The sequence below is a fragment of the Streptomyces sp. NPDC088810 genome (assembly GCF_044750305.1).
Taxonomy (GTDB): Bacteria; Actinomycetota; Actinomycetes; order Streptomycetales; family Streptomycetaceae; genus Streptomyces.
Genome location: NZ_JBIVJQ010000005.1, coordinates 1 through 113659, shown reverse-complemented (window position 1 = coordinate 113659; position 113659 = coordinate 1). Strand labels below are relative to the sequence as shown.

Annotated in this window: 98 protein-coding genes, 1 tRNA gene and 1 riboswitch (1 of these 100 cut by a window edge); of the genes, 60 read left to right on the top strand and 39 right to left on the bottom strand. The window is 72.5% G+C overall.

What is annotated here, in order from left to right:
* From mfd to ACIP4Y_RS18270, 3 genes are all read left to right on the top strand, one after another.
* A protein-coding gene (gene mfd, locus ACIP4Y_RS18280; protein WP_401394196.1) for a transcription-repair coupling factor crosses the window boundary here: on the top strand, positions 1-3209 show its 3' portion. 322 nt of this gene lie to the left of the window's left edge; 3209 of the gene's 3531 nt are visible here — the last part of the coding sequence; the start codon falls outside the window, past its left edge; it ends in the stop codon at positions 3207-3209.
* 336 nt (positions 3210-3545) lie between these two features.
* Positions 3546-4262, top strand: coding sequence for an HNH endonuclease family protein (locus tag ACIP4Y_RS18275; RefSeq protein ID WP_401394193.1), 717 nt, complete (start codon positions 3546-3548; stop codon positions 4260-4262).
* 62 nt (positions 4263-4324) lie between these two features.
* The gene (locus ACIP4Y_RS18270; RefSeq protein ID WP_401394190.1) at positions 4325-5068 is read left to right on the top strand and encodes an N-acetyltransferase; all 744 of its coding nucleotides are present in this window, start codon (positions 4325-4327) and stop codon (positions 5066-5068) included.
* Positions 5069-5099: 31 nt separating this feature from the next.
* On the opposite strand, the gene ACIP4Y_RS18265 is transcribed toward ACIP4Y_RS18270, so the two are convergent.
* Both ACIP4Y_RS18265 and ACIP4Y_RS18260 read right to left on the bottom strand, forming a co-directional pair.
* Positions 5100-5852 (bottom strand): hypothetical protein, encoded by a 753-nt coding sequence (locus tag ACIP4Y_RS18265; RefSeq protein ID WP_358640622.1) that lies wholly within the window; start codon positions 5850-5852, stop codon positions 5100-5102.
* Between the two features lie 149 nt (positions 5853-6001).
* The gene (locus tag ACIP4Y_RS18260; RefSeq protein WP_401394186.1) at positions 6002-6691 is read right to left on the bottom strand and encodes a hypothetical protein; all 690 of its coding nucleotides are present in this window, start codon (positions 6689-6691) and stop codon (positions 6002-6004) included.
* Between the two features lie 188 nt (positions 6692-6879).
* Here ACIP4Y_RS18260 and ACIP4Y_RS18255 point away from each other — a divergent pair, with 188 nt between their 5' ends.
* From ACIP4Y_RS18255 to ACIP4Y_RS18225, 7 genes are all read left to right on the top strand, one after another.
* Entirely contained in the window at positions 6880-9279 is a 2400-nt protein-coding gene (locus ACIP4Y_RS18255) for an N-6 DNA methylase (RefSeq protein ID WP_401394183.1), read from the top strand.
* Positions 9280-9466: 187 nt separating this feature from the next.
* Complete coding sequence (locus ACIP4Y_RS18250; RefSeq protein WP_401394180.1) at positions 9467-10093, top strand: hypothetical protein; 627 nt, start codon at positions 9467-9469, stop codon at positions 10091-10093.
* Positions 10094-10131: 38 nt separating this feature from the next.
* Positions 10132-11622 (top strand): protein kinase, encoded by a 1491-nt coding sequence (locus ACIP4Y_RS18245; protein WP_401395188.1) that lies wholly within the window; start codon positions 10132-10134, stop codon positions 11620-11622.
* A 222-nt stretch (positions 11623-11844) separates the two neighbouring features.
* Positions 11845-12495: a SurA N-terminal domain-containing protein gene (locus ACIP4Y_RS18240; RefSeq protein WP_401394177.1), complete on the top strand. Its 651-nt coding sequence runs from the start codon at positions 11845-11847 to the stop codon at positions 12493-12495.
* Positions 12496-12625: 130 nt separating this feature from the next.
* Entirely contained in the window at positions 12626-13666 is a 1041-nt protein-coding gene (locus tag ACIP4Y_RS18235) for a nucleoside triphosphate pyrophosphohydrolase (protein WP_401394175.1), read from the top strand.
* Positions 13667-13753: 87 nt separating this feature from the next.
* Entirely contained in the window at positions 13754-16141 is a 2388-nt protein-coding gene (locus ACIP4Y_RS18230; RefSeq protein ID WP_401394172.1) for a hypothetical protein, read from the top strand.
* The gene (locus ACIP4Y_RS18225) at positions 16138-17424 is read left to right on the top strand and encodes a cytochrome P450 (protein WP_401394169.1); all 1287 of its coding nucleotides are present in this window, start codon (positions 16138-16140) and stop codon (positions 17422-17424) included. Before ACIP4Y_RS18230 ends, ACIP4Y_RS18225 begins: the two co-directional genes overlap by 4 nt.
* On the opposite strand, the gene ACIP4Y_RS18220 is transcribed toward ACIP4Y_RS18225, so the two are convergent.
* A complete protein-coding gene (locus tag ACIP4Y_RS18220) occupies positions 17418-18101 on the bottom strand; it encodes a DUF899 family protein (protein ID WP_401394166.1) in 684 nt (227 codons plus the stop codon). The two genes, ACIP4Y_RS18225 and ACIP4Y_RS18220, sit on opposite strands and share 7 nt — an antisense overlap.
* A 291-nt stretch (positions 18102-18392) precedes the next feature.
* Here ACIP4Y_RS18220 and ACIP4Y_RS18215 point away from each other — a divergent pair, with 291 nt between their 5' ends.
* From ACIP4Y_RS18215 to ACIP4Y_RS18185, 7 genes are all read left to right on the top strand, one after another.
* On the top strand, positions 18393-19466 hold the full coding sequence (locus ACIP4Y_RS18215; RefSeq protein ID WP_401394163.1) for a transglycosylase family protein: 1074 nt from the start codon (positions 18393-18395) through the stop codon (positions 19464-19466).
* A 183-nt stretch (positions 19467-19649) separates the two neighbouring features.
* Positions 19650-19826, top strand: a riboswitch (cyclic di-AMP (ydaO/yuaA leader).
* Between the two features lie 4 nt (positions 19827-19830).
* Positions 19831-20532 (top strand): transglycosylase family protein, encoded by a 702-nt coding sequence (locus ACIP4Y_RS18210; protein ID WP_401394161.1) that lies wholly within the window; start codon positions 19831-19833, stop codon positions 20530-20532.
* A gap of 301 nt (positions 20533-20833) precedes the next feature.
* Positions 20834-22123: a phosphopyruvate hydratase gene (eno, locus tag ACIP4Y_RS18205; RefSeq protein ID WP_358640602.1), complete on the top strand. Its 1290-nt coding sequence runs from the start codon at positions 20834-20836 to the stop codon at positions 22121-22123.
* Between the two features lie 121 nt (positions 22124-22244).
* A complete protein-coding gene (locus tag ACIP4Y_RS18200) occupies positions 22245-22721 on the top strand; it encodes a septum formation initiator family protein (protein ID WP_358640599.1) in 477 nt (158 codons plus the stop codon).
* Positions 22722-22767: 46 nt separating this feature from the next.
* On the top strand, positions 22768-23304 hold the full coding sequence (locus ACIP4Y_RS18195; RefSeq protein ID WP_358640597.1) for a DUF501 domain-containing protein: 537 nt from the start codon (positions 22768-22770) through the stop codon (positions 23302-23304).
* Positions 23301-24242, top strand: coding sequence for a Ppx/GppA phosphatase family protein (locus ACIP4Y_RS18190; protein WP_358640595.1), 942 nt, complete (start codon positions 23301-23303; stop codon positions 24240-24242). The genes ACIP4Y_RS18195 and ACIP4Y_RS18190 overlap by 4 nt, the downstream gene beginning before the upstream one ends.
* A gap of 445 nt (positions 24243-24687) precedes the next feature.
* Positions 24688-26070 carry an NAD(P)/FAD-dependent oxidoreductase gene (locus ACIP4Y_RS18185; RefSeq protein WP_401394155.1) on the top strand — a complete coding sequence of 461 codons (1383 nt, stop codon included), beginning with the start codon at positions 24688-24690 and terminating at the stop codon, positions 26068-26070.
* Between the two features lie 82 nt (positions 26071-26152).
* Here ACIP4Y_RS18185 and ACIP4Y_RS18180 read toward each other — a convergent pair whose 3' ends face one another.
* Positions 26153-26833 carry a hypothetical protein gene (locus ACIP4Y_RS18180; protein ID WP_401394152.1) on the bottom strand — a complete coding sequence of 227 codons (681 nt, stop codon included), beginning with the start codon at positions 26831-26833 and terminating at the stop codon, positions 26153-26155.
* 313 nt (positions 26834-27146) lie between these two features.
* Here ACIP4Y_RS18180 and ACIP4Y_RS18175 point away from each other — a divergent pair, with 313 nt between their 5' ends.
* Positions 27147-28439 (top strand): class I SAM-dependent methyltransferase, encoded by a 1293-nt coding sequence (locus ACIP4Y_RS18175; protein ID WP_401394149.1) that lies wholly within the window; start codon positions 27147-27149, stop codon positions 28437-28439.
* 64 nt (positions 28440-28503) lie between these two features.
* Here ACIP4Y_RS18175 and ACIP4Y_RS18170 read toward each other — a convergent pair whose 3' ends face one another.
* Both ACIP4Y_RS18170 and ACIP4Y_RS18165 read right to left on the bottom strand, forming a co-directional pair.
* Positions 28504-31032, bottom strand: coding sequence for an ABC transporter permease (locus tag ACIP4Y_RS18170; RefSeq protein WP_401394146.1), 2529 nt, complete (start codon positions 31030-31032; stop codon positions 28504-28506).
* Positions 31032-31802 (bottom strand): ABC transporter ATP-binding protein, encoded by a 771-nt coding sequence (locus ACIP4Y_RS18165; RefSeq protein WP_358640586.1) that lies wholly within the window; start codon positions 31800-31802, stop codon positions 31032-31034. Before ACIP4Y_RS18165 ends, ACIP4Y_RS18170 begins: the two co-directional genes overlap by 1 nt.
* A 403-nt stretch (positions 31803-32205) precedes the next feature.
* On the opposite strand from ACIP4Y_RS18165, the gene ACIP4Y_RS18160 reads away from it, so the two are divergent.
* A tRNA-Leu gene (locus ACIP4Y_RS18160) sits at positions 32206-32289 on the top strand.
* 371 nt (positions 32290-32660) lie between these two features.
* The gene (locus ACIP4Y_RS18155) at positions 32661-33521 is read left to right on the top strand and encodes a Bax inhibitor-1/YccA family protein (RefSeq protein WP_401394141.1); all 861 of its coding nucleotides are present in this window, start codon (positions 32661-32663) and stop codon (positions 33519-33521) included.
* A 56-nt stretch (positions 33522-33577) separates the two neighbouring features.
* Here the strand turns inward: ACIP4Y_RS18155 and ACIP4Y_RS18150 are convergent, their stop codons facing one another.
* Positions 33578-33808 (bottom strand): DUF4287 domain-containing protein, encoded by a 231-nt coding sequence (locus ACIP4Y_RS18150; protein ID WP_358640582.1) that lies wholly within the window; start codon positions 33806-33808, stop codon positions 33578-33580.
* A gap of 99 nt (positions 33809-33907) precedes the next feature.
* Here ACIP4Y_RS18150 and ACIP4Y_RS18145 point away from each other — a divergent pair, with 99 nt between their 5' ends.
* On the top strand, positions 33908-34219 hold the full coding sequence (locus ACIP4Y_RS18145; protein ID WP_358640580.1) for a hypothetical protein: 312 nt from the start codon (positions 33908-33910) through the stop codon (positions 34217-34219).
* A gap of 8 nt (positions 34220-34227) precedes the next feature.
* On the opposite strand, the gene ACIP4Y_RS18140 is transcribed toward ACIP4Y_RS18145, so the two are convergent.
* From ACIP4Y_RS18140 to ACIP4Y_RS18130, 3 genes are all read right to left on the bottom strand, one after another.
* Entirely contained in the window at positions 34228-35019 is a 792-nt protein-coding gene (locus tag ACIP4Y_RS18140; protein ID WP_358640578.1) for a LapA family protein, read from the bottom strand.
* Positions 35020-35302: 283 nt separating this feature from the next.
* Positions 35303-36520, bottom strand: a complete 1218-nt coding sequence (locus tag ACIP4Y_RS18135; protein ID WP_358640576.1) for an acetyl-CoA C-acetyltransferase — start codon at positions 36518-36520, stop codon at positions 35303-35305.
* 132 nt (positions 36521-36652) lie between these two features.
* Positions 36653-37672, bottom strand: a complete 1020-nt coding sequence (locus ACIP4Y_RS18130) for an SGNH/GDSL hydrolase family protein (protein WP_401394135.1) — start codon at positions 37670-37672, stop codon at positions 36653-36655.
* A 159-nt stretch (positions 37673-37831) separates the two neighbouring features.
* Between ACIP4Y_RS18130 and ACIP4Y_RS18125 the strand changes: the two genes are divergently transcribed.
* The gene (locus tag ACIP4Y_RS18125; RefSeq protein WP_401394132.1) at positions 37832-39223 is read left to right on the top strand and encodes a cystathionine beta-synthase; all 1392 of its coding nucleotides are present in this window, start codon (positions 37832-37834) and stop codon (positions 39221-39223) included.
* Between the two features lie 329 nt (positions 39224-39552).
* Here the strand turns inward: ACIP4Y_RS18125 and ACIP4Y_RS18120 are convergent, their stop codons facing one another.
* Positions 39553-40389: a helix-turn-helix transcriptional regulator gene (locus ACIP4Y_RS18120; protein WP_401394130.1), complete on the bottom strand. Its 837-nt coding sequence runs from the start codon at positions 40387-40389 to the stop codon at positions 39553-39555.
* A 148-nt stretch (positions 40390-40537) separates the two neighbouring features.
* Here ACIP4Y_RS18120 and ACIP4Y_RS18115 point away from each other — a divergent pair, with 148 nt between their 5' ends.
* Complete coding sequence (locus tag ACIP4Y_RS18115; protein ID WP_401394127.1) at positions 40538-41299, top strand: SDR family oxidoreductase; 762 nt, start codon at positions 40538-40540, stop codon at positions 41297-41299.
* 16 nt (positions 41300-41315) lie between these two features.
* On the opposite strand, the gene ACIP4Y_RS18110 is transcribed toward ACIP4Y_RS18115, so the two are convergent.
* Positions 41316-41765 carry a hypothetical protein gene (locus tag ACIP4Y_RS18110; protein ID WP_358640567.1) on the bottom strand — a complete coding sequence of 150 codons (450 nt, stop codon included), beginning with the start codon at positions 41763-41765 and terminating at the stop codon, positions 41316-41318.
* Positions 41766-42016: 251 nt separating this feature from the next.
* On the opposite strand from ACIP4Y_RS18110, the gene ACIP4Y_RS18105 reads away from it, so the two are divergent.
* Both ACIP4Y_RS18105 and ACIP4Y_RS18100 read left to right on the top strand, forming a co-directional pair.
* Entirely contained in the window at positions 42017-42859 is an 843-nt protein-coding gene (locus tag ACIP4Y_RS18105; protein WP_401394124.1) for a MurR/RpiR family transcriptional regulator, read from the top strand.
* Between the two features lie 95 nt (positions 42860-42954).
* Positions 42955-43539 (top strand): hypothetical protein, encoded by a 585-nt coding sequence (locus tag ACIP4Y_RS18100; RefSeq protein WP_401394121.1) that lies wholly within the window; start codon positions 42955-42957, stop codon positions 43537-43539.
* Between the two features lie 7 nt (positions 43540-43546).
* Here ACIP4Y_RS18100 and ACIP4Y_RS18095 read toward each other — a convergent pair whose 3' ends face one another.
* The 5 genes from ACIP4Y_RS18095 to ACIP4Y_RS18075 form a co-directional block, all read right to left on the bottom strand.
* A complete protein-coding gene (locus ACIP4Y_RS18095) occupies positions 43547-43921 on the bottom strand; it encodes a hypothetical protein (RefSeq protein ID WP_358640561.1) in 375 nt (124 codons plus the stop codon).
* Positions 43922-43932: 11 nt separating this feature from the next.
* Positions 43933-44412 (bottom strand): roadblock/LC7 domain-containing protein, encoded by a 480-nt coding sequence (locus ACIP4Y_RS18090; protein WP_401394117.1) that lies wholly within the window; start codon positions 44410-44412, stop codon positions 43933-43935.
* A 31-nt stretch (positions 44413-44443) separates the two neighbouring features.
* Positions 44444-45256 (bottom strand): transcriptional regulator, encoded by an 813-nt coding sequence (locus tag ACIP4Y_RS18085; protein WP_401394114.1) that lies wholly within the window; start codon positions 45254-45256, stop codon positions 44444-44446.
* Positions 45253-45636: a hypothetical protein gene (locus ACIP4Y_RS18080; RefSeq protein ID WP_358640556.1), complete on the bottom strand. Its 384-nt coding sequence runs from the start codon at positions 45634-45636 to the stop codon at positions 45253-45255. The genes ACIP4Y_RS18085 and ACIP4Y_RS18080 overlap by 4 nt, the downstream gene beginning before the upstream one ends.
* A gap of 178 nt (positions 45637-45814) precedes the next feature.
* Positions 45815-47185, bottom strand: coding sequence for a diaminopimelate decarboxylase (locus ACIP4Y_RS18075; protein ID WP_401394110.1), 1371 nt, complete (start codon positions 47183-47185; stop codon positions 45815-45817).
* A gap of 139 nt (positions 47186-47324) precedes the next feature.
* Here ACIP4Y_RS18075 and hutU point away from each other — a divergent pair, with 139 nt between their 5' ends.
* The 4 genes from hutU to hutI are packed head-to-tail and all read left to right on the top strand — an operon-like array spanning position 47325 to position 52757.
* Positions 47325-48989 (top strand): urocanate hydratase, encoded by a 1665-nt coding sequence (gene hutU / locus ACIP4Y_RS18070; protein WP_358640552.1) that lies wholly within the window; start codon positions 47325-47327, stop codon positions 48987-48989.
* 35 nt (positions 48990-49024) lie between these two features.
* Positions 49025-50227, top strand: a complete 1203-nt coding sequence (locus ACIP4Y_RS18065; protein WP_401395185.1) for an allantoate amidohydrolase — start codon at positions 49025-49027, stop codon at positions 50225-50227.
* On the top strand, positions 50224-51561 hold the full coding sequence (locus ACIP4Y_RS18060) for a formimidoylglutamate deiminase (RefSeq protein WP_401394106.1): 1338 nt from the start codon (positions 50224-50226) through the stop codon (positions 51559-51561). Before ACIP4Y_RS18065 ends, ACIP4Y_RS18060 begins: the two co-directional genes overlap by 4 nt.
* A gap of 20 nt (positions 51562-51581) precedes the next feature.
* Positions 51582-52757: an imidazolonepropionase gene (hutI, locus tag ACIP4Y_RS18055; protein ID WP_401394103.1), complete on the top strand. Its 1176-nt coding sequence runs from the start codon at positions 51582-51584 to the stop codon at positions 52755-52757.
* 24 nt (positions 52758-52781) lie between these two features.
* On the opposite strand, the gene ACIP4Y_RS18050 is transcribed toward hutI, so the two are convergent.
* Positions 52782-54341 carry a ricin-type beta-trefoil lectin domain protein gene (locus ACIP4Y_RS18050; RefSeq protein ID WP_401394100.1) on the bottom strand — a complete coding sequence of 520 codons (1560 nt, stop codon included), beginning with the start codon at positions 54339-54341 and terminating at the stop codon, positions 52782-52784.
* A 215-nt stretch (positions 54342-54556) separates the two neighbouring features.
* A complete protein-coding gene (locus ACIP4Y_RS18045) occupies positions 54557-55453 on the bottom strand; it encodes an RNA polymerase sigma factor SigF (RefSeq protein WP_358640544.1) in 897 nt (298 codons plus the stop codon).
* Positions 55454-55701: 248 nt separating this feature from the next.
* Between ACIP4Y_RS18045 and ACIP4Y_RS18040 the strand changes: the two genes are divergently transcribed.
* From ACIP4Y_RS18040 to ACIP4Y_RS18015, 6 genes are all read left to right on the top strand, one after another.
* Positions 55702-56079 (top strand): STAS domain-containing protein, encoded by a 378-nt coding sequence (locus tag ACIP4Y_RS18040; protein ID WP_030341416.1) that lies wholly within the window; start codon positions 55702-55704, stop codon positions 56077-56079.
* Positions 56080-56467: 388 nt separating this feature from the next.
* Entirely contained in the window at positions 56468-57046 is a 579-nt protein-coding gene (locus ACIP4Y_RS18035) for an ATP-binding protein (protein ID WP_401394095.1), read from the top strand.
* Between the two features lie 205 nt (positions 57047-57251).
* A complete protein-coding gene (locus tag ACIP4Y_RS18030) occupies positions 57252-57944 on the top strand; it encodes an LPXTG cell wall anchor domain-containing protein (RefSeq protein WP_401394092.1) in 693 nt (230 codons plus the stop codon).
* 85 nt (positions 57945-58029) lie between these two features.
* Positions 58030-58818, top strand: coding sequence for a hypothetical protein (locus ACIP4Y_RS18025; RefSeq protein ID WP_401394089.1), 789 nt, complete (start codon positions 58030-58032; stop codon positions 58816-58818).
* Positions 58815-59897 (top strand): hypothetical protein, encoded by a 1083-nt coding sequence (locus ACIP4Y_RS18020; RefSeq protein WP_401394087.1) that lies wholly within the window; start codon positions 58815-58817, stop codon positions 59895-59897. The genes ACIP4Y_RS18025 and ACIP4Y_RS18020 overlap by 4 nt, the downstream gene beginning before the upstream one ends.
* Positions 59898-59899: 2 nt before the next feature.
* A complete protein-coding gene (locus ACIP4Y_RS18015; protein ID WP_401394084.1) occupies positions 59900-61165 on the top strand; it encodes a hypothetical protein in 1266 nt (421 codons plus the stop codon).
* Between the two features lie 186 nt (positions 61166-61351).
* Here the strand turns inward: ACIP4Y_RS18015 and ACIP4Y_RS18010 are convergent, their stop codons facing one another.
* On the bottom strand, positions 61352-62857 hold the full coding sequence (locus ACIP4Y_RS18010; RefSeq protein ID WP_401394081.1) for a peptide MFS transporter: 1506 nt from the start codon (positions 62855-62857) through the stop codon (positions 61352-61354).
* Between the two features lie 493 nt (positions 62858-63350).
* On the opposite strand from ACIP4Y_RS18010, the gene ACIP4Y_RS18005 reads away from it, so the two are divergent.
* Together ACIP4Y_RS18005 and ACIP4Y_RS18000 are read left to right on the top strand one after the other, a co-directional pair.
* A complete protein-coding gene (locus tag ACIP4Y_RS18005; protein ID WP_358640533.1) occupies positions 63351-64028 on the top strand; it encodes a response regulator transcription factor in 678 nt (225 codons plus the stop codon).
* 35 nt (positions 64029-64063) lie between these two features.
* On the top strand, positions 64064-65335 hold the full coding sequence (locus ACIP4Y_RS18000; RefSeq protein ID WP_358640531.1) for an ATP-binding protein: 1272 nt from the start codon (positions 64064-64066) through the stop codon (positions 65333-65335).
* A 41-nt stretch (positions 65336-65376) separates the two neighbouring features.
* Here ACIP4Y_RS18000 and ACIP4Y_RS17995 read toward each other — a convergent pair whose 3' ends face one another.
* Positions 65377-65880: a GtrA family protein gene (locus ACIP4Y_RS17995; protein WP_358640529.1), complete on the bottom strand. Its 504-nt coding sequence runs from the start codon at positions 65878-65880 to the stop codon at positions 65377-65379.
* A 183-nt stretch (positions 65881-66063) separates the two neighbouring features.
* Between ACIP4Y_RS17995 and ACIP4Y_RS17990 the strand changes: the two genes are divergently transcribed.
* The 4 genes from ACIP4Y_RS17990 (at position 66064) to ACIP4Y_RS17975 (ending at position 70192) form a co-directional block, all read left to right on the top strand.
* On the top strand, positions 66064-67203 hold the full coding sequence (locus ACIP4Y_RS17990) for a 5-(carboxyamino)imidazole ribonucleotide synthase (RefSeq protein ID WP_358640527.1): 1140 nt from the start codon (positions 66064-66066) through the stop codon (positions 67201-67203).
* A complete protein-coding gene (purE, locus tag ACIP4Y_RS17985) occupies positions 67200-67724 on the top strand; it encodes a 5-(carboxyamino)imidazole ribonucleotide mutase (protein WP_401394077.1) in 525 nt (174 codons plus the stop codon). Before ACIP4Y_RS17990 ends, purE begins: the two co-directional genes overlap by 4 nt.
* Before the next feature lie 8 nt (positions 67725-67732).
* The gene (locus tag ACIP4Y_RS17980; protein WP_401395182.1) at positions 67733-68926 is read left to right on the top strand and encodes a dipeptidase; all 1194 of its coding nucleotides are present in this window, start codon (positions 67733-67735) and stop codon (positions 68924-68926) included.
* A gap of 129 nt (positions 68927-69055) precedes the next feature.
* Positions 69056-70192, top strand: coding sequence for a dipeptidase (locus tag ACIP4Y_RS17975; protein WP_401394074.1), 1137 nt, complete (start codon positions 69056-69058; stop codon positions 70190-70192).
* Between the two features lie 4 nt (positions 70193-70196).
* On the opposite strand, the gene ACIP4Y_RS17970 is transcribed toward ACIP4Y_RS17975, so the two are convergent.
* A complete protein-coding gene (locus tag ACIP4Y_RS17970) occupies positions 70197-70589 on the bottom strand; it encodes a VOC family protein (RefSeq protein WP_401394071.1) in 393 nt (130 codons plus the stop codon).
* A 39-nt stretch (positions 70590-70628) separates the two neighbouring features.
* Positions 70629-70997, bottom strand: a complete 369-nt coding sequence (locus ACIP4Y_RS17965; protein ID WP_358640519.1) for a VOC family protein — start codon at positions 70995-70997, stop codon at positions 70629-70631.
* Positions 70998-71083: 86 nt separating this feature from the next.
* Between ACIP4Y_RS17965 and ACIP4Y_RS17960 the strand changes: the two genes are divergently transcribed.
* Positions 71084-71590: a CGNR zinc finger domain-containing protein gene (locus ACIP4Y_RS17960; RefSeq protein ID WP_401394067.1), complete on the top strand. Its 507-nt coding sequence runs from the start codon at positions 71084-71086 to the stop codon at positions 71588-71590.
* Between the two features lie 89 nt (positions 71591-71679).
* Here ACIP4Y_RS17960 and ACIP4Y_RS17955 read toward each other — a convergent pair whose 3' ends face one another.
* Positions 71680-73023, bottom strand: a complete 1344-nt coding sequence (locus ACIP4Y_RS17955) for a UDP-glucose dehydrogenase family protein (RefSeq protein ID WP_401394064.1) — start codon at positions 73021-73023, stop codon at positions 71680-71682.
* 190 nt (positions 73024-73213) lie between these two features.
* Between ACIP4Y_RS17955 and ACIP4Y_RS17950 the strand changes: the two genes are divergently transcribed.
* Together ACIP4Y_RS17950 and ACIP4Y_RS17945 are read left to right on the top strand one after the other, a co-directional pair.
* Positions 73214-74371 (top strand): acyl-CoA dehydrogenase family protein, encoded by a 1158-nt coding sequence (locus ACIP4Y_RS17950; protein WP_358640513.1) that lies wholly within the window; start codon positions 73214-73216, stop codon positions 74369-74371.
* Between the two features lie 86 nt (positions 74372-74457).
* Positions 74458-74832 carry a four-helix bundle copper-binding protein gene (locus tag ACIP4Y_RS17945; protein WP_358640491.1) on the top strand — a complete coding sequence of 125 codons (375 nt, stop codon included), beginning with the start codon at positions 74458-74460 and terminating at the stop codon, positions 74830-74832.
* A gap of 61 nt (positions 74833-74893) precedes the next feature.
* Here the strand turns inward: ACIP4Y_RS17945 and ACIP4Y_RS17940 are convergent, their stop codons facing one another.
* Positions 74894-76219, bottom strand: a complete 1326-nt coding sequence (locus ACIP4Y_RS17940) for an LCP family protein (protein WP_401394060.1) — start codon at positions 76217-76219, stop codon at positions 74894-74896.
* Between the two features lie 118 nt (positions 76220-76337).
* Between ACIP4Y_RS17940 and ACIP4Y_RS17935 the strand changes: the two genes are divergently transcribed.
* Positions 76338-76898, top strand: coding sequence for an acyl-CoA thioesterase (locus tag ACIP4Y_RS17935; protein WP_358640488.1), 561 nt, complete (start codon positions 76338-76340; stop codon positions 76896-76898).
* Between the two features lie 29 nt (positions 76899-76927).
* Here the strand turns inward: ACIP4Y_RS17935 and ACIP4Y_RS17930 are convergent, their stop codons facing one another.
* The gene (locus ACIP4Y_RS17930) at positions 76928-78304 is read right to left on the bottom strand and encodes an LCP family protein (RefSeq protein ID WP_401394057.1); all 1377 of its coding nucleotides are present in this window, start codon (positions 78302-78304) and stop codon (positions 76928-76930) included.
* Positions 78305-78552: 248 nt separating this feature from the next.
* On the opposite strand from ACIP4Y_RS17930, the gene ACIP4Y_RS17925 reads away from it, so the two are divergent.
* Positions 78553-79581 carry a glycosyltransferase family 2 protein gene (locus tag ACIP4Y_RS17925; protein ID WP_401394054.1) on the top strand — a complete coding sequence of 343 codons (1029 nt, stop codon included), beginning with the start codon at positions 78553-78555 and terminating at the stop codon, positions 79579-79581.
* A gap of 57 nt (positions 79582-79638) precedes the next feature.
* Here ACIP4Y_RS17925 and ACIP4Y_RS17920 read toward each other — a convergent pair whose 3' ends face one another.
* The 4 genes from ACIP4Y_RS17920 to ACIP4Y_RS17905 all read right to left on the bottom strand — a co-directional run bounded on the left by ACIP4Y_RS17920 (position 79639) and on the right by ACIP4Y_RS17905 (position 85490).
* Positions 79639-81240, bottom strand: a complete 1602-nt coding sequence (locus ACIP4Y_RS17920; protein ID WP_401395179.1) for an LCP family protein — start codon at positions 81238-81240, stop codon at positions 79639-79641.
* A gap of 139 nt (positions 81241-81379) precedes the next feature.
* On the bottom strand, positions 81380-83143 hold the full coding sequence (locus ACIP4Y_RS17915) for an LCP family protein (RefSeq protein ID WP_401394051.1): 1764 nt from the start codon (positions 83141-83143) through the stop codon (positions 81380-81382).
* A gap of 232 nt (positions 83144-83375) precedes the next feature.
* Positions 83376-84563, bottom strand: coding sequence for an LCP family protein (locus ACIP4Y_RS17910; RefSeq protein WP_401394048.1), 1188 nt, complete (start codon positions 84561-84563; stop codon positions 83376-83378).
* A gap of 171 nt (positions 84564-84734) precedes the next feature.
* Complete coding sequence (locus ACIP4Y_RS17905; RefSeq protein WP_401394045.1) at positions 84735-85490, bottom strand: TIGR03089 family protein; 756 nt, start codon at positions 85488-85490, stop codon at positions 84735-84737.
* 111 nt (positions 85491-85601) lie between these two features.
* Between ACIP4Y_RS17905 and ACIP4Y_RS17900 the strand changes: the two genes are divergently transcribed.
* Together ACIP4Y_RS17900 and ACIP4Y_RS17895 are read left to right on the top strand one after the other, a co-directional pair.
* On the top strand, positions 85602-87179 hold the full coding sequence (locus ACIP4Y_RS17900; RefSeq protein ID WP_401394042.1) for a peptidoglycan recognition protein: 1578 nt from the start codon (positions 85602-85604) through the stop codon (positions 87177-87179).
* Between the two features lie 186 nt (positions 87180-87365).
* Entirely contained in the window at positions 87366-88448 is a 1083-nt protein-coding gene (locus ACIP4Y_RS17895; RefSeq protein WP_401394039.1) for a sugar phosphate nucleotidyltransferase, read from the top strand.
* Positions 88449-88786: 338 nt separating this feature from the next.
* Here ACIP4Y_RS17895 and ACIP4Y_RS17890 read toward each other — a convergent pair whose 3' ends face one another.
* The 4 genes from ACIP4Y_RS17890 to ACIP4Y_RS17875 all read right to left on the bottom strand — a co-directional run bounded on the left by ACIP4Y_RS17890 (position 88787) and on the right by ACIP4Y_RS17875 (position 92735).
* Entirely contained in the window at positions 88787-89809 is a 1023-nt protein-coding gene (locus ACIP4Y_RS17890) for a DNA-3-methyladenine glycosylase family protein (RefSeq protein WP_401394036.1), read from the bottom strand.
* A gap of 64 nt (positions 89810-89873) precedes the next feature.
* Positions 89874-91238, bottom strand: coding sequence for a coenzyme F420-0:L-glutamate ligase (locus tag ACIP4Y_RS17885; RefSeq protein WP_401394033.1), 1365 nt, complete (start codon positions 91236-91238; stop codon positions 89874-89876).
* Positions 91235-92194, bottom strand: a complete 960-nt coding sequence (cofD, locus tag ACIP4Y_RS17880; protein WP_358640468.1) for a 2-phospho-L-lactate transferase — start codon at positions 92192-92194, stop codon at positions 91235-91237. Before cofD ends, ACIP4Y_RS17885 begins: the two co-directional genes overlap by 4 nt.
* Before the next feature lie 34 nt (positions 92195-92228).
* Positions 92229-92735: a cysteine dioxygenase gene (locus ACIP4Y_RS17875; RefSeq protein ID WP_401394030.1), complete on the bottom strand. Its 507-nt coding sequence runs from the start codon at positions 92733-92735 to the stop codon at positions 92229-92231.
* Positions 92736-93411: 676 nt separating this feature from the next.
* Between ACIP4Y_RS17875 and ACIP4Y_RS17870 the strand changes: the two genes are divergently transcribed.
* The 3 genes from ACIP4Y_RS17870 (at position 93412) to ACIP4Y_RS17860 (ending at position 99078) form a co-directional block, all read left to right on the top strand.
* Positions 93412-93675 carry a WhiB family transcriptional regulator gene (locus ACIP4Y_RS17870; protein ID WP_003975777.1) on the top strand — a complete coding sequence of 88 codons (264 nt, stop codon included), beginning with the start codon at positions 93412-93414 and terminating at the stop codon, positions 93673-93675.
* 181 nt (positions 93676-93856) lie between these two features.
* Entirely contained in the window at positions 93857-97564 is a 3708-nt protein-coding gene (locus tag ACIP4Y_RS17865; protein ID WP_401394027.1) for a glycosyltransferase, read from the top strand.
* Entirely contained in the window at positions 97561-99078 is a 1518-nt protein-coding gene (locus ACIP4Y_RS17860; protein ID WP_401394024.1) for a DUF5719 family protein, read from the top strand. The genes ACIP4Y_RS17865 and ACIP4Y_RS17860 overlap by 4 nt, the downstream gene beginning before the upstream one ends.
* 41 nt (positions 99079-99119) lie before the next feature.
* Here the strand turns inward: ACIP4Y_RS17860 and ACIP4Y_RS17855 are convergent, their stop codons facing one another.
* The gene (locus ACIP4Y_RS17855) at positions 99120-99506 is read right to left on the bottom strand and encodes a metallopeptidase family protein (protein ID WP_358640461.1); all 387 of its coding nucleotides are present in this window, start codon (positions 99504-99506) and stop codon (positions 99120-99122) included.
* 349 nt (positions 99507-99855) lie between these two features.
* Here ACIP4Y_RS17855 and ACIP4Y_RS17850 point away from each other — a divergent pair, with 349 nt between their 5' ends.
* The 6 genes from ACIP4Y_RS17850 to ACIP4Y_RS17825 all read left to right on the top strand — a co-directional run bounded on the left by ACIP4Y_RS17850 (position 99856) and on the right by ACIP4Y_RS17825 (position 105666).
* Positions 99856-100281: a DUF3499 domain-containing protein gene (locus tag ACIP4Y_RS17850; RefSeq protein ID WP_401394020.1), complete on the top strand. Its 426-nt coding sequence runs from the start codon at positions 99856-99858 to the stop codon at positions 100279-100281.
* 172 nt (positions 100282-100453) lie between these two features.
* Positions 100454-101818, top strand: a complete 1365-nt coding sequence (locus ACIP4Y_RS17845; RefSeq protein ID WP_401394017.1) for a phosphomannomutase/phosphoglucomutase — start codon at positions 100454-100456, stop codon at positions 101816-101818.
* A gap of 78 nt (positions 101819-101896) precedes the next feature.
* Positions 101897-102067: a Trm112 family protein gene (locus ACIP4Y_RS17840; RefSeq protein WP_189983189.1), complete on the top strand. Its 171-nt coding sequence runs from the start codon at positions 101897-101899 to the stop codon at positions 102065-102067.
* A 56-nt stretch (positions 102068-102123) separates the two neighbouring features.
* Entirely contained in the window at positions 102124-103251 is a 1128-nt protein-coding gene (locus ACIP4Y_RS17835) for an SIS domain-containing protein (RefSeq protein ID WP_401394013.1), read from the top strand.
* 115 nt (positions 103252-103366) lie between these two features.
* Positions 103367-104518, top strand: coding sequence for a mannose-6-phosphate isomerase, class I (gene manA / locus ACIP4Y_RS17830; protein ID WP_401394010.1), 1152 nt, complete (start codon positions 103367-103369; stop codon positions 104516-104518).
* Between the two features lie 167 nt (positions 104519-104685).
* A complete protein-coding gene (locus ACIP4Y_RS17825) occupies positions 104686-105666 on the top strand; it encodes a cation diffusion facilitator family transporter (RefSeq protein ID WP_401394007.1) in 981 nt (326 codons plus the stop codon).
* A 27-nt stretch (positions 105667-105693) separates the two neighbouring features.
* On the opposite strand, the gene ACIP4Y_RS17820 is transcribed toward ACIP4Y_RS17825, so the two are convergent.
* Both ACIP4Y_RS17820 and ACIP4Y_RS17815 read right to left on the bottom strand, forming a co-directional pair.
* Positions 105694-106029: a S26 family signal peptidase gene (locus ACIP4Y_RS17820; protein ID WP_401394004.1), complete on the bottom strand. Its 336-nt coding sequence runs from the start codon at positions 106027-106029 to the stop codon at positions 105694-105696.
* A gap of 131 nt (positions 106030-106160) precedes the next feature.
* Positions 106161-108251, bottom strand: coding sequence for a fructose-specific PTS transporter subunit EIIC (locus ACIP4Y_RS17815; protein WP_401395176.1), 2091 nt, complete (start codon positions 108249-108251; stop codon positions 106161-106163).
* Positions 108252-108705: 454 nt separating this feature from the next.
* On the opposite strand from ACIP4Y_RS17815, the gene ahcY reads away from it, so the two are divergent.
* Positions 108706-110163, top strand: coding sequence for an adenosylhomocysteinase (gene ahcY, locus ACIP4Y_RS17810; protein WP_401394001.1), 1458 nt, complete (start codon positions 108706-108708; stop codon positions 110161-110163).
* Between the two features lie 171 nt (positions 110164-110334).
* A complete protein-coding gene (locus tag ACIP4Y_RS17805) occupies positions 110335-110949 on the top strand; it encodes a hypothetical protein (RefSeq protein ID WP_401393998.1) in 615 nt (204 codons plus the stop codon).
* 44 nt (positions 110950-110993) lie between these two features.
* Here the strand turns inward: ACIP4Y_RS17805 and ACIP4Y_RS17800 are convergent, their stop codons facing one another.
* The gene (locus tag ACIP4Y_RS17800) at positions 110994-112034 is read right to left on the bottom strand and encodes an RDD family protein (protein ID WP_401393995.1); all 1041 of its coding nucleotides are present in this window, start codon (positions 112032-112034) and stop codon (positions 110994-110996) included.
* A gap of 144 nt (positions 112035-112178) precedes the next feature.
* Between ACIP4Y_RS17800 and ACIP4Y_RS17795 the strand changes: the two genes are divergently transcribed.
* Positions 112179-113186 (top strand): stage II sporulation protein M, encoded by a 1008-nt coding sequence (locus tag ACIP4Y_RS17795; protein ID WP_401393993.1) that lies wholly within the window; start codon positions 112179-112181, stop codon positions 113184-113186.
* A 152-nt stretch (positions 113187-113338) separates the two neighbouring features.
* Here the strand turns inward: ACIP4Y_RS17795 and ACIP4Y_RS17790 are convergent.
* Positions 113339-113659 (bottom strand): hypothetical protein (locus tag ACIP4Y_RS17790; RefSeq protein ID WP_401393990.1); only part of this gene is annotated, 321 nt, incomplete at its 5' end.

The following is a 113659-nucleotide window of genomic DNA, read 5'->3' as shown; positions in this document are numbered from 1 at the left end:
TCCTGCGCCGCCTGGCCCACCCCCGCCCCGACGACCCCGAGACCGGCCCGGTCTCCGTCGTCGTGGCACCCGTGCGCTCCGTGCTCCAGCCGCAGGTCAAGGGCCTGGGCGACCTGGAGCCGGTGTCCCTGAGGACCGGCCAGACCGCGGACCTGAACGACGTGGTCGAAGCCCTCGCCGCGGCGGCGTACGCGCGCGTGGAGCTGGTCGAGAAGCGCGGCGAGTTCGCCGTACGCGGCGGCATCCTGGACGTCTTCCCGCCCACCGAGGAACACCCCCTGCGCATCGAGTTCTGGGGTGACGACGTCGAGGAGATCCGCTACTTCAAGGTCGCCGACCAGCGCTCCCTCGAAGTCGCCGAGCACGGCCTGTGGGCGCCGCCGTGCCGCGAGCTGCTGCTCACCGACGACGTCCGCGCCCGCGCCCGTGCCCTCGCCGAAGAGCACCCGGAGCTGGGCGAACTGCTGAACAAGATCGCCGAGGGCATCGCGGTCGAGGGCATGGAGTCCCTCGCCCCGGTCCTGGTGGACGACATGGAGCTGCTGCTCGACGTGCTGCCCGTGGGCGCGATGGCCGTCGTCTGCGACCCGGAGCGGGTCCGCACCCGTGCCGCCGACCTCGTCGCCACCAGCCAGGAGTTCCTGCAGGCCTCCTGGGCGGCCACCGCCGGCGGCGGCGAGGCCCCGATCGACGTCGGTGCGGCCTCCCTGTGGTCCATCGCCGACGTCCGCGACCGCGCGCGCGAGCTGGACATGATGTGGTGGTCGGTGTCCCCGTTCGCGGCCGACGAAGAGCTCGACACGGACACCCTCAAGCTCGGCATGCACGCCCCCGAGACCTACCGCGGCGACACCGCGCGGGCCCTCGCCGACACCAAGGGCTGGCTCGCCGACGGCTGGCGCGCGGTGTTCGTCACCGAGGGCCACGGCCCGGCCGCGCGCACCGTGGAGGTGCTCGGCGGCGAGGGCATCGCGGCCCGCCTCGACGCCGACCTCGGCGAGCTGAGCCCGTCGGTGGTGCACGTCTCCTGCGGCTCGATCGAGTACGGCTTCGTGGACCCGGCGCTCAGACTCGCCGTGCTCACCGAGACCGACCTGTCCGGGCAGCGCACCGCCACCCGCGACGGCGCCCGGATGCCGGCCCGCCGCCGCAAGACCATCGACCCGCTCACCCTGGAGCCGGGCGACTACATCGTCCACGAACAGCACGGCGTCGGCCGCTACATCGAGATGGTGCAGCGCACCGTCCAGGGCGCCACGCGCGAGTACCTGGTCGTGGAGTACGCGCCCGCCAAGCGCGGCCAGCCCGGCGACCGGCTGTACATCCCGACCGACCAGCTGGAGCAGATCACCAAGTACGTCGGCGGCGAGGCACCCACCCTGCACCGCCTGGGCGGCGCCGACTGGACGAAGACCAAGGCCCGCGCGAAGAAGGCCGTCAAGGAGATCGCCGCCGACCTGATCAAGCTGTACAGCGCGCGCATGGCCGCCCCCGGCCACGCCTTCGGCGCCGACACCCCCTGGCAGCGCGAGCTGGAGGACGCCTTCCCCTACGCGGAGACCCCCGACCAGCTCACCACCATCGCCGAGGTCAAGGAGGACATGGAGAAGTCGGTCCCCATGGACCGCCTGGTCTGCGGCGACGTCGGCTACGGCAAGACCGAGATCGCCGTACGGGCCGCCTTCAAGGCCGTACAGGACGGCAAGCAGGTCGCCGTCCTCGTCCCCACGACCCTGCTGGTGCAGCAGCACTTCGGCACGTTCTCCGAGCGGTACGGGCAGTTCCCGGTCAACGTGCGGGCGCTGTCCCGCTTCCAGACCGACACCGAGGCCAAGGCCGTCCTGGAAGGCCTGAAGGAAGGCTCGGTGGACGTCGTCATCGGCACCCACCGCCTGTTCTCCTCCGAGACCAAGTTCAAGGACCTCGGCCTGGTCATCGTCGACGAGGAGCAGCGCTTCGGCGTCGAGCACAAGGAGCAGCTGAAGAAGCTCCGCGCCAACGTCGACGTGCTGACCATGTCCGCGACCCCGATCCCGCGCACCCTGGAGATGGCGGTCACCGGCATCCGCGAGATGTCCACGATCACCACGCCCCCGGAGGAGCGCCACCCGGTGCTCACCTTCGTCGGGCCGTACGAGGAGCGGCAGATCGGCGCGGCCATCCGCCGTGAACTGCTGCGCGAGGGCCAGGTCTTCTACATCCACAACCGGGTCGAGTCCATCGACCGCGCGGCGGCCCGCCTGCGTGAGATCGTCCCCGAGGCGCGCATCGCCACCGCCCACGGCCAGATGTCCGAGACCGCCCTGGAACAGGTCGTGGTCGACTTCTGGGAGAAGAAGTTCGACGTGCTGGTGTCGACCACGATCGTGGAGTCCGGCATCGACATCTCCAACGCCAACACCCTGATCGTGGAACGCGGTGACACCTTCGGCCTGTCCCAGCTGCACCAGCTGCGCGGCCGGGTCGGCCGCGGCCGCGAGCGCGGCTACGCCTACTTCCTGTACCCGCCGGAGAAGCCGCTGACGGAGACCGCCCACGAGCGCCTGGCGACCATCGCCCAGCACACCGAGATGGGCGCCGGCATGTACGTCGCGATGAAGGACCTGGAGATCCGCGGTGCGGGCAACCTGCTCGGCGGCGAGCAGTCCGGGCACATCGCGGGCGTCGGCTTCGACCTGTACGTCCGCATGGTCGGCGAGGCCGTCGCCGACTACCGGCGCCAGCTGGAGACCGGTGAGATCGAGGAGGAGGCACCGCTCGAGGTCAAGATCGAGCTGCCGGTCGACGCGCACGTCCCGCACGACTACGCCCCCGGCGAGCGCCTGCGTCTCCAGGCCTACCGGGCCATCGCCTCCGCCAACAGCGAGGAGGACATCAAGGCCGTCCGCGAGGAACTCACCGACCGTTACGGCAAGCTGCCCGAGCCGGTGGAGAACCTGCTGCTGGTGGCCGGGCTGCGGATGCTCGCGCGCGCGTGCGGCGTCGGCGAGGTCGTCCTGCAGGGCACCAACATCCGCTTCGCGCCGGTGGAGTTGCGCGAGTCGCAGGAACTGCGGCTCAAGCGGCTCTACCCCGGTACGGTCATCAAGCCCGCCGTGCACCAGGTGCTGGTCCCGCGTCCGAAGACCGCCAAGGTGGGCGGCAAGCCGCTGGTCGGTCGCGAACTGCTGGCCTGGGTCGGCGAGTTCCTCACCTCGGTCCTGGGCTGACCTGCCCCGCACGGCTGACCTGCCCCGCACGGGGCGGAGGCGCACAGCGGGGCGGAGGCGCAGAACGGGGCCGAGGCGCGGGGCTGGATCGGGGTGCACGGTGGGGCGCGGTGCACGGCGGGGCGGGGCGCACGCGTGACGAGGCGAGGGGTGAGCGGGCGGACCGGCCCGCCCGCCGCGCTCCCTCGCAGGCCGTCACCCGCCCCGCGACGACCCCGACCCGCCCCCTGATCATCCGTTTACGTCCCGTCCGGCGGGCGCAGAAGGACAGTTACGGTGTCAGCGGAACGATCCGCCCCCGCCGGGGCGGACCAGGGTGAGCGAGGGAGACGCACCGTGACGCGTCTGAGGGGCGGGGCGGCCATCGCCGTGGCCGTGCTGGTCGGCGTGACCGGCTGCAAGTCCGAGCAGTCGAAGGGGGCCTCCGGGCCCGAGGACACCGGGGGCGGGGGTCCCGCCCTGACCGCCGTCGGCTCACTGACCGTCAAGGGGCGCGCGCCGAAGACCGGTTACTCCCGGGCCCGGTTCGGCACCGCCTGGGCCGACACCGACTCCAACTCCTGCGACACCCGCGACGACATCCTCAAACGCGACCTGGAAAAGGTCAGGTTCACCGGCGGCAGCTGCAGGGTCTCCTACGGCCTGCTGGAGCCCGACCCCTACTCCGGCAAGGAGATCACCTACCGGCGCGGCCGCAGCCAGGTCGACATCGACCACGTCGTCGCCCTGTCCGACGCCTGGCAGAAGGGCGCCAAGTACTGGGACCCCGGCAAGCGCATAGCGCTGGCCAACGACCCCCTGAACCTCCTCGCCGTCGACGCGAGCACCAACCGTGGCAAGGGGGACGGTGACGCGGCCACCTGGCTGCCGCCCAACAAGGCCTACCGGTGCACCTATGTCGCCGCCCAGGTCGCGGTCAAGAAGAAGTACGGCCTGTGGGTCACCGCCGCCGAACAGGCGGCCATGAAGAAGGTCCTCGCCGGCTGCCCGGACCAGAAGCTGCCCACCGGCGGCAACCCGACCCGGGCACCCGAGCGCTTCCGGGCCCGGTGACCCGCCCGGCCGCCGGGTAAATCGCTGTCCCGCCCGCGGACGTACCGCCTGCCGTGACCGCCATGGACATCAAGGTGAGCAGCCTCGCCGAGCGGCCCGACCGGCTGCCGGCGGTGCTCGGCATGACCGACACCTGGCCCGAGTTCGTCACCCAGGACCTCGTGGGCAACGCCCACTACGGGCGCATCCCCACCGAACTGGCCGAATACGCCCTGTTCGCCGAGGACGAGGACGGCCAGGTCGTCGCCCACGCCTACTGCGTGCCGTTCGCCCTCGACGTGGACGGCCGGCGCACCCTGCCGGCCCGGGGCTGGGACCAGGTCCTGGCGTGGGCCTTCGCCGACCTGCGCCGCGGCACCCGTCCGGACACGGTGAGCGCCGTCTCGGTCACCCTCGCCCCGCACGCCCAGGGCCGGGGACTGTCGGCCGTCATGCTCTCGGCGATGCGGGACACCGCCCGCGCCCGCGGCTTCCGCGAGGTCGTCGCCCCCGTCCGCCCGAACGCCAAGCACCGCGAACCGCACACCCCGATCGCCGAGTACGCCCACCGGGTACGCCCCGACGGGCTGCCCGAGGACCCGTGGCTGCGCGTCCACGCGCGGGCCGGCGCCACCATCGACTCCATCGCCCCGGCCTCCATGACCGTGACCGGCTCGCTGGAGGAGTGGCGCCGCTGGACCGGGCTGCCCTTCGACACCGCGGGCGACGTCGAGGTGCCCGGCGCACTGGTCCCGGTCCGCTGCGAACCGGAGCACGGGTACGCCGTCTACGTCGAACCCAACGTCTGGATGCGGCACCCGCTGTGACCGTGCGCCGGGCCCCGCCCGGCACCGGTGGTTACAGCGCGTCCAGGTCGATGATCTTCCCCGCGGGCTTCTGCGCGGGGACCGGCTTGCCGTACTCCACGAACGACAGGTGCTCCGGCTGCTTCGCGCCGGACGCGGTGTCGATCCGCAGCAGGTACGGCTTGCCCTCGGTCGCCACATACGCGGTGTAGCGCTCCTTGCCGTCCTTCTCGTGCAGGGCGATCGCGGGGGTGCCGTCGATCCGCGTGGTCTTCCCGCGGGCGGTGTCCGCCGAGTCGCCGTCGTTCACGTCACCGAGCACCGAGTTCAGGTCGCAGAAGCTCGCGAGGTCCTTGGCGTCCTGGCCCTTCATGGCCATCTTGGTCCACTTCCCGGCCAGCATGTCCACCGCCGCGTCGGTGTCCTCCTTGGACTCGCCCTCGCTCTGCGCGCGCAGGAACTTCTCGTCGTACCTCATGTAGACGGTGCTGCCGGTCCTGATCAGCTCGGCCTTGCCCTGGCCGTCCATGCTGAGTGTGCCGGCGCACTCGCCCTTCCCGTTGAGCGCCATGTCGATGTCGATGGTGCCCTTGCTCTCGTCGTCGGTGATCCGGCCCTTCAGCCGCACGGACGGGGCACCCGTGGTGGCCTTCATTGCGCGCTCGGCGATTTCGCCGCCGCTCAGTCCGGCGAACGGGCCCTTCGGCTTGCTGTCCGCCGAGTCCTGCCCCGGCAGGCAGCCGGTGGTGAGTCCCGCGGTGGCCGTGGCGGCGAGACAGAGGGCGGCAAGTGCGGTGCGACGCATGGCAGTTCCTTGTTGAGAGAAATGGGTGTCGAGCGTGGAGCCTGACGGGTCCACGGGGGTGAGTGGTGCGAAGTGGTACGGGGTGGGGCGGGGCCGGCGCGGGGTGACGATGGCCCGCGCCGGGGACGAGCCGGGGGCGAGCGGACGGGTCAGGCCTTCTTCCAGTCGCCGCAGTCGTTCGTCTTGAAGTAGGCGTCCGACGGACTGATGGTGACGACGGCGGTGCCCTTGGCGTTGTTGTTGGCGACGATCGAGTCGAAGCCGTGATCGGCGTCCTTCACGCGTTCCCAGTAGCAGCCGTCGTCCGTGTTCCCGGTCGACTTGTAGGTGCCCGGCGCGATGTCCGTGCCGACCTTGTACATGCCCCCGTCGCCGTCCATCGAGGAACCGGGCGTGCCCTTGGCCTTCGGGGCCACGGCCTCCCAGTCCTCGCAGTCGTGGGACTTGAACAGCTTGTCGGTGGGCTTGATGGTCACGTAACTCGTGCCGCTGACATTGTCGTTGGCGAGCATGGAGTCCAGTTCGCCGGAGGCGTCCTTGGCGCGCTCCCAGTAGCACAGGCCGTCGGTGTTGCCGGTCGTGCGGTACGTCCCCGGCTTCACGTCGGTGCCGACCTGGTACTCGCCGTCGCCCCCGAACGCGGCCTTCGTCTCCTCGGCCGCCGTGGGGCCGCCGGAGTCCTTCTTGCCGCCGGACGTGTGCTCGGCCGAAGCCGAGGAGCCCTTGTGGCCGGTGCCGGAACCGCTGTCCTTGCCGTCGTTTCCGGCGTTCGCGGACACGGTGCCGATGACGACGACCCCCACGACGGCACCGAGCGCGAGCTTGGCCTTCATACCCATGGCGAACCCCTCCCCGAGTGTTGCGGCCTCCCCCTCCGGTGGCCGCTGTTCGCAAGGTCAATAAGAGCAGAGCTTGTGAACCGAGTCAACACGGTTCACAGGGCGAGGGCGGTACACGCTCGTGAACCCATGGGTCTTGTGTACGCCGGTATGCTCGGCGCACACACGGGACGAGGGGAGCAGGGCCGGTGCAGGACAACGCGACAGAGGTGACCGCGGCCGGTATCGCGCGGCTCGCCGGGGTGGGGCGCGCCGCCGTCAGCAACTGGCGCCGCCGGCACGCCGACTTCCCGAAGCCGGTCGGCGGTACCGAGACCAGCCCGGCCTTCGCGCTCGCCGAGGTCGAGGCCTGGCTGCGCAAGCAGGGCAAACTCGCCGAGGTCCCGCTGCGCGAGCGGGTCTGGCAGCAGCTCGCCGGCCACCCGGAGGGCCCCCTGACGGCCCTGGTGCACGCCGGCTGCGTGCTGCTGCTGATCCATGAACGGCCCACCGTCTGGCTCGACGCGAGCGCGGGCTCCGACGCGAGGCTGGCCGCGGTGCTGCCGGGGGAGCTGGAGCAGGTGCTGACCCCGCGCTTCGGCGGCTCGGGCGGGCGTGGGAGACGGCGTGTGAACGCGGCGGGCGCGGCTGGGGGTGTGACCCCTGAGGCGAAGGCCGACCGTGTGAACGCTGCGGTCGGCCGGGGCGGTGTGAACGCGCCGGGCGGCACGGGCGGTGTGAACGCCGCAACCGGTGCCGGTGGTGTGAACCCTGCCGGAGCCGGCACCGGTGTGAACGCTTCGCTCACGGCAGCCGGTGTGAACGCCGCTGCCACGGATCCCGCTGTGAACTCCTCACCGGGGCGCCCGGCCGTCAACACCCCGCCGACTGTTCACAGACCGTCGGCTGTTCACGGCACGACGGCCGGACACACCGCAGCAACCACGCACGCTGCCGACGCGGACGCCCAGGCCCCACACGGCATCCCAGCCCTCCGCACCCCCACCGGCCCCCAGCTCCTCCCCTCCGCCCCCCTCCTCCGCGGCGTCGCCGAGCTGGCCGCCGAGGTGGGGGCGCGGCAGACGTTCGAGTTCCTGCTGGGCCGGCACCTGGACGCCAACCCGCGCCAGTACACGCTGACCCCGGCCGAACTCGCCGGTCTCATGGCCGACCTCGCCGGACCGGCCCGTACCGCGCTGGACCCCGCCTGCGGCACCGGCGCCCTGCTGCGCGCCGTCGACCCCCGCCCCGGCCAGGAGCTGTACGCCCAGGACAGCGCCCCCGAGCTGGCCGCGCTCGGCGCGCTCCGGCTCGCGCTGCACAGCCGGGCCACCGTGCGCGCCGCCACCGGCGACACCCTGCGCGCCGACGCCCACCCCGGCCTGCGCGCCGACGTGGTCCTGTGCCATCCGCCGTTCAACGAGCGCAACTGGGGCCACGACGAACTCGCCTACGACCCCCGCTGGGAGTACGGCTTCCCGGCGCGCACCGAGTCCGAGCTGGCCTGGGTGCAGCACGCGCTGTCCCGGCTGACCGACGGCGGCACCGCCGTACTGCTCATGCCGCCGGCCGCCGCCTCCCGCCGCTCCGGGCGCCGGATCCGTGCCGATCTGCTGCGCCGGGGCGCGCTGCGGGCCGTCGTGGCGCTGCCGGTCGGGGCGGCACCGCCGTACAACATCCCGCTGCACCTGTGGGTGCTGCGCCGGCCCGACCGGATGCCGGCGACGCCCGAGGTGCTGCTCGTGGACACCGGAAGGTTCGCCGGGGAGGGGCGGGGCGGGCCGGACTGGGAGGCGGTGCGGGAGGCCGTGACGGACGCCTGGCGCGCCTTCGCGCGCGCGGGGCGGCTGACGGAGCGGCCGGGGCTGGCCCGTTCGGTGCCGGTCATCGAACTCCTCGACGACGACGTGGACCTCGCGCCCGCCCGCCACCTGCCGCCCGCGGTCGCCGACGGCGCGGAGCAGCTCACCCGGGTGCGCGAGCGCCTCGGCGCGACGCTGCGCCTGACCGCCGACCTCACCCCGCCCCCCGCCGACCCGGCACCGCCCGCGCGCTGGCCGCTCACCACCGTCGGCGAACTCGCGCGCGGGGGCGCGCTGGTGATGCGCACCGGCGGAAACGGCGGCCACGCGCGCGTGCCGGTCCTCACCGACCACGACGTCCTCGCCGGCACGGCGCCGTCGGGCACGCTTCCGGAGAGCGAGGAGGAGGCCGTACTGACCGAGCCGGGCGACGTCGTCGTACCGGTGCTCGGCGGGGGAGGAGTGGCGCGCGTGATCGACGAGGCGACGGGCGGCGCCGCCCTGGGGCGCAACCTCGTCCTGCTGCGCCCCGATCGCACGGCGCTCGACCCGTGGTTCCTCGCCGGGTTCCTGCGCGGGACCGCCAACAACCGGCAGGCCAGCAGTTACGCCTCCACGGCGACCCGGCTGGACGTGCGCCGGCTGCACCTGCCCCGGCTCGCGCTGGACGAACAGCGGCGCTACGGCGCACGGTTCCGCGCACTGGACGAGTTCGAGCGGGCGCTCAGGCAGGCGAGCCGGCTCGGGGAGCAGCTCGTACGCGGGATGTACGACGGACTGACGGACGGCACGGTCGCACCCGACTGAACCCGGCCCGAACGAACCCGGCCAACCGAACCCGGCCCGACCGAACCGGAGCGAAGTGATCAGTGCGACAACGGTTCGGTACAACCCGTGACCGGTTGTCCTTGTCGGCCTATACGCTCGGACTCCGACCCGGACACCGTCCCGTCGGCGTCCGTCCCCATCGGTCCCACTCGGTCCAGGAGCAGTCATGTACGGCCACGGCGCGGTGCCGCCTCCTCGCAGCGCGGGAACGGTCATATCCCTGCGCGTGATGTTCGCGGCGGCCGGGGCTCTCACGTGCGGACTGCTGTCCTGTCTCCCGCTGTTCCGGGTCGCCTTCGTGCGGGGCCGCTGGTTCGACTGGCTGATCGCCTGGCTGAGCCTGCCGCTGTCCGTCACCGGGCTGGCGGTGGTCGGCGAACTGCCGGAGCAGGACCGGCGCAGCGACGTCGCGCTGGCGCTGCTCCTGCTCCTCGGCGTGGTGTCCGCGGTGTACTACCTGGTCGTGGACATCCGGGTGCACCAGCAGCGGACGTTCGCCGGGTACGCGCACGCGCACGCGCCCACCGTGCACGGACCCTACGGCTTCGGGCACCCGGCACCGCCGTACGCGACGCCCGTCCCGGCACCGCAGCAGCCCGTACCGCCCGCGCACCACACGCCGGTACCCCAGCCGCCCGCGCACCACACGCCGGTACCCCCCGTGCCGCGGGCCGAGCCGCCGCAGCGCCCCGCGCCCGCCCGCATCGACCAGGTGCGCGCCGAACTCGACGAACTGAGCGACTATCTGCGCCGGCACGACGGACACGAGGGCCGCGGCGAGGGCGGGCGGTGACCGTGACGACGGGACGCACGGTCGCCGGCCGTTACGAACTGTCCACGCTCATCGGGCAGGGCGGCATGGGGCAGGTCTGGACGGCGTACGACCGCAGGCTCGACCGGCGTGTGGCGGTGAAGCTGCTGCGTCCCGACAAGGTGGCGGGCCAGGAGGCGGACGAGCTGCGCCGCCGGTTCGTGCGCGAGTGCCGGGTGACCGCGCAGGTGGACCACCCCGGGCTGGTGACGGTGCACGACGCGGGCAGCGAGGGCGAGGAGCTGTTCCTCGTCATGCAGTACGTCGACGGCGCCGACCTCTCCGACCACCTCGCCGAGCACGACCCGTACCCGTGGCAGTGGGCGGTCGCGGTGGCCGCGCAGCTGTGCGCCGTGCTGAGCGCCGTGCACGCCGTGCCGATCGTGCACCGCGACCTCAAGCCGCGCAACGTGATGGTGAGGCAGGACGGCACGGTCACCGTCCTCGACCTGGGCGTGGCTTCGGTGATGGACACCGACACCACCCGCCTCACGCACACCGGCTCCCCGATCGGCTCGCCCGCCTACATGGCGCCGGAGCAGGCGATGGGCGGCGCGGTCGGCCCGTACACCGACCTGTACGCGCTGGGCGTGCTGATGCACGAACTGCTGAGCGGTGAGGTGCCGTTCGCCGGTTCCACGGCGCTCGGCGTGCTGCACCGGCACCTGTACGAGCCGCCGCTGCCCGTGCGCCGGATACGCCCCGAGGTGCCCGAGGCGCTGGAGACGCTGGTGCTGCGGCTGCTCGCCAAGGACCCCCAGCACCGCCCCGCGTCCGCGCAGGAGGTGTACGAGGACCTGGCACTGCTGCTGCCCGCGCGCGGGACGCCCACGGGTGCGCCCCTGGACCCCACCCGCCCCTTCCTGCGCCCGCACGCCCCCTGGCCGGACCGCGCCAGGACCCCCGCGCCGCAGCCCGCCCCGGTCGCGCCGGCGCCGCCGGTGGCCGAGAAGCCCGATGTCGCCGCCGCCGTGGACGAGGTCAAGCGCCTGCTGGGCGAGGGCCGCATCACGCAGGCCGTCGACATCCTGGGCGCGATCCTGCCGGCAGCCGCAGAGCAGCACGGCGAGCACTCCCCGGTCGTACGCACCCTGCGCAAGCAGTACGCGGCCACGCTCATGGACGACGGCCAGTACCGGCGCGCGCTGCCCGAACTGCGCCGCCTCGCCGACGAACGCGCCGCCGAGGCCGGCCAGGCCGACCCGCAGTCGCTGCGCTATCGCTACGAGGCCGCGCAGTGCCTGGAGCAGCTGGGCGAACCGGCGGCGGCGCTCGCCGAGTACCGCGCGCTGCTGCCGTACTACGAGAACCAGTACGTCTCCGGGGATCCACAGCTCGCCCACGAGGTCCGCCGCCGCATCGGCCACCTCCTGCTCGCCCTCGGCGACCGCCCGGCCGCGCACGACACGCTCGCCCGGCTGGTCCTGGACGTGGAGCGGCTGCACGGCCCCGGCCACCCGATGGCCATGGAGGTCCGCCGGACCCTCCAGTGGCTGGGACAGGTGCGCTGAAAGGCGGACGGCCCGGGACGGATCCCGCCGGACCTTCCCGCCGCGGCGCGGCGGTGCCCGAAGCGCGTGCGAATCGTTGGTCGAATGGGTTGGCCGCGGCCCGCCCACTGCCTACCATCGATCACCGCAAGACTTTGTGCGCCCGCCCGTCGCCCGACCACCACCCCTGACGGAGGCGCTGGCGCGCCGCACCTGTCGTTGCAATCTCCTCAGGAGGTTTCCTTGCACCGCCGCCGTCGCACCGCGCTCGTCCTCACCGCCGCGATCGCCGCCGCGGCCCCCCTGCTGACCGCCTGCGGAAACGATGCGCACCCGGGCGCCGCGGCCGTCGTCGGCGGACAGCGGATCACCGTCGCCCAGCTGGAGAGCCGGGTCGACGAGGTCCGCAAGGCCCAGCGGGCCGCGGTGCCGGACGAGACGCAGTACCAGCAGGTCGTCTCCTCCACCAGCAGCCTGACCCGCGACACCCTGCACAACATGGTGCTCGACCGGGTGCTGCACCGCGCCGCGCAGGACCAGGGCATCGCGGTCACCCGCAAGGAGATCCAGCAGATGCGCGGGGACCTGGAACGGCAGGCCGGCGGCAGCAAGGGCCTGGAGACGGCCTGGCTGCAGAAGTACGGCATCGCCCCGGCCCGCCTCGACGACAACCTGCGCCTGCAACTGGAGGCGCAGAAGCTCGCCACGAGGCTCGGCACCGACACCAGCCAGCCCGCCTTCTGGAAGGCCCTGTCCAAGGCCTCGGAGGAGCTCCGCGTCGACCTCAACCCGCGCTACGGCTCCTGGGACGTGCAGAAGAGCAGCCGGGTGGACGCCGAGACACCCTGGGTGCGGGAGGTCACGACAGCGGGCGGCCGGCCGGTCACGGCGTAGGCCGGCCGGGCGGCGCGAGGGCGCGGTCGGCCGGGGGCGCGACGACGGCTCCGGTCGTACGATCACACGATCCCCTCGGCCCTGTGGACAACGCGATCCGCACTCCGGGGCCGTGGGTTACGTTCGGTTCGTGAACGGAATCAGCCCCGAACCCAGCCCCGGAACCCGCCCGCAGGCCGACCCGGAAGCCGCCCCCGGCCGTATCGTCCTGCTCACCACCAGCCACCGCGTCGCCCCCGGCCTGCTGTCCTGGCCCGCCTGGCAGGCCCTGCGCACCGCCGACGCCGTGCTGTGCGCGGACGGTGCCCACCCGCAGCTGCCGTATCTGCGCGAGGCCGGGATAGCGGTGGCGCAGGAGTCCCCCACCGCCCAGGACCTGGTGGACGCCTGCGCCGGCGGGCGCACGGTGGTGGTCGTGGCGACGGGCGAGGGCGAGCCGGCGCTCACCGACGGCCTGGCACGGCTGGCCGGCTCCGGCCGGGTCGCCATGCCGGAGCTGGAGCTGCTCCCCGCCTCCTACGACCTGCCCGGCGCCCGCCTGCTGGACCTCGTGCAGGTCATGGACCGCATCCGCGCCGAATGCCCCTGGTCCTCCCGGCAGACCCACGAGGGCCTGGCGAAGTACGGCATCGAGGAGGCGTACGAACTGGTCGAGGCGATCGAGGCCGGCGACCGCGAGGAACTGCGCGAAGAACTGGGCGACGTCCTCCTCCAGGTCGTCTTCCACTCCCGGATCGCCGAGGAGGACCCCGACGCGCCGTTCTCCGTCGACGACGTCGCCGGCGGCATCGTCGCCAAGCTCATCCACCGGCACCCGCACGTCTTCGGCGACGAGCAGGCCGAGACCCCGGAGGACGTCAAGGAGCACTGGCTGCGCACCAAGGCCGAGGAGAAGCAGCGCACCTCCGTCACCGACGGTGTCCCGCTCGGCCAGCCCGGCCTGGCCCTCGCCGCCAAACTCGCCTCCCGCACCCGGACGGCAGGCCTGGACGTCCCGCTCCCGCGCGGAGAGGGCATCGGCTACGAGCTGCTGGCCCTGGCGGTACGCGCCGAGGCGGACGGTACGGACCCGGAGGCGGCACTCCGCGCGGCGGCCCGGGCGTACCGGGACGCGATCAAGGCAGCCGAGGGCCCGCGGGCGGCGGACGCCGGAGAGGAGGACGAAGGGTAGGCGGATCGCCTCACGGCACCTCCGATTCCCTTGCGTGTCAGTACCGTTGGAGCACGGCGTGGTCGCGAGGTGTGGGGGGCGTGCGTGATGCTGGGGACGGATCTGGCGGGCGTCGGGGCCGAAGTGCTCGCGGCGGCGCTCGGCACGGAGGAGTGGGTCCGGGTCCAGGAACGCTTCGCGCGATGGTTCGCCGACCAGCGGGCCACCTCCTACGCGCGGGACCTGCTCGACACCGGGAAGGCCGGCGCCGGTCCCCCGGAGCCGCTCCAGGCGGTCTGGGCCCCCCGGCTGCGCGCCACCCTCGTCCACGCGGCGGACAAGAACGCCGCGGCCCGGCAACTGCGCGAACTGATCCGCGCGCTGGCCCCCCTCACGGAGGAACACCCCGGGCCGGCTCCCGCCGGATACCTGGTCGAGGAACCCGCGCCCGGTCCTGTCCCGTACCTGCTGGAGCAAGCCGAGCCCGGTCCCGCCCCGGAGGCGGCCACGCACGCCATGCCGGCTCCTCGTCCGCAGGTGGGTGCACCGGTCGCCGGGGACCATGTCGATTTCCGGCAGGCGGACATCCACGGACCGGTCATCGGAGTGCAGATCCAGCACACCTACGGGGCCCGGCCACCGATCGGCCTCCCCGGCCCGGAGGAGTGGCCGGCGGCCACCGCACTGGAGCCGCTCGCGCACGGCGCGCGGCCCGCCCGCCGGATGAAGGGATGCCCGCCGCTGCCGCCCTACGTCACCCGGGACGCGGACGAAGCCCTGCTCGCCGCCCTGGCCTCCGCGGCGGCGGACGGCGGGCTCGTGGTGGTGCTCGGGGAACCGTTCGCGGGAAAGTCGCGCACGGCGCTCGCGATCCTGGCAGCCGCGCTGCCGACGGCCCGGGTGTACGCGCCGGACGCCGGGGCGGACCTGCGCGGCCTGCCCGACCTGCTGCGCGGCGCGGCGGAGCACCCCGTGCTGTGGCTCGACGACCTCGACAGTCACCTGGGCGATGGCGGACTGGAGCCGCGGCTGCTCGCGCGACTGGCCGGCCTGGGCACGGTCGTACTCGCCACCCTGCGCGAGGACGCCTACGAGGAGTACCGGCAGACCCCGCGCGGCCGGGTGCTGGACCTGGCGCAGCTCGTGGAGCTGCCCCGCGAATGGACGGACGCCGAGCGGGCCCGCGCCGCCGCGTCGAAGGACCCGCGGCTGACGGAAGCCGCCGGGCTCGCCGGGGCGGAAGGGCTCGCGGCCCACCTCGCCGTGGAGCCGCGGCTGTGGGCGGACTTCCGGCGCGCCGGGCGCAAGCACCCGCGGGGACAGGCGCTGGTGCGGGCGGCGGTCGATCTGGCGCGCTGCGGGCTGCGCGGACCGCTGCCGCAGGACCTGCTCGTGGAGGTGGCCGAGAGCTACGGGCCGTCGGACGGGGCGGAGACGGTCGAGGAGGCGCTGGAGTGGGCCGCCCGGGAGCGGTACGGGGTGCTGCCGCTGCTGCGGCGCGTGGGGCCGCGGGCCTGGGCGGCGGCGGGGCCGCTGGTGGGGGCCGCCCGGTACGACGAGGACTATCCGCCGGTGGACGGCGCGCTCTGGCAACGGGCGCTGGACGTCGCACGGACGGGCGAGGGGCACGACGCCGAGCTGGTGACCACGCTGGCGGGCGTCGCGTTCGAACGGGCCGTCAATGCCGGAGACAGGAAGGCGATGTACCGGCTGGGTCTGCTGGAGGAGTCCCAGGGGCACCGGCAGGAGGCCGAGAGCTGGTTCCTGCGGGCGGCCGAGGCCGGGGTGCCGGAGGCGGCGGGGCATGTGGGCCGGCTGCTCGCGGAGCGCGGGGAGGGCAGGGACGCGGAGCCGTTCCTGGAGCAGGCAGCCGAGGCCGGGGACGGCAGGGCGGCGACGCTGCTGGGGAGGCTGCTGCGCGACCGCGCGGCGAAGTGGCTGGAGGCGGGCGCGGCTCAGGAGGACCCGGAGGCCGCGCACCTGCTGGCCGATCTGCTGATGACCAGCAGCGGGGCCGACCGCCTGTGGGACCTGTACCACACGGCGTCCGCCGCCGGGCGGACCGAGGTGGCCCGGAGCATCGGCATGTGGCTCCTGGTGTGGAACCACCGGATCGCCGGCCAGGCCTGGCTGCGCCGCGCGGCGGACGCCGGGGACGAGGAGGCCGCCCACATGCTCGAGTACGCCGACCGGCCGTGGCCGTTGGAGGAGGCCCTGAGCTACTTCGCCCCCAGCGACATCTATCCCCTGGACCGTGCCCATTACGGGGCGGTGCTGGAGGCGGCGGGCCGCACGGACGAAGCGCGTGACCACTACCGCGAGGGCTATGAGCGGGGTGACTCCTACGCCGCCTACCGCCTGGCTGCCCTGCTGGAAAAGCAGGGCAGCCAGGACGAGGCGCGCACCTGGTACCGCAAGGCCGCCGGTCTGGGCCACCCCGCTGCCCTGAAGGCGCTCGGCGAGCCACCCGCCGGTCCGGATACCGTCAAGGAGTGACCAACGAGCCCGGCCCCCCGACCGCCCCCGCCCTCTTCACCTGGGAGTTCGCCGCCGATCCGTACCCCGCCTACGCCTGGCTGCGCGAGCACGCGCCGGTGCACCGGACGCGGTTGCCGAGCGGTGTCGAGGCGTGGCTGGTCACCCGGTACGCCGATGCCCGGCAGGCACTGGCCGACCAGCGGCTGAGCAAGAACCCGGCGCATCACGACGAGCCCGCGCACGCCAAGGGCAAGACCGGCATCCCGGGCGAGCGCAAGGCCGAGCTGATGACGCACCTGCTGAACATCGACCCGCCGGACCACACCCGGCTCAGAAGGCTCGTCAGCAAGGCGTTCACCCCCCGCCGGGTCGCCGAGTTCGCCCCCCGGGTGCAGGAGCTGACCGACCACCTCATCGACGGGTTCGCGAGCAGCGGATCGGCCGACCTCATCCACGAGTTCGCCTTCCCGCTGCCCATCTACGCCATCTGCGACCTGCTCGGCGTCCCGCGCGAGGACCAGGACGACTTCCGGGACTGGGCGGGCATGATGATCCGGCACGGCCAAGGCCCCCGGGGCGGGGTCGCGCGGTCGGTGAAGAAGATGCGCGGCTATCTCGGCGAGCTGATCCACAAGAAGCGGGAGGCGCTGCCCGCCGTGCCCGCGCCCGGCGAGGACCTGATCTCCGGCCTCATCCGCGCCTCCGACCACGGTGAGCACCTCACCGAGAACGAGGCCGCCGCCATGGCCTTCATCCTGCTGTTCGCCGGCTTCGAGACGACCGTCAACCTCATCGGCAACGGCACCTACGCCCTGCTCACCCACCCCGAGCAGCGCCGCCGGCTGCAGGAGTCCCTGGCCCGCCGGGAGACGGACCTGCTGGAGACCGGCGTGGAGGAACTCCTGCGCTACGACGGCCCGGTGGAGCTGGCCACCTGGCGGTTCGCCACCGAGCCGCTGACCATCGGCGGCCAGGACATCGCGCCGGGCGATCCGGTGCTCGTCGTCCTCGCCGCCGCCGACCGGGACCCGGAGCGGTTCGCCGACCCGGACGTGCTGGACCTCGCCCGCCGCGACAACCAGCACCTCGGGTACGGGCACGGCATCCACTACTGCCTGGGCGCGCCGCTCGCCCGCCTGGAGGGCCAGACCGCGCTCGCCACCCTGCTCACCCGGCTGCCGGACCTGCGGCTCGCCGCGGACCCGGCGGAGCTGCGCTGGCGCGGCGGGCTGATCATGCGCGGCCTGCGCACCCTGCCGGTGGAGTTCACGCCGGTGAGCGGGGGCGGCGGCGGTCAGTAGTCCAGTTCCGCGAACCACTCGCCCCGGCCGCCCGGCGTCAGGTCGAGCAGGTGCCAGACGGGGTTGAGGAGGTCGATGCCGCGCTGGTCGATGTCCTCGGCCATGCGGGGGCGGGCGGAGTAGAAGTGGCGGACCGTGCCGTCGGCGTCCCGGGTGAAGACGGAGACGGTGGAGTCCTGGACGCCGTCCTCGTCCTCGCTGCCCAGGTCGTACTTGAAGGTGCTGTCCCCGCAGCTCAGCAGGCGCAGCCGGGACCAGCCGCGGTTGCGGGCGTGCTGCCGCAGCGCGGGCGGGTCGGCGGCCGCGACGACGGCGAGGTCGGCGTTCCGGGCGAGGTGGTGGGCGATGCCGTTGTAGCCGTCGATCCACAGGGTGCACATCGGGCACGGGCTGGTCTGCCGTTTGCCGTACATGAAGTGGTAGACGATCAGCGGCCGGCCGGGGCCGGTGAACAGCCGGCTCAGGGTGACCTCGCGCACCGGGGTGTCGCCCGCGTCGAGGTCGGCGGGGCCTTCGAGGAAGACGTAGTCGTCGACCTCGGGGCCCTGGGGGAGCGCCCTCCGCTGGGCCGCGACCTTCTCGCGGTGACGCATGAGCTCGATCTCGGCGTGGCGGAGTTCCTCGCGGGCGGCGAGGTAGTCCGCGGACTCGCCGGGCAGTCGGGTGTGCCGGAACATCGTGGTCCTCCTGGCTGGGAAGCCCCCCGGGTCATGTCGGGTCCATGGTTCCGGTTGCCGTACTCGCCCGCGGTGCGACGGCGCCGTTCCCGACGGGTGACAGCGGGGGAGCGACGGGAATGGTGACGGACCCTCAGCCGGAAGATGACAACACCTCAACTCTGTGATCTTCACGTGATCTGCGCGGCATGAACTTGTGACAAGTGATCGTCTGCCGATACGTTCACCCATCAGCGCGGCGACCGGCTCGATCCGCCGCGCCGGCTCTGCTGTCGCTCGAAAGGCTCCTGCATGCTCTCCGGGAACGGTCGACACCGTCGCCCCCGCCAGGCCCCCGCCCTCCTCGTCGCGGCCGGAGTGACCGGCTCCGCCATCGCCATCCCGCTCCTCGGCGCGGCGAGCGCCAACGCGGCCGACGGCACCACGTGGGACAAGGTGGCCGAATGCGAGAGCGGCGGCTCCTGGAGCGCGGACACCGGCAACGGGTACTACGGCGGCCTGCAGATCTCGCAGGAGGACTGGAACGCCTACGGCGGCGGCCAGTACGCGGCCAGCCCCGACCAGGCCAGCCGCAACCAGCAGATCGCCGTCGCCGAGAAGATCCTCGCCGACAAGGGCACGACCCCGTGGGCCACCTGCGCCCTGCTGTCCGGACTGACCTCGGGCTCGGGCTCCGTGGACGTCGACACGGGCGTCGGCGGTTCCGGTGACACCGGCGGTTCGGGTGACTCGTCCGGATCGGCCGAGAAGCCCGATACTTCCGGCAACCCCGGTTCCTCCGGCAGCCCCGGTTCCTCCGGCGGCTCCGGCCCGGCCGGTCTGCCGGGTTCGTCGCCTTCCACCGGCGCCGGCTCCGACGCCGACTCGGACTCCGGTTCCCCGTCGGACACGACCACCACGCCGAGCGGAAAGCCGGAGAAGAACGCCGGTACGGAGACCGGCTCCACGGGGACCAACACCCCCAAGTCGGACAAGTCCGCTTCGCCGGGCACCGGAAGCGCACGGGAATCCGCCCCGACGGCCACCCCGAGCACCGGCGCCGGGGACAACCCCCAGCAGGCTGCAGGTTCTTGGAGCCTGGTCGACACCGGAGCCCTCAGTGGCGGACGCCACCGCGGGGCGAGCGCGAACGAAAACGTGACAAACGGTCAGGACGTCGCCTCTTCCGGACGGCACGCAGCACGCGAAACGGACACGTACACCGTCCGCGAGGGCGACTCCCTCGCCTCCATCGCCGACTCCCTTGAGGTGGACGGCGGGTGGCGCGCGCTCTACGCCGGCAACAAGAAGGCCATCGGCGCCGACCCGAACCACATCAGCGCCGGTCAGACCCTGGAAGTCGCGGGCGAAACCGGCGCGAAGTAGCCGGAGTTGACGCCCCACTTAACGCCCTAATGTCCGGTTTGGCGAAAGTGTGGGATGAGTCTCAGAAGCCCTGATCGTCTTTGAAATTCCGCGGATCGCGTGTCTACGGTCGAGACCGCTCGTCACCACGAGCCCCGGCAGTCGCAACGCCGAATCCTGCCAGCGGTTGCCCGGGAACAGTCGTCGCGTCAAGCGCCGTAGGCAGGAGCGGGGGACCCAAGGTAAGTGCCGGGCCCGGCAGTTGAATGCCGGAACCGGCTGGGGGTGAAGCCGCGCATCCCGCGACAGCGGGAGCGCGGCCGGGCAACTCAACCGGCCCGAACCCGACAGCTCACCTCGCAGGCGTCGGTGAGGGGATCGATCCATGCTGTTTACCGGCAAGGGCAAGCACCGCCGTCCGTCCAAGGCCGTCCGCGCCATCACGCTCGCCGGTGTCACCGGCGCCGTCGTCGCCGCCCCGCTGATGGCGGCCGGCAACGCCTCCGCCGCCACCTCCGCCGAGTGGGACAAGGTCGCCCAGTGCGAGTCCGGCGGCAACTGGTCCATCAACACCGGCAACGGCTACTACGGCGGTCTGCAGTTCTCCGCCTCCACCTGGGCCGCGTACGGCGGCACGCAGTACGCCGCCACCGCCGACAAGGCCAGCAAGGCGCAGCAGATCGCGGTCGCCGAGAAGGTCCTCGCCGCGCAGGGCAAGGGCGCCTGGCCGGTCTGCGGCACGGGCCTGTCCGGCACCCCGTACAACGGCTCCGCCCCGAGCACCTCCTCGAACTCGGGCAGCGGCACCACCACCACCCGCTCCACCGAGCAGCAGGCCGCCTCCCGCTCCGCCGAGCGTCCGGCCGCGAGCGCGAGCAAGGGTCAGAGCAAGACCGTCACCACGCCGACCGGCAAGAAGGTCAAGAAGGGCGACGGCGAGTACAAGGTCGTCACCGGCGACACGCTCAGCACCATCGCCCAGAAGCACCACGTGCAGGGCGGCTGGAAGAAGCTGTTCGAGCTGAACAAGGACATCGTCGAGGACGCCAACCTGATCTACCCGGGTCAGCAGCTGCACCTGAAGTGACACCCGGCTCCCAGCCGGATCGCGGGGCCCGCACGTCCGTGCGGGCCACCCTGAAGGCTCCCGTGCGGGCCACCCCCCGTCCCCACGGGCCCCCGTCCCGGTGCGTGTTCCCCCGTACGCACCGGGACGGGGTTTTTTCATGCCTGCCGTCAAGCCCTTTGTTTCACGCAGGAACAAAAGGTACGGTCGCCTTGTCCACGGGACGGTCGGTCGGTGGCCGACGCCCCCGGGACGGTTAGGCTCTAGGCGCAAGGCACACCAGCCCCGCACTTCCAGCGTCACATCCAAGAAGGAGATGCTCGTGCCGTCCATCGACGTCGTCGTAGCCCGGGAAATCCTGGACTCCCGAGGCAACCCCACGGTCGAGGTCGAGGTCGGCCTCGACGACGGCAGCACGGGTCGTGCCGCCGTTCCGTCCGGCGCCTCGACCGGCGCCTTCGAGGCCATCGAGCTCCGCGACGGTGACCCGAACCGTTACCAGGGCAAGGGTGTCGAGAAGGCCGTCCTCGCCGTCATCGAGCAGATCGGCCCGGAGCTGGTCGGCTACGACGCCACCGAGCAGCGCCTGATCGACCAGGCCATGTTCGACCTGGACGCCACCGACAACAAGGGCTCCCTCGGCGCCAACGCCATCCTCGGCGTCTCGCTCGCCGTCGCCCACGCCGCCTCCGAGGCCAGCGACCTCCCCCTCTTCCGCTACCTGGGCGGCCCGAACGCGCACCTGCTGCCGGTGCCGATGATGAACATCCTGAACGGCGGCTCGCACGCCGACTCCAACGTGGACATCCAGGAGTTCATGATCGCCCCGATCGGCGCGGAGTCCTTCTCCGAGGCCCTGCGCTGGGGCACCGAGGTCTACCACACCCTCAAGAAGGTCCTGAAGAGCAAGGGCCTGGCCACCGGCCTCGGTGACGAGGGCGGCTTCGCCCCGAACCTCGGCTCCAACCGTGAGGCCCTCGACCTCATCCTCGAGGCCATCCAGGAGGCCGGCTACACCCCCGGCGAGCAGATCGCCCTGGCGCTCGACGTCGCCGCGTCCGAGTTCTACAAGGACGGCTCCTACGTCTTCGAGGGCAAGACGCGCTCCGCCGCCGAGATGACCGACTACTACGCCGAGCTCGTCGAGGCGTACCCGCTCGTCTCCATCGAGGACCCGCTGTTCGAGGACGACTGGGCCGGCTGGAAGACCATCACCGAGAAGCTCGGCGACAAGGTCCAGCTGGTCGGCGACGACCTGTTCGTCACCAACCCCGAGCGCCTCGCCCGCGGCATCGAGGAGGGCGCCGCCAACGCCCTGCTGGTCAAGGTCAACCAGATCGGCTCGCTGACCGAGACCCTGGACGCCGTGGAGCTGGCCCAGCGCAACGGCTTCAAGTGCATGATGTCCCACCGCTCCGGCGAGACCGAGGACGTCACCATCGCCGACCTGGCCGTCGCCACCAACTGCGGCCAGATCAAGACCGGCGCCCCGGCCCGCTCCGAGCGCGTCGCCAAGTACAACCAGCTGCTGCGCATCGAGGAGATCCTCGACGACGCGGCGGTGTACGCCGGCCGTAGCGCCTTCCCGCGGTTCCGCTCCGCGAACCAGTAGGCACAGCGAGGGCTGAGCCTGCCCGGGCTAAGTCCTAGCCAGTCGTACGTACGTCCCCGTACCCGGTCCCGTACCGTGTCCGGGGACGTACGCACGTGTGAAAGGGGAGGCGGAGAGCCAGATGGCCGTGAAGGACCGGGACCGTTTCTCCACCGCGACCAGGCTGCGGCTGCTCGGCGAGCAGACGGCGGCCCGGGTCTACCGTTCCCAGACCAAGCGGCAGGCCCGCCGCTCCCGCCTCACCGGCCGCGCGGCACTGCTCGCGCTGGTGCTGTGCTCCCTGGTCGTCGCCCTCGCCTACCCGATGCGCCAGTACGTCTCCCAGCGGGCGGAGATCGCCGACCTCCAGCGGCAGCGGGAGCAGGCCCGCGAGCGCGTCGAGCAGCTGCGTGACCTGAAGGCGCGCTGGCAGGACGACGCCTACGCCGAGCAGCAGATCCGCCGCCGGCTGCACTACGTGAAGCCCGGGGAGACCGGGTACGTGGTCATCGACCCGGGCGCGGCCAGGCCGTCCCGCGCCGACCTCGGGGCCGCCCACCGGCCCTGGTACGCGAACGTCTGGGACGGCGTCGACAAGTCCGACGCCTCCGACCAGTGAGCCGGCGTCAGGCCGGTACGACCAGAAAGCCACTCTGAAAGCAGTCATGGAAACGCCTCCGCCGCCCACTCCGCGCACCGAGCCCACCGACGCGGACGTTGAGGCCTTCAAGCAGCAGCTGGGCCGCCCGCCGCGGGGCCTGCGGGCCATCGCGCACCGCTGCCCGTGCGGTCAGCCGGACGTCGTGGAGACGGCACCGCGCCTGCCCGACGGCACGCCCTTCCCGACGCTCTACTACCTGACGTGCCCGAAGGCGTCCTCCGCCATCGGCACGCTGGAGGCGAACGGCGTGATGAAGGAGATGACCGAGCGGCTGCAGACCGATCCCGAGCTGGCCGCCGCATACCGGGCCGCCCACGAGGACTACATCCGCCGCCGGGACGAGATCGAGGTCCTGCAGGGCTTCCCGAGCGCCGGCGGCATGCCGGACCGGGTCAAGTGCCTGCACGTGCTCGTCGCCCACTCGCTGGCCGCCGGGCCGGGCGTGAACCCGCTCGGCGACGAGGCCCTGGCGATGCTGCCGGAGTGGTGGAGCAAGGGCGCGTGCGTGACGCTCGACGGCAGTGAGGGGGACGAGAAGTGACCCGCGTCGCCGCCGTCGACTGCGGCACCAACTCCATCCGCCTGCTGGTCGCCGACGCCGACCCGGCGACGGGCGAACTGACCGAGCTGGACCGCCGGATGACGATCGTGCGGCTCGGCCAGGGCGTCGACCGCACCGGTCGGCTCGCGCCCGAGGCGCTGGAGCGCACCTTCGCGGCCTGCCGCGAGTACGCGGACGTCATCAAGGAGTACGGCGCCGAGCGCCTCCGCTTCGTCGCCACCTCCGCCTCCCGCGACGCCGAGAACCGGGACGACTTCGTACGGGGTGTGCTGGACATCCTCGGGGTCGAGCCCGAGGTCATCTCCGGCGACCAGGAGGCCGAGTTCTCCTTCACCGGCGCCACCAGGGAACTCACCGGCCGCACCGACCTGACCCGGCCCTACCTGGTCGTGGACATCGGCGGCGGCTCCACCGAGTTCGTCGTCGGCGACGACCACGTGCGCGCCGCCCGCTCGGTGGACGTCGGCTGCGTGCGGATGACCGAGCGGCACCTCGCGCACGGCGGCCAGGTGAGCGACCCGCCCACCGAGGCGCAGATCGCCGCGATGAGGGCCGACATCGAGGCCGCCCTGGACCTCGCCGAGCAGACGGTCCCGCTGCGCGAGGCGCACACCCTGGTGGGCCTGGCCGGGTCCGTCACCACGGTGTCCGCGATCGCCCAGGAGCTGCCCGCGTACGACTCCGCGCGCATCCACCACTCCCGGATCTCCAGGGACCGGGTGCGCGAGATCACCGAGTGGCTGCTGCGCTCCACGCACGCCGAGCGGGCCGCGGTCCCGTCCATGCACCCGGGCCGGGTCGACGTCATCGGCGCGGGCGCCCTCGTCCTGCTCGCGATCATGGAGCGGATCGGGGCCGAGGAGGTCGTGGTGAGCGAGCACGACATCCTCGACGGCATCGCGTGGTCGGTGGCGTAGCTCTCTTTTGTTACCCGCCGGTAGCCATCTGCTGAGCAGGTTGGATAACGTCTGAGCACGGTCGAGGGCCCCCTTGAGGGGCCCTCTGTCGCAGCCGGGCGGAAAAGTTCGTGAAGTTCTTCACAAGGAATTCCCGCCGACCGGTCCCCGGAACGGGGTCCATGGGCCCTTCCGGGGGGTCAAGAGCCGTTTGAACATGTTCAGATGAAGGGTGCGGGAGGGGCCCGGAAGGGGTTGTTCCGAGGGTGTCACGGCGCCCTCACGGCCACCCCGAAGAGCCGGAGAGGCAGCTCACGCGGCCTTGACAACGGGGCGAAGCGCCCCGCGGTTCCCCGCCGCTCGCATGACCTGCGTCACGCGGGTCGCGGAGTTTAACACAGGCCCTGTCGGAGCTTGTGAAGGGGCGCACGAGCGACCCCCCGATGGCGGGTGGATACTCGATGGCATGAGCACCACGGAGCGTCCCAGGATCCTCGTAGTAGGCGGTGGGTACGTAGGCCTGTACGCAGCTCGGCGCATCCTCAAGAAGATGCGCTACGGCGAGGCGACCGTCACGGTCGTCGACCCCCGGTCGTACATGACCTACCAGCCCTTCCTCCCCGAAGCCGCCGCCGGCAGCATCTCCCCTCGCCACGTCGTCGTCCCGCTGCGACGCGTGCTGCCGAAGGCGGAGGTCCTCACCGGCCGGGTCACCACCATCGACCAGGACCGCAAGGTCGCCACGATCGCCCCCCTGGTGGGCGAGGCGTACGAGCTGCCCTTCGACTACCTGGTCATCGCGATGGGCGCGGTCTCCCGCACCTTCCCGATCCCCGGCCTCGCCGAGCAGGGCATCGGCATGAAGGGCATCGAGGAGTCCATCGGCCTGCGCAACCACGTCCTGGAGCAGCTGGACAAGGCCGACTCCACGAACGACGAGGAGATCCGCCGCAAGGCGCTCACCTTCGTCTTCATCGGCGGTGGCTTCGCGGGTGCGGAGACCATCGGCGAGGTCGAGGACATGGCCCGGGACGCCGCCAAGTACTACAAGAACGTGTCCCGCGAGGACATGCGTTTCATCCTCGTCGACGCCGCCGACAAGATCCTCCCCGAGGTCGGCCCCAAGCTCGGCCAGTACGGCAAGGAGCACCTGGAGAGCCGGGGCGTGGAGATCTACCTCTCCACCTCGATGGACTCCTGCGTCGACGGCCACGTCGTACTCAAGAACGGCCTCGAGGTCGACGCCAACACCATCGTGTGGACCGCCGGCGTCAAGCCGAACCCGGCCCTCGCCCGCTTCGGCCTGCCCCTCGGCCCGCGCGGCCACGTCGACTGCGAGCCCACGCTCCAGGTCAAGGGCACGGACTACATCTGGGCCGCCGGCGACAACGCCCAGGTCCCGGACGTCGCCGCCCGCAAGGCCGGCGTCGAGAACGCCTGGTGCCCGCCGAACGCCCAGCACGCGCTGCGCCAGGCCAGGGTCCTCGGCGACAACGTGGTCTCCGGCATGCGGGGCTTCCCGCAGAAGGAGTACGAGCACGCCAACAAGGGTGCGGTCGCCGGTCTCGGCCTGCACAAGGGCGTGGCGATGATCGTCATGGGCAAGATGAAGATCAAGCTCAAGGGCCGCCTCGCCTGGTACATGCACCGTGGCTACCACGGCATGGCGATGCCGACCTGGAACCGCAAGATCCGCGTCTTCGCCGACTGGACCCTCGGCATGTTCCTCAAGCGCGAGGTCGTCTCCCTGGGCGCCATGGAGAACCCCCGCGAGGAGTTCTACGAGGCCGCCAAGCCCGCGCCGGTCGCCGCCGCGAGCAAGTCCGAGGAGAAGGCCAAGGCCTCCTGACCTTACGGTCACCCAGCACAGCCCGAAGGGGGCCGCCTGCCATCCGTGGTGCGGGCGGCCCCTTCGGCGTGTCCGGTCCCGGTCACAGGGCCTGGGCGGGCTCGTCGGCCGTGGCGGGGGCGGCGGCCGCGGTGGTGCGGTCGTCCGCTGTGCGGACGCTGTCCAGGAGCTGCTTCCAGTCCCGGTCGACGGCCTTCTGCTGCTTGCCGGGGCCCACCGTCACCACCTGGATCGTGTGGTCGCCCAGGTTGACGAACGAGGTGTGACCCACGGTGCCGTCGGCACCCTTGAGGTCCGCCACGAGGACCTGGTCACCGGCGGGTGTGGTCCTCTCCGTGACCTTGGTGCTGCGCAGTGGGGAGTCGGTCTCGGAGTTGTAGCCCTTCAGGAACGCCTTGAGACCCTCCTGGAGGTCCAGCGGCTGGGCGCTCGCCGCACCGGGCTGGTCGTAGACGAAGAAGCCGATGACCCCGTGGTCGGTCGTCAGCAGGTAGGAGCGCGAGCCGCCGTCGGGCGACCGGTCCTCGTCGAACTGGGGGTGCCCGGGCATCTGGACCGAGACGCCGCTGGGCCTGTCGGTGGTCGGCGTCCACCGGGCGCCGGCATCGTCGGCCGTGGCCGGTGCGTCCACCGCGGCGACGGTGGCCGTCGGCGTGGCCGCCGGGGCGGCGAAGGCGCTGGTGGGCAGGAGTACGCCTGCGCCGATCACCGTGGTGGACGCGGCGGTCAGGGCCAGGCGGTGGAGGGCGGTACGACGGGTCATGGTGCTTCACTCCGGATCAGTGGTGGGGGAAAAGTGGATGTCTCCATTGCGGCCCGGCTCCCCGGCCGCCGTCATGCCCCGGCTTCCCGTGACACGCGGGCTCGGGACTTGACCGACGGCGCTCTCTCGCGCACACTTCCGCGCCCCGCACGCCGGGGAGCCGACACCCGACGGGAGCTTGCACCCGAGGGAACACCAAGTACGCCGTGTCCGGCCCGGGTGCCACGGGAATGGCCTTCTCGTACGCGATTGTTGGCCCCGGAGACCGGACGAAGACGGATCGAGTGGCCGTTCTTTCACGGAGGTGTGCGCCATGGCCGACGCCGCGTCGCGGCTGAGGAGTCTTGCCGAGCAGATGCTGGGAGCCCCGCTCCCGCTGCGCCTGAAAGCCTGGGACGGGTCGCAGGCCGGCCCGCCCGACGCGCCGGCGCTCGTCGTGCGCAACCGCCGCGGCCTGCGCCGCATGCTGTTCAAACCGGGCGAACTGGGCCTGGCCCGCGCCTGGGTCTCCGGCGACCTGGAGATCGAGGGCGACCTGTACGCCGCGCTCGACGTGATGTCGGGCCTGGTCTGGGAGCGCGGGGAGGACGCCCGCACCCTCGTCGAGGCCGTGCGCGACCCCGGCGTCCGGGCCGCCGCCCGCGAGCTGCTGAAACTGGCCGGCCCGCCGATCCCGCCCGCCCCGCCGCGCGAGGAGATCCGCAGACCCCGCCGGCGCCTGCACACCCGCCGCACCGACAAACGGGCCATCAGCCACCACTACGACGTCGGCAACGACTTCTACGAGATCGTCCTCGGCCCCTCCATGGTGTACTCCTGCGCCTACTGGGAGGAGGCCGGCACCCTGGAGACCGCCCAGCGCGACAAGCTCGAACTGATCTGCGCCAAGCTGGGCCTGAAGGAGGGTCAGCGGCTGCTGGACGTCGGCTGCGGCTGGGGCTCCATGGCCATCCACGCGGCCCGCGAGTACGGCGTGGGCGTCGTCGGCGTCACGCTGTCCCAGGAGCAGGCGGCGTACGCCCGCAAGCGCGTCGCCGACGAGGGGCTGACCGACCGGGTGGAGATCAGGGTCCAGGACTACCGGGACGTCGCGGACGGCCCCTTCGACGCGATCTCCTCCATCGGCATGGCCGAACACGTCGGCGCCGAGAAGTACCTGGAGTACGCCCGTCAGCTGTACGACCTGCTCAAGCCCGGCGGCCGGCTGCTCAACCACCAGATCGGCCGCCGTCCGCAGCGGGACGAGTCGGCCTACGAGGTGGACGAGTTCATCGACTCCTACGTCTTCCCCGACGGCGAACTCGCCCCCGTCGGCACCACCGTCACCCAGTTGGAGCGGGCCGGCTTCGAGGTCCGGGACGTGGAGTCCATCCGCGAGCACTACGCCCTCACCCTGCGCCGCTGGGTCGCCAACCTGGAGGCCGACTGGGACCGCGCGGTCCGGCTCACCAGCCCCGGCCGCGCCCGGGTCTGGCGGCTGTACATGGCCGCCTGCGCGCTCGCCTTCGAACACAACCGCATCGGCGTCAACCAGGTCCTGGCGATCCGCACGCCCGAGTCCGGCACCTCAGGACTGCCCCTGCGGCCCCGCACCTGGCACGGCTGACCGCGGTACGGCACAGCTGAGGGGGCCCCGTCCCGCGGGGCCCCCTTCGCCGTCGTACGGCCGCCTACTCGGCCTTGATGGCCGCCAGCATGTTCAGCCGGGCCGCCCGGCGGGCCGGCCACAGGGCGGCCAGGACGCCCACCGTGCCCGCCAGCAGCAGGAACACCGCCATCCGGCCCCACGGCAGCACCAGCTCGTACGTCGCCATCTTCGTGCCCAGCAGCTCACCGGCCGCCCAGCCGAAGAACACGCCCAGGCCGATGCCCAGCACCCCGCCGAACAGGGAGATCACCAGGGACTCCAGGCGGACCATCCGCTTGATCGCCCTGCGGTCCAGGCCGATCGCGCGGAGCATGCCGATCTCCTGGGCGCGCTCGAAGACGGACATCGCCAGCGTGTTGACGACGCCGAGCACCGCGACGATCACCGCCATGCCGAGCAGGCCGTAGACCATGTTCAGCACCTGCGTGAACATCTTCCCGATCTCATGGGAGATGTCCTGCTTGTCCTGCACCTTGATCGCCGGGTTGAAGCCGAGGACCTTCTCCAGCCCGTCCTTGGTCCCGTCGGAGGCACCGCCGGCGGTCTTGACCATGACCTGCATGTCGGCCGGGTCGGTCAGGTGCGGGGTGAGGACCTTGTTGTCGAGGATGATCCCGTTCAGCATGTCGTTGCCCTCGTAGACCCCCGCGACCGTCAGCCGCTGCGCCTTGCCGTCCTCGAAGTGCGCGGTGAAGCGCGAACCGGCCTTCCAGCCGAACGACTTGGCCCGGTCCTCGTCCACGACGACCCGCGTGCCGCCCACGGTGAAGGAGCCGTCGGTCACCTTCAGGTCCGTCAGCTTGCCGATCGCCGCGCCGTCGACGCCGGTCAGGAACTCCGTCTCGCCGTCGATGCGGGACTCGCCGTTGCGCAGCGGGCTGCTCTCGGTGACCCCGTCGGCGCCGGCGAGCTTCTTCTCCACCTCGGGGGAGAGCGGGCCGCGGTTGGCCATCGAGACGACGTAGTCGGCGCGGATCGCCGAGGAGGCCATCTTGTCGATGGACTTCTGCAGGCTGCCCGCCATCACCGTCATGCCGGTGATCAGGGTCAGGCCGATCATCAGCGCGGACGCGGTGGCCGCGGTACGGCGCGGGTTGCGCACCGAGTTCTGGCGGGCCAGCTTGCCCGACACCCCGAAGGCGCGCAGCACCGGCGCGGCGGCGGCGATCAGCGGGCGGGACAGCAGCGGGGTCAGGACGAACACGCCGATGATCAGCAGGACCGCGCCGACGCCCATCGCGCCCTGGCCGGTGTCGGCGTCCATCCTCGTGCCCGCGAGGACCACCGCGATGCCGGCCGCCGCGAACAGCGAGCCCAGCGTGTTGCGCAGCACCAGCGACTTGGTGGTGGCCTTGGCGTGCACGCTGCTCATGGCCGCCACCGGCGGGATCTTCGCGGCCCGCCGGCCGGGCAGCCAGGCGGCCAGCATGGTGACGAGGATGCCGACGGCCAGGGCGGCGGCCACCGTGCCGGGGGTGATCACCAGCGGCCCGTCGGGCACGCTCCCGCCGAAGGAGTCCAGCAGGGAGCGCAGGCCCGCGCCGATGCCGACACCGGCGGCCAGACCGGCCACACCGGCGACCGCGCCGACCGCGAACGCCTCGATGAGCACCGAGCGGGTGACCTGGCGGCGGGAGGCGCCGACCGCCCGCATCAGGGCCAGCTCGCGGGTGCGCTGGGCGACCAGCATGGTGAAGGTGTTGGCGATGATGAACGTGCCGACGAACAGGGCGATACCGGCGAACACCAGCAGCATCTGCTTCAGGCTGCTCATGGACGAGGAAATCATCTGCGCCTGGTCGTCGGCGAGCTGCTTGCCGGTGGTGGTCTCCACGAGCCTGGCCGGCAGCGCCTTGTCCAGCGCGGCCTTGAGCGCCGTCTGGCTGGTGCCGGGCGCGGCCTGCACGTCGATCTCGTCGTACGTGCCCTTCTTGCCGAACAGGGCCTGCGCGGTCGGGGTGTCGAACAGGGTGAGGCTGCCGCCCGCGGCCACGTTGCCGTCGTCGGTGGTGAAGATGCCGCTGACGGTCGGGGTGAGGACGGGACCGTCGACGGAGAGGCGGACGGTGTCGCCGACCCGGTAGCCGGCCCGCTTCGCGGTCGCGGAGTCGATCAGCACCTGGTCCTTGCCGCGCGGGGCATGGCCGCTGACCAGCGGGTAGCGGGGGTCCTTCGGGCCCCAGTAGTTGCCGCCGGCGGACTGCCAGTCGCCGCCGACGAGCTTGCCGTGCTTGTCGGCGACGGCGGTGAAGCCGGTGACGACACCGGTGGCGGAGGCGGCCCCGGGAACCCCGGCGGCCTTCTTCAGCAGGGCCTGGGTCAGCTCGGGGTCCTTGCCGACCTTGTCGCCCTTGGAGTCCTGGTACTCGGGCTGTACGGCGACGTCGACCCGGTCGAAGCCCTTGGCGGAGCTCTTCTGGTAGGCGTCGGAGATGGTGTTGGTGAAGACGAGCGTCCCGGAGACGAAGGCGACGCCGAGCATGACGGCGAGCACGGTCATCAGCAGCCGGGCCTTGTGCGCGAGGACGTTGCGCAGGGCGGTGCGGAACATCAGCTGGTACGGCCCTTCGCGTCGAACTGCTTCATGGTGTCGAGGACGGAGTCGGCCGTCGGACCGTACATCTCGTCGACGATCCCCCCGTCGGCCAGGAAGATCACACGGTCCGCGTAGGCGGCGGCCACCGGGTCGTGCGTGACCATGACGACGGTCTGGCCCAGCTCGCGCACGGAGTTGCGCAGGAAGCCGAGGACCTCGGCGCCGGAGCGCGAGTCCAGGTTTCCGGTCGGCTCGTCACCGAAGATGATCTCGGGCCGGGAGGCGAGGGCCCGGGCCACGGCGACGCGCTGCTGCTGGCCGCCGGACAACTGTGCGGGGCGGTGGCCGAGCCGCCCGGACAGCCCCACCATGTCGATGACCCGGTCCAGCCACGCCTTGTCCGGCTTCCGGCCGGCGATGTCCATCGGGAGGGTGATGTTCTCCAGGGCGGTCAGCGTCGGCAGCAGGTTGAACGCCTGGAAGATGAAGCCGATCTTGTCCCGGCGCAACTTGGTGAGCTGCTTGTCCTTCAGGGAGCCCAGCTCGGTGTCACCGATCCGGACGGACCCGGAGGAGAAGGTGTCCAGTCCGGCCACGCAGTGCATCAGCGTGGACTTCCCGGAGCCGGACGGACCCATGATCGCGGTGAACTCGGCCGCCCGGAAGTCGACCGAGACCCGGTCCAGGGCGACCACCCGGGTCTCACCCTGCCCGTAGATCTTCGACAGCTCCGTGGCGCGTGCGGCCACGGCGGTGGTCCGGCCGGCGGTGGGTGTGGTGGTCACGGGAGGGTGCTCCTGTCGGGATGACGTGTGTTCCTGAGGACCGCTCCATCGTCTCGGCGCGAAACGCGTAGGGAGTCAGTCGCTGTTCCGGTTCCGGGGGGCGACTCGGGTCGGACGGGGCGGCTCGGTGTCATACCTGGGGAGGACGGGCGACCCTGACTCCCGTCGTGCACGGAGGCCTTGCAGAGAACAGGTGGACCGCCCTCGTTCGGACGGTGAAATTCCGTCATTTCACGTACGCGCGCGCAGCCGTCACGTCAGGCTATTGGCAAGTGCGGATGGCGCGTTCCGTCGGCTGATGCACCCTCAGACGTCAATAAAATAAGACAACATCGGTCCACCCGTCCGCTGTTCGGGGGATGGGTCCCGATAGGCTCGAACCTCGAAGCGGAGCCCATGGCCTGCCCGGATGGTGGAATGCAGACACGGCGAGCTTAAACCTCGCTGCCCCTTCGCGGGCGTGCCGGTTCAAGTCCGGCTCCGGGCACCTTCCGCCATCGACGTCACCCCCGCAGAGCACCGGACCACCGCACGACCGTTGACGGCGGCGTCCATGCGGTCGGAGACTCACGCCCCCGGCCAGACTCACGCCCCCCGCCATGCGGACCACCGTTGGGATCATCGGGGGCCGGCCGGCCGCGTGCTGGACATGACGACCCCGCTGCACCGGGCTCCGGACCGAGGCGTACGCCGGGTTTCCGCTCGGTTGGCCGTCCGTCCGTGGCCTGGAATCAGTCGTCCGCGTAGCGTGTTGGGCAGCACGGCAGGGGAAAGATCCTCCTCAAGTATCACGACGATCCTTTGCCAATCCATTACCCTTGAGGCCAAGGCTGCACTCGGCAGCCATGGAGGAGTGAAATGAGGAGCAGCAACCCGGTCTTCTCGCGACGGGGGTTCAGCCGCGACAACGGCTACGCCGGCTTCAACACCGCACCGCAGGCCGGGTACGCACAGGGCAACCCCTACGCGCAGAACCCCTACGCGCAGAACCCGTACGCGCAGCCGGACGCCCAGTACGGCGCCCCGCCGCAGGCCCCGGCCACCACCGACCGGATGACCATGGACGACGTCGTCGTCCGCTCGGCCCTCACGCTCGGCACGGTCGCCGTCGGCGCCGTCCTGGCCTGGGCGCTGCTGCCGGTCTCGGGCACCAGCTACGGCCTGGCCGTCGGTGCCGCGCTGATCGCGTTCGTCCTGGCGATGGTCCAGAGCTTCAAGCGCACCCCCTCGCCCGCGCTGATCCTGGGGTATGCGGCTTTCGAGGGTGTCTTCCTCGGCGTCTTCAGCGAGATGTTCAACAGCCGGTGGAGCGGCGCGCCCTTCCAGGCCGTGCTCGGCACCATGGCGGTCTCCGGCGCCACCCTGCTGGTCTACAAGGCCGGCTGGATCCGCGTCACCGCCCGCTACGCCCGCATCGGCATCGCCATCGCGATCGCCTTCATGGTGGTCATGGCGATCAACCTGCTGCTGGTCGCCTTCGGTGTCGCCGAGGACGGCGGCCTGCGCAGCTTCGGGCCGCTCGGCGCGCTCGTCGGCATCATCGCGATCCTGCTCGGCGCGTTCTTCCTGACCCTCGACTTCAAGCAGATCGAGGACGGCATCGCCTACGGCGCCCCGCGCAACGAGTCCTGGCTCGCCGCGTTCGGTCTGACCATGACCCTGGTGTGGATCTACGTCGAGATGCTGCGGCTGGTCGCGATCTTCAGCAGCAACGACTAGCGCATCCGCCGGTCACCGGCAGGGCCCCGGGCGATCCGCCCGGGGCCCTGTGCCGTTCAGAGCAGCTTGCGCGCCGCCCTCCTCAGGTCGTACTCGTGCACGAGCGCCTTCGCGTGGCCGTACGCGAGGTCGTACTCGTGCCGGAGCCAGCTGACCTTCTCCTCGAAGCGGAACAGAGACGGGCCTTCTTCGACGGTGCGCAGCCAGTCGGAGACTTCACGACCGGTGCAGTGGGGGATACGGGCGAGCAGATTGCGGTGGGTCTCCTCGGAGAAGACGTGGGACATCGGCGCCTCCGAACGCAAAGGGGATGTAAGCCGGTCCTTCAGGTCACCGTGCCTGAGCGTTCGCGTATTGGCAACAGTGCGGCACGTTACGCTCGGCGCGTGGTTGATACGACGCCCTTGACCCAAGCAGTGGATCACTTCGCCGACCGGTTGCGGGCGGCTCCGCAGAGCCGGCTGCAACGAGGCGCCGCCGCGCAGGCGCTTGCGCTGGCCCGGGAGTTGTCCGGGTGGGCGCAGCGGGTGGAGTCGCCCGGGGCCGAGCCCCGGGAGATGCCGGACGCGGGGATGTTCGCCGCCGCCGATCAGATCCTCGTCGCCGCGCACGACCTCGCGGTCGTGCTGCAGAGCGACGATCAGGTCACCGAGGCCGTGCGGTTGGTGGAGGAGGCGCGGAAGAGGGCGGGGGTCTGAGACCGGCGTCAGAAGGACGCGATCACCCTGTCGGCCAGGATGTACACCATCTCCTCGCCGCACGCGAACGTCAGCGTGTACGCGCCGGAGACGCCCGAGCCGCCCAGCAGGTACGGGGCCTCGCCGGACTCCAGGGCCGTTGCCAGGCGTTCCGCCGTCTCGCGGTGGCCCGGGGTCATGCACAGGGTGGTGCCGTCGGCGAAGACGTAGACGTCGAGGGTGCCCAGCGGGCCGGGGCGGACGTCGGAGAGTTCGACGCGCTCGGCGGCCAGCTCCTCCAGCGTGGTGACCGTGCGCTCGTGGTCGTTCACGGCCGGCGACTGCACCGGGACGAAGTCGGGGTGCGAGGGGTGTCGGCGGCGGGCCGCGGCCAGTTCGGGGGACTCCCCGGCGAACTCGTCGGCGTCGCCGCCCGGCTCGGACACCGGCTCCAGCGGCTCCAGGCCCGCGAAGTCCGCCTGCCGGGGCAGGAACACATCGACCTCGGGCAGACCGAGCAGCGTGGGCGTGTCGGAGGCGTCACGGGCCTCCTGCGCCGCCCAGAAGGCGCGCGCCTCGGCCAGCTCCCGCTCCCGCTCCTCGGCGAGCGCCTCGGCCACGGCCGCGCGTATCTGGTCGGCGCCGGCGCTGGTACGGGCGCCCGGCAGCAGGGCGTGCGTGGTCGCGGCCTGGTTCTCTGCGAGCTGCCGCTGGAGCTCCGCCAGCTGCCTGCGCAGCTTCAGGACGGTGCGCAGGACGGCGACGCCCACGGCGCCGGTGGCTGCCGTGGTGAGCAGCAGGGCGATCGGCATGGCGCTCACTGACATACTCCCGGTTCAAAGTCGACCCCCGACTTCCTACATCAGCTTGAAGGGCGGACTAACCAGCTGTCAGTGCGTAACGTCACGAAACGGACAGGACTTTGGGTTCGTGGTTTCGTCGTGCGCCGTGCTGACCCGCGCTGACCAGCACCGATGTGCCGGGCGAGCGAGATAGGTCACATCCTGGGGGAGATTGGATCACGGAAAGGCCCAGAACCTTGGCGTTTCCTCGGTTCTGGGCCTTTCTGCCACATAAAGTGGCTGATTCACTACGGACGGTGGGTCAGCTGAGGCGCTCGATGACCATCGCCATGCCCTGGCCGCCGCCGACGCACATCGTCTCCAGGCCGAACTGCTTGTCGTGCCACTGCAGCGAGTTGATGAGGGTGCCGGTGATGCGGGCGCCCGTCATGCCGAAGGGGTGGCCGACGGCGATGGCGCCGCCGTTGACGTTCAGCTTGTCGAGGTCGATGCCGAGCTCCTGGTACGAGGGGATCACCTGGGCGGCGAAAGCCTCGTTGATCTCGACCAGGTCGATGTCGCCGATGGTGAGGCCGGCACGCTGGAGGGCCTGCTTGCTGGCCTCGACCGGGCCGAGGCCCATGATCTCCGGGGAGAGGCCGGAGACGCCGGTGGACACGATCCGGGCGAGCGGGGTCAGGCCCAGCTCGCGCGCCTTGGTGTCGGACATGATGACGACCGCGGCGGCACCGTCGTTGAGCGGGCAGCAGTTGCCGGCGGTGACCAGCCCGTCCGGGCGGAAGACCGGCTTCAGACCCTGGACCGCCTCCAGGGTGACGCCGGCGCGCGGGCCGTCGTCCTTGCTGACCACCGTGCCGTCGGGCAGCGTCACCGGGGTGATCTCGCGCTCCCAGAAGCCGTTCTTGATGGCTTCCTCGGCGAGGTTCTGCGAGCGGACGCCGAACTCGTCCATCTCCTGGCGGCTGATGCCCTTGGCGCGGGCCAGGTTCTCCGCGGTCTGGCCCATCGCGATGTACGGGTCGGGCAGCAGGCCGTCCTCGCGCGGGTCGTGCCAGGTCGTGCCCTCCTGCTGGGCGACGGCCTCGGTGCGCGCCTGCGCCTCGGCGAACAGCGGGTTGTAGGTGCCCGGCATGTCGGAGCTGCCGTTGCGGTAGCTGGAGACCATCTCGACACCGGCCGAGATGAAGACGTCGCCCTCGCCGGCCTTGATGGCGTGCAACGCCATGCGGGAGGTCTGCAGGGAGGAGGAGCAGTAGCGGGTGATCGTGCAGCCCGGCAGGTGGTCCATGCCCATCTGCACGGCGACGATCCGGCCGAGGTTGTGGCCCTGCTCGCCGCCGGGGAGGCCGCAGCCGAGCATCAGGTCGTCGATGTCCCGCGGGTCCAGCTCGGGGATCTTGGCGAGCGCCGCCTGGATGATCGTGGCGGTCAGGTCGTCGGGGCGCAGGTCCTTCAGGGAGCCCTTGTTCGCGCGGCCGATGGGAGAGCGGGCGGTCGAGACGATGACGGCTTCGGGCATCACGGCTCCAGGGGAAGGGGGTTAGGCAGGGCCGGTTGGGAAGTTACCCGGCCGTACTTCTGAGGTCATCGGTGTCGGGGTGTGACACTGGCCGCACTTTCTAAGCGCTTGCTTGGCTCGGGGTGGCGCCGGTCAGAGCGACGGGGTCGCCGGCTCGGCCTCATGGACCCGGCGCCGGCGCCTCCGCTTCAGCAGGGCCCAGGGACCCCGCGGACCGGTGGGCATCGCCGCCGTCACCTCGGTACCGGCCTCCGACGCGGCCTCGGCCGCCGCCCGGGCGACCGGCAGGAAACCCTCGCGGCGCGACACGTCCGGCCGCTCCTCCTCGGCCGGCCACAGGCCCAGCGCCGCGCACACCGTCGGCAGCACCGCCATCGCCGCCGTCGCGTACCCCTCCGCCGAGGGGTGGTAGTTGTCCGGCCCGAACAGCTCCCGCGGATTCGCCTCGAACTCCGGGCCGAGCAGGTCGCCCAGCGACACCGTGCGCCCGCCCTGCTCCACCACCCCGATCGTCTGGGCCGCCGCCAGCTGCCGGGACGCCCGCCGGGCCAGCCAGCGCAGCGGCTGCTGCACCGGCTCGATGGTGCCGAGGTCGGGACAGGTGCCGACCACCACCTCGGCACCGGCCGTGCGCAGCCGTCGTACGGCCGCCGCCAGGTGCCGTACCGAGCGGGTCGGCGGCATCCGGTGGGTCACGTCGTTCGCGCCGATCATGATCACGCAGATGTCCGGGACGGGGGAGGGGGACGACAGCACCAGGGCCACCTGCCGGTCCAGGTCGTCGGACTGGGCCCCGGGCGACGCCACGTTCCGCAGCTCCACCGGCCGCTCCGCCACCGCCGCCAGCCCCGAGGCCAGCAGCGCGCCCGGGGTCTGGCCCGCCCGGTGCACACCCTGCCCCGCCGCCGTGGAGTCGCCCAGCATGGTCAGGCGCAGGGGCGGTTCGCCGGGGATGTCGTACGCGTGGCCGTACACGCCGTCGGCCACCGGCACCCGGCCGCCGGTGCCGTTGCCCACATGGCGCCGCGCCAGCCGCAGCTCCGCCAGCACCAGACCGACCACGGCCGCGCCGGCCAGCCCGACCCCGCCGCCGCCGTACGCCGCCCCGGCCGCGATGCGCCGGGCCACCCGTGCCCTCGACATGCTCGTCATGCGTCGCCGACACCTCCTTGTAGCGGTACACCCACTCCTTGCCCCGTACCGACCGTGCGTCAATCTCAACGCCCCGTGAACGACCGCGCTCGCCTCACCGCTGGCCTTAGGCTGGCGACACCACTACGAACAGTTCTTTTGCAGCGACCGGAGACAACGGTGCGATACCACGACTCGATGATCAGCCTCGTCGGCAACACCCCGCTGGTGCGGCTCAACAACGTGACCAAGGGCATCCAGGCAACCGTCCTGGCCAAGGTGGAGTACTTCAACCCGGGCGGCTCCGTGAAGGACCGCATCGCCCTGCGCATGATCGAGGCCGCCGAGCAGAGCGGGGAGCTGAAGCCGGGCGGCACGATCGTCGAGCCGACCAGTGGCAACACCGGTGTGGGGCTTGCCATCGTGGCCCAGCAGAAGGGCTACAAGTGCATCTTCGTGTGCCCCGACAAGGTGAGCACCGACAAGATCAACGTGCTGCGGGCCTACGGCGCCGAGGTGGTCGTGTGCCCGACCGCCGTCGCGCCGGAGCACCCGGACTCCTACTACAACGTCTCCGACCGGCTGGTCCGGGAGACCCCGGGCGCCTGGAAGCCCGACCAGTACTCCAACCCCAACAACCCCCTGTCGCACTATCACTCGACCGGCCCCGAGCTGTGGGAGCAGACCGAGGGGAAGATCACCCACTTCGTGGCGGGAGTCGGCACCGGCGGCACCATCTCCGGCACCGGCCGCTACCTGAAGGAGGCCAGCCAGGGGAAGGTCAAGGTCATCGGCGCCGACCCCGAGGGCTCGGTGTACTCCGGCGGCTCCGGGCGGCCGTACCTGGTCGAGGGCGTCGGTGAGGACTTCTGGCCGACCGCCTACGACCGCGGCGTCGCGGACGAGATCGTCGCCGTCTCCGACAAGGACTCCTTCCAGATGACCCGCCGGCTGGCCAAGGAGGAGGGCCTGCTGGTGGGCGGCTCCTGCGGCATGGCCGTCGTGGCCGCGCTGGAGGTCGCCTCGCGGCTCGGCCCGGACGACGTCGTGGTCGTGCTGCTGCCCGACAGCGGCCGCGGCTACCTCAGCAAGATCTTCAACGACGAGTGGATGGCCGACTACGGCTTCCTGGAGGACGAGGGCCCCAGCGCCCGCGTCGGCGACGTCCTGAACGACAAGGCGGCCGGTGCCATCCCGTCCCTGGTGCACATGCACCCGGAGGAGACCGTCGGCGAGGCCATCGAGGTGCTGCGCGAGTACGGCGTCTCGCAGATGCCCGTCGTCAAGCCGGGCGCCGGCCACCCCGACGTCATGGCCGCCGAGGTCGTCGGGTCCGTGGTGGAACGGGAGCTGCTGGACGCCCTGTTCAGCAAGCGGGCCTCGCTGGAGGACCCGCTGGAGAAGCACATGTCCGCCCCGCTGCCCCAGGTCGGCTCCGGCGAGCCGGTCGGCGACCTGATGTCCGTGCTCGGCTCGGCCGATGCGGCGATCGTCCTGGTCGAGGGCAAGCCGACCGGTGTGGTCAGCCGGCAGGACCTGCTGGCCTTCCTGGCCAAGGGCGGCAACAAGTAGCGAACGGCCGGTGAACCGCCCGCGACCTCGGGGGACTTGGGGTGCGGGCGGGGTTCGCGCAAGTGGTACGAGCGTGTCACGTGTACGCAGCACCTGCTTAACACGCGTCCGGCACAGTAGTGGGTGTCGGCAGGGAGGGGCTCTCCTCCCGGGCCGGCGCCGAACGGCGCCAAGGACCTCCGGAGCGGCTCCCGGACCTCCATGGACGCCACGGACGCGGGGGCCCGGCCTGACCCGGCCCGCGTCCCTCGCGGGGACCGCCGTCGTCCCGCCCCCCGGCAACGGGGGTGCGGCGGTCCCCGCGCAAACCCCTCCCGCCGGCACCGGCCTCAGACGGTGGCCCAACTCCCCAGCAGCGCCAGGCGCTCCGCCGTCTCCGAGCCCGGTTCCGGGGTGTACGCCACGATCGTCTGCTCCGGGTCCGTCGGGGTCGTCATGGTCTCGTACGGCAGGGTCAGCAGGCCCGCGACCGGGTGCCGTACCTTCTTCACGCCGTACGCGCACTCCCTGACCTCGTGGTCCGCCCACAGCCGGCGGAAGTCCTCGCTCCTGACCGAGAGTTCGCCGACCAGGGCGCACAGCTCGGGGTCGGCGGCGTACCGGCCCGCGTTCACCCGCAGATGGGCCACCGTCTGGGCGGCGACCGCGTGCCACTCGGGGTACAGCTCCCGGCCGGCCGGGTCCAGGAAGACCAGCCGGGCCACGTTCCGCTCGGCCGGAGCCAGCCGGCTGAAGCCGTTCACCGCGTCGCCGAGCGCGTTCCAGGCCAGGACGTCCATGCGGCGGCCCAGCACGAACGCCGGGCTGTGCTCCATGGCGTCCAGGAGGAGCTGCACACCGGGGCGGACGCGGGACGGGCCGGCCGGCTGCTTGCGCTGCCGGCGCGGCCGGGCCACCGTACGCAGGTACGCCTGCTCGGTCTCGTCCAGCCGCAGCACCCGCGCGACGGAGTCCAGGACGGCGTCGCTGACGCTCGTGCCCCGGCCCTGTTCCAGCCGGATGTAGTAGTCGACGCTCACGCCCGCGAGCTGGGCCACCTCCTCGCGGCGCAGCCCCGGCACCCGGCGCCGCCCGTGCGCGGGCAGCCCGACCTCCTCCGGCCGGATGCGGGCGCGGCGCGAGCGCAGGAAGTCGCCCACCTCTGCTTCGGTCCAGTCCCCGTTCATGCGCCGATCGTAGGCGAGGGGCGCGGCCCGCATCCTGGTACTGGCAGACCCAGGAAAACCGTATCCCTGGGTACGGCCGCCGGACGCGGCGAGAGTGGTGCCAGCCGCCGGGGACCAGCCCCGGTGCGAACCGCCCAGGGGGAATCCCATGTCGTACGCGAACCTGTCCGGCCGTACCGCCGTCGTCACCGGAGCCGCCAGCGGGATCGGCGAGGCCGTCGCCCTGCACCTGGCCGCCGAGGGCGCCCGGGTGGCGCTGCTCGCCCGGCGCGCGGACCGGCTTCATGCGCTGGTGGAGAAGATCCGGGCCGAGGGCGGCGAGGCGCTCGCCGTGGCCGCCGACGTCACCGACGACGCGTCCGTCGAGGCGGCCCGGGACCGGATCCACGAGGCGTTCGGCGCCGTCGACCTCGTCGTCAACAACGCCGGTGTCATGCTGCCGAACCCGATCCAGGAGGGCCGGCTCGACGAGTGGCAGCGGATGCTCGACACCAACGTCACCGGCGTGCTGCGGGTCATCCGCGCCTTCGGCGCCGGTCTGGTGGCCGCCGCCGGCGAGGGCCGCACCGCCGACCTGGTGAACATCTCCTCGATCGGCGCCCACGTCCCGTTCCCGAACTACGCGGTCTACGGCGCCACGAAGGCCGCCGTCACCTATCTCTCGCAGTCCCTGCGCACCGAGTTCGGGCCGCAGGACGTCCGGGTCACCAACATCGAGCCGGGGCTGACGGAGACCGAGCTGAAGACGCACGTCGACAGCGCGGAGCTGTCCGGGCAGCTGGACGGCATGTTCGAGGTGATCGGCGGGCTGGCGGCGGCGGACGTCGCGGACGTCGTCGCCTACGTCGCCAGCCGCCCCCGGCACGTCAACCTGCGCCAGATCATGGTGCTGCCGACCCGGCAGGCCTGACGCCCCGGGGCGCCGGTCACCCGTCCCGGGGCGAGCGGTCGCGGCCGCCCCGGCCGGCGAGCAGCTCCGGGTGGATCCGTACGGCCTGCACCGCGTTGACGCCGACGATGCCGATCCAGGTGACCACCATCCCGGACATCCCGGCGAAGGCGCCGGCGATCGAGGACAGCGGGATCGCCAGGACCAGGGTGATCAGGGCGAAGCCGTAGCGCTCGCCCCAGGAGTCGGCCGGCCTGGGCCGCCGGGTCTCGCGTGCCGTCTCCAGCTGCTGCTCGGCCAGCTGCCGCCGCACCCGGCGGTCCACCGTGTCGTCGATCCGCTGCCCCACCTTCTCCAGGAAGGACTCCACCAGCGCCGTGTCGTAGTCCTCGCCCAGTTCCCGGCGGGCCCGCACGGTCGCGTCGAGGTCCTTGCCGAGGTTGGGGTCCGCCCGGAGGCCGGCGTCCCGGGGCTCGCGTGTGGTCATGGCGGTCAGCCTAGGGAGCGGTCGGCTCCGCCGCACTGGGGCTAGCCCCCCGGTCCGGGTCGGGCCGGCCACCGCGTTGCGCCGCGCGACGGCGAGGGCGTCCCGGCTCCGCCGCGGCCATGCGTTCCCCCCGCGCTGGGCTGTATAACGGTATGCAGCGACACGTTGTCTGAATAGGCGGCCCGTGTTCGTCCATGCCTGGGCGCTGTACTCTCCCGGGGCGTCGAGGAATCCGGAGGGGGAGTTACGTGATGAGCGGGACCGACAGCCCTGCCAACCGACTGCAGGCGCTCTTCGAGGGCCACCGGCTCACGCCGACCCAGCGCCGCATCGCGCACAGCATGGTGCGCCGGGCCGCCGACGTGCCCTTCCTGTCCAGCGTGGAGCTGGCCGAACTGGCCGGGGTCAGCCAGCCCTCGGTGACCCGGTTCGCGGTCGCCCTCGGCTTCGACGGCTACCCCGCCCTGCGCCGACACCTGCGCGAGGTCGTCCCGGCCGAACCGGCCGCCGAGGCCTCCGCCTACAACGAGTACCAGCAGGCCGTCGAGGCCGAGATCGAGAACCTGAGGCACCTGGCCGAGCTGCTCGCCGACCCGCGCCCGGTGCAGCAGGCCGGCCGGATCCTCGCCGCCTCCCGCCCGCTGCCGGTGCTCGGACTGCGCGCCGCCGCCTCCCAGGCCTACGGCTTCGCCTACTTCGCCGCCAAGGTCCACCCGGACGTCCGGCTGCTCAACGAGGGCGGCACGATGATCCACGACCGCATCGACGCCGCCGTCCGCGCGGGCGCCACCTCCCTGCTGTGCTTCGCGCTGCCCCGGCACCCCCGCGAGGTCGTGGACACCCTCGCCTACGCCAAGGACGCCGGCCTGACCGTGGTCACGGTCGCCGACTCGGCGTTCGCGCCGGTCGCCAAGCACTCCGACCTGCTGCTGCCCGCCGCCGTCGGCACCGGACTCGCCTTCGACACCGCGTGCGCCCCGATGCTGCTCGGCCGGGTGCTGCTGGAGGCCCTGTGCGACGACCTGCCGGACGCCCAGGCCCGGCTGGAGGAGTTCGACGCGAACGCGGCGGCCCGCGGACTGTTCGTGGAATGAGCGGGCCCCGCCGCTCTCAGATTCGTCTCACGTTCTGCTAGTAGCTTCCCTGCGAGACACATGCGCTGTGGGGACACGTGACACGGGAGGCTGACGTGGCGCGCGGAGGACAGGGACTGGCTCGGGTGGCCGTCGTCGTACGGGCGGGGGCCGCCCCGCTGTGGTGGCTCGGTGTGGTCGCCGCGGGGATCGGGATGGTGCCGGAGGGAGTGACCGGGCGCCGGATCGGCGTGCTGGCCGGGGCCGCGCTGTTCCTGGCCGGCGCGGCCGTCGTGGCACTCGCCCGGCGGGCCCGGTACGCCGCCCTCGCCCGCGGGGCGGCCCGCGCGGGCAAGTACGACGTCCTGCAGGACCGGGCGGTGACCGTGCGCGCCTGGCGCCGGGGCCACCGCTGGTGGCTGCTGCTGGGCGGGGCGCTCGCGCTCGGCTCCGCCTTCGCGGTGCCCGCGGCCGGCGGCATGCTGCTGGCCGGGTTCGGCACCGGGCTGCGGCTGAAGGCCGCCTGGCTCGGGCGGCTGGAGCGGGCCCAGGAGACGCTGCTGTGGGTGCGCGTCGACTGGCTCGACCGGCGCGGCGGGCGCCCGGCGGGCATGGCCGTGAAGGGCCTGCGCGGTACCGGCATCGCGGCCGGCGACGCGGCCCCCGGCGGGGCCCGCCGCCGTACCGCGGCCCTGGTCTGAGTCGCCGTCAGACCTCCAGGTCCTCCTCGATCCGCTTCAGCTGGTGCCGGGCCATCGCCAGGTTGGCCCGGGCCGCGTCCAGCACCAGGTAGAGGAACAGGCCGTTGCCGCCGCGGCCCTTGAGCAGCCGGATCAGGTGGTACTGGTCCGACAGGGTGATCAGGATGTCCTCGATCTCGGCCTTGAGGCCCAGGTGTTCCATCGTGCGCATCTTGGCGCGGATGACGTCGGTGTTGCCGGCGGCGGCCACGTTCAGGTCGAAGCTCTTGCTGCCGCCCATCGTGCCCAGCGCCATCCCGCTGGTGTAGTCGACGAGCGCGACGCCGGTGGCGCCCTCGATGGAGGTGAGGGCTTCCTTCAGTGCGGTCTCGGTGTTGGCCATGGTGGTCCCTTTCAGCTGTCGGTTGCGGTGCGTGCCTCGGCGGCCGTGGTGCGGGGCGCGCGGGGGGTGCGGGGGCGTGCGGGGGTGGTCCTGGGCAGCGGACGTACGGCCTCGGCGGCGTCCAGCAGCTCTCCGATGCGGGCGCCGGCCCGGCGGCCCTCCAGGTGCAGCCGGCCGACGTTGACCCGGTCCTGGGCGAGCAGGGTCAGGACGGCGGTGCGGCCGGCCGCGTAGGTGGCGATGTAGCCGCGCTCGCCGCGCACCAGCAGCTCCCGGAAGCCGCCGTGCCCGGTGGCGTCGGTGACCCGTACCGCGACGCCGAGCGCGGCCGCGGTGAGCGCGGCCAGGCCGTCCGGGTCGACGCCGGGGGTGTCGTGGGCGACGACGAGGCCGTCGACGCCGGCCGCGAGGGCGCCGGTGAGCTGCGGCACCCGGGTGCGCAGCCGGCGCAGCTCGTCCACGACGGTGCGCAGGTCCTCTTCGGCCGCCATCAGCTGTCTCCTCTCGGCGGGGCGGTGCCGTTCAAAGCGCCTCCAGCGCATCCCTGAGCCTCTTCAGCAGCGCGATGTCGGGGTCGGTGGTGACCGGGTGGGGCGGTGGTGGTGGCGGGGCGGGTGCCGTGGGCGCGGGCGCGATCTGCCCGGCCGCCGTGAGCCGGCGTACGTCGACCAGCGTGTGGAACGCCTGCCGGCCCAGGTTCCGGGCGATGTCGGTGGCCGTGCGGACGCCGTCCACCCGGTCCAGGACGGCCCGCTGCCGGGGCGTGACCGGCGCGCCCGGGGTGCGGCCGGCGGCCGGGTCCGCGCGGATCAGCGGGGCGCTGTCGGCGGCCGGGTCGGGCCACAGCCGGTGCAGCAGCAGCCGGCGGCGCAGCGTCTCGCGTTCCAGCGCGACGACCGGGACCGAGGGCAGCGGGCCGAGGCGGGGCGCGTGGTCGTACCGGAACCGCCCCGGGGTGCTGCTCGGGGCCAGCGCGAAGTACCCGGCGTCGTACAGCGCGTCCAGGTGGCACAGCTCCAGCGCGCCCGTGGGCAGCACCCCGGAGCGCAGCAGGAGTTCGGCCGCGTGCAGGGGGCCCGGGGTCCGGGCCACGGCCTGCTGCCAGGCGGCGGCCGCGAGCGTGCCGTGGGCCGTGAGGAGCACGTCGAGGCCGGGGGCGAGGGGGCTCTCGGCGTGCACCACCCGGCCCTCGGCGAGGTGCAGGACACCGTGTTCGCGGACCAGGACGCCGGTGGCCCGCTCCTCGGCGAGCCGGGTCAGCATCGGGGACAGGGCGCGGGTGGCCGCCTTGTCCCGCACGGGCAGGGCCGGCTGCGGGGTGCTGACCACGGTCATCCCAGCACCAGCCGGGCTGCCATCTCGCCGAGCCGGATCCGGGCGAGCGCGAGGTTGCCCTCCTCACGGCCGAGCCACAGGTGCAGGAACACGCTGCTGTCGAAGGACGTGTCCACGAAGCGCAGCAGGTGGTAGCTGTCACCGTTGCTGATGATCACGTCCTCCACGGGCGGCAGCTCGTCGCCGGCCGCCGCGAAGGTGCCGTGCTCGGCGGCCATCCGGGCCAGTTCGGCGGCCTCGGCGGCGGTCGTCTCGTGGTCGCCGCCGGGCGCCTCCCCGACCGTGCCGAGGGCCAGTCCGCTCGTCCAGTCCACCAGCGCGGCCCCCCGGGCACCGGGCAGCCGCATCGCTTCCAGTAAGCACTCGTCGATTCCGGGCACCGTGGCTCCCCTCCCGCCTGGGACTCCGGCTGAGTGACGCCGACACTACGCAACGTAGGTGGGGGAGGTGAGGCCTTTGGCATTTTCCGGTGGAACATGCGTCCGGCGTACTAGTGTGGGTCAACTGACGTGTGTGTCATGACCGTTGCACCATTTGTTCGAGGGTGGACCGGGTCCGTCAACGGCTCCTGGATGCATAGAGGGTGGTGAGCGCGGAAGCGTGCGCCCCTCCGGATTCGGCCACCACGTCCGCGAGCGTCTGCGGCTCCCGCACGACCGCGAAGGCCACGCCCCCGGCGCCGTCCGGCGCGTAGCCGTAGATGCCCGGCCGGGCCAGGGAGTTGTAGGCGTAGTGGTGGGCGAAGCCGTACGCGCCCGTGTCCAGCGCCGCCGCGTAGTCGCCCTGCTCCAGCAGCGGCAGCGCGCGCCCCTCGGCGAGCAGATCGCCCGAGAAGCAGGCCGGCCCGGCCACGTCCTGTACCACCTCCGGTCCCGTCTTCGGCCGCCCCTTGGCGTCGTACGCGGCGATCCGCAGCGGCCAGGTCCCCGGGACGTACACCGTCCGTGCCGCCACCTGCACGCCCGCGTGGGTCACCGCGATCCGCCGCCCGCCCGCGCTCTTGGCGTACTCCACCCGGGCCACCACCGTCCCGTGCTTGGCCAGCAGCGACCGCCCGAACTCGGTCACCAGCCCGTACCGCCCGTCGAACAGCCCCGGCACCTGGCCGGCCAGCACGCGCGCGTACCCGGCGTACGTCGGCTCCGTCGCCTCCGACCCGACGTTCACCGGCAGCCCGCCGCCGATGTCGATCGTGTCCACCTGCCGCCGGCCCACGGCCGCGTTGATCTCCTCCGCGAGCGCGTACACCTCCGCCACGCCCCGCGCCAGCAGCGGCAGCGGGATGCCCTGCGAGCCGGTGTGTACGTGCAGCCGGGTCAGCCACGGCCGCTCCGCACAGGCCCGTACGACCCACTCGCGCGCCCCCTCGTCCCGCAGGGCCACCCCGAACTTCGAGGTCCGCGTCGCCGTGGAGGTCGCCCCGATGGTGCCGGCGCCGATCTGCGGGTTGACCCGGAGCCCGAGCGGGGACCGGACCGGGGCGGAGCGCACGAGGGCGTCGAGCCGGTCCAGCTCCTGCGGGTTGTCGGCGTTCACCGCGATGCCCAGGTCCAGCGCCTCGCGCAGCTCCGCCGGGGTCTTCGCCGGCGAGTCCAGCACCGTCCGGGCGGGCGGCACCCCGGCCGCCCGGGCCAGCGCCAGCTCGCCGGGGCTGGCCACCTCGGCGCCGATGCCCGCCTCGTGCAGCAGCCGCACCACCGGCACCAGCGGGGTCGCCTTCACTGCGAAGGCGTGCAGCACCGGGGTGCCGGGCGCCGTCACCGCGTCGAACGCCGCCCGCAGCGCCGCCGCCGACTCCCGGATTCCGGTGACGTCCAGCAGGCCCGCCACGGCCGCGTCCGGGCCCAGCAGCCCCTGCTCGACGGCCGCCCGCACCGCCTGGTCCCGCCGGTCCGCCCGCTCCCGGGCCTCGCTGTCGATGTCCGCCATGGGTCTTTCCGTCCTGTCTCGGCTACCGGTGCTTCCAGCCAAACACCCGCCGCGCGCGGACGTGGCGCTCCGGTCTATTGACTAGCTCTATTCAGACGGACAGGATGTGAATAGACGTAGGCACAGGAGGAGGCAGACGATGTCGGGACCCCGCCCCGTACGAGCACCGCGCGGCACGGAACTGAGCGCTCTGGGATGGCAGCAGGAAGCCGCCCTGCGCATGCTGCAGAACAACCTCGACCCCGAGGTGGCCGAGCACCCCGACAAGCTCGTCGTCTACGGCGGCACCGGCAAGGCCGCGCGTGACTGGCGCTCCTTCGACGCCATGGTCCGCACGCTGAAGACCCTCAAGCAGGACGAGACCATGCTGGTCCAGTCCGGCCGCCCGGTCGGCGTCATGCAGACCCACGAATGGGCCCCGCGCGTCCTCATCGCCAACTCCAACCTGGTCGGCGACTGGGCCAACTGGGAGGAGTTCCGCCGCCTGGAGGCCCTCGGCCTGACCATGTACGGCCAGATGACGGCCGGCTCCTGGATCTACATCGGCACCCAGGGCATCCTCCAGGGCACCTACGAGACCTTCGCCGCCGTCGCCGCGAAGAAGTTCCACGGCACCCTCGCCGGGACGATCACGCTCACCGCCGGCCTGGGCGGCATGGGCGGCGCCCAGCCGCTCGCCGTCACCATGAACGACGGCGTCGCGATCTGCATCGACTGCGACCCGCGCGCCATCGAGCGCCGCATCGAGCACCGCTACCTCGACGTCAAGGCCGACTCCCTCGACCACGCCCTCCAGCTGGCCGTCGAGGCCCGGGACGCCCGGCGCCCGCTGTCCATCGGCGTCCTCGGCAACGCGGCCGAGCTGGTCCCGCAGCTGCTCGCGATGAACGCCCCCATCGACATCGTCACCGACCAGACCTCCGCCCACGACCCGCTGTCCTACCTTCCGGTGGGCGTGGCCTTCGAGGACATGGCCTCCGAGGCGGCGAAGGACCCGGCCGGCTTCACCACGCGCGCGCGGGAGTCCATGGCGCAGCACGTGGAGGCCATGGTCGGCTTCATGGACGCCGGCGCCGAGGTCTTCGACTACGGCAACTCCATCCGCGGCGAGGCCCAGCTGGCCGGCTACGGCCGCGCGTTCGCCTTCCCCGGCTTCGTCCCCGCCTACATCCGCCCCCTCTTCTGCGAGGGCAAGGGCCCCTTCCGCTGGGCGGCCCTGTCCGGCGACCCGGCGGACATCGCCAAGACCGACAAGGCGATGCTGGAGCTGTTCCCCGAGAACGAGTCCCTGGCCCGCTGGATCAAGCTGGCCGGCGAGAGGGTCCACTTCCAGGGCCTGCCCGCGCGCATCTGCTGGCTCGGCTACGGCGAGCGCGACAAGGCCGGCGAGCGCTTCAACGACATGGTGGCGAGCGGTGAGCTGGCCGCGCCGCTGGCCATCGGCCGGGACCACCTCGACTGCGGATCCGTCGCCTCTCCGTACCGCGAGACCGAGGCCATGCTCGACGGGTCCGACGCGATCGCGGACTGGCCGCTGCTGAACGCGATGGTCAACGTGGCTTCCGGTGCGTCCTGGGTGTCCATCCACCACGGTGGCGGTGTGGGCATGGGGCGGTCCCTCCACGCCGGTCAGGTGACGGTGGCCGACGGCACGAAGCTGGGTGGCGAGAAGATCCGGCGCGTTCTCACCAACGACCCGGGGATGGGCGTCATCCGGCACGTGGACGCGGGGTACGACATCGCGGAGTCCGTGGCCGCGGAGCGGGGGGTCCGGGTGCCGATGCGTGAGGGTGACGAGGCGTGACCCAGGGTTCAGGGAGCCCGCCGTCCTTCCATGAGATGTGGCGCGGGCTGCTCCCCATCGGCCGGCACCCCGGCTCCGGTGGTTACCGGCGTTACGCCTGGACCGGGGCGGACGCCGAGTGCCGGGCCTGGTTCCGGCAGCAGGCCGAGGACCGGGGGCTGGCCTACGAGGTCGACCGGAACGGGAACCAGTGGGCCTGGCTCGGCGACCCCGCCGCCGGGGACGCCGTCGTCACGGGGTCGCACCTCGACTCCGTGCCGGACGGCGGGGCCTTCGACGGGCCCCTCGGGGTGGTGTCCTCCTTCGCCGCGCTGGACGAACTGCGCGGGCGGGGAGCGGAGTTCGCCAAGCCCCTCGCCCTCGTCAACTTCGGGGACGAGGAGGGGGCCCGGTTCGGGCTCGCCTGTGTCGGGTCCCGGCTGACCGCCGGGCAGCTGACCGTCGAGCAGGCGCACCGGCTCACCGACGGGGACGGGGTCAGCCTGCCGCGCGCCATGGAGGCCGCCGGGTACGACCCCGAGGCCATCGGGCCCGACCCCGAGCGGCTGGCCCGGATCGGTGCCTTCGTGGAGCTGCACGTCGAACAGGGCCGCGCGCTGGACCTGTCCGGCGACCGGGTCGGCGTCGCCAGTGCCATCTGGCCGCACGGGCGGTGGCGGTTCGACTTCCGGGGCGAGGCCAACCACGCCGGCACCACCCGGCTGGTGGACCGCCGCGACCCCATGCTGTCGTACGCCGAGACCGTGCTCGCCGCCCGCCGCGAGGCCGAACTCGCCGGTGCCGTCGCCACCTTCGGCAAGATCTCCGTCGAGCCCAACGGGGTCAACGCGATCCCGTCCCTCGTGCGCGGCTGGCTCGACTCCCGCGCCGCCGACCAGGACACCCTGGACACGGTGGTGGGCGGCATCGAGAAGGCGGCCCGGGAGTACGCCGACGCCCACGGCATCGATCTGGACGTCGTCCGGGAGTCCTTCACCCCCGTCGTGGAGTTCGACCACGCCCTGCGGGACGAACTCGGCCGCATCCTGGGCAAGGACACCGGCCTGACGGTGCCCGTCCTCGGCACCGGCGCGGGACACGACGCCGGGATCCTGTCCGGGAGCATTCCGACCGCCATGCTGTTCGTGCGCAACCCCACCGGTGTCTCGCACTCCCCGGCCGAGTTCGCGGCCGAGGACGACTGCGTGGCCGGGGTGCACGCACTCGCCGACGTACTGGAAGGGCTGGCCTGCAGGTGACCAAGGGGACCTACTGGTTGGAGCACGCCTGGCTCGGCACGAACGTCGAGCCGGGCGTGGCCGTCGAGGTCGCGGACGGGCGGATCAGTGCCGTCCGCACCGGGACGCCCGCCCCGCCGCCCGGAGCCGAGGTGCTGCGCGGGCTGACCCTGCCGGGGCTCGCCAACGCCCACAGCCATGCCTTCCACCGGGCGCTGCGCGGCACCGTCCAGGTCGGCTCCGGAACCTTCTGGACCTGGCGCGAGGTGATGTACTCCGTCGCCGACCACCTGACCCCGGAGACCTACCACGCCCTGGCGCGCGCGGTGTACGCCGAGATGGCCCTCGCCGGCATCACCTGTGTCGGCGAGTTCCACTACGTGCACCACGCCCCCGGCGGCACCCCCTACGCCGACCCCAACGCCATGGGCGAGGCGCTGATCGCGGCCGCCGCCGAGGCCGGCATCCGCATCACCCTCCTCGACACCTGTTACCTCTCCTCCGGCTTCGGCGAGGCCCCGAACAGCCACCAGCTGCGGTTCTCCGACGGCAGCGCGGAGGCGTGGGCCGAACGCTGTGCAGTTCTCAAGGAGCGGGACCACGCACGGATCGGAGCGGCGATCCACTCGGTACGGGCCGTGCCCGCCGCCCAGTTGGCGACCGTGGCGGGCTGGGCGCAGGAGCGGCGGGCCCCGCTGCACGTGCACCTGTCGGAGCAGACCGCCGAGAACGACGCCTGCCTCGCCGCCCACGGCCGCACCCCCACCCGGCTGCTCGCCGACCACGGTGTCCTCGGGCCGCGCACCACCGGGGTGCACAACACCCACCTCACCGACGAGGACATCGCCCTGCTCGGCGGCTCGGGCACCGGCACCTGCATGTGCCCCACCACCGAACGGGACCTGGCCGACGGCATCGGCCCGGCCGTCGCCCTCCAGCGGGCCGGGTCCCCGCTCTCCCTCGGCTCCGACAGCCACGCCGTCATCGACCTGCTCGAAGAGGCACGCGCGATGGAGCTGAACGAGCGGCTGCGCACCCGCACCCGGGGCCACTGGACGGCCGCCGCCCTGCTGCGGGCCGCCACCTCCGACGGCCACGCCGCCCTGGGCTGGGACGAGGCCGGCACGATCGAACCGGGTGCGCTCGCCGACCTGACGACGATCGCGCTGGACTCGGTCAGGACGGCCGGGCCGCTGCCCGGACTGGGCGCCGAGACGGCCGTATTCGCGGCGGGCGCGGCCGACGTGCGGCATACGGTCGTGGGCGGCCGGCATGTCGTACGCGACGGGGCGCACACGCTCGTACCGGACGTGCCGCAGGCCCTCGCGCGGGCGGTCGAAGCCCTCCGCGCCTGACGATCACCCACGAGGACACCATGAGCAGCAGCACCGTCATCACCAACATCGCCACGCTGGTCACCAACGACCCCTCCCTCGGCGACAACTCCCCCCTCGGCCTGATCCAGGACGCGGCCGTCGTCATCGACGGCGACCGTGTCGCGTGGACCGGTGAATCCAGCAAAGCACCCGCCACTGACAACCGGGTCGACGCGGGCGGCCGGGCGGTGCTGCCGGGCTTCGTGGACTCCCACTCGCACCTGGTGTTCGCGGGCGACCGGACGCAGGAGTTCAACGCCCGCATGTCCGGCCGCTCCTACACGGCGGGCGGCATCCGCACCACGGTCGCGGCCACCCGGGCCGCGAGCGACGCGGAACTGGAGGCGAACCTCACCCGTTACCTCGACGAGGCGCTCCGCCAGGGCACGACGACGTTCGAGACCAAGTCGGGCTACGGCCTCACGGTCGAGGACGAGTCCCGCGCCCTGCGCCTCGCGGCGCGGCACACCGACGAGGTGACGTACCTCGGCGCGCACATCGTCAGCCCCGACTACGCCGACGACCCGGCAGCCTATGTCGCCCTGGTCACCGGCGAGATGCTGGACGCCTGCGCGCCGCACGCCCGCTGGATCGACGTCTTCTGCGAGAAGGGCGCCTTCGACGGCGACCAGGCCCGCGCGATCCTCACCGCCGGCAAGGCGAAGGGCCTGCACCCGCGCATCCACGCCAACCAGCTCTCCTACGGCCCCGGCGTGCAGCTCGCCGTCGAACTGGACGCGGCCAGCGCCGACCACTGCACCCACCTCACGGACGCGGACGTGGACGCCCTGGCCAACAGCGCGACGGTCGCCACCCTGCTCCCCGGCGCCGAGTTCTCCACCCGCGCCGAGTGGCCGGACGCGCGCCGCCTCCTGGACGCCGGTGTGACGGTCGCCCTCTCCACGGACTGCAACCCCGGCTCGTCGTTCACGTCCTCCGTCCCCTTCTGTATCGCGCTGGCCGTCCGCGACATGCGGATGACCCCGGACGAGGCGGTCTGGGCGGCCACGGCCGGCGGCGCCGCCGCCCTCCGCCGCACCGACATCGGCCGCCTCACCCCGGGCGCCTTCGCCGACCTGACCCTCCTGGACGCGCCCAGCCACGTCCACCTGGCCTACCGGCCGGGCGTGCCGCTGGTCAGTGGGGTGTGGCGGCGCGGAGCCCGGGTGGTGTGAACCCCGCCGGGACACCGGGCGCCTTCACCGCGCCCCCGCCCGCCAGCGCTGCTCCCGGCTGCCGTCCAGGGGGCCGAGGGCCACGCCGTACCGGCCCGCCGGGGTGACCGCCGTCTCGATGGCGATGTGCGGGCGGATCGTGCCGTCGGGGTCGACGGTGAAGCGGAGGTTCTCGCCGTTGCTGCTGTAGACGGCGTCGCACTCCCAGATGCCCACGCCCCGGTCGACCGAGCCCCGGCTGTCCAGGCAGAAGTCGTCGTCGGCCGCCGAGCGGAGCACGCCGAGGTAGGGGTCGACGCGCCAGCGCTGGGTGGGCGAGGAGGAGCAGGGGGCGGTGATGACGTCGTTGCCCTGGGACAGGTCGCCGTAGCGGATGTCCAGGCAGCGGTCCGTGGCGAGGTCGACCACCTGCGCGGGCGAGGTGCCCGGCGGCTGGGGCGGGGGCGTCGGCCTCGGTGTGGTCCGGTGCGGTGACGGGGTCGGACGGGGGGAGGCCCGCCTCGGCGCGGGCGACGGGGACGAGCGGGTGGGGGAGGCGCTGGGCGACGGGGACAGGGAGGGGGACGGGGAGGGGGACGGGGAGGTGGTGACGGAGACCGTGGCCGTCACCGTCACCGGCGCGGGCGCGGGGGTCGCGACCGCCGGTTGCTGGTCGGCGGGCCGCGCCGAGACGAGTGCGAACACCAGGAGCGGGGTCAGCGCCACCCCCAGGCCCGCCGAGGCCAGCAGGACGCGGCGTCGCGGCGGCCAGCTCGGCTTCTCCGCCACGGCCGGGTCGGGGGCGGGAGGCTCTTCCCGGTCGAGGTACGCCGTTCCGCGCCACGGCAGCAGGCCCTCGGCCAGGGTCTGCCGCGGCGCGTCGCGCAGCGCCCGCAGGTCCTCGAACGCGGCCGTGCAGTGCGTGCAGCGGGCCATGTGGGCGTCCAGGTCGGCACTGTGGCGCGGGGCGTCCGGCCGTACCGCCTCCTCGATCAGCCGGCGGAAGTCCGCGCAGCGCGGGTCGTCCGAGGCGGCCAGGCGGTGCCGGAGGCAGGCCTGGGCCAGGGCCTTGAGGGCGTGCTGGGTGCCGTAGGCGACGTCCGCGCGGCTCAGACCCAGGAAGGCGGCGGTGCGCTCCACGGGTTCCGCGTCGAGGACGCCGTACCAGAGCAGGCCCTGGGTGCGGGACGGCAGAGACTGGAAGGCCGACAGCAGCGGCGGGGTCGGGCCCTCGGGGCGGCCGGTCGCGTTCAGCACCAGCAGCAGGCCCGGGTCGATGCCCACGGAGCGTTCGTCGCGCGCCCAGGCGGCCGCCAGCCGTGCGGTGAGCAGCAGGAGCCGGTGGCGCAGCGGGACGGCCGGCTCGACGCCCCGGGCCGTCTCGCGGGCCGCCGCGGCGAACGTCTCCGCCGCCAGCCGGCGGGCCACGGGCTCGTTCACCGCGCACAGCCGGGCGTAGCCGAGGACCGCCGGGTGGTGCCGGCGGCGCAGCTCCTGGAGCGCCGGGTACGCCGTGTGCGTGGGGGAGCGCAGCAGTTCGGTCAGCCGTGCGTCCGGTGCGTCCTCGTGGCCCCCGGCCGTGGCGTGGTCGTCCCCCTCAGCCATACGACACCCTCCGTTCGGCGAACGCGGCCGGCCCACCAGCCGGTTCGGGGGGCCATAGTGGTGGAGGGGACGGGCGCTGCAAAGACGTTTCCGCGGGTAACCGCATAACGGTTGGGCCGTGGGGCACCCGCCAGCCGGAGGGCCAGGTCCGCGGACGGCGAAGCGGCCCGGCGCCGTCGGCCGAGCCGCTTTCCGCATCCGGAGCGACGCCGGTGTCACTCGTCCAGGGTCAGCCCCTTGCGCAGCCGGACCAGGGTGCGCGAGAGCAGCCGGGACACGTGCATCTGGGAGATGCCGAGTTCCTCGCCGATCTCCGACTGGGTCATGTTCGCCACGAACCGCAGGGAGAGGATCTTCCGGTCCCGGGGCGCGAGTTCGGCGATCAGCGGCTTGAGGGACTCGATGTACTCGATGCCCTCCAGGCCGTGGTCCTCGTACCCGATACGGTCCGCGAGCGCGCCCTCGGAGTCGTCCTCCTCGGGCTGGGCGTCCAGCGAGGAGGCGGTGTACGCGTTCGAGGCGGCCATGCCCTCGACGACCTCGTCGTTGGAGATGCCGAGGCGCTCGGCGAGTTCGGCGACCGTGGGGGCGCGGTCCAGCTGCTGGGCCAGCTCGTCGCCGGCCTTGGCGAGGTCGAGCCGCAGCTCCTGCAGCCGGCGCGGGACGCGCACGGACCACGAGGTGTCACGGAAGAACCGCTTGATCTCGCCGATGATGGTGGGCATCGCGAAGGTGGGGAACTCGACGCCGCGGGAGAGTTCGAAGCGGTCGATCGCCTTGATCAGGCCGATGGTGCCGACCTGGATGATGTCCTCCATGGGCTCGCTGCGGGAGCGGAAGCGGGAGGCGGCGAACTTGACGAGCGCGAGGTTGAGCTCGACGAGGGTGTTGCGGACGTACGCGTGCTCGTACGTCCCTTCCTCCAGCGACTCGAGCCGCTCGAAGAGGGTCTTGGACAGGGCCCGCGCATCGACCGGGCCGATCTCGTCGTATGGGGGGATCTCCGGGAGGCCCTCGAAGAGGTCGAGGGTGTCGATGGGATGATCCAGTTGTTCCGGTGGGGGTGTCGACGTCGCGATCGGGGTATGCGATGCGTCGAGCCGGGGTGACATGGGTGTCCTCCATCGTTCTCGGCATAAGGCTGCCGAAGCCAGTACGTGCACTGCGGTGTGCGGCGCCTCCGAAGCCGGCGTGTAGGGGTGTGTGTCCTTACTAGCCCTACCCGGTCGAGCGAGCGAGTCGCAAGTGCGTTCTGTAGCGATATGTCCGATTGTGTGCGGATGTTCGGGTGTCGGAGTGCGCATGGAAGGCGTAATGTTCGAGGGCATCAGCAGCCACGACCTCGGGAGAGAGAGACGGCATGGACCACGGGACGGTCGGCAGCGCACAGTCGGGCCGGCTTCTGGTGGAGGTGCGGGAAGAGGGCTCCAGCGCCGTTGTGACACCGGCCGGCGAGCTGGATCACCACACCGCCGATCTTTTGCGTGAGCCCCTCGACGACCTTCTGGACAAGGGCTTCGCGCGGCTTGTCGTGGACTGCTCACGCCTGGAGTTCTGCGACTCCACGGGGCTGAACGTCCTGCTCGGCGCCCGGCTGAAGGCGGAGGCCGCCGGAGGCGGCGTCCACCTGGCCGGAATGCTGCCGGTGGTCGCCCGCGTGTTCGAGATCACCGGGGCCGAGGCGGTCTTCACCGTCCACGATTCCGTGGAGGCGGCCCTGGCCGACGGTGCCGACTGAGCCGCCGCCCCCGTCCGGACCGGTCCGCGCACCGGCCTCCGAGGGCGTTGTCCGCGTCACGTCCAATACGGGGGTGTTCCGCCGGATCGGCCGGGCAGGAGAGGGCAGAAGAGGCAGGAGGCGTCCTGCCGGCCGCCGGATCCTCCGGGGACCGGCGAACGACCTGACGGAACGCGCGTCCGACGCGCGGACGGGACGGGACCCCGCCCGGGCGGCGGTGGGACGGACGACCCGCCGGCGGACGGGACGGGGGCGACCTGCGTACGACCCGCGGACGGCGTACGGACCGGCCGGCGCCGACGGTGCCGGACCTTCGGCCCGGCCGTCGGCCGGACTACTGACCGGACTATTGAATCGTGAACTGGTGAATCGGTGAGGTGAAGCGCTGATGAGCACCACCCGGCCTTACTCGCCGGGCGACCGCGGCCCGGAGCCCAGCGGCGCTTCCGGGGCGTCCGAGGGGGAGGCGCCGGCCACCGGCGCAGCCACGGGGGCAGCCGCGCCGTCCGTGCCGTCTGTGCCGTCCGGGGCGGCCGACGGCACGTCGCAGGCCCGCGGGCGGCAGGTCCGCAGACTCCGCCTGGAAGGGGAGAGCGGGGTGGTTCCGCTCGCCCGCGACTTCACCCGCCAGGCGCTGTACGCGTGGGGCTGGCTGCCGGCTGCCACGGCCGACCAGCGGGCCGCCGCCGAGGACGTGCTGCTCGTCGTCTCCGAACTGGTCACCAACGCCTGCCTGCATGCCGAGGGCCCCGACGAACTGCGCCTGGCCTGCGACAACAAGGTGATCCGGCTCGAGGTCTCCGACCGGGGCACCGGCCAGCCGGCCCCCCGCACCCCGCACCGCGCCGGCCGCCCCGGCGGCCACGGCATGTTCATCGTGCAGCGGCTGTGCCTGGACTGGGGCGTGCTCCGCGCCCCCGGTACGCCGGGCAAGACGGTCTGGGCGGAACTGGGCGCCCCGGCCTGACAGCCCGTACGGCCGCCCGGGCGCCGGCGTGCACCGGCATCCGCCGGGTGGCCGCCGCGCCCCAGGGCCTCCACCGCGACACCTCTTCGCGCACGCCGGATCGCCGCAACTCCGGCGTGTGACGCGTCTTCCAACCTCACGACCCCGGGCGTACCTTGACGGCCGAATCTGATGTGCCGTCAGGAATGAATGGGGTGGACCGAACGTGTCGTACCCGAAACGAACCGCCGCGCTCGCGTCCGCCGCGGCCCTGGCCGGCTCGGCGGTGCTGCTGACCGCGCCGGCCGCCCACGCCGACGTCGTCGACGTCAACTACCGCTGCCAGACCCCTATCGGTGTCAAGAGCGCCGTCTCGCCCATCGACATCAAGGGCGTCAGGAGCGGCAGCGGCTACAAGATCACCATGTCCTGGCAGAAGGGCGTCTCCTCCAGCCCGGTCGAGCTGGGCAAGGGGGCGATGAGCCCGAGCGCCACGATCAGGCTGGGCGGCGCCGACAGCGGCACGCTCGCCGTCAGCGGACCCGCCAACGCCGCCGCGATCCCGGCGAACACGCCCATCAAGATCAGCGACTTGAGCGGCACCTACACGCCGAAGAAGAGCGGCAAGGTGACCTTCACGGCGGGCACGCTCACCATCAAGGCGCTCGGTACGACGACGACCTGCACGCCGACCAACAGCCCGCAACCGTCCCTGACCCTGGCCGCGACAGCGGCCGGCGGGTCGTCGTCGTCCTCCTCGTCCTCCTCGTCGGGTGGCACCTCGTCCGGCGGGCAGCTGCCGCAGACCGGTCCCGAGGACTCCGCGGTCGCCCTCGGCACGCTCGGCGGAACGGTTCTCCTCGCCGGCGCGGCGGGCGCCCTGTGGCTGACCCGGCGCGGCCAGACCGCCCGCCGCTGACCGGAACCGGCCAACCGCACCCCGCCGAACCGTCCGGCCACCACAGCTGGAGCCGCCCATGCCGCCCGCGCCGCCCCCTTCGCGGATGCCGCTGCTCATCACCCTGCTCGTGCCGCTCACGCTGCTGACCGCCGCCCCGCCCGCCCGCCCGCGGTCCGGCGGCTGGTCGCTCGCGCCCCTGGGCGGCGGACGCCCCGCCTTCTGCGCCGAGGGCGCGCCCGGGGCGGTGCTCCAGGACACGGTGGCCGTGACCAACCGCGGCCGGACGCCGCTCACGGTCCGGCTGCGCGGCACCGGCGTACCGGCGGCCCTCGCCCGCGCCGCCCGCGCCGCCCTCACCGTCCCGGCCCGGGCCCGTGCCGAGGTGCCCCTCACGGTGACCGTGCCACGGGGTGCCGCGCCCGGCGACCACACCGGCGCGATCCTCGCGCGCGACGCGTACGGCCGTACCGCGACCGCGCCGGTCCGTTTGCGGGTCGGCGGCCCGGCGCCGGCCGCGCTGACCGTCGAGCACCTCGCCGTACACACCGGCCGGATCACGTACGAGCCGGTCGACCGCGGTACGACCGTCCACGTACCGACGCTCGCGGTACGCGCCGACGGACTCTTCGGCCCGCTCCTGCCCCCGGGCGCCCGGCGCGCCCACACCGAGCCCTGGCCCGGCCGGCCGGCGCTGGACGAGGTCCGCGTACGGCTGACGGTGACGGCACCGGGCGGCGCACACGACAGCGGGAGCACCTGGGCGACGTACGTCCCGTGGAGCGCGCCGGCCGGCACGGCGGGAGGGGCGGCGGCGGTCACGGCCGTGATCCGGCGGAGGCGGCGCGGTGACCGGCACCGCAGCGCCGGCGAGCCGACGGGGGCGGTGTCGTGAGGCGGGGGGTGCTGGCGGTCCTCCTGGCGTTGCTGGCGGGACTGGTCGGGCCGGTCGAGCAGGGGGCGGCGGGGGAGCGGCCGGTGGTGAAGCTGTCGGCCGTGCAGGCCCGGGCCGGTGGGTCGGTCACCGTCGGCGGGACCGGCTGGCGGCCGCGCACGCTGCTGATGATGCTGGTGTGCGGGCGGGCCACCCCGGCCCGGGGAGTCGTCGGCGGCACCAACTCCTGCGCCAACGGCGCCGGCCGGGCCGTGACCACCGGCGCCGACGGCACCTTCAGCCGGAGACTGCCGGTCGCCGAACCGCCCGTACCCTGCCCCTGCGTGGTGCACGTGGCCACCGTCACCGGCGCCAGGGCCGAGGCGGACGCCGTCCTCCAGGTCGCCGGACACCCCGTGGCCCCGCTGCCCGCCGAGCGTTCCGCCGGCCGGCTGGTGGTGCTCTCCGACACCCGGCTGACCGGCTCCAGCGGGCTGCTCACCTGGTTCGGGGCGCCGCCCAGCCGCACCCTCGTCCTCACCGTCGGCAACACCGGCACGAGTCCGATCGAGAACCCGGTGTTCCAGGTGGGCACCGCGCACGGCGTCTTCGCCCCCGAGTGGGACGAACGGCAGTGGCACGGCACCCTGGCACCCGGGAAGAAGGCGCAGGTCAAGCTGCCGGTCGAACTGTCGGCGGGGGCGCACGGCCAGTACACCGTGACGCTGCGCCACGGCGGCCGGGTACTCGCCGAGCAGCCGTGGGGCGTGGGGCGGCCGTGGGGCGTGACCCTGTTCTGGATCCTGCTCTGCGTGGTCGTACCGGCCGCCCTGTTCCGCATCGGCATGGCCGTGGTGGACCGGCTCCGCCCGCCCCGCCCCGGTGGAACCCGCCGCGCGCCCCGGCCCGCCCCGCGCCCGCGCCTGCCGCTCCCGCGCTTCCGCACCGCCGGGTCCCCGGCCGCCGAGGCCGCCCCGACTCCGACCCTGCCGTGGTTCACCCCGGACTCCGCTCCGGGCGGCCCGGCCGGCCGGTCCTCCGCACCGCACGACGACAGCCCGACGAGTCCTACGACTCCCACCACGAAGGGACCCACGTGAGCATGCGAAGGAGAGGCACAGCGGCCGGGAGCACGGGCGCCCTGCTGGTGCTCTGTGCGGCGGGCGTCCTGCTGGGCCCGATGGTGGCGCCCGCGCAGGCGGCCGAGGTGGCGTACGCCACCCACTGCGTGCCGCCCGCGGGCATCGACCCCGTCGACGGCACCACGAAGGTCGAGATCACCGCGCCGGCCACGGCCAAGGTGGGCGACACGGTGGACATCGGGTGGAAGTTCGTCCAGGCCGCGTCCAAGAACCCGGACATCATCGACCTGCCCGCGAACTCGGTCCAGCCGTCCGGGGTCCTGAAGGCGGCCGGCGCGCAGACCGCCGACATCGCGGTGCAGGGCCCGCGGGAGAACCCCGCCATACCCAAGGGCGGGAACATGGTGCTGTCCGACATGAAGGGCAGCCTGAAGCTGACGGCGGTCGGCGAGGTGACCCTCACGCCGGACGCGTACACCGTCAACGCCATGTCGACCGACACCAAGTGCACGCCCAAGGAGACCGTGCCGAAGGCGGCGGCGATCCGGGTGACGGCGGGCGGCGGCACGGCGACCTCCACCGCGACCCCGACGAAGTCGGCGCCCCCCACCCGCTCGGCCACGGCCACGGCCACGGCGACCGGCGGCAGCGGGCAGACCGACTTTCCCGGCAAGGAGGTGCAGGTCCCGTACGCCTGCAAGACCCCGATCGGGGACAAGAGCGCGACCTCGCCGGTGCAGATCGACGCGAAGAAGGACGGCGGGAGCTACGCCCTCACCGTGCGGTTCGGAAAGTCGGTGATGGACAGCCCCGTCGACATCCCGAAGGACTCCGTGAAGCCGTCCATGGAGGTGGTGCTGGGCGGCGCCGACAAGGGCACGGTCCATGTGGAGGGCCCGACGAACGCGAGCCCCGTCAAGTCCGGCGACCCGATCGAGATCCCCGACCTCACCGGCACCTACAAGCCCGGCGCGAGCGGCACCTCGACGCTGTCCCCGGGCGTCCTGACGGTCAAGGCCCTCGGCACGACCACGACCTGCACCCCGACGAAGGCGGAGGTCTCCCTCACCCTGGACACCACCGAGCAGCCGGGCGGCGCCGCCGGCGGAACATCGACAGCGGGCGGATCCTCGGGTACCGCCACGACCGGCGGTGACGGCGGCGGCCTGGCCGAGACGGGCGCGAGCGACCACGGCGCCCTGAAGGCCCTGGGCCTGGTCTCGGGAACGGCGATCCTGCTGGGCGCGGCGGTGTTCACGGTGCTGCCACGGCGAAGGACGCGATGACCGACCCGAAGGGGCGCGGGGCTGTACCGATATGCGGCTCCGCCGCGTAGGCACGATCAACCACGGACGACCGCACGCCGCGAACGCCCGACGGCCCCCACGGCGCATGGGCGCACGCCCGCACACACGAAGAGGGCCGCCGCACCCCATGGATGCAGCGGCCCTCTGTCGCCAAGTCCCGACGGACTAGTGCACGTTGCCCATCAGCTTCTTCACCTTGCCGCGGTACATCCACACCGCGACACCCGCGACCACGGCGAGACCGGCCTCCAGGGCGACGAAGCCCATCCGGTCGAGGTTGACGCCGCCGACGGCCGGGTTGGACAGCAGGGCGGTGACCGAGTCGCCCGCGGTGACCGCGAGGAACCAGACGCCCATCATCTGCGAGGCGTACTTCTTCGGCGCCATCTTGGTCGTCACGGACAGGCCCACCGGGGACAGCGTCAGCTCACCGATGGTCTGCGCGAAGTAGATCGCGACCAGCCACATCGCCGCGGCCTTGTGACCGCCCTCCGCGATGGACAGCGGAGCGAGGAAGACGAAGAAGGACGCACCGACCAGCACCAGGCCGGAGGCGAACTTCACGATGGTGCTCGGCTCCTTGCCGCGGCGGTTCAGCCACAGCCACAGCCAGGCGAAGACCGGCGCCAGCGCCATGATCATGACCGGGTTGACCGACTGGTACCAGGAGACCGGGAACTCCCAGCCGAAGATGGTGTTGTCGGCCCGCTTCTCGGCGAACAGCGACAGCGTCGAGCCACCCTGGTCGTAGATCATCCAGAACACGGCGGCGGCGACGAAGAACCAGATGTACGCCGACACCTTCGACCGCTCGGCGGAGTCCAGGTCCTTGTCCCGCAGGATGCGGGTGATGACCATGATCGGCACGATCAGGCCGACGAGGGTGAGGGGGATCAGCGCCCAGTTCAGGGTGAAGTGGCCGGTGCCGCCGACGATGCCGTAGAAGACCACGGCGACTGCCAGCCAGATCAGGCCCTTGCGCAGGGTGGTCGCCTTCTCGGCGGGCGTCAGCGGGGTCGGGACCTCGCTGCTCTTCGGGTGCAGGTGGCGGCCGCCCAGCAGGTACTGGGCGAGGCCCAGCGCCATGCCGAGCGCGGCCAGCGCGAAGCCCAGGTGCCAGTTGACGTTCTCACCGACCGTGCCGATGACCAGCGGGGCGACGAAGGCACCGAGGTTGATGCCGATGTAGAAGAGCGTGAAGCCGCCGTCCCGGCGCGGGTCCTCCGGGCCGTTGTAGAGGTGGCCGACCATCGTGGAGATGTTGGCCTTGAGCAGACCGGAACCGATGGCGACGAGACTCAGGCCGACGAAGAAGCTCGCGGCGGCGGGCAGCGCGAGGCACAGGTGGCCGAGCATGATGACGATGCCGGCGACGGTGACCGTCTTGCGGGGGCCGAGCACGCGGTCGGCGAACCAGCCGCCGGGCAGGGTGAGCAGGTAGACGAGCGACAGGTAGACGGCGTAGATCGCCGTCGCCGTGCCCGCGTTCAGGTGCAGACCACCCGGGGCCACCAGGTACAGCGGGAGCAGGGCCCTCATGCCGTAGTAGGAGAAACGCTCCCACATCTCGGTCATGAAGAGAGTGGCCAGTCCGCGGGGGTGGCCGAAGAAGGTCTTCTCGGAACCGGGGGTGCCCGGGCGGACCGAGTCCTTCGTCAGGCTGGACGCCATGGTCGTTCCTTGCTGGTCGGGACGCGGCTGCTGGAGCGTTGCGCGCCCGGTGGGGGTGCGGCCGGCACCGGCAGGTCGGTCGTCCACCCCCACGCCCAGGGGGAGTCCGCTCCGGATCACGGAGTGGTGGACGGCGACCACCGGGATCCACGCCCCACGACGCGTCAGTGCGTCCGGAGCCCGGCCAGAGGTCATTCCTTTCGCGGCTGATCTTGGTCAGCCCGTACACAAAAGAGACCTTCAGCGTCCACTGCCCGCCAAAGGTCCCCGGTGTACTACAGGCGTTCAGATCACCATACGGCAGGACACTGCCGGATATGGAAGGACTTGAGACGCGGATCACAGGTGTCGCGGGAACCGCACGCGTGGATTCGAAGGTCTCTTCCAGGATCGCATCGCCAGGTCAATGGTTCGTACCAGCGGGGCCGGAAGGTAAGAAGCCCGGGAACCGATCACACCCCGGCACCGCACCCGGGCGGTCTACCATCACCTCATGACCCGTGTACTGCTCGCCGAGGACGACGCGTCCATCTCGGAGCCGCTGGCCCGCGCCCTGCGCCGGGAAGGTTACGAGGTCGAGGTGCGCGAGGACGGACCCGCCGCACTCGACGCCGGAATGCAGGGCGGCGTCGATCTGGTCGTGCTGGACCTGGGCCTGCCCGGCATGGACGGCCTGGAGGTCGCCCGCCGGCTGCGCGCCGACGGCCACGCCGTGCCCATCCTCATCCTGACCGCGCGGGCCGACGAGGTGGACACCGTCGTCGGCCTGGACGCGGGCGCCGACGACTACGTCACCAAGCCCTTCCGGCTCGCCGAACTGCTCGCCCGGGTGCGGGCCCTGCTGCGGCGCGGCGCCGCCGAGCCGCAGCAGCCGCCGGCCACGCACGGGGTGCGGATCGACGTCGAGTCGCACCGGGCGTGGATGGGCGAGGAAGAACTCCAGCTCACGGCCAAGGAGTTCGACCTGCTGCGGGTGCTGGTGCGGGACGCCGGCCGGGTGGTGACCCGGGACCAGCTGATGCGCGAGGTCTGGGACACCACGTGGTGGTCGTCGACCAAGACCCTCGACATGCACATCTCCTGGCTGCGCAAGAAGCTCGGGGACGACGCGGCGAACCCCCGGTACATCGCCACGGTGCGGGGAGTCGGCTTCCGGTTCGAGAAGAGCTGAGTTCCGGGCCCCAGCGATCACCCTAGGTAACGGACATGCGCCGACGTCTCATCCAGTCCACCCTCGCCGTCGTGCTCGTGGTGATCGCGGTCTTCGGTGTCTCCCTCGTGATCGTCGAGACGCGGACGATCAGCAACAGCGCCCAGGAACGGGTGGAGTCGGAGGCGGTGCGGCTGGCCAGCATCGTGGACAGCCGGATCCTCGCCGCGGAGAACGTCAACGCGGACGTCCTGCGCAATCCGGTCAGCAAGGACCAGTACGCGGTCATCCGCCTGCCGGGCAAGCCGCCCATAGAGATCGGCGGCAAGCCCGAGGGCGACACCATCAGCTACACCCAGCACGGCGAGGAGGGCGAGACGGTCACCGTGCAGGAGCCCCGCTCCGCGGTGACCCGCGAGGTCGGCCGGACCCTGCTGATCATCGGGCTGGTCGCGCTGCTCGCCGTGGTGGCGGCGGTGCTCCTCGCCGTACGGCAGGCCAACCGGCTCGCCTCCCCGCTGACCGACCTCGCCGAGACCGCCGAACGCCTCGGCTCCGGCGACCCGCGCCCGCGCCACAAGCGGTACGGCGTCCCCGAGCTGGACCGGGTCGCCGACGTGCTGGACGCCTCCGCCGAGCGGATCGGACGCATGCTGACCGCCGAGCGGCGCCTCGCGGCCGACGCCTCCCACCAGCTGCGTACGCCGCTGACCGCGCTGTCCATGCGGCTGGAGGAGATCACCCTCACCGATGACCCGGACACGGTGAAGGAGGAGGCGACGATCGCGTTGACGCAGGTCGAACGGCTGACGGACGTAGTGCAGCGGCTGCTGACCAACTCCCGCGACCCGCGCACCGGATCCGCCGTCACCTTCGACCTGGACGAGGTCATCCAGCAGCAGCTCGCCGAGTGGCGGCCCGCCTACCGCAGCGCCGGCCGGGCCATCGTCAGCTCCGGCAAGCGGCACCTGCAGGCGGTGGGCACCCCGGGCGCGGTCGCCCAGGTGCTGGCCGCACTGATCGAGAACTCGCTCATGCACGGCGGGGGCACCGTCGCCCTGCGCACCAGGGTCACCGGGAACCAGGCCGTGATCGAGGTCACGGACGAGGGGGCGGGCGTGCCGGCGGACCTCGGCGCGCGGATCTTCGAGCGCACGATCAGCGGGCGGAACTCCACCGGGATCGGCCTGGCCGTCGCCCGGGACCTCGCGGAGGCCGACGGCGGCCGGCTGGAACTGCTCCAGGCGCAGCCCCCGGTCTTCGGCCTGTTCCTGTCGCGTACACCGCCCTCGCGCAAGCCGGACGAGGAGCGCCCCACGGTCCGCTAGCCGGCGGGGGCGGGGGCGGGGACCGCTCGGGGCTACGCGGACTACGGGACGCGCTGCCTCGGCGGCTGCTTCTTCGACTCCTGCTTCAGGATCGATTCCGCGCTCGCCACGGTCTCCCGGGCCGGCAGCGCCCGGAACACCCAGCTGCGGTACGACCAGAACCGGAACAGGGTCGCGACGCCGATGCCGACGAACTTGAAGACGTTGCTCTGCAGCGGGCTGTCCCAGCCGAAGGTGTAGGTCGCCAGGTAGAGCACGCCGTTCTCGATCACCAGGCCGACCGCGCTGAACAGCAGGAACAGCGTGAGTTCCTTGGTGCGCCCGCTCTTGTCGCGGTCCCGGTACGTCCAGTAGCGGAAGCCCACGTAGTTGAAGACGATGGCCACGACGGTCGCGATGATGCTGGCGCGCACCACCGGCAGGTCCGAGACGTGCCGGACCAGGTTGAACACGCCGAGATTGACGAGAACGCCGGCACCGCCGACGGCCCCGAACTTGACGACCTCGCGTACGAGCCGTTGCAGCCCCGAGGAACGAGGTTCCATGGCTGTGCAGCTCCCGTCGGGTAGGTTTCGTCGACCCCGCCATGCTAGCCGTGCGGACCCGCCGGTGCCTGTGGACCGGGCCACTGCTCGGAAACAGGTCGTAAAGAACAGGGGAAGTGCTCGGTAAGAGTCCGCGTGAGGGACGGGATCCGGCCTACCCGGAGTGGCCGATACCCTAGGGGTGTGACGTTCCCGGTAGTCGGCATGGTCGGCGGGGGGCAGCTCGCGCGTATGACGCACGAGGCGGGCATCCCGTTGGGCATCAAATTCAAGCTTCTCAGTGACACTCCGCAGGATTCCGCCGCGCAGGTCGTGAGCGATGTCGTCATCGGCGACTACCGCGACCTGGAGACGCTGCGCGCGTTCGCGCGCGGCTGCGACGTGATCACCTTCGACCACGAGCACGTGCCCACCGAGCACCTGCGGGCCCTGGAGGCGGACGGCATCCCCGTGCGCCCCGGCCCGGACGCGCTGGTGCACGCCCAGGACAAGGGCGTGATGCGGGCCAGACTCGACGCGATCGGCATCCCGTGCCCCCGGCACCGGATCGTCAGCGACCCGGAGGATGTCGTCCGGTTCGCCGCCGAGGGCGACGGCTTCCCCGTCGTCCTCAAGACGGTCCGCGGCGGCTACGACGGCAAGGGCGTATGGGTCGTGGACTCCGCCGAGGAGGCGGCCGAGCCCTTCCGCGCCGGCGTCCCCGTGCTCGCCGAGGAGAAGGTCGACTACGTCCGCGAGCTGGCCGCCAATGTCGTCCGCTCCCCGCACGGCCAGGCCGTCGCCTACCCGGTGGTGGAGTCGCAGCAGGTCAACGGGGTCTGCGACACGGTCATAGCCCCCGCGCCGGACCTCGAGGAGGACCTGGCGCTGCGGGCCGAGGAGATGGCGCTGACCATCGCCAAGGAGCTGGGCGTCGTCGGCCACCTCGCCGTCGAGCTGTTCCAGACCCGCGACGGCCGCATCCTCGTCAACGAGCTGGCGATGCGCCCGCACAACTCCGGCCACTGGACCATGGACGGCGCGATCACCTCGCAGTTCGCCAACCACGTCCGCGCGGTCCTGGACCTGCCGCTGGGCGACCCGCGCCCGCGCGCGAGGTGGACCGTGATGGTCAACGTGCTGGGCGGCGACTACCCGGACATGTACTCCGCGTACTTGCACTGCATGGCCCGCGACCCCAAGCTCAAGATCCACATGTATGGCAAGGACGTGAAGCCGGGCCGCAAGGTCGGACACGTCAACACCTACGGCGACGACCTGGACGAGGTGCTGGAGCGCGCCCGTCACGCAGCCGGCTACCTGAGAGGCACCATCACCGAATGAGCCCCGTTGTTGGCATCGTCATGGGGTCGGACTCCGACTGGCCCGTCATGGAAGCCGCCGCCAAGGCCCTGGACGAGTTCGAGATCGCCTACGAGGTCGACGTCGTCTCCGCGCACCGCATGCCCCGGGAGATGATCGCGTACGGCGAGCAGGCCGCCGACCGCGGCCTGAAGGTGATCATCGCCGGTGCGGGCGGTGCCGCCCACCTGCCGGGCATGCTCGCCTCCGTCACCCCGCTGCCGGTCATCGGCGTGCCCGTGCCGCTGAAGTACCTGGACGGCATGGACTCGCTGCTGTCCATCGTGCAGATGCCCGCCGGGGTCCCGGTGGCCACGGTCTCCGTCGCCGGTGCCCGCAACGCCGGTCTCCTCGCCGCCCGGATGCTCGCAGCGCACGACGAGGACCTGCTGCACAAGATGCGCGACTTCCAGCAGGACCTCAACGACCAGGCCACCGAGAAGGGCAAGCGGCTGCGCGCCAAGGTCGAGGGCGCGGGCAGCGGCTTCGGCTTCGGGAAGTGACCGCCGTGGTGGCCGCCCTGGACGAGGCACGCGCGCTGCTGCGCGAGTTCCCCGTGGTCGACGGGCACAACGACCTCCCCTGGGCGCTGCGCAAGCAGGCCGGCTACGACCTGGACGTCCTGGACATCGCCGGCGACCGGCACGAGCAGCTGCACACCGACCTGCCGCGGCTGCGCGCGGGCGGCGTCGGCGCCCAGTACTGGTCGGTGTTCGTGCCCTGCGAGGAGCCGGACCCGGTCGCGGCGACGCTGGAGCAGATCGACTGCGTCCGGCAGCTGCTGGACCGCTACCCGGCGGACCTGGCGCCCGCGCTGACCGCCGCCGACATGGACGCGGCCCGCCGGGACGGCCGTATCGCCTCGCTCATGGGCGCCGAGGGCGGCCACTCCATCGCCAACTCGATGGGCACCCTGCGCGGCCTGTACGCGCTCGGCGTGCGCTACATGACGCTCACCCACAACAACAACGTGGACTGGGCGGACTCCGCGACCGACGAACCCGGCGTGGGCGGCCTGTCCGCCTTCGGCCGCGAGGTCGTCCGCGAGATGAACCGCCTCGGCATGCTCGTCGACCTCTCCCACGTGGCGGCGACGACCATGCGGGACGCGCTGGACGCCAGCTCCGCGCCGGTGATCTTCTCGCACTCCTCCGCCCGGGCCGTGTGCGACCACCCCCGCAACGTCCCCGACGACGTCCTGGAGCGCCTGCCCGCCAACGGCGGCATGGCCATGGTGACGTTCGTGCCCAAGTTCGTGCTCCAGGCCGCCGTCGACTGGACGGCCGCCGCCGACGAGAACATGCGCGCCCACGGCGTGCACCACCTGGACACCGGCCCCGAGGCGATGAAGATCCACCGCGCCTTCGAGGAGCGCCACCCGCGCCCGGTGGCCACGGTGTCCACGGTCGCGGACCACCTGGACCACATGCGCGAGGTCGCCGGCATCGACCACCTGGGCATCGGCGGCGACTACGACGGCACCGCGTTCACCCCGGACGGCCTGAACGACGTCTCCGGCTACCCCAACCTGCTCGCCGAGCTGCTCCAACGCGGCTGGTCCACGGCCGACCTGGCCAAGCTGACCTGGCAGAACGCGGTGCGCGTCCTGGGCGCCGCCGAGGACGTGGCCCGGGACCTGCGGACCACCCGCGCGCCGTCCCTCGCCACCATCGAGTCGCTCGACGGCACGCGCGGCGAGAGCTGACCGGGTTACCCCCGAACGCCCCACTCACCAGGAAGGTCCCCTCCGCTCCGTGCGACCGTGTCGGTACGCCAGCCACTGCACGCCGTAGCTCACGACCGACGTAGCCGACGACGACGTACGGAGCCCGCCATGGCCGACCTCCAGGACGACATCCCCACCACGACCGAGGTCGGCGAGGACGATTGCCTGCCGGACGACCCTGGTTCGGTCCCGGCCTCGCTCGACCGGGTGCACCACCGTCCCGGGCAGCCGGCCGGCGAGCTGCTGGAGCGGGCGCACGCCCTGCTCGCCGACCACCCGGTCGCCGACGGCTACAGCGGCCTGCCCTGGGCCCTGCGCCATCTGCCCTGGTACGACCTGGAGCTGGGCGAGGCCGCCGTCGACACGGACGTGCCCCGGCTGCGCGAGGGGCATGTCGCCGCGCTGTTCTGGTCGCTGCACCTGCCCGAGCAACCGGACGGTGAACGCGCCGTGACGGTCACCCTGGAGCAGCTGGACCTGGTCCGCTCGGTCGTCGAGGCCCACCCGGAGGGCCTGCGGCTGGTGCGTACTGCCGGGCAGGTCATCGACGCCCGCAACTGCGGCCGGGTCGCCGTGGTGCTGGGTCCCGCGCCCGGCGCCGCCCTGGACGACTCCCTCGGCCTCCTGCGCATCTTCCAAGCCCTCGGGCTGCGCGTGCTCACGCTCGCCGACACCGCCTGGGCGGGCTCCTTCGGGCTGACCCGGTTCGGGGAGGAGGTCGTCCGGGAGATGAACCGTCTCGGGGTGCTCGCCGACGTCTCCGGAGCCGCCCCGGACACCGTCGAGCGGACCATCGCCCTGTCCAAGACCCCGGTGCTGTGCAGCCGCTCGGCCGCCCGCGCCCTGCGCCCGCACCCCGCCAACCTGCCCGACGAGCTGCTCGCCGCCCTGGGCCGGGCGAAGGGCCTGTGCATGGTGCCGCTGACCGCCGAGCAGACCGGCCCCACCGTCCCCGACGTCGCCGACCACCTCGACCACGTCCGCGACGTGGCCGGCTCCGACTGCGTGGGCCTGTCCGGCACCTACGACTCCGGGGCCGTCCACCCCCGGGACCTCGCCGATGCCTCCCGTTACCCCCACCTGATCGCCGAGCTGCTCCGGCGCGGCTGGTCCGAGACCGAACTGGCCCTGCTGACCTGGGGCAACGTGCAGCGGGTGCTGCGCAGCGCGGACTTCGTCGCCCGCGCCGCGCAGCAGCGCCGGGAGGCGTCCACCGCGAAGATCACCGAACTGGACGCCTCCTAGGACGTCACGACCCCTCGATCCGGCACAGGCAGAACGGGTGCCCGGCCGGGTCGGCGTACACCTGGAAGTCCTTCTTCTCGCGGTCCTCCAGGTCCAGCGGGCGGGCCCCCAGCGCCAGCACCCGCTCGTGCGCCGCGTCGAGCTCCGCCCAGGTCGCACCCGCGTCGAAGTCCAGGTGGAGCTGCTGGCCGTTGCGGTCCGCCCGCGGCCACTCCGGCGGGGTGTGCCCCTCGGCCCGCTGGAAGGCGAGCCGGGGACCGTCCGGGACCCGGAGCACCACCCAGTCGTCGTCCTCCGGCTGCGGGGTCCCGCCGGCCACCGCCGCGTAGAAGGCGGCCAGCGCGTGCGGGTCGGGGCAGTCGAGCACGACGTTACGGAAACGGGCCACGGACGCCATGGGCTTCTCCTCCGGAACGGTTGGGCGGGCGCCTCGGGTTCAGCAGGCGCACAGGCAGAACGGGTGCCCAGCGGGGTCGGCGTAGACACGGAAGCTGCGCTCGCGGTCCTCCGCGTCCAGCGGCTTCGCGCCCAGCTCCAGCACCCCCTTCTCGGCCGCGTCCAGGTCCTCCACGGCGAGGTCCAGGTGGAACTGCTGCGAGTGGTCCGGCGCGGGCCACCGCGGCGGCACGAAGCCGGACGCCTGCTGGAAGGCCAGCGCCGGCCCGCCCGGCACCTTCAGGTCCACCCACGTGCCGTCCTCGGGGTTCTCCTCGACCGTGCCGCCCAGCACACCGGCGTAGAAGCCGGCCAGCGCGCGCGGGTCGGGACAGTCCAGGACCACGACGTCGAGCTTGGCGAGCGCCATGACTACCTCCTCCATGCGTTACCCACAAGACGGGGCAACCGGTAACGGTTACTGCATGCTCTCGCACAAGAGGTAACGTCGCAAGCATGAGCGAGAGATCGGCCGCACCCGGCGGGCTGGCCCTGATCGAGTCCCTGGTGAACACGCTGGACATCGAGACGGGCGCCGACTCGCTGGACACGCCGGAGGGCCGCGAGCGCCTCGGGATCACCGAGACCGAGCTGGCCGACGCGCGGGAACTGCGCGAGTCGCTGCGGGCCGCGCTGCTGGCCCACGCCGGCCACCCGCCGCACCGCGCGGTGACCCCGCTGGGCACCCTGCTGGCGCGCGCCCCGCTCCGCGTCGCCGTCGACGAGCGGGACGGCTCGGCCCGGCTCGCCCCCGCCGAGGAGGGCCCGCTGCTCTCCCGGGTCGCCGCCGCCGTCGCCGAGGCGCTGGTCGCCGGCACCTGGACCCGGCTCAAGTCGTGCGAGGCCGACACCTGTCACTGGGCGTACTACGACCGCAGCCCCGCCGGCCGCGGCCGCTGGTGCTCGATGCAGGTGTGCGGGGCACGCGCGAAGATGCGCCGGTACCGGGCGAAGGGTGCGTGAGCCACAGCGGCGTGGTGCAGAATGCGGACAGACGCCGGTTCGGCCGACTGAGCCTCGGCCGAACCGGCGTCACCTGATGCCGCTGCGTGCTATGCGGTGGGGCGGCCCATCGCCCGGTACGTCCAGCCCGCCCGCCGCCACTGCTCCGGGTCCAGGGTGTTGCGCCCGTCGAGGATCACCCGGGCCGTCGCCACCTCGCCGAGCGCCGCCGGGTCCAGCTCGCGGAACTCGCCCCACTCGGTCAGGTGCAGCACGACGTCGGCGCCCCGGACGGCCGCCAGCGCCGAGTCGGCGTACCCCAGGGTCGGGAAGACCTTGCGGGCGTTCTCCATGCCCTTCGGGTCGTACACCGTCACCTGGCCGCCCTGGAGGTGGATCTGGCCGGCCACGTTCAGCGCGGGCGAGTCGCGGACGTCGTCCGAGTCCGGCTTGAAGGTGGCCCCGAGCACCGCGACCCGCTTGCCGAGGAAGGAGCCGCCGCCCAGCGCCTCCCGGGTCATCTCCACCATCTGGCCGCGCCGGCGCATGTTGATGGAGTCGATCTCGCGCAGGAAGGTCAGCGCCTGATCGGCGCCCAGCTCGCCCGCCCGGGCCATGAACGCCCGGATGTCCTTGGGCAGGCAGCCGCCGCCGAAGCCGATCCCGGCGCGCAGGAACTTCCGCCCGATCCGGTCGTCGTGCCCGATGGCCTCCGCGAGCTTCGCCACGTCACCGCCGGCCGCCTCGCACACCTCGGCCATCGCGTTGATGAAGGAGATCTTGGTGGCGAGGAAGGAGTTCGCGGCCGTCTTCACCAGTTCGGCGGTGGGGAAGTCGGTGACCACGAACGGCGTGCCCTCGCCGACCGGGCCGGCGTACACCTCGCGCAGCAGCTTCTCGGCCCGCTCGCTGCGCACCCCGACGACGATCCGGTCCGGGTGCAGGGTGTCCTGGACGGCGTAGCCCTCGCGCAGGAACTCCGGGTTCCAGGCCAGCTCGGCGTCCGCGCCGGCCGGGGCGTGCTCGGCGAGGTAGGCGGCCAGCCGCTCGGCCGAGCCCACCGGCACCGTCGACTTGCCGACCACCAGGGCCGGGCCGCGCAGGTGCGGGGCGAGGGAGGCGATCGCGGAGTCGACGTAGCTCATGTCGCAGGCGTACTCGCCGTGCTTCTGCGGGGTGTTCACGCACACGAAGTGCACCTCGCCGAAGGCGCCGACCTCGGCCCAGTCCGTGGTGAACCGCAGCCGCCCGGTGGATCCCTCGATCCCGGCCACGTGCCGGCGCAGCAGCTCCTCGAGCCCCGGCTCGTACATCGGGGTCTCGCCGCGCTCCAGCAGGGTGATCTTCTCCGGTACGACGTCCAGGCCCAGCACCTCGAAGCCCAGCTCGGCCATGGCCGCGGCGTGTGTGGCGCCGAGGTAGCCGGTGCCGATCACGGTGATCTTCAGGCTCATGGGTGTGCTCCAGCTCCGGTCCGTCGGTCCTGCTCGGTCATGCGGTGCCTGAGCATAGTCGGGCCGCTCAGCGGGCAACTTTCCCGCTGTCACCAAGCTCACGTAGGCGTGTTCACCCAGGCCCTCTAAAATTCAGTTACTTAACGGTAATTAGCGTCAGTATCACTGCGTCTTTGGAGCGTGAGACACCGTGGCCGGATCGGCTGACTTCGACCTGTACCGCCCGTCCGAGGAGCACGACATGCTCCGGGACGCCGTCCGTTCGCTGGTCGAGGCGAAGATCGCGCCGTACGCCGCGGCGGTGGACGAGGAGGCCCGCTTCCCGCAGGAGGCCCTCGACGCCCTCGTCGCCAACGACCTGCACGCCGTGCACGTCCCCGAGGAGTACGGCGGCGCCGGTGCCGACGCCCTCGCCACGGTCATCGTGATCGAGGAGGTCGCCCGTGCCTGCGTCTCCTCCTCCCTCATCCCGGCCGTGAACAAGCTCGGCTCGCTCCCGGTGATCCTCTCCGGCGGTGAGGAGCTGAAGAAGAAGTACCTGACCCCGCTCGCCAAGGGCGACGCGATGTTCTCGTACTGCCTCTCCGAGCCGGAGGCGGGCTCGGACGCGGCCGGCATGAAGACCAAGGCCGTCCGCGACGGCGACTACTGGGTGCTCAACGGCGTGAAGCGCTGGATCACCAACGCGGGCGTCTCCGAGTACTACACGGTGATGGCGGTCACGGACCCCTCGAAGCGCTCCAAGGGCATCTCGGCCTTCGTGGTCGAGAAGTCGGACGAGGGCGTCTCCTTCGGCGCCCCGGAGAAGAAGCTCGGCATCAAGGGCTCCCCGACCCGCGAGGTCTACTTCGACAACGTCCGCATCCCCGCCGACCGCATGATCGGCGAGGAGGGCACGGGCTTCCTGACGGCCATGAAGACCCTGGACCACACCCGCATCACCATCGCCGCCCAGGCCCTCGGCTGCGCCCAGGGCGCCCTCGACTACGCCAAGGGCTACGTCCAGGAGCGCAAGCAGTTCGGCAAGGCGATCGCCGACTTCCAGGGCATCCAGTTCATGCTCGCCGACATGTCCATGAAGATCTCGGCGGCCCGCGCCCTCACCTACCAGGCCGCCGCCGCCTCCGAGCGCGGTGACGCCGACCTCACCTACCTGGGCGCCGCCGCCAAGTGCTTCGCCTCGGACGTCGCCATGGAGGTCACCACCGACGCCGTCCAGCTCCTCGGCGGCTACGGCTACACCCGCGACTACCCGGTGGAGCGCATGATGCGCGACGCCAAGATCACCCAGATTTATGAGGGCACGAACCAAGTTCAGCGGATCGTCATGGCCCGCAACCTGCCGTAACCCGACATGCGGGACATCGCTCCCCGGCGTAGGACGGAAGCACATGGGGCCCGCCCCGGGCCCCACCCGCCGTCCCAGGAGGAGCCATGACCCAGTCCCAGTCCCGGTCCGGAATGATGCCCGCCCTCACGCAGCAGATGCAGGACTGCATCGAGGCCTGCATGAACTGCCACAACATGTGCGAGGAGACCATGAGCTCCTGCATGCAGCAGGGCGGCCAGGCGCAGATGCAGGTCATGCGAGCGCTCATGGACTGCTCCGAGACGACCCGCATGTGCGCCGACATGATGATGCGGCGCTCGCCCATGGCCGGCGAGATGTGCATGCTCTGCGCGAAGGTCTGCGACATGTGCGCCGAGGCGTGTATGTCCATGCCGGACGACCAGCAGATGATGCGCTGCGCCGAGGCGTGTCGCCGCTGCGCGGAGACCTGCCGGGCGATGGCGGCCGCCGGCATGTGAGCCACCGCGCACGGCCGAGGGCACCCCGCGGGGTGCCCTCGGACCGTCGCGCGCGCCGCCGTCAGTTGCCGGAGACGGTGACCTTCTCGTCGTTGTTCAGCTCGTCCACCAGCGTCTTCACCTTCGCCTTGTCCCAGACGAGGTTGCCGCCGGAGGAGCCGGAGACCGGCATGTTCATCGAGGTGCCGTCACCGCCGCTGACGCCCTTCATCGCCCAGAACATCGAGGCCAGGTCCCACAGGCCCATGTCCTTGTCGACGATCAGGGAGTCCAGGCCCGCGCCCATGGTCGGGTAGAACTTGAACGGGTTCAGCACCGTCGACGGGGTGGCCACCTGGTGGGCCAGCGCGGCCAGGAACTTCTGCTGGTTCTTGGTGCGCTGCAGGTCGGACGCGGCGAACGCGTGCCGGGTACGGACGAACGCGAGCGCCTGCCGGCCGTTCAGGGTCTGCTTGCCGGCCTTGAAGTCGGCGCCCGACCACTTGTCCTTGAAGCCCTTGTCGATGTCGATCTCGACGCCGCCCACCGCGTCCACGATGTTCGCGAAGCCCTGGAAGCCGATCTCCACGTAGTGGTCGATGTGCAGTCCGGTGTTCGCCTCGATCGTGCGGACCAGCAGCGTCGGCCCGTCCTCGGCGTAGGTCGCGTTCAGCTTCGCGTGCCGCCCCTGCGCCGGGTAGGTCTTCCCGGACGTCGACCCCTTGTACGACGGGACCACCACGTCCGAGTCGCGCGGCAGCGAGATCAGCGTGTCGCCGTTGTCGCCGACGTGCAGGATCATCATCGAGTCGGTGCGCTTGCCCTCGGCGCCGCCGGTGTGCAGCTTCCTCTCGTCCGCCTTGGACATGCCCTCACGGCTGTCCGAGCCGACGATCAGGTAGTTCGTGCCCGCGCCCGACTCCGGCCGGTCGATGACCGTCGACAGGTCCACCTCGCGGCGCAGCTTGGAGTCGGCCCAGAAGTAGGTGGCCACGGACGTGACGACCAGCACGGTCGCCAGCGTGATCGCCGTCCACTTGATCCGGCGCCGCCAGTTCGGCGCGGGACGCGGGGCGCGGGTCGACGCGCCTTCCGGGCCGCCCGGGCCCCGGCCGCCGGGGCTGCCGTAGACCTGGCCCGTGTTGTAGCCGCTGTCGTAGTCGCCGTAGCCGGCGCCTTCCTCGTGTCCGCGGCCGTCGACGTACGACGGCTGCTGCGGCACACCGGCCCCGTACGGCGGCGCCGCCGGGCCGGGGTCGCCGTACGCCGAGCGCGGTCCGGGCGGTACCGCCGGGCCGCGCCGCACCTGACGCATCACGCGGGGCCCCTCCGGCTGTGCGCCGGCACTGCCGCGTCCGTAGCGCGGGCCGCGGTTGTCGTCGGACCATCCCTCGGGCCAGTCATTCATGCGCCCCAGTGTGCAGGGCGCGGATATGTGCTCGACAAGGGATGTCGGGAAATCAGGGCCCTGCTGTTGCGAACCCGACACAAAGTCCGCGAATGCGCGTCGGCATAAGGTGGAGGGCATGACAGACCAGGCCACGGACACGGATCCGGACATGCAGCCGGACATCCCGGGCAAGCCCACGTCCGCCTCGCGCACCACCCTCAGCCACATCATGACCCACAACGACACCAACCTGCTGGGTACGGTGCACGGCGGAGTGATCATGAAGCTGGTCGACGACGCGGCGGGCGCGGTGGCCGGCCGGCACTCCGGCGGTCCCGCCGTCACCGCGTCCATGGACGAGATGGTGTTCCTGGAGCCGGTCCGCGTCGGTGACCTGGTCCACGTCAAGGCGCAGGTGAACTGGACCGGCCGGACCTCGATGGAGATCGGTGTCCGGGTGCTCGCCGAGCGCTGGAACGAGTCGGACCCGGCCACCCAGGTCGGCTCGGCGTACCTGGTCTTCGCGGCCGTCGACGCCGACGGCAGGCCGCGCCGGGTGCCGCCGGTGATACCGGAGACCGACCGGGACCGCCGCCGCTACCAGGAGGCCCAGATCCGCCGCACCCACCGCCTGGCCCGCCGCCGCGCGATCCGCGAGCTGCGGGAGAAGCGGGCGGCCGAGGGCTTCGAGGACTAGGGCCTGCCGAGGCGCTCCCGGCGGAGCGCTCAGCACACCACCTCGTTGCCCCGCACCACATTCTGCTCCGGCTGTGCCGGGTCCTCGAAGCGCACCTTCCGCACCTTCCGCACGTCGGCGAAGTCCGCGCCGACCGCCACCTTCAGCAGCGGCCCCTGCCCCGGCACCGCGCGCAGCTCGCTGCCCGGCAGGGCCGCGGCCAGGGAGCGGGCGGAGCGGTCCCAGCGGGGGTCGTAGGAGATCACCGTGCGCGCCACATGGGCGGGCGCGGTCACCGGCAGGCGGGTGGTGGCGAAGCCGGTCGCCGCGAGCGCCGCGTCCACCCGTTTGCCCAGCCCGACCGTGCTGCTGCCGTTCGCCACCTGCACCCGGACGGTGTCCGGGGCCACCTCCACCGGCAGCGGCGCCTGCGCCGGGTCCCGGTGCGGGCGGTCCCCGGCGAGCGGCTTGTCGTCGCGCAGTGCCCGGAACAGCTCGTCGGCCTTCGCCGGGTCCCACTTCAGGGTCGAGCCGATTCCCTTGACCTGGAAGTTCATCTGCCCGACGGGGACGGTGGCGAACTCGGACGAGGAGGGGGAGAACTCCCGCATCGCGCGGCCGAGGTCGAGCAGCTCATCGGTGCCGAAGCCCTCGTCGGCGCGGACCGAGCCGAGCACCGCCCGGGTCACGTCCCGGAACCGCATCGGGTTCAGCAGCACCCCGGAGGAGGTCGTCTTCTCCAGCAGCGCGGCCAGGAACCGCTGCTGCCGCTTCATCCGGCCCAGGTCGCTGGCGCCGTCGATGTGCCGGGCGCGCACGTACTGCAGCGCCTGCCCGCCCAGCAGGGTGTGGGTGCCGGGCCCGAGGTCGAGCCCGGTGTACGTGTCCTTCAGCGGCGTCGGCGTGCACACCTTGACCCCGCCGAGCACGTCGACGGTCCTCATGAAGCTGGTGAAGTCGACCTCCAGATAGTGGTCGATCTTCACGTGGGTCATGTTCTCGACCGTGCGGATGGTCAGCTGGGGGCCGCCCTCGGCGTAGGCCGCGTTGAGCTTGACCGGGTGCGGGCCGTGCCGCTGCCCCGAGTTCATGTCGACGTGCGCGGGCATCTCGGCGTAGGAGTCGCGCGGCAGGCTCACCACGGTGGCCCGCTCCCGGTCCTCCGAGATGTGCACGATCATCATCGTGTCGGTGCAGTGGCAGGGCTGCCCGCCCAGCCGGTAGGCGCGCCGGTCCTGCTCGCTGATCTTGTCGCGGCCGTCGGTGCCGACCAGCAGCAGGTTCATGCCGTGACCCGCCCGGGGCCGGTTCTTCATGTCCTTGAAGGCGTCGATCCGGGAGATCCCCGCGTCCAGACTGGCGACGACCGCGTGCCCGATCCCGGCGGAGGCGAGCACCACGACCGACAGCGTGGTGACCGCCCGCATGGCCCAGCGTGGCCGCCGCGGCGGCCGGACGGACCGTACCGGCCGCTCGGGCGGTCGCGGCACACGGCGGGGCGGCTGGCGGCGTTGCGGAGGCGCGGGGGACCGAGGCGGGCTGGGCAAGGAGGACACCTCCGGACGAGGCCGTACGTGGGATCCGTGAGCACAGTAGGCCGATACGATCTCCAGCCCGCGTCGCAGGCCCGGCGGCGCGCATCCGTGTCCCCCGTTCGCGGTAACGTGAGGCCCCTATGAACGCCAAGCCCGACGTGCGGCTCCCCGCTGTGTCCGTGATCATGCCCGTCCTCAACGAGGAGCGGCATCTGCGCGGGGCCGTCCAAGCGATCCTCGCGCAGGAGTACGCCGGCGAGATGGAGGTCGTGATCGCCCTCGGTCCGTCCACGGACCGCACGGACGAGATCGCCGCCGAGCTGGTCGCCGAAGACCCGCGCGTGCACACCGTCCCGAACCCGACCGGCCGCACGCCCGCGGCGCTGAACGCGGCGATCAAGGCCTCCCGGCACCCCATCGTGGTCCGCGTCGACGGCCACGGCATGCTCTCGCCGAACTACATCGCGACCGCCGTGCGCCTGCTGGAGGAGACCGGCGCGCAGAACGTCGGCGGCATCATGCACGCCGAGGGCGAGAACGACTGGGAGCACGCGGTGGCCGCCGCGATGACCTCGAAGATCGGCGTCGGCAACGCGGCCTTCCACACCGGCGGCCAGGCCGGCCCCGCCGAGACGGTCTACCTCGGTGTGTTCCGCCGCGAGGCGCTGGAGCAGCAGGGCGGCTACAACGAGGAGTTCATCCGCGCCCAGGACTGGGAGCTGAACTTCCGGATCCGCGAGGCGGGCGGGCTCATCTGGTTCTCGCCCGAGCTGAGGGTGTCGTACCGGCCGCGGCCGTCGGTGCGGGCGCTGGCCAAGCAGTACAAGGACTACGGCCGCTGGCGGCACGTCGTCGCCCGCTACCACTCCGGCTCCATCAACCTGCGCTACCTCGCCCCGCCGGTGGCGGTGTGCGCGATAGCGGCGGGGCTGGTCGTCGGCGCGGCGCTGACCCCGTGGGGCCTCGTGATCCCCGGCGGCTACCTGGCCGCGATCGTCGCGGGCTCCCTCCCGGCCGGCAAGGGGCTGCCCCTGAAGGCCCGGCTGCAGATCCCGGTGGCCCTCGCCACCATGCACATGTCCTGGGGCTGGGGCTTCCTGACCAGCCCGAAGTCCCTGGCGAAGAAGGTCATCGCCTCCCGGCGGCCCGCGGTCCTGGACGCCGTCTGACGAACCCGCGAAGGGCCCCTCCTGCCGTGGAGGGGCCCTTTTCGCTGCGCCGGTCCGTCAGTGCCACTGGTAGGGCTTGTACACGTCCATGCACGTCGGCTTGTCCGAGGCGTTGGCGGCGTCGGTGCCCTCGGGCAGGTCGCCGGCCTTCGGGGCGGACTTCTTGGGGTAGGCGGCCCCCGTGCGCCAGTCCGCGCCGACGACGACCGTGACCCCCGACACGTCGGTGGACTTCTCCACCTGGCCCATCGGGATGCCCAGCGCCTTGGCCACCGCCTGGGCGTCACCCTCCAGGTCCGCGCTCGGATACCGCACGACCGTCTTGTCCTCGGACCGGCTTCCCGAGGTGTCGGTCTGCGCCCGGGCGTAGCCCTTCTGCACGAGCGCCTGGCCGATCGCCGACGCCCGCTGCGGGACCGCGGCCTCGGCGGAGGTCCGGGTGGCGTTCTGCACCAGCACGCCGAGCCGGGCCGCGTCGACCGAGGGGGTCTTGGCCGGCTTGTCCTTGTGCCCGTCCTTCTTGGCGTCGGACTTCCCGCCGTTCTTGTCGAACGGCACGTCGTCCTGGAGCATCTGCCACAGCTCGTCGGCCTTGGCCTTGTCCGGGACGACGTGGTTGTCCGGGTCGTTCGGGTCCGGGACGTTGGGCATCGTCACACTGGTGATGCGGTCGGTCGGTACCGACTTCATCTCCATACCGAGGTCGTACAGCTTCTTGACCGTGCCGATCTCCTCGGAGACCTTCAGGGACTTGGTGGCCGCCTCGGCCAGGTCCATCAGCCGGCCGGTGTCGGTGAACACGTTCTGCTGCTTCAGCGTGCGGATCATCGAGTTCAGGTACATGTGCTGGGCGCGGGCCCGCATCAGGTCGCTGCCCCAGGCGTGCCGGGTGCGCAGCCACTGCAGGGCCTGTTCGCCCTTCACCTTGTGCGATCCCTCCGTGAGCTTCAGACCGGAGCCGCCGCGCTGACTGGGGGTCGAGTGGTCCCAGACGTTCTGGTTCACACAGACCTCGACGCCCCCGATCGCGTCCGCCATCCGCACCACGCCCGCGAAGTCGATCGTCATCCAGTGGTCGATGTAGACCCCGGTGAGCTCCTCCCAGGTGAGCAGCGTGCAGCCGGCTCCGCCCCGGGCCAGGGTGACGTTGATGATGTCGTCCGTCGGCGGGAAGTCCTTGCCGTCCGGGTCCTTGCACTCGGGTATGTGCACCCGGGTGTCCCGCGGGATGCTGACCATGGCGGCGCTCTTGCGGTCCGCCGAGAGGTGGATGAGCATCTGCACGTCCGCGAGCGGCGGGTCACCGGCCTTGTCCCGGCTGCCGCCGAGCTTCACGTTCTCCTTGGAGTTCCGGCTGTCGGAGCCGATCAGGAGGATGTTCAGCGGGGTCTGGCCGGCCGCGTTCGGGGCGGTCCGGTGCGCCTTGGAGTCGTCGCCGCCTGCGCGCTTGCCCTTCTGGATGTTGCTGTTGAGATGCTGGTAGTACAGATATCCGGCGCCCGCCGTGCCGAGTATCACCACCGCCAGCACGGTCGCCGACCAGCGCAGCACGCGCCGTCTGCGCCGCCGCCGATCGGTCTGCGGACCGCCGGCCCGCCGTCGGCCGCCGTGCCGGCCGGAACGCGCCGGGGCGTCCGTGGTTCTCGACGCGAGCGACATCGTGTCCTTCGTGTCCTCGACCGCCGGAGCCTCCCCGCGCACCTCGCTCTGCGCCAAACTCCCTGCCCTCCCCACCCTCGCGCCAAGCAACGGGCCCGTCCCGCGTCCGGTTAGACGCTTGACGGGCCCATAGGGTTACCTACCCGGCGCACTTCACCTTGTCTGCCGTGGACTTGTCGACGTCCGGAGCCTTGGTCGCCGGTGTGAGGGACACGCCCGCACCCTTGAAGTCCTTGCCCAGGGTCAGCGTCATCGCCGGCAGCCCCTGGGAGTTGGTCACGCTCTTGCCCGGTTTCATGGCGGCCCCGGACAGCCCCATGATCGCGGCCAGTCGGCGCGCCTGGGCCGCCTGGTCGGGCGCGTACTCCAGTGTGGTCCGGCTCAGCGCGGCGGGCGCGTTGCCGGAGTTCTCCGACTTGGTCACGCCCTCGTCGTTCTGCAGCCAGTTGAGCACCGCCTGGGCGCTGCCGCCCACGGCCCCGCCGTTGAGGATGCGCACCCGCACCTCGGAGGCGGGCGCCTTGCTGCCCTTGAGCCGGGCGGCCTGGGCGTCCTTCGCCGCCTTCTGCTTCTTCTTCACGTCGGTGAAGGAGACGTCGTTGCGGATGGCCTCGAAGACCGCCGGGGCCTTCGACTCGTTGAGGACGACCGTGGACTTGACCTTCTCCGCCGGGTTGTCCACGACCGGCACCGTGGCGAAGGTCAGGTTCTTCGGGTTGAGCTTGCCCAGCTCCAGACCCAGGTCCTTCAGCTTGCTGATGCTGTCCAGCTTGTCGTCGACGGTCAGCGCCTTGGTGCCCGCCTCCGCCAGCTTCACCATCTTCGTCGGGCTGCTGAGCGTGGAGTTGCCCTTCAGCTTGCGCATCAGCGCGCTCAGGAACTGCTGCTGGAGCCCGATCCGGCTCAGGTCGCCGCCGAAGCCGACGGAGTGCCGGGTGCGCACGAACGCCAGCGCCTGCTCACCGGAGATGTTGTGCGTGCCCTCGGACAGCTTCAGGTGCGAGTCCGGGTCGTCGATGTCCTTGGCCAGGCAGACCTCGACCCCGCCGACCGCCTCGGTCAGCGTCTTGACCGCGTTGAAGTCGGCGACCATGAAGTCGTCCGGCTTGATCCCGGTCAGCTCGGTCACCGTGCGCATGGTGCAGCTGGGCGTACGGTCGTCCTGCCCGAGGCTCGTGTTGAAGCGGACGCCCTCGGAACCCGGGATGACCTTCTGGCTGCCGTCCTCCTGCTGCGTCGGGCAGTCCGGGATGTCGACGATCAGGTCGCGCGGGATGCTGAGCGCGGTCGCGTTCGACCGGTCCTTGGAGACGTGCAGCAGGATCGTGGTGTCGGCGTGGCCGACGCTGCCCGAGTCGCCGTAGCCTTCGTTGCCCTTGCCGGTGCGCTTGTCGGTGCCGATCAGCAGGACGTTGATCGCCTCGTCCTTGCGGAAGCCGCCGGTGCCGGCGCCGTCGTCGGACACGGAGGTGATGTTGTCGTTCAGGTGCTTGATGTAGAGGTAGCCGGCGGCCGTCACGGCGACCAGCACGAAGGCCATGGACCCACCCGTCCACAGCAGCACCTTCTTCGCCGTCGACTTCTTCTTCACCGGCCGCCGGGCGGCGCGCCGCCCCTGCGGTGCCTCCGGTTCGGCGCCCCGGCGCCGGGCCGAGCGCGGCGCCGGCACCTCGGTGCCGCGCGCCCGGGGCGACTGCCGGTTCTGTCCGGCCGGCTGCCGCGTACGGCCGCCCGCCACACCGCCCCCGTCCCCGTCCCCGGAGGACGGTCTGCGCGGTCCGGGAACCGGCGGCTGCGCTGCGGAAGGGCTCAGTCGCAGTTCGTATTCGCCGGTGTTCGGATTGAGTACCCACTGGTCTGCGGGGTCGATGTTGTCCGCCCGCCCACGGCCTTGCGCGTCCACGGTTGTCCGAATCCTCCGTCGGGGCCACGCGGCGCCTTCCCCCTCCAAGGCGCTCGGGTCTCGGTGAATCAGTGCACGACCCCAGGACGGACCTCGCGGCCAGGTGCACCGGATCGCTCACACTATCCGCCCAGTTCAGCGTCGAGCGACGCCGGTGACAAATTCCACCTGCCTACAACCGGGCAATCCCCCTCATTTTCTGAACGGAAGTTCGCGGTTCTTGCCCTGCGCCTTACTCACAGGTCTGTTCGGCGGCGGTGTTCCCGCGAAATGTCGGCGCCGGCGAGGGGCCGTCCGCCCCGCCCGCCCCTGTGTCCTGCCCGGGAACTTTCTGTGAAGTCTCCTGGGTCACCACCACCGGCTGGTCGGCCCGCAGCCGCGCGAACAGCTTCTCGGCCTCCGGCTCCACGAGTTGATCACGGTTGGCGTCATAGACGTACGACTCCCTCGGCACCGTCAGGAACTGCACGTGGTCCGTGGGAACGTCACGCAGCCCGCGCACCAACTGGTACAGGCCGCGCAGGCTGGCCAGTTCCGGGTCGGTGGTCAGCGAGGAGGTCGCCGCGTCCAGCACCGGATACAGCTTCACGGGATTCAGCAGCACGTCGTTGCTCTGTACCTTGTTGACGAGCGCGCCGAGGAACCGCTGCTGGCGTTCCATCCGCTCGGTGTCGCTGCCGTTGCCGAGCGACTTGCGGGCCCGGACGAACCCGAGCGCCTGCTCCCCGTCGAGCGTGACCTTCCCTGCGGGCAGTCTCAGCTGCGCCGCCTTGTCGTCGACGGGTTCCTTCAGGCACACCTCCACCCCGTCGACGGCGTCCACCATCTCCTTGAACCCGCTGAAGTCCACGACCATGTGATGGTCGACGCGGATGCCGGTCAGCTTCTCGACGGTCCGGATCGTGCACGCCGAACCGCCCACCTGGAAGGCGTGGTTGAACATCGCGAACACCGGGTCGCTGCGCCTGCCGTCCTCCTGCCGGCAGCCCGGGATGTCCACCATCAGGTCCCGGGGCAGCGAGACGGCGGTGGCGCTGCGCCGGTCGGCGGCCAGGTGCAGCAGGATCGTGGTGTCCGACCGCTCGGTGCCGAGGTCCCTGCCGTACTTGCGGTTGCCGTCCCCGGCCCGTGTGTCGGACCCGATCAGCAGGATGTTCTGCGCGTCCCGCACCAGCGCGGTGGGCCGCTCCCGCTCGTACCGGGCGAGTTCGGCGGCAGCGGCGTCGTCGGCGGTGATGTTGGCGCTCAGCTTGGCGTAGACGGCCCAGCCGGCCCCGGCGGCCGCGGCGACGAGGACGGCCGCCCCCAGCGCGGAACCGTGCACGCAGCGCCGGCGCCGCCGTCGTATCAGCCCGTCCCCGGTCGCCGAGGCTCCCGACCCGGGACCGGGACCGAGGGGCTTGCCTGCGGTGTCGGTCACGATGGGGCCATCCCCTCACGGCGTACGAGCGTCGCGTCCTGCTCTTACGACGATGGCGGGGGAGGGGGCCGGAAGCGCCCTGTACTACTCCGATCGGGGGAACGGCGAGGCCTCAGGGGCGCGGGGACATGCGGCCGGGCCACCACGCCTGCGCACCCCCCCGGGGCGGCCTCACCGCCGTACTGTCGTCACCCGCTCGCTCTCCACCCGCTTGGCGAGAGCGTCCTCGTCCAGCCGGGCCAGATTCCGGCACAGCACCACGGACCCCCCGACGGCCAGCGGCGAGAAAAGCCCCGCGCTCAGCCCCTCCCAGGTGTCGTACGGCAGCCCGGACAGCAGCCTCGAACCAGGCCCCGTCAGCCCGAGCGCCCCCGCCTCGGAAGCGGCCCGCTCGACGACCTCCGCCCCGCTGAACTCCCGCCCGGCGACGATGAGCGCCGGCTCCTCGGGGTCCACCGGCGCGAACGGGGCGAACCGGTCACCCTGTCCCGGCACTTCCACGGCGTAGTCGAGGAACCCGGCCGGAGTCTGCGGGAAACGCCCGCCCAGCGGCCGCAGTGCCAGCGCGACCCGCTCACCGGTGCAGGCGAGCGCGGCGTCGAGGGAGTCCGGCCCGCTCACCACCACGTCGGCCGCCGCCGGGTCCCCGCCGACGTCCGCGATCGCGCCCACCGAGGAACAGGCCAGCAGCCACACCGCCGTCTGCCAGTGTGCGGGCAGCAGCAGCGCGACCCGGTCGCCGGGGCCGGCGGACAGGTCGCCCTGGAGGAGGTTGGCGGTCTTGGCCACCCAATTGGCGAAGGTGGCCACGGACAGTTCGACGCGTTCGCCCGTGGCGTCGTCGTAGAAGGTCACCAGCGGGCGGCCGGGGTCCGCGGCGAGCGCGGAAGCCAGCAGGTCGGCAGGGGTGCGATCGGTGGCGTTCACCCGGGACAGGGTACGCGCGGGCGGACGGGCGCGCCGGGCGGTGGGGTCACCGGTTCGGCGGAACACCTCCCGACACTCCGTCAGTTTCCTGATGGACATATTTGTCTGACTATGTCCAAGATCATGCCCATGCGTGGATTCCTCACTTCCTGTCCCGGCGTCTCCCCGCTCACCGCCTGCTCGATCGGCGTCACCTTCGCCGCGGTCGTCGCGCTCGCCCCGGCCCCGCCGGCGACCGCCGCGACGGCGCCGGCCGGGTCCGCCGTGCCCGGCAGCACCCAGTCGCTGCCGCTCGTCCCCCTCGCCCGGGAGCGCGTCCTCGGCGCCGCCCCGGAGCAGGGGCTGTACCGCACCGGCCTCGCACGGTTCGCGCTGGTCGGCGTCGTCTGGGACGACCCGGGCAGCGAACTGCACGGCCGGGTGCAGGTGCGCACCCGGTCCGCCGCGACGGGCCAGTGGTCCGGCTGGCAGGACGTCGAGACGCACACCGCCGACCACGGCGCCGACCCGGGTACGGCGGAGGGCTTGGCCCCGCGGCTGCGCGGGGGGACCGCGCCGCTGTGGGTGGGGGAGTCGGACGGCGTGGACCTGCGGGTCCGGGCGGAGGGATCGGGGGGCGCGCCCGGGAGGCGGGCGGGAGGGCCGCGGCCGCCGCTGCCGTCGGGGCTGCGGCTGGAGCTGGTCGATCCCGGCAAGGACGGAGGGCACGGGGAAGGCTCGGGGGACGGCGACGAGGGCACCGGCGCGGTGGAGGCGGGGGTCTCGGAGGCGCTGGATGCCGCAGAGGCCGACGAGGCCGGTGAGGTGCTGGAGGCCTTGGAGGCCGAGGAGGCCAAGGCCAGGCAGACGCAGAAGGGTGACGAGGCGGGGGACGCCGGCGAGCGGCCGCCCGGGAACCTGCCGGCCGACGACCCGCCCCGTACCGCCGTGGACACGGAGGCCGCGATCGCCGCGTCCGGCGCCAACGCCGACATCACCGACTTCGGCGCCACCGCGATCCCGGAACTGGACCGGGAGGCCACCGAGCGGGAACTGAGCCGCCTCCAGGGCACCGCGCTCGACGACCCCGCGCGGGCGAAGCCGTACATCGGGCCGCGCCCGAGGATCGTCACGCGCCGGGGCTGGGGCGCGGACGAGTCACTGCGCGAGCGCGGGTTCGTCTACACGACGAAGGTCAAGGCGGCCTTCGTCCACCACACGGCCTCGGGCAACAAGTACACCTGCGCCCAGGCCCCGTCCGTCATCCGCAGTATCTACCGCTACCACGTCAAGAGCATGGGCTGGCGGGACATCGGCTACAACTTCCTCGTCGACAAGTGCGGAACGATCTACGAGGGCCGGGCCGGGGGCGTGGCCAAGGCGGTGCTCGGCGCGCACACCCTCGGGTTCAACACCAACAGCACGGGCATCGCCGTGATCGGCACGTACGGGTCGGCCCAGCCGTCGAGCAGCGCGGTCACGGCCGTCGCCCGGCTCACCGCGTGGAAGCTCGGGCTCTATGGGGCCAATCCGCTCGGAAAGACATATCTCACGTCGGGCGGTGGCAATCTCTACCCCAAGGGGAAGAACGTACGACTGAACGTGATCTCCGGCCACCGCGACGGGTTCGCCACCGAGTGCCCCGGCAAGCGGCTCTACGCCAAGCTCGGCACGGCCCGCTCCAGCGCGGCGACGTACCAGGGGCGCTGAGGCCGGGGCCCGCGTTCACCGCCGTCGGGGGACGGGTGGGGGGGACGGGTGGGGGACACCGCACGCCGATGCGCGGGACACCGCGCGGCCATCGAAGGCGTCGTCGCACGGTCTGCATACACTGACCGGCCGGAACAAGTGTTGACGAGTAGTTCGGCCGGTCCCGGCAGGAAGCAGAGACGACAGGTGACAGAAGCGATCCTCCTGGTCGGCGGCAAAGGCACGCGGCTGCGACCGCTCACGGTGCACACACCCAAGCCGATGGTCCCGGCCGCCGGGGTGCCGTTCCTCACCCACCAGCTGGCGCGGGCGCGGGCGGCGGGCGTCGAGCACATCGTCCTCGCGACCAGCTATCTGGCCGAGGTCTTCGAGCCGTACTTCGGCGACGGATCCGCGCTGGGCCTGCACATCGAGTACGTGACGGAGGAGGAGCCGCTCGGCACGGGCGGGGCCATCCGCAACGTCGCCGGCCGCCTGCACTCCGGGCCCGACGACCCGGTGCTGATCTTCAACGGCGACATCCTGACGGGCCTGGACATCAGGGCCCTGGTGGACACCCACGAGTCGACGGGCGCCGACGTCTCGCTCCACCTGACGAAGGTGACGGACCCGCGCGCGTACGGCCTCGTGCCCACGGACGAGACCGGGCGCGTCCTGGCCTTCCTGGAGAAGCCGCAGACGCCGGAGGAGATCGTCACCGACCAGATCAACGCGGGGGCCTACGTCTTCCGCCGCTCGCTGATCGACACGATCCCGGCCGGGCGTCCGGTCTCGGTGGAACGGGAGACCTTCCCCGGGCTGCTGGCCGCCGGCGCGCATCTGCAGGGCATGGTCGACTCCACGTACTGGCTGGACCTCGGCACCCCGGCCGCGTTCGTCCGCGGCTCGGCCGACCTGGTCCTCGGCCGGGCGCCGTCCCCGGCCGTCCCCGGCCGCTGCGGCGACCGCCTCGTGCTGCCCACGGCCACGGTGGCGCCGGGCGCCAAGCTGACGGGCGGCACGGTGGTGGGCGAGGGCGCGTTCGTGGCGGAGGACGCACGGATCTTCGGCTCCACCATCCTTCCGGGTGCCGTCATCGAACCCGGCGCCGTCATCACCGACTCCCTCATCGGCACCCGCGCCCGCGTCGGCGAACGTTCCGTCCTCACCGGCACGGTCATCGGCGACGGCGCGGTCATCGGCGCCGACAACGAGCTCCGCGAGGGGGTACGGGTGTGGTGCGACGCCCACATCCCCTCAGGCGCCGTCCGCTTCTCCTCGGACCAGTAACCCCGACCCGGGTCCACCGCCGCTCGGGCGCCGTCCACGGGGGCCGGGCCCCAAGGCCCCCATCGGCCCCTCGGGAATCGCCCCACCGCCGGCTACGAGGCACCGCCCGCGGCAGCTGCGGGCGGTCGGACTCGCGTGGGTGCGGGCAGCTGCGCGGCTGGGGCGGCGCCACCCGGCGGCGGCCGTCGTGTCGCCGTAGCTGCGGGCAGTCGTGCCGCTGGGGCGGCACGGGTGGACGCGGCGGCCCCCGGCAGCGCCGGTAAGCGACCCGACCCCCGGCCTACTTGGGCCTGGCGGTGCCGGTGTGTGGTCCGACGCCGGCCCAACCCGAGGGTGCTTCAGAGCAAGCCGATGTCGACGCGGCGCATCTTCGGTGCGCGTCGCGCCGGCACCGCCCCGCTCAGCAGGATCAGCCGAGCCGCGCGATGCCGCTGCCCGGCATACGGCTCCAGCAGCCGCAGCATCTCCGCGTCGTCCGCATCCCGGTCCCCCGCCAGCGCCCACCCCACGATGCCCGGCAGATGCAGATCCCCGACGGTCACCGCGTCCGCCGCCCCATGACTGCGCTGCACCACTTCCGCCGACGTCCACGGCCCCACCCCCGGCACGACCTCCAGCCGCGCCCGAGCCTCACCCGCCGGCATCCCCACCGCCTGCTCAAGCCGCGCAGCGACCCGCACGGCCCGCAGCACCGTGGACGCCCGCTTGTCGTCGACCCCGGCCCGGTGCCACTCCCAGGACGGAATCAGCGCCCAGGTCCGCGGCGCCGGCATCACCCACATCGGCCGCTCGCCCGCCCCCGCGGGCCCCGGCGCCGGCTCCCCGAACCGCCGTACGAGCCGTCGCCACGCCCGGTACGCCTCGTCGGTGGTGACCTTCTGCTCCAGCACGGACGGGATCAGCGACTCCAGCACCAGCCCGGTCCGGGTCAGCCGCAGTCCCGGCCGCCGGTGCCGTGCCAGCGCGACCAGCCGGTGCCGCGGCACGAACGCGCCGGGGTCGTCGGCGGCACCGAGCAGCTCCGGCAGCTGCTCCAGCAGCCACTCGGCACCCGGCCCCCACGCCTCCCCGAGCACCTCACCGCCGTACACCCGCACCCGCAGCGTGCCCGGCCCGGCGGGCGTGCGGCAGGCCCGCCACACGGAGCCGTCCGCCGTGGCCCGGAACGTCGGGTCGGCGGGCCCGCGCCGCAGCGGCCCGAGGGTCAGCCCGAGGTCCAGCGGCCCGTCCGGCACCCACCGCCGTACCCGCGCGGGGACCGCCGCCTGCCGCGGTATCCCCGCAGCGGCCGCCGCGGGCACGGCGACCTGCCCGCCGCGCACGGTTGTCCGCGTGGGCCGCTGGGGGAAACGTCCTGCCACGAGTGAGTCCTAGGGTGCCGGTCGGTTGCCGGAGGTGCCGGAGCCGTCCTACGAGACTAGGCGCTCAGCGCACCGTCACGAACGCCCCCGCGTCCCGTTCCGGCCGCGGTCTGGGCTCCTCCGCCGGACGGCCGACCGCCACCGCGCCCATCGGGTCCCAGTCCGCCGGCAGCTCCAGCACCTCGCGCACCACGTCCCGGCAGAACATCGTGGACGACACCCAGGCCGAGCCCAGCTGCTCCCCGGCCAGCGCGACCAGCAGGTTCTGCACGCCCGCGCCCATGGCGACCACGAACATCTCCCGCTCGGCGCCGTCCCGCCGGGCGTCCCCGTAGGTGTGCGAGCCGTCCATGACGAGGCACGGCACGATCAGGTACGGCGCGTTGCGCAGCACGTCACCGCGCCGGACCCGCTTGGCGACGGACTCCTCGCTCTTGCCGTCCCGGCGCAGGTCGGCGATCCAGGCGTCCCGCATCGCGTCCAGCAGCCGTACCCGCGACTCCTCCGACTCCAGCAGCACGAACCGCCAGGGAGTGGTGTGGTGCGGAGCGGGCGCGGTGACCGCGGCGGCCACCGCGCGGCGGACCGCGCCGGGGTCCACGGGCTCGTCGGTGAACGCCCGCACGGTACGGCGCTGGGTGACGGCCTCCCGCACCGCCTCGGAGGTGCCGAGCCGGAACATGTCGTCCCGCGCGGTGCGCACCAGCGCCCGCGCGCCCTCGTCGGCGCTGCCGTCCCCGGAGGCTTCGGGGGCGTCGCCGGCGTCGGTGGCGAGGACGTGGGGCAGTCCGCGCACCACGGCCACCGGCCGCCCCGCCGCCTTGCCCTTGACCAGGTCACCGGCGGCGGCCAGCTCGTCCGCCGTGGCGACGACGGTCGCGCTCAGCGGGTTGCCGTACGCGTCCGTGCCCCCGCGCAGATCGTCCAGCACGCGCACCCCGGCCGCGCCGATCGCCACGTCCGTGAGCCCCGCCCGCCAGGGCCGTCCGAAGGTGTCGGTGACGACGACGCCCACGTCGACGCCGAGGGAGTCGCGCAGCCCGGCCCGGATCGCGCGCGCGGACGCGTCCGGATCCTCGGGCAGCAACAGCACGGTCCCCGCGGGGGTGTTGGAGGCGTCGACGCCCGCCGCCGCCATGACCAGGCCCTGCCGGGTCTCCACGATGCGCAGCGCGCCGCGCCGGGCCACGACCCGGACCGTCTCGGCGTCGATCGCGGCCTCCCGGTCGGCCGCCTGCACGACCCGCCCCTCGGCCTTGGAGACGATCTTGGAGGTGACGATCAGCACATCCCCGTCGGCCAGGCCCGGCTCGGCCGCGGCGATCAGCTTGGCGACGTCGTCGCCCGGCCGCACCTCGGGGATGCCGGACAGGGCCCAGACCCGGTACCCGGGCTGCTCGGCCGGCCCGGCGGACGCCGTCGCGCTCACGCCCCCCGCACCTCCTCGGCCAGCGCCAGCGCCTCCCGCACCATCTGCGCGGTCGTGTCCACGTCGGTCATCATCAGCGGTACGGCCCGGCAGCGGATGCCGTCCGCCTCGATCCGCTCGACCACGCCCGCGTCGACGGTGTCGACCAGCCAGCCGTCCAGCAGCCCCGAGCCGTAGTGCTCGGCGACCGCGGCGGCCGTGGACTCCACGCCGACCGCGGCGAGCACCTTGTCGGCCATGCCGCGCACCGGCGCGTCCCCGACGATCGGGGAGAGGCCGATCACCGGCACGCCCGCCTCGGCGATGGCCTCGCGGATGCCGGGCACGGCGAGGATGGTGCCGATGGACACGACCGGGTTGGACGGCGGGAAGAGGATGACGTCCGCCTCCGCGATGGCCTCCAGCACACCCGGGGCCGGCTTGGCCTGCTCGGCGCCGACCGGGACGACCGCCTCGGCCGGGACCGAGGCGCGCAGCTTCACCCAGTACTCCTGGAAGTGGATCGCCTTGCGCTCACCCTCCAGCTCGACGGCCACGTGCGTCTCGACGCGGTCGTCGGTCATCGGGATGAGTCGCACGCCCGGCTTCCAGCGGTCGCACAGCGCCTCGGTGACCGCGCTCAGCGGATAGCCGGCGCCCAGCATCTGCGTCCGCACGATGTGCGTGGCGAAGTCCCGGTCGCCCAGCCCGAACCACTCCGGGCCGACGCCGTACGCCGCCAGTTCCTCCTTGAGATGGAAGGTCTCGTCGGACCGCCCCCAGCCCTGCTCCTCGTTGATGCCGCCGCCGAGCGTGTACATCACCGTGTCCAGGTCCGGGCAGACCTTCAGCCCGAAGAGGTGGATGTCGTCGCCGGTGTTGCCGATGACGGTGATGTCCGCGTCCGGCACGGCCCGCTTCAGACCGCGCAGGAAACGGGCACCGCCGATGCCGCCTGCCAGAACCACAATGCGCATGGGAGCAAGTCTTGCAGGCGGGTCCGACAACGCGTCAGGCAGTCACCGCACCGGACTCGGTCCGCGCCTCGCAGTGCGGGGAGGCGTGCATCGGCATCTGGGTCAGGCCGGGGTGGTACACGTGCAGGCTGACCGCCGGCTCCAGCGCGTCGTTGACGACCTCGTGCACGTACCCCGGCGCGAACACCCGCTGGGAACCCGCCGCCAGCGCGCGCGTGCCGCGCTCGGTGCGCTCGGTGAGGGCGCCCTCCAGGACGGTGAGCACGCCGGACGAGGGCCCGTGGTCGTGCAGCCCGCTGCCCTGCCCGGGCACCCAGGACAGCAGCCACACCTCGTAGCCGGGACCGGTGCGCAGCCGGTGGTACCAGCGGGTCGTGGCGTCGTACCGGACGAGATGGGCCCACTGGGCGCGGTCGGCGGCGATCGAGCGGGCGAGCCCCACGAACTCGGCGACGGTGGCCGGGTGCTCGCGCGGCGGCTGGAGCAGGTGCGGGACCTCCAGGATGTCGCCGGCGATCTGGAGGTCGTTGTCGCTGTTCATCGGGTGTGATGGTCCTCGGCGGAAGAGTGGGGGGCTGATGCTGGGGTGACGCGTACGGTCCGCCCGGGTCACGGGCGGGCGGGGTGCCCTGGATGAGGGATCACTGAGCGGGAGACGCGACCGAGCCGGGATGGACTCGGGAACAGCCGGAGCGGGCTCGGCTCAACAGCTGGGACAGCAACAACAGCTACAGCGCGCGCGGGCGGCACCGAGGGACCCGGCGGTGCGGGTCGAGGTGAGCGCCAAGTTCGCGAGCATGCCCACTAGGACACCGGTTCACACCCGCACTGTCAACTCCGGGCCCGGTATGTGGGACATGTTTCACCTCATCCGGTTCATCTGTGCGGTGAAAGGTTTGCTCACCGGGAGGTCGGGACACATGGGGCACATCCGAGCGCTCGAGCCTCGCGGAACGCGATCGAACACGGAGACGTCCTTCTCCGTACAGAGTTCTGTACGGGGGTTCGGTCGCCCCGCGGGCCCAGCGGTGTGTCAAGGTATATGGCGATTTGAACACTTTCCGCTTGGCCTTGGTTCCGCAGAGTGAATAACGGGCCCAATAGCAGATCTCGGCTTGACTCGCCCGGAGCAGCACACTTGTAATTTCACTCGTGTCGTTCAGCCGAAATCGGTAACGGCTACGCACGGGGACGCGAAAGACAGACGAGGGGCGCACATGACCGAGCTGGTGCAGCAACTGCTGGTCGACGACGCGGACGAGGAACTCGGCTGGCAGGAGCGCGCGCTGTGCGCCCAGACCGACCCCGAGTCCTTCTTCCCCGAGAAGGGCGGCTCCACCAGAGAGGCCAAGAAGGTCTGCCTCGCCTGCGAGGTCCGCTCCGAGTGCCTCGAGTACGCCCTCGCCAACGACGAGCGCTTCGGCATCTGGGGCGGCCTGTCCGAGCGCGAACGCCGCCGCCTGAAGAAGGCCGCCGTGTGACCGGACGTACGGCCGCAAACGTCATGAACGGCCCGTCGCCCGTGGGTTGTCCACAGGCGGCGGGCCGTCGTCATGGCCAGCCGATAGTGTGGTCGCTCGTCCGAGACGCCCCGCTGTCCCCTCGGCCCCCGAGAAGACGCAGGCGTCCACCGCAGTCCATCGAACCGGGGCCCGTACCTCGATGTCCGTGCACAGCCATACGGCCGCCCGAACCGGCGCCGCCACCGCTGGGTTTGACCCGACCCGCCCGCCCGAGTTCCCGCGTCATGTGGTGACCGCGGTCCTCGTCTCCCACGACGGCGCCCGCTGGCTGCCCCACGCGCTCGCCGGGCTGCTCGGCCAGGAGCGCCCCGTCCAGTACGCGGTGGCCGCCGACACCGGCAGCGCGGACGACTCCGCCCAGCTGCTCACCGACGCCCTCGGCGACGCCCAGGTGCTGCACCTGGCCCGCCGCACCGGCTTCGGCCAGGCCGTGGAGGAGGCGAGCCGCACCGCACCCGTCCTCACCCCCGAGGACCTGCCGTACCTCAAGCGCCCCAGCGGCTGGGACCCCGTCACGCGCACGTGGCGCGACGACGCCTACGACCTGCCCGACCTGCCGCACGGCGAGCCCATCCACTGGCTGTGGCTGCTGCACGACGACTGCGCCCCCGAACCCGACGCCCTCGCCCAGCTGCTGCGCGTCGTCGACAACGAACTCGAACTCGGCCGCGACGACGTCGCGGTCGTCGGCCCCAAACTGCGCGGCTGGTACGACCGCCGCCAGCTGCTGGAGGTCGGCGTCTCCATCGCCAACTCCGGCCGCCGCTGGACCGGCCTGGACCGCCGCGAACAGGACCAGGGCCAGCACGACCACGTCCGCACCGTGCTGTCCGTGTCCACCGCCGGCATGCTCATCCGCCGCGACGTCTTCGAACAGCTCGGCGGCTTCGACCGCCGGCTGCCCCTCATGCGCGACGACGTCGACCTGTGCTGGCGCGCCCACACCGCCGGACACCGCGTCCTGATCGCCCCCGACGCGGTCGTCCGGCACGCCGAGGCCGCCTCCCGCGAGCGCCGCACGGTCGACTGCGCCGGCCGCACCGCCGCCTCCCCGCACAAGGTCGACAAGGCCGGCGCCGTCTACACCCTGCTCGTCAACACCCGTACGGCCGCGCTGCCCTGGGTGCTGCTGCGGCTCGTCCTCGGCACCGTCCTGCGCACCCTCGCCTACCTCGTCGGCAAGGTCCCCGGCCAGGCCGTCGACGAGATCCGCGGCCTGCTGAGCACCCTGCTGAGGCCCGAGCGGATCCTCGCCGCCCGGCGCCGCCGCGGCCCCGCCCGGATCGACAAGGGCGAACTGCGCCAGCTCTTCCCGCCGCCCGGCGCCACCGTCCGGGCCACCGTGGAACAGATCGCGGGCAGCTTCACCAGCGGCACCGACGCCGACACCTCCTCGGCCGGCCGGCACGGCGGCGCCGTGGAGTCCGGGCCCGGCGGCGACGACGCCGAGTTCCTGGAGGTCGAGCAGTTCGCCCGGCTCAAGCGCATCGCCCGCAAACCCGGCCCGGTGCTCTTCCTCGCGCTGCTGCTCATCTCCTTCGTCGCCTGCCGCGCCCTGCTCGGCGGCGGCGCCCTCGCCGGCGGCGCCCTGCTGCCCGCCCCGGCCGGCGCCGGCGACCTGTGGTCCCGCTACCTGGACGCCTGGCACCCGGTGGGCGCAGGCGGCACCCCGTCCGCGCCGCCCTACCTGGCGATCGTCGCGACCCTCGCCTCGATCCTGTTCGGCTCGACCGGACTCGCCGTCACCGTCCTGCTGGTCGGCTCGGTCCCGCTCGCCGGATGCACCGCCTACTTCGCCTCCCGGCCCCTGGTCACCTCCCGGCTGCTGCGCGCGTGGGCGGCCATCGCCTACGCCTTCCTGCCCGCCACCACCGGCGCCCTGGCCGGCGGCCGCATCGGCACCGCCGTCCTCGCCGTGCTGCTGCCGCTCATCGCGCGCGCGGGCATCGCCGCGAGCGGCCTGGCCGGCCGCACCGGCGCGCGCGGCAGCTGGCGCGCCACCTGGGCGTACGCACTGCTGCTGACCATCACCACCGCCTTCACCCCGATCGTCTGGCCCATCGCGCTGATCCTCGGCCTCGGCGTGCTGGTGCTGCGCCGCGGCGACCTCGTCGCCCACGGCCTGCGCTTCCTCGTCCAGCTCGGCACCCCGCTGCTAATGCTGGCCCCCTGGTCGCTGACCCTCCTGCCGACCGGCTTCTTCCAGGAGGCCGGCCTGGAGTACGGCCCCTCGGCCGCCTCCGCGCTCGACCTGCTCGGCGCCGCCCCCGGCGGTCCCGGCACCGTGGACGGCCTGATGCTCATCGGCATCGTGCTCGCCGCGCTCGCCGCCCTGCTGCGCTCCGAGCGGCAGCTCGGCATCCGCACCGCGTGGGCCGTCGCCCTGGTCGGCCTCGTCTTCGCGGTCCTGTCCAACAAGTCCGCCTGGGCGGGACCGGCCACCCTCGTCTACGGCCTCGCCCTGCTGGCCGCCGCCGCCCTCGGCGCCGACGGCGCCCGCGCGCGCGTGGCCGAGCAGAGCTTCGGCTGGCGCCAGCCCGTCGCCGCCCTGATCGCCTTCGCCGCGGCCGCCGGCCCGCTGCTCGTCGCCGCCGGCTGGATGATCGGCGGGGCCGACGGCCCCGTGGAGCGCCGCGATCCCGCCCAGGTGCCCGCGTTCGTCGCCGAGGACTCCTCCGGCGGCGACCAGGCCCGCACCCTGGTCCTCGACAGCGACACCGCCGCGCGCGTGCGCTACACCCTGGTCCGCGGCTCCGGCGCCCGCATGGGCGACGCCGAAATCGCCGCCGCCGACGGCGAGAACGCCCGCCTGGACAAGGTCGTCGCCAACCTCGTCGCCGGCTCCGGCGCCGACCAGGCCGACGAACTCGGCGGCTTCGCCGTGCGCTACGTCCTCGTCCACAAGGGCGCCCCCCGCGACATCACCCGGATCCTCGACGCCACCCCCGGCCTGTCCCGGCTCAGCCAGCAGAACGGCAACGCCCTGTGGCGCGTCGACCAGGACGTCGCCCGCGCGGCCGTCGTGCCCGCCTCCGGCTCGGGCAGGGCCCAGCCCGTCACCGCGGGACCGGTCGAGATCCACACGACGATCCCCGCCGGCTCCGGCAGCCGCGTGCTGCGCCTCGCCGACAGCGCCGCCGACGGCTGGACGGCCACCCTCGACGGCAAGCCGCTCACCCGCACCACCGTCGACGGCTGGGCCCAGGGCTTCCGGCTCCCCTCAGCCGGAGGCAGGCTGGACGTCACCTACGACGCCCCGGTCGCCCACGGCGCCTGGCTCTGGGCCCAGGGCGCGCTCGCCGTCGTGCTGGTCGTGCTCGCCCTGCCCGGCCGCCGCCGTGACGTCGACGACGACCTGCCCGAGGAGCAGCCCCTGCCCGCCCAGGCCGCCGCCGGCGAGGGCCGCCGCGCCCGCCGCCTGCGCGCCCAGGCCGAGGAAGCCTCCGCCGAGGAACTCCCCGGCACACCTCCGCAGCCCGAACAGCCCCCGGCCGCCGTACCGCACCAGCAGGCGTACGACATGGGAGTCCCCCCGGTCGAGCCAAGCCGAGACTGGGGAAGGGACCCGGGCACCTACGGGAACTCCGGATACGCCGGTTACGGCACGGACCCGTACCAGACCGGGACGGGCTACGACCAGCAGGCGTACCAGCAGCCCGACCCCTACCAGACGGCCCCCTACGACCCGTACGCCTACAACGGCACCGCCGACCAGATGCCGTACGACCCGGCGGCCTACCAGCAGCAGGGCTACGACCCGGCGTACGACCCCGCCCAACAGGGCTACGACCAGGCCCAGCACCCCCACGGCACCGGCAGCCAGCGCCCCGACGGGAGCCAGCAGTGAACCGCACCACCCTGTCCCTGATCGCCGGTACGACCGCGCTGGCCGCCGTCACCGCGTTCGCCGCGTTCGACTCGCCGTCCGCGTCCGGTGCCGCCGCCCCCGGGGCACCCGCCCAACTGCCCGTGGAGCGCACCGGTCTGCTGTGCCCGGCGCCGAGCATGTCGGACATCGCCGACACGGCGTACACGTCGTTCACGCCCGTCACCAAGGGCGCCGCCGGCAGCGGCAAGGCCCGACTCCAGGCCGCCACCGGGCAGTCGGCGGACGGCACGGAAGGCGGCAGGGGCGGCAAGAGCGGCAAGGGCGCCGGGAAGAAGGCCGACGAGCCGGTGCTCACCCCGAAGGCACCGGGCACGCCGGCCTCCGGCGAGACCTCCGGCGCCGAGGCGCCCGCGCTGATCGGCACCGCGGACGGCAGGTTCGCGCCCGGCTGGACCGTCCAGGAGACCACCGAGGTCGCCGCCGGCACCGGCCGGGGCCTGCTGGGCGTCAACTGCACCGGGGCGGACACCGAGTTCTGGTTCCCCGGCGCCAGCACGGCCACCGGCCGCACCGACTACGTCCATCTGACCAACCCCGACGACTCCGCCGCCGTGGTCGACATCGAGCTGTACGGCAAGGACGGCGCGCTCAAGTCCCCGCTGGGCGAGAACCTCACGGTCAAGCCGCACGCGAGCGAGCCGATCCTGCTCTCCACGCTCACCGAGGAGCGGCAGGCCGACGTGACCGTGCACGTCAGCGTGCGCAGCGGCCGGGTCGCCGCGGCCGTACAGGCCCTGGACGACAAGGCGGGCGGCGACTGGCTGGCCGCCGCCACCGACCCGGCCGGCAGCCTGGTCCTGCCCGGCATCCCGAAGGACGCCACCGACGTCCGCCTGATCGCGTTCACGCCCGGCGACGACGACGCCGACCTGAAGATCCGCCTGGCCTCGCCCGACGGCCTGATCACCCCGGCCGGGAACGAGACGGTGCACGTCAAGTCCGGCATGACGACGACGGTCGACCTCGGCGACGTCACGCGCGGCGAGGCCGGCTCCCTGGTCCTCACGCCCACCGACCAGACGGTTCCGGTCGTGGCGGCCCTCCAGGTCGTCCGGGGCAAGGGCGACAAGCGGGAAACGGCGTTCATCCCGGCCGCCGCCGCCGTCGGCACCCGCGCGACCTCCGCCGACAACAGCGCCAAGGGCACGACGCTGGCCCTGACCGCCCCCGGCGGCACGGCCACGGTCAAGGTCACCGCCTCCGCCGGCAGCGAGGGCGGCACCCCGGCGACCAAGACCTTCACGATCAAGTCCGGTACGACCCAGAACGTCGACGCCCCGGCGCCGGCCGGCCTGAAGGGCACGTACGCCCTCACGGTCGAACCCGTCTCCGGCGGCCCCGTCTACGCCTCCCGTACCCTCGCCGCCACCGAGGGGGGCATCCCCGCCTTCACCATCCAGACCCTCCCGAACGACCACGGCACGGTCGCGGTACCCCACGCGAAGGAGGACCTGTCGGTCCTGCAGAGGTAGGCACAGCGAGCCGGAGCACAGGGGCGCCCGAAGAGGCGCGCCTAATCCTCCCCGTACCGGGGATCCACCGTCTCCGGTGTCAGCCCGAGCAGCTCCGCCACCTGCTCCACCACCACCTCATGCACCAACGCGGCCCGCTCGTCCCGTCCCTTGGTCCGGATCTCCACCGGCCGCCGGTACACGACCACCCGAGCCCGCCGCCCGTCCCGCGCAGGAATGATCCCGCCGAGCGGCACGGCGTCGTCCCCCCACGTCACCTGATCCCCCCGCCCCTCCAGCCGGGGCACCTCCAGGACCAGGAAGTCGATGTCGGCCAGCTGCGGCCACCGCCGCTCGAGACGCTCCACGGAGTCCTGCACCAGGTCCGCGAACACCTCGGCACGGCTCGCAGCCAGCGGCACCTGCGGCGGGGCGATCGGCCCCCGCATGCCCCGCCCGTGGCGGTCACGGCGACGGGGCCCAGGGCCGGCGGCACGGGGCGGTACACGGTTGTCCATCACTGCTGAAGCGTAGTCCCCGCACCCTCCGCACGTCCGGTTCCACGCGGCAACCGGCCCACACCCCCCATGTCGCGGGATGACCATTCCAGCCAAGGTCTGGCTCGTTTCCATAGCTCTCCCAGACCACCGACTCAAGCCAATTGACGGTGTTTGTACCGACTCATGACCGGACGCGGTTCCGCCCGGCGCTCGCCGCCAACCCGTCCGCGCAGGTCAACAGCCCCTGCCTGAAGGGGTATGTGGGGCGTCTCACAGCACGACACGGTGGAGTGACCTGGTGGAGAGTCGTCGCGGCCCGCTCAAGAGTGCGGTACCGTCCAACATCGTGAGCCCTGTACGTCGCTGTTCGCGCACCGCCTGCGGCCGACCCGCCGTCGCGACGCTGACGTACGTCTACGCCGACTCGACCGCGGTCCTCGGCCCGCTCGCCACCTACGCCGAACCCCACTGCTACGACCTGTGCGCCGAGCACTCCGAGCGCCTCACCGCCCCGCGCGGCTGGGAGGTCGTACGACTCCTGGACGCCTCCGCGCCCGCGCGGCCCAGCGGAGACGATCTGGAAGCGCTTGCCAACGCCGTGCGCGAGGCGGCCCGCCCCCAGCAGCGCGCTGCCGAGGCGGGCGGCGGCGGTACCCGCGGCGCTGACCCCATGGAGGTCGCCCGCCGCGGCCACCTGAGGGTGCTGCGCTCCCCGGACAACTGAGCGCCCCGGACCGAGCACGCCACCCCACGCCACCCCCGGTCGGCGTGACGGTCCGCCCCGTCCGGGGGTTACGGATGGGGGTTCACCAAGGGGCCACCCGGTGTCCGCACACCGCTCCCTTACTCCCGACGGGTAGTTTGTGGGCACCCATAGGACTTCAGGAGGGTTGGCCGTGACTGCTGATCTGTCGCAGATCGTGAAGGCGTACGACGTACGCGGAGTGGTCCCGGACCAGTGGGACGAGGCACTGGCCGGGCTCTTCGGCGCCGCCTTCGCGGAGGTGACCGGAGCGGCGGCCATCGTCGTCGGCCACGACATGCGGCCCTCGTCCCCCGGCCTCTCCCGCGCCTTCGCGCGCGGCGCGGCGGACCGCGGTGTGGACGTCACCGAGATCGGCCTGTGCTCCACGGACCAGCTCTACTACGCCTCCGGCGCGCTGAACCTCCCCGGCGCGATGTTCACGGCCTCCCACAACCCGGCCCAGTACAACGGCATCAAGCTGTGCCGCGCGGGTGCCGCCCCCGTCGGCCAGGACACGGGCCTCGCGCAGATCCGCGAGCTGGCCGAGCGCTGGCTGACGGAAGGCGCCCCCGAACCCGTGGACCGGCCGGGAACCCTCTCCTCGCGCGAGACGTTGGAGGATTACGCGGCGCACCTCCGCTCCCTCGTCGACCTGACCTCCATCCGCCCCCTGAAGGTCGTGGTCGACGCCGGCAACGGCATGGGGGGCCACACGGTCCCCTCGGTCTTCACCGGCCTGCCCCTGACCCTCGTCCCGATGTACTTCGAACTGGACGGCACCTTCCCCAACCACGAGGCCAACCCGCTCGACCCGGCCAACCTCGTGGACCTGCAGAAGCGGGTGCCGGCGGAGGGCGCCGACCTCGGCATCGCCTTCGACGGCGACGCCGACCGCTGCTTCGTCGTGGACGAGAACGGCGACCCGGTCTCCCCGTCCGCGATCACCGCCCTGGTCGCCGCCCGCGAACTGGCCCGCAACGGCAGCAAGGGCACGGTCATCCACAACCTGATCACCTCCCGCACGGTCCCGGAGGTCGTCCGGGAGAACGGCGGCACCCCGGCCCGCACCCGGGTCGGCCACTCCTTCATCAAGGCCGAGATGGCCCGCACCGGCGCCATCTTCGGCGGCGAGCACTCGGCCCACTACTACTTCAAGGACTTCTGGAACGCCGACACGGGCATGCTGGCCGCCCTGCACGTCCTCGCGGCCCTCGGCGGTCAGGAGGCCCCGCTGTCCGCCCTGGTCGCCCAGTACGACCGCTACACCGGCTCCGGCGAGATCAACTCCACCGTCGCGGACCAGGCCGCCCGCCTCGCCGCGATCCGCACCGCGTACGAGGGCCGCGCCGACGTCACCCTGGACGACCTCGACGGCCTCACCGTCGCCGGGGCCGACTGGTGGTTCAACGTCCGCCCCTCCAACACCGAGCCGCTCCTGCGGCTGAACGCCGAGGCCAAGGACGAGGCCACGATGGCGAAGATCCGCGACGAGGCACTGGCGATCATCAGGGGCTGAGCGGTCTGTCCATCAGCGGTACGCTGACCAGGCAGATCCACGGACATGACACACACCCGCTCCCCGAAGGGACATCCCATGGCGCTCGAAGCCGGCCTCCTGGAGATCCTCGCCTGCCCGGCCTGCCACGCCCCCCTGAAGGAGCAGGACACCGAGCTGATCTGCACAGGACAGGACTGCGGCCTCGCCTACCCGGTCCGCGACGGCATCCCCGTCCTGCTGGTCGACGAGGCCCGCCGCCCCGAGTGACCAGGCCCCGCAGCTCGTAGGACCCCAGGATCCCCGGCGACCGGAGGCTGCCGCCCATGCTGGACGAATCGCTGCTCGACACCCCGGAGGGCCTCGCCGAGGCCGACCACCGCGGCCTGCTGCGCGGCGCGGCGGAGGCGGGCGCCCGCCTCCGCCGCGCCGCCCGGCACGCCGCCGAGGCCGGCATCGGTGAGCTGAAGCCGGACGGCCGCCCCCGCGCGGTCCTCATCGCGGGCCCCGGCGCCGCCGCCACCCACACCGCCGACCTCCTCGGCACGCTGGCCGGCGCCGGCAGCCCCGTCGTCCGGCTGGCCCCCACCGGCGTCGCCCCGGCCGCGGGCGCCCTGCGCTGGGAGCTCCCGGGCTGGGCCGGCTCCGTGGACCTGCTGCTGATCGCCACCCCTGACGGCACCGAACCGAGCCTCTCCCTCCTCGCCGACCAGGCCTACCGCCGCGGCTGCTCGGTCGTCGCCGTGGCCCCGCCGCACACCCCGCTGGCCGAGGCGGTCGCCGGCGCGCACGGCCTGTTCGTCCCCATGGCGACGGCACCGTACGACCAGGAGGAACCGCTTGCCGCGTCCTCCCCGGGCGTCTTCTGGGCGCTGCTGACCCCGCTGCTGGCGCTGCTGGACCAGATCGGCCTGATCGCCGCCCCGCGGGACGCCCTGGAGAAGGTCGCCGACCGCCTGGACCACATCGCCGAGCGCTGCGGCCCCGCCATCGCGACCTACAGCAACCCCGCCAAGACCCTCGCCGCCGAACTGGCCGACGCCCTGCCCGTGGTGTGGACGGAGGGCGCCTCGGCCGGTCCGGCGGGCCGCCGGTTCGCCGCCGCCCTCGCGGAGCTCGCCGGCCGCCCCGCCCTGGTCGCCGAACTGCCCGAGGCGCTCGCCGCGCACAGCGCCCTGCTGGCCGGCCCGCTCGCCGCCAGCGCCGACCCGGACGACTTCTTCCGCGACCGCGTGGAGGAGCCGCCCGCGCTGCACGCGCGCGTGGTGCTGCTCCGCGACCGCCCGATCGGCGGCCTCACCGCCGCTCCCGCCGCCCGTGACGTGGCCCTCAGCCACGACACGCCGATCAGCGAACTGGAACCGGAGGAGGGCGGCGAACTGGAGACCCTCGCGGAACTGATCGCCGTCACGGATTTCGCCGCCGTTTACCTGGCGCTCGCTTCGGGGGCCTGATCTGACTCCTGGCCGACCGCCCGCGTCCGCCGACGGCACGACACGCCCCGCCGGCGGCGCGAGAAGAAGCGACAGCGCCGGCCGAGCAGCGCACGTACGGAGACAGAGAAGACACATGGACCGCCTCGACAACACCATCCGCCCCTACGCCTGGGGCTCTCCCACCGCCATCCCGCACCTCCTCGGCGCCGAGCCGACCGGCGAACCCCAGGCGGAGATGTGGATGGGCGCGCACCCCGGCGCTCCCTCGCGCACCGCGCGCGGGACCCTCGTCGAGGTCATCGAGGCCGACCCGGAGCGGGAACTCGGCGCGCGCGCGGTCGCCAGGTTCGGCCCGCGCCTGCCGTTCCTGCTCAAGATCCTCGCCGCCGGCGCGCCCCTGTCCCTCCAGGTGCACCCCGACCTGAAGCAGGCCGAGGAGGGCTACGCCGACGAGGAGCGGCGCGGCATCCCGGTCGACGCCCCGCACCGCAACTACAGGGACGCCAACCACAAGCCCGAACTGATCTGCGCGCTCACCGAGTTCGACGGCCTGTGCGGCTTCCGCGACCCGGTCCGGGCCGCCGACCTGCTCGACGGGCTCGGCGTCGACTCCCTCAAGCCGTACGTCGACCTGCTGCACGCCCACCCCGAGGACGCGGCCCTGCGCGAGGTGCTCACCGCGATCCTCAGCGCCGACCCGGGGGAGATGGCGCACACGGTCGCCGAGGCCACCGCCGCCTGCACCCGCCTCGGCGGCGCCTACGCCCCCTACGCCGACATCGCCCACCACTACCCGGGCGACCCCGGCGTCATCGCGGCCATGCTGCTCAACCACGTCCGCCTCCAGCCCGGCGAGGCCCTGTTCCTCGGCGCCGGCATCCCGCACGCCTACCTGAACGGCCTCGGCGTCGAGATCATGGCCAACTCCGACAACGTCCTGCGCTGCGGCCTGACTCCGAAGCACGTCGACGTCCCCGAACTCCTGCGGATCGTCCGCTTCGAGCCGGCCGACCCGGGCGTGCTGCGCCCCGAGGCCTCCCCGGAGGGCGAGGAGGTCTACGAGACGCCGATCGACGAGTTCCGGCTCTCCCGGTACGTCCTCCCCGAGGGCGGCAGCGCCCACGACCTCACCCGGGACACCCCGCAGATCCTGCTCTGCACGGCCGGCACCGTCCGCGCGGGCGAACACGAACTGCGCCCCGGCCAGTCGGTGTTCGTCCCGGCCGGCGAGCGGGCGGAGATCTCGGGCGCGGGCACGGTCTTCCGTGCCACTGTGATCGTATGACCAGGGCTGTGGACGGCCTGTGGATCATATGACCGGGGTTGTGGATACCTGACGCGGCGCTGCCCGGCCGGGCTGCAAGAATGGCCCACCGGCAAAGGCCGGGCAAAACCGGGCACACGCCTGGACGGAGCTACGAGGCGACAGAGGCGAAGGGACAACGCGGACACATGAGCGCGTCAGGCGGTACCAGGGCGATCGTGGCGGCACTCGGCGCCAATCTCGCGATCGCGGCATCGAAGTTCGTGGCGTTCGCGTTCAGCGGGTCCTCCTCGATGCTCGCCGAGGGCGTCCACTCGCTCGCCGACTCCGGCAACCAGTTCCTGCTGCTCGTCGGCGGCAAGAAGGCACAGCGCGAGGCCACCCCGCAGCACCCCTTCGGCTACGGCCGCGAGCGGTTCATCTACGCCTTCCTCGTGTCGATCGTGCTCTTCTCCATCGGCGGCATGTTCGCGATCTACGAGGGCTACGAGAAGGTCCGCCACCCCCACGAACTGGAGCACTGGTACTGGCCGGTCGGCGTCCTCGTCTTCGCGATCATCGCCGAGGGCTTCTCGTTCCGGACGGCCATAAAGGAGTCCAACGAACTGCGCGGCAAGCTCTCCTGGGCCCAGTTCATCCGCCGCGCCAAGGCGCCCGAGCTGCCCGTCGTCCTGCTGGAGGACTTCGGCGCGCTCATCGGTCTGGTCCTCGCCCTCGGCGGCGTCGGCCTGGCCCTGCTCACCGGCGACGGCATCTGGGACGGCATCGGCACCGTCTGCATCGGTGTCCTGCTCGTCCTGATCGCCCTGGTCCTGGCCGCCGAGACCAAGTCGCTGCTGCTGGGCGAGGCCGCCGGCCTCGAGGACGTCAAGAAGATCGAGGCCGCGATCATCGACGGTCACACGGTCACCGGCATCATCCACATGCGCACGCTGCACCTCGGCCCCGAGGAGCTGTTGATCGCCGCCAAGATCGCGGTGCAGCACGACGACACGGCCGCCGAGGTCGCGAGCGCCATCAACGCCGCCGAGGCCCGCATCCGTGCCGCCGTCCCCATCGCCCGCGTCATCTACCTGGAGCCGGACATCTACAGCGATGCCGAGGCCGTCAAGGGCCCGGACCCGGAGGCCACCCCGGGCGGCCCGACCCCGCACCCCGCCGGGCACTGACCGGCACCGGTCTCGCAGGACGAGCCGTCAGCCCTGGGCCGGCTGCATCGACCGGGGCGCCGGCGGCTCCGTCGGTGCCTTCCGCCGCCGCACCACCAGGGCAGCGATCCCCAGCCCGACGCCGGTGAGGACCAGCACCCCGCCGGCCAGCATGGCCAGACCCGGCAGCGCCGGGCCCGTACGGTCCTCCGTCACCCGCCCCTGCACGGCGTCCACCGGCACGGTCCCGCCCTGGTCGGCGGCGAAGAAGCGGGAGTCCATCGAGTCGGACCGGTGGTCGCCCATCAGGAACAGCCGGCCACGCGGCACCTTCACGTCGTACGGCCGGTGCACACCGTCGGCGCGCCCGATCACCCGCTGCATGAGGACATCCACCGGCCCCGGCACTCTGTGAACGACCCGGGCGCCCCATCGTGCGGGTCCGTGCGGGTCCGTGCGGGGCCCGGGCCCGGGCGGGTTCGGCGTGGAACCCGCCACCCGTCAGCCGCGTCGGCTCACCCGACCTCGGCCAGCACGTCCAGCACCGCCCGCTCGTCCGGCGCCGCGAGCAGCCGCTCCCGGAACCCGGTGTCCATCAGCCTGCGGGACAACAGCGCGAGGATCCGCAGGTGCTCGTCGCCGGCGGCAGCCTCCGGTACGGCGATCATGAAGATCAGCCGGGCCTTCGTACCGTCCAGCGAACCCCACTCCACGCCCTCCGCCGACCGCGCGAAGCCGACGACCGGCGCCGTCACCGCGTCCGTCTTGGCGTGCGGTATCGCGATCTCCTCGCCGAGCCCGGTGGTCCCCTGCTCCTCGCGCCGCAGCGCGGCCGCCACCAGCCCGGCCACATCGGCTACCCGGCCGCTGCGCGCCAGCAGCTCCGCCATCTCCCGGATGGCGGCCTCCTTCTCCGCCGCCCCGAGCGCCACGCGCACGGTCAACTCGGTCAGATGCCCCGACAGCACCTCGGGCACGTCCTCCCCGGCGGTCTGCGCCGCGGCCCCGGCCGCCGTACTCCGGGCAACCGGACCCTGCACCGCTGTCGCCTCGACGGCAGCGGCCGCGACCGGCGAAAGCTCCGGCCCCGCCTGCCCCGGTACGACCGCCCCGGCTCCACGGGCACCCGCACCCGCGTCCTCCGTACGCCCCCGGCGCCCGCTCACGTCGACCAGGGTCACCGTCGTCAGCGCCGTCACCACCGTGCCGACCGCCACGGCGACGAAGAACACCGGCACCCCGCTCACCGCGCCCAGCACCGCCACGATCGGCCCGCCGTGCGGCACCGCGTCCTTCACCCCGGCCAGCCCCGCGACCGCGCCGGCCACCGCGCCGCCGAGCATGTTCGCCGGGATGACCTGCGCCGGCCGCGCCGCGGCGAACGGGATCGCGCCCTCCGAGATACCGAAGCACCCCATGAACAGGGCCGCGAGACCCGTCTCCCGCTCCTGTTCGGTGTACAGCCGCCGGCGGACCAACGTGGCCAGGCCCTGGCCGAGCGGCATCACCGGGATCGCCGCCGCGCACATTCCCATCACCGTCTGGTTCCCGCTCGCGATGAGCCCCGCGCCGAACAGGAACGCCGTCTTGTTGACCGGCCCGCCCATGTCGAACGCGATCATCAGGCCCAGGATCGCGCCGAGCAGCACCGCGCTCGTGCCGGTCATCCCGCCGAGCCAGCTCGTCAGATGCGCGAACACCCAGGAGATCGGTTTGCCGATGACGTAGATGAAGAACAGCCCGAGCGCCGTCGTCGCCACGATCGGGATCACGATGATCGGCATGATCGGCTGCACGAACCTCGGCACCCGGAGCTTCTTTATCCACAGCACCAGATACCCGGCGAGGAACCCGGTCACGATCGCCCCGATGAAGCCCGCACCCGCCTCGGAGTCGTACAGCGCCCCCGTGTTGGCGATCCAGCCGCCGATCAGGCCCGGCACCAGCGCGGGCCGGTCGGCGATGGCGTAGGCGATGTAGCCGGACAGGACCGGGATCATCAGCTGGAAGCCGATCCCGCCGACCGCGTTGACGTGCGCCCAGAAGGTGCCCTCCGGGATCACATAGCCCTTGGCCGTGGCATGGCCGCCGAGCGCGAGCGAGACCGCGATCAGCAGCCCGCCGACCACCACGAACGGGATCATGTACGACACGCCGTTCATCAGCGCCTTGTACACCGCTCCCCGCTCCCTGCCCCCGCCCGGCGCGGACGCCGCCGGACCGTCGCCGGCCCCGTCCGCCCGGAGCACGGGCGCCGACCGCACCCGCTCGATCAGCTGCTCGGGGTGGTGGATGCCCTCGGCGACCCCGACCGTGAGCACCCGCTTCCCCACGAAACGGCTCAGGTCGACGTCCTTGTCGGCGGCGACGATCACACCGTCCGCGCGTCTGACATCGTTGTCATCAAGGATGTTCTCGGCCCCGATGGAACCTTGCGTCTCCACCTTCATCTCGATGCCCCGGCTGGCGGCGGCCTGCGCGAGCTTCTCCGCCGCCATGTAGGTGTGCGCGATGCCGGTCGGGCAGGCGGTCACCGCCAGCAGCCGCAGCGGCTGCCGCCCGTCATCGCGGCCACCCGTTGCGGGCGGCCCGGCCGGACTGGTCACGTCGATCTCCTCACGCTGTCGTCGCACGGGTTGTCGTCCCGGACACCCCGCGAGCGGAACCGGAACTCCCGGTGCCCTGCATCCTGCACCACCCCACCTCCGGCACAAAGACGCAAAAGTCCCTGTTCACACCGGTCTGACGGCGCCGATTCCACGGTTTCCGCACAATCACCCGCACCCGCGCCCACCCCCCGGCCCGCCCTGAATACGACCCCGCGCATGCCCAGGCGGGCTGGGGCCGACCGGGCCGTCCGGTGTAGCTTGGGACGGAGCCAGACGTCGCTGCTGATGGCGGTCGGGCGGTCCCGAACGGACCGACCGAGGGAGAGAGGGCCTCCGACGGACTGCGCTGCGCGTACGCGGGCATGCCTGTGTCCTCTTCTCGGGCCCCTGTGTCCGCCGCCGCGCAGACCAGCCGTACCCACCTCGACCCAACCCCGAGGAGCAGCTCGCAATGACGACTGTCGAGAACCGACAGGACTTCAAGGTCGCCGACCTCTCGCTCGCCGAGTTCGGCCGCAAGGAGATCACCCTCGCCGAGCACGAGATGCCCGGCCTGATGGCGCTCCGCAAGGAGTACGCCGAGGCCCAGCCCCTCGCCGGCGCCCGCATCACCGGCTCGCTGCACATGACCGTGCAGACCGCCGTGCTCATCGAGACCCTGGTCGCCCTCGGCGCGCAGGTCCGCTGGGCCTCCTGCAACATCTTCTCCACCCAGGACCACGCGGCCGCCGCCATCGCCGTCGGCCCGAACGGCACGCCCGACAACCCGCAGGGCGTCCCCGTCTTCGCCTGGAAGGGCGAGACGCTGGAGGAGTACTGGTGGTGCACCGAGCAGGCGCTGACCTGGCCGGACACCCCCACCGGCGGCCCGAACATGATCCTGGACGACGGTGGCGACGCCACCCTCCTCGTCCACAAGGGCGTCGAGTACGAGAAGGCCGGCAAGGTCCCGGCCGTCGACACCGCCGAGTCCGACGAGCACCGCGTCATCCTCGAACTCCTGCACCGCACCATCACGGACGGCTCGCAGAAGTGGACCCAGCTGGCGTCCGAGATCCGCGGCGTGACCGAGGAGACCACGACCGGCGTCCACCGCCTGTACGAGATGCAGCGCGACGGCGTCCTCCTGTTCCCGGCGATCAACGTCAACGACGCCGTCACCAAGTCGAAGTTCGACAACAAGTACGGCTGCCGCCACTCCCTGGTCGACGGCATCAACCGCGCCACCGACGTCCTGATCGGCGGCAAGACCGCCGTCGTCTGCGGCTACGGCGACGTGGGCAAGGGCTGCGCCGAGTCCCTGCGCGGCCAGGGCGCCCGGGTGATCGTCACCGAGATCGACCCGATCTGCGCCCTGCAGGCCGCGATGGACGGCTACCAGGTCACGACCCTCGACGAGGTCATCGACAAGGCCGACATCTTCATCACCACGACCGGCAACAAGGACATCATCATGGCCTCGGACATGGCCAAGATGAAGCACCAGGCCATCGTCGGCAACATCGGCCACTTCGACAACGAGATCGACATGGCCGGCCTCGCCAAGGTCCCCGGCATCGTCAAGGACGAGGTCAAGCCGCAGGTCCACACCTGGACCTTCCCGGACGGCAAGAAGATCATCGTGCTGTCCGAGGGCCGCCTGCTGAACCTGGGCAACGCCACCGGCCACCCGTCGTTCGTGATGTCCAACTCCTTCGCGGACCAGACCCTGGCCCAGATCGAGCTGTTCACCAAGCCCGACGCGTACCCGATCGGCGTCTACGTGCTGCCCAAGCACCTCGACGAGAAGGTCGCCCGCCTGCACCTGGACGCGCTCGGCGTGAAGCTCACCAAGCTGCGCCCGGAGCAGGCCGCGTACATCGGCGTGGAGGTCGACGGCCCGTTCAAGCCGGACCACTACCGCTACTGAGCCGGCGATCCCATAGCCCGGCCCGCCGGGGATGCGCCGGTGCACCGACGCATCCCCTGGCAGCAGGTCCTCCGAGGCAGGCCCCCGCACCCCCGTGCCGGGGGCCTGCCCCTTTGGCCCCCCCGACCTATGGCCTCCGGCCGGACCAGCCCGTCAAGACCCAGGACCCCCATGCCCCGCGGCCGTTATTCGCTCCACGATCCGCACGATCACACCCCCCTCGCAGAAGAACACTTCCAGTGCGCCCCCGGCCCGTCCGGCTGGCGCTATGTCTCGCGACTGACCGGGCCCGCCGGTGACCACCGCGGCTCGGTCGACCTCGCCCTGGACGACCTCGGCCGTCCCCTCCGCCTCGAACTCCACGCGGGCGGCTGGCAGGTGCGCGGCGCCGCCCTCGACGGCGTCACCTGGGTCCGCACCGACCCCACCGGCACCCATGCCACCGAAGGCAATGTGCGCGCCCACGCCTTCACCGGCACGTCCCCCGCTTTCCTCGTCGCCACCGCCCGGCTCCTGCGCCTCACCCCCTCGTCCGCCGCGACCCGCGTACGCCTCGTGGCCTTCACCGACCCCGTCCTCGCCCCCCGCACCGTGGACCAGTCCTGGGCTCTGGTGAACAGCGAAACACACGCCACTGACAACGGGCCGCTGACCGTGGACGCATACCAGGTCACAGCCCTGGACACCGGCGAACAGCACACCGTCCACATCGCCGGCGACGTGGTCCTGGCCGCTCCCGGGATCGAGCTGGAAGACCTGGAGTCCCCACCGTCGAGATTCGACTGACACCGCCTGACCCGGTCGTGCCGCACCGGCGGACTCCACCCGCGCTACGCCGGCGGCGCGAACCCGGTGGCCGGCCGGTCGAGCCGCGATTCGTCGCCCTGCGGCGCAGGCGAGGGCGCGAGCGGCGCCTGCTGCGACGGCTGGTGGGCGGCGGACCGGTACGAAGCCGGAGCTTGGGAGGAGAGCCCGGACCGGTACGGAGACTGGTACGGCGTCTGAGACGGGAACGGGTACGAGGCCGACGACGGGGGCTGATGGGCGGCGGCCTGAGCCGGATACGAGGCGGGCGCACCAGGCTGTGTCACCGGCGGCGGGAAGCCGCCGGACTGCACACCGCCATGACCGAACGCCCGCCGGGCCTCACGGGACTGCCGCTCGTGGACCACGGCAGCCAGGAAAGCGGCCGGCGGCAGATCCTGCGGCACCGGCGCCCCGGTACGGCCGGCGAGATCGGCCGCCAGCCGCTGTGCCATCCCTGCCGACACCTGCGGGTCCAGCTGGTGCGTCCGGGTCAGGTACTGCCGGACGGCAAGCCACAGCCCGTCCGGAACGGCCGACGGGTCCAGCCCGGCGAACCGCCCCGCGAGCCACGGCGGCGGAGGCGGAACGAACCCGGCCCGCCCGGCCGGTATCCGCTCGCGCACGACCAGGGTGCCGGCGAAAACGTCGCCGAGTCGCCGCCCCCGCGCCGAGACCAGCGAGGCGATACAGGCCACCACCCCGAACGTCATCACGATCTCGACCACTCCGATCGCGCCCCGCACCAGAGCGTGCCGGAACCGGATCGGCCCCCCGTCGTCCCGCACCACCCGGAGCCCGAACGCCAGCTTCCCCAGCGAGCGCCCGTGACTGAGTGTCTCGACGGCTATGGGCCCGCCCACCAGCACCAGCAGAAACGCTGCGATCGACAGCGCCACCTGCGCGGCCTCGTCCAGCGAAGCCGTCGACGCCACCAGCACGACGATCACGACCAGGTACACGACCATCGCCACCACCAGGTCGAGCAACACGGCCAGCGCCCTGCTCGGCAGCCTCGCGGGCCGCAGTTCGAGGGCCACCGCCTCGCCCGTCACCAGCTCGCTCACGCCCGCCCGTCCTTCCCTGGTCTGCCCCCTGAACCGCAAGTCTGCCAAGCTGTGGGCGCATCGCACCCCAGTACGACAAGCTGACAGCAACGACGAGCATCCACGACGAGCCGTGGACGACCAGCCGAGGAGCAGGCAGAGCCGATGGACCTGGACGTCTTCGTCTCCGTACACCGAGCCGAATGGGACCGGCTCGATGCACTGCTCCGCCGCCGGCGCCGGCTCACCGGTACCGAAGCAGACGAACTCGTCGCCCTGTACCAGCGCACCGCCACCCATCTGTCCCTCATCCAGTCCAGCGCACCGGACCCGCAACTGACCGGACGGCTCAGCCAACTCGTGGCACGCGCGCGCAGTGCCGTCGCCGGCACCCGCCGCGCCTCGTGGCGCGACGTGACGCGCTTCCTGAGCCAGGGCTTCCCGGCCGCCGTCTACCGCACCCGTCACTGGTGGGTGCCCACGGCGCTCGTCTCCACCGCCGTCGCCATCCTCCTGGGCTGGTGGATCGGCACCCACCCCGAGGTGCAGTCGTCCATCGCGGCGCCCAGCCAGCTGCGCGAGCTGACCCGCCCCGGCGGTGAGTACGAGACCTACTACTCCAGCCATCCCGCGGCCGCCTTCGCCGCCCAGGTGTGGACGAACAACGCCCAGGCGGCGGCGATGTGCCTCGTCCTGGGCGTTTTCCTGGGCCTGCCCGTCCTCTGGATCCTCTTCCAGAACATGCTCAACCTCGGCGTCGGCTTCGGCCTCATGTCCGCGGCCGGCCGTCTCGACACCTTCCTCGGTCTGGTCCTCCCGCACGGCCTGCTCGAACTGACCGCGGTCTTCGTTGCCGCCGGCACGGGCCTGCGCCTCGGCTGGACCGTCATCGACCCGGGTCCGCGCACCCGGCGCGCCGCCCTCGCGGAAGAAGGACGAGCCGCCGTCGGCATGGCGATCGGACTCGCCCTGGTCCTGTTCGTCTCCGGCGCCATCGAAGGCTTCGTCACCCCCTCCGGCCTGCCCACCTGGGCTCGCATCGGCATCGGGGTTGCGGCCGAGCTGGCATTCCTGGCGTACGTCTACGTCCTGGGCGGTCGCGCGGCCCGCGCCGGCGAGACCGGTGACCTCGAAGCGGCGGACCGCAGCGCCTCCGTGCCCACGGCTGCCTGACCCCGTCGGATGTGCGTCGGGCCCCCGTGACCTGCTAGTCTCCTCTTCGCCCCACGAGAGCCGTTGACACGGAGGGACTGGGGAGGTAGATTCAAACAGTTGCCTGGAGTTGGACAGGTCCACCGGGCAGCCAATAGAATCTACTAGCTTCTTCAGAAGTCGTGAACGACATTCCGAGAAGCCTTCCGATTACTCAGGAATGAGCGGCCGGTCAGACCGGCTGAGAACTTCTGATAAAGTCGGAACCGCCGGAAAGGGAAACGCGAGAGCGGGAACCTGGAAAGCACCGAGGAAATCGGATCGAGAAAAGATCTGATAGAGTCGGAAACGCAAGACCGAAGGGAAGCGCCCGGAGGAAAGCCCGAGAGGGTGAGTACAAAGGAAGCGACCGTTCCTTGAGAACTCAACAGCGTGCCAAAAATCAACGCCAGATATGTTGATACCCCGTCTCCAGCATCTGCTGGGACGAGGTT

What these genes read in the sequence shown, in the direction of transcription:
- ACIP4Y_RS18270 (WP_401394190.1), top strand. Translation starts at nt 4,325, where the DNA reads ATGGACATCAAGGTGAGCAGCCTCGCCGAGCGGCCCGACCGGCTGCCG.
- ACIP4Y_RS18265 (WP_358640622.1), bottom strand. Translation starts at nt 5,852, where the DNA reads ATGCGTCGCACCGCACTTGCCGCCCTCTGTCTCGCCGCCACGGCCACC.
- ACIP4Y_RS18260 (WP_401394186.1), bottom strand. Translation starts at nt 6,691, where the DNA reads ATGGGTATGAAGGCCAAGCTCGCGCTCGGTGCCGTCGTGGGGGTCGTC.
- ACIP4Y_RS18250 (WP_401394180.1), top strand. Translation starts at nt 9,467, where the DNA reads ATGTACGGCCACGGCGCGGTGCCGCCTCCTCGCAGCGCGGGAACGGTC.
- ACIP4Y_RS18230 (WP_401394172.1), top strand. Translation starts at nt 13,754, where the DNA reads ATGCTGGGGACGGATCTGGCGGGCGTCGGGGCCGAAGTGCTCGCGGCG.
- ACIP4Y_RS18220 (WP_401394166.1), bottom strand. Translation starts at nt 18,101, where the DNA reads ATGTTCCGGCACACCCGACTGCCCGGCGAGTCCGCGGACTACCTCGCC.
- ACIP4Y_RS18215 (WP_401394163.1), top strand. Translation starts at nt 18,393, where the DNA reads ATGCTCTCCGGGAACGGTCGACACCGTCGCCCCCGCCAGGCCCCCGCC.
- ACIP4Y_RS18210 (WP_401394161.1), top strand. Translation starts at nt 19,831, where the DNA reads ATGCTGTTTACCGGCAAGGGCAAGCACCGCCGTCCGTCCAAGGCCGTC.
- ACIP4Y_RS18200 (WP_358640599.1), top strand. Translation starts at nt 22,245, where the DNA reads ATGGCCGTGAAGGACCGGGACCGTTTCTCCACCGCGACCAGGCTGCGG.
- ACIP4Y_RS18195 (WP_358640597.1), top strand. Translation starts at nt 22,768, where the DNA reads ATGGAAACGCCTCCGCCGCCCACTCCGCGCACCGAGCCCACCGACGCG.
- ACIP4Y_RS18185 (WP_401394155.1), top strand. Translation starts at nt 24,688, where the DNA reads ATGAGCACCACGGAGCGTCCCAGGATCCTCGTAGTAGGCGGTGGGTAC.
- ACIP4Y_RS18180 (WP_401394152.1), bottom strand. Translation starts at nt 26,833, where the DNA reads ATGACCCGTCGTACCGCCCTCCACCGCCTGGCCCTGACCGCCGCGTCC.
- ACIP4Y_RS18175 (WP_401394149.1), top strand. Translation starts at nt 27,147, where the DNA reads ATGGCCGACGCCGCGTCGCGGCTGAGGAGTCTTGCCGAGCAGATGCTG.
- ACIP4Y_RS18170 (WP_401394146.1), bottom strand. Translation starts at nt 31,032, where the DNA reads ATGTTCCGCACCGCCCTGCGCAACGTCCTCGCGCACAAGGCCCGGCTG.
- ACIP4Y_RS18155 (WP_401394141.1), top strand. Translation starts at nt 32,661, where the DNA reads ATGAGGAGCAGCAACCCGGTCTTCTCGCGACGGGGGTTCAGCCGCGAC.
- ACIP4Y_RS18150 (WP_358640582.1), bottom strand. Translation starts at nt 33,808, where the DNA reads ATGTCCCACGTCTTCTCCGAGGAGACCCACCGCAATCTGCTCGCCCGT.
- ACIP4Y_RS18135 (WP_358640576.1), bottom strand. Translation starts at nt 36,520, where the DNA reads ATGCCCGAAGCCGTCATCGTCTCGACCGCCCGCTCTCCCATCGGCCGC.
- ACIP4Y_RS18130 (WP_401394135.1), bottom strand. Translation starts at nt 37,672, where the DNA reads ATGACGAGCATGTCGAGGGCACGGGTGGCCCGGCGCATCGCGGCCGGG.
- ACIP4Y_RS18120 (WP_401394130.1), bottom strand. Translation starts at nt 40,389, where the DNA reads ATGAACGGGGACTGGACCGAAGCAGAGGTGGGCGACTTCCTGCGCTCG.
- ACIP4Y_RS18115 (WP_401394127.1), top strand. Translation starts at nt 40,538, where the DNA reads ATGTCGTACGCGAACCTGTCCGGCCGTACCGCCGTCGTCACCGGAGCC.
- ACIP4Y_RS18110 (WP_358640567.1), bottom strand. Translation starts at nt 41,765, where the DNA reads ATGACCACACGCGAGCCCCGGGACGCCGGCCTCCGGGCGGACCCCAAC.
- ACIP4Y_RS18105 (WP_401394124.1), top strand. Translation starts at nt 42,017, where the DNA reads ATGAGCGGGACCGACAGCCCTGCCAACCGACTGCAGGCGCTCTTCGAG.
- ACIP4Y_RS18095 (WP_358640561.1), bottom strand. Translation starts at nt 43,921, where the DNA reads ATGGCCAACACCGAGACCGCACTGAAGGAAGCCCTCACCTCCATCGAG.
- ACIP4Y_RS18090 (WP_401394117.1), bottom strand. Translation starts at nt 44,412, where the DNA reads ATGGCGGCCGAAGAGGACCTGCGCACCGTCGTGGACGAGCTGCGCCGG.
- ACIP4Y_RS18085 (WP_401394114.1), bottom strand. Translation starts at nt 45,256, where the DNA reads ATGACCGTGGTCAGCACCCCGCAGCCGGCCCTGCCCGTGCGGGACAAG.
- ACIP4Y_RS18075 (WP_401394110.1), bottom strand. Translation starts at nt 47,185, where the DNA reads ATGGCGGACATCGACAGCGAGGCCCGGGAGCGGGCGGACCGGCGGGAC.
- hutU (WP_358640552.1), top strand. Translation starts at nt 47,325, where the DNA reads ATGTCGGGACCCCGCCCCGTACGAGCACCGCGCGGCACGGAACTGAGC.
- ACIP4Y_RS18065 (WP_401395185.1), top strand. Translation starts at nt 49,025, where the DNA reads ATGTGGCGCGGGCTGCTCCCCATCGGCCGGCACCCCGGCTCCGGTGGT.
- hutI (WP_401394103.1), top strand. Translation starts at nt 51,582, where the DNA reads ATGAGCAGCAGCACCGTCATCACCAACATCGCCACGCTGGTCACCAAC.
- ACIP4Y_RS18050 (WP_401394100.1), bottom strand. Translation starts at nt 54,341, where the DNA reads ATGGCTGAGGGGGACGACCACGCCACGGCCGGGGGCCACGAGGACGCA.
- ACIP4Y_RS18045 (WP_358640544.1), bottom strand. Translation starts at nt 55,453, where the DNA reads ATGTCACCCCGGCTCGACGCATCGCATACCCCGATCGCGACGTCGACA.
- ACIP4Y_RS18040 (WP_030341416.1), top strand. Translation starts at nt 55,702, where the DNA reads ATGGACCACGGGACGGTCGGCAGCGCACAGTCGGGCCGGCTTCTGGTG.
- ACIP4Y_RS18035 (WP_401394095.1), top strand. Translation starts at nt 56,468, where the DNA reads ATGAGCACCACCCGGCCTTACTCGCCGGGCGACCGCGGCCCGGAGCCC.
- ACIP4Y_RS18025 (WP_401394089.1), top strand. Translation starts at nt 58,030, where the DNA reads ATGCCGCTGCTCATCACCCTGCTCGTGCCGCTCACGCTGCTGACCGCC.
- ACIP4Y_RS18015 (WP_401394084.1), top strand. Translation starts at nt 59,900, where the DNA reads ATGCGAAGGAGAGGCACAGCGGCCGGGAGCACGGGCGCCCTGCTGGTG.
- ACIP4Y_RS18010 (WP_401394081.1), bottom strand. Translation starts at nt 62,857, where the DNA reads ATGGCGTCCAGCCTGACGAAGGACTCGGTCCGCCCGGGCACCCCCGGT.
- ACIP4Y_RS18005 (WP_358640533.1), top strand. Translation starts at nt 63,351, where the DNA reads ATGACCCGTGTACTGCTCGCCGAGGACGACGCGTCCATCTCGGAGCCG.
- ACIP4Y_RS18000 (WP_358640531.1), top strand. Translation starts at nt 64,064, where the DNA reads ATGCGCCGACGTCTCATCCAGTCCACCCTCGCCGTCGTGCTCGTGGTG.
- ACIP4Y_RS17995 (WP_358640529.1), bottom strand. Translation starts at nt 65,880, where the DNA reads ATGGAACCTCGTTCCTCGGGGCTGCAACGGCTCGTACGCGAGGTCGTC.
- purE (WP_401394077.1), top strand. Translation starts at nt 67,200, where the DNA reads ATGAGCCCCGTTGTTGGCATCGTCATGGGGTCGGACTCCGACTGGCCC.
- ACIP4Y_RS17975 (WP_401394074.1), top strand. Translation starts at nt 69,056, where the DNA reads ATGGCCGACCTCCAGGACGACATCCCCACCACGACCGAGGTCGGCGAG.
- ACIP4Y_RS17970 (WP_401394071.1), bottom strand. Translation starts at nt 70,589, where the DNA reads ATGGCGTCCGTGGCCCGTTTCCGTAACGTCGTGCTCGACTGCCCCGAC.
- ACIP4Y_RS17965 (WP_358640519.1), bottom strand. Translation starts at nt 70,997, where the DNA reads ATGGCGCTCGCCAAGCTCGACGTCGTGGTCCTGGACTGTCCCGACCCG.
- ACIP4Y_RS17960 (WP_401394067.1), top strand. Translation starts at nt 71,084, where the DNA reads ATGAGCGAGAGATCGGCCGCACCCGGCGGGCTGGCCCTGATCGAGTCC.
- ACIP4Y_RS17955 (WP_401394064.1), bottom strand. Translation starts at nt 73,023, where the DNA reads ATGAGCCTGAAGATCACCGTGATCGGCACCGGCTACCTCGGCGCCACA.
- ACIP4Y_RS17945 (WP_358640491.1), top strand. Translation starts at nt 74,458, where the DNA reads ATGACCCAGTCCCAGTCCCGGTCCGGAATGATGCCCGCCCTCACGCAG.
- ACIP4Y_RS17940 (WP_401394060.1), bottom strand. Translation starts at nt 76,219, where the DNA reads ATGAATGACTGGCCCGAGGGATGGTCCGACGACAACCGCGGCCCGCGC.
- ACIP4Y_RS17935 (WP_358640488.1), top strand. Translation starts at nt 76,338, where the DNA reads ATGACAGACCAGGCCACGGACACGGATCCGGACATGCAGCCGGACATC.
- ACIP4Y_RS17930 (WP_401394057.1), bottom strand. Translation starts at nt 78,304, where the DNA reads ATGCGGGCGGTCACCACGCTGTCGGTCGTGGTGCTCGCCTCCGCCGGG.
- ACIP4Y_RS17925 (WP_401394054.1), top strand. Translation starts at nt 78,553, where the DNA reads ATGAACGCCAAGCCCGACGTGCGGCTCCCCGCTGTGTCCGTGATCATG.
- ACIP4Y_RS17920 (WP_401395179.1), bottom strand. Translation starts at nt 81,240, where the DNA reads ATGTCGCTCGCGTCGAGAACCACGGACGCCCCGGCGCGTTCCGGCCGG.
- ACIP4Y_RS17900 (WP_401394042.1), top strand. Translation starts at nt 85,602, where the DNA reads ATGTCCAAGATCATGCCCATGCGTGGATTCCTCACTTCCTGTCCCGGC.
- cofD (WP_358640468.1), bottom strand. Translation starts at nt 92,194, where the DNA reads ATGCGCATTGTGGTTCTGGCAGGCGGCATCGGCGGTGCCCGTTTCCTG.
- ACIP4Y_RS17875 (WP_401394030.1), bottom strand. Translation starts at nt 92,735, where the DNA reads ATGAACAGCGACAACGACCTCCAGATCGCCGGCGACATCCTGGAGGTC.
- ACIP4Y_RS17870 (WP_003975777.1), top strand. Translation starts at nt 93,412, where the DNA reads ATGACCGAGCTGGTGCAGCAACTGCTGGTCGACGACGCGGACGAGGAA.
- ACIP4Y_RS17865 (WP_401394027.1), top strand. Translation starts at nt 93,857, where the DNA reads ATGTCCGTGCACAGCCATACGGCCGCCCGAACCGGCGCCGCCACCGCT.
- ACIP4Y_RS17855 (WP_358640461.1), bottom strand. Translation starts at nt 99,506, where the DNA reads ATGCGGGGGCCGATCGCCCCGCCGCAGGTGCCGCTGGCTGCGAGCCGT.
- ACIP4Y_RS17840 (WP_189983189.1), top strand. Translation starts at nt 101,897, where the DNA reads ATGGCGCTCGAAGCCGGCCTCCTGGAGATCCTCGCCTGCCCGGCCTGC.
- ACIP4Y_RS17835 (WP_401394013.1), top strand. Translation starts at nt 102,124, where the DNA reads ATGCTGGACGAATCGCTGCTCGACACCCCGGAGGGCCTCGCCGAGGCC.
- manA (WP_401394010.1), top strand. Translation starts at nt 103,367, where the DNA reads ATGGACCGCCTCGACAACACCATCCGCCCCTACGCCTGGGGCTCTCCC.
- ACIP4Y_RS17825 (WP_401394007.1), top strand. Translation starts at nt 104,686, where the DNA reads ATGAGCGCGTCAGGCGGTACCAGGGCGATCGTGGCGGCACTCGGCGCC.
- ACIP4Y_RS17820 (WP_401394004.1), bottom strand. Translation starts at nt 106,029, where the DNA reads ATGCAGCGGGTGATCGGGCGCGCCGACGGTGTGCACCGGCCGTACGAC.
- ahcY (WP_401394001.1), top strand. Translation starts at nt 108,706, where the DNA reads ATGACGACTGTCGAGAACCGACAGGACTTCAAGGTCGCCGACCTCTCG.
- ACIP4Y_RS17805 (WP_401393998.1), top strand. Translation starts at nt 110,335, where the DNA reads ATGCCCCGCGGCCGTTATTCGCTCCACGATCCGCACGATCACACCCCC.
- ACIP4Y_RS17795 (WP_401393993.1), top strand. Translation starts at nt 112,179, where the DNA reads ATGGACCTGGACGTCTTCGTCTCCGTACACCGAGCCGAATGGGACCGG.